Genomic DNA, 104,117 nt, shown 5'->3' with positions numbered 1-104,117 from the left:
CTCGGCTGGGATCCGGCCAAGGTCAATGTCAATGGCGGCGCGATCGCCATCGGCCATCCGATCGGTGCTTCCGGTGCACGCGTTCTTGTCACGCTGCTGCATGCGCTGAAAGCTCGCAACGCAAAGAAGGGCCTCGCAACACTGTGCATCGGCGGCGGCATGGGCATCGCGCTTTGCGTGGAAAGCTTCTGAAACACCCCTGTGAGGCCTCGGCTTCGCAAAGGCGTGGGCATCTGGTGGGTGCCCACGCCTCGATATTTTCCCGAGGGTGGACCGTGGCCCGAACGGTCATGCAACCCGCAGCAATATTGAAATCGATATCAACCGGACAAGCGCGAGCGGCAACGGCCGTTGCGATGAGGAGCCGTGCCTATACGGCACATCCCGCCAGAGGATTACATAAATGGCCAAAGATCAGTCTCACGTTCTCATCATCAATTGCGGCAGCTCGTCGCTGAAGTTCAGCCTGTTTGCCGGTGAAGGCCGTACGGCAGTCGTTTCGGGCCTCGCCGAAAATCTCGGACACTCGGAAAGCCGGCTGATCCTCAAGGAAAACGATGCGAAAGTTACGATTGCGCTTGATGGCGGCAACCATGATGCAGCGCTGCGCCGACTGATGGACAGCCTGAAGGAACGCGATCTGCTGGACGCGATCGGCGCTGTCGGGCACCGGATCGTACATGGTGGGGAGCGTTTCGTTAAGGCCACTCGCCTCGATGCTGCGGTCCTCGACGAGATCGAAGCTCTCTCTTATCTCGCACCGCTGCATAACCCGGCAAACGTGCTTGGCGTGCGTATCGCCATGGAAGTGCTTGGCTGGGTGCCGCACGTGGCGGTGTTCGATACGTCCTTCCACATGACCATCCCGCAAGCCGCGCATGCCTATGCCATCCCGCAGACCTATCGGGACGCAGGCATTCGCCGTTACGGCTTTCACGGCACCAGCCACGGCTTTGTTGCTAAGGAAGCAGTCGAACTGCTGGGCCTCGACGCCAAGGATCATGGTCTAGTGATTGCCCATCTCGGTAATGGTTCCTCCGCAACCGCAGTCCTGAACGGCGAAAGCGTCGATACGTCGATGGGCCTTACTCCGCTTGAAGGTCTCGTCATGGGCACCCGCTCCGGCGACATCGATCCGGGCGCACTCTTCCACATCGCCCGCGAGGACGGCCTGACGATCGACGAACTCGACACGCTGCTCAACCGCAAGAGCGGTCTGCTTGGTCTCTCCGGTCTCTCCAACGATTGCCGCACGCTGGAAAGTGCCGCGGCTGAAGGCCATGGAGGCGCGGTCCTGGCACTCTACGCAATGGTTCATCGCCTGGCCCGTTACATCGGCGGTCTTGCTACTTCCCTGCCCCGTCTCGACGCAATCGTGTTTACCGGAGGTATCGGTGAAAACTCGGCCTCCGTGCGCCGCAAGACGATCGCGAGGCTCGAGGTATTCGGCATCACCCTGGATGAAGAAACCAATGCTCAGATGTACGGCGGGCGTTGCGGCGTGATCAGCGCCTCCGGCAGCAGGACCGCTGCGGCCGTTATCGCCACCAACGAGGAATGGGCCATAGCAAACGAGGCCCGGCCCTATATAGGTAACGCTAGCTGAGGCGAAATACCCGATCAAATTCCGAGGCGTCCGGTCCTCATGATGGATTGCCGGACGCCTCAAAATAGATTTTCCCGGCATAGCCGGAACGGTCATGACAAATCGAAAGGCGATAGTTTCATGTCGGCACATCTCATTTTCCTCGCACCGCTGGCGCAAGACGTCGACCTGAGCGCCATAGCGCTCGGTTTCGTGCGAGCCCTGCAGCGTGACGGTCTGAAGGTCGGTTTCGTCAAGCCGATCGCCCAGCCGACAGCCAGTGAGCATCCCGGCTCGCCGCTGAAGACCACCGAAGTCTCCACCTATTTTGCTCGCAGCCTGTGCCTGACGGAGGCCCCCGAGCCGATCGCGTTCACCCACGCAGAAGATCTTCTGCGCAAGGGCGAGCTTGACCTGTTGCTGGAAGAAGTCGCAACGATGACGGAAGCCCTGCGCGCCGATCATGACGTCGTTGTCGTCGAAGGCCTGATCCCGTTTACCGATCTGCAGATCGTCCCCCGGCTCAATGTCGAAATCGCCCGAAGCCTTGACGCCGAGGTGGTGCCTGTGGTCAGCGGTGTCGACGATGACAAGCGGCTGACCGATACGGTTGCGCTCGCCGAGCGCCAGTACATGCGCGACGCCGATGGCCATTTTGCCGGCCTGCTCGTCAACAAGCTGCCTGAGACAAGCCGGCGTGAGGCGCTGACAGCGGCATTTGCCAAGGCAGGAATGGAAACGAGCATCATCCTCGGCGCGATCCCCTACGAGCCGAACCTGAACACGCCGCGCCTGTCCGATCTCGTCTCGTCGCTGGATCTCAGCGTCGTGCAGGGTTCCAAGCTCGATGCTGTGCGTGTCCGCGAGATCGTCGTCGGTGCGCGCTCGGTCGAGAAGATGATCGACCGCCTGCGTCCCGAGACGCTCGTCGTCATGCCCGGCGACCGCAGCGATATCGCGCTTGCCTCTGCGCTGGCCCATAGCCGCGGCGTGCCGCTTGCCGGCCTGCTTCTCACCTGCGGCGCACCGCTCGCAACCCCGGTCGCAGACCTGATGGCCTCGGTCGGCTCAAACATCCTGCCGATCCTCTCCACCCCCGACGATACCTATGCCACCGCCTCGCGCCTGGCCCATCTGAGCTATCATGTCAGCCAGGATGACAGCCAGCACATGGAAAAGGTCATCGATTTCGTCGCCGAACATATCGACACGACATCGCTGCGCGACCGCATCGGCACCTCGACCGAAGCACGCCTGTCGCCGCCGCGCTTCCGCAATCATCTGATCGAAGGCGCACGCCGCGCCAACAAGCGCATCGTGCTGCCCGAGGGTGAAGAGCCCCGCACGCTGCAGGCCGCAGTCATCTGCCACCAGAAGGGCATTGCCCGCTGCGTGTTGCTCGGCCGCCCCGATGCCATCCAGATGATCGCCAAGGCCAAGGACATCGAACTGCCCGCCGATCTGGAAATCCTCGACCCGCAGGCCGTGCGCGCCAACTATGTCGACGCCATGGTCGAGTTGCGCAAGTCCAAGGGCATGACGCCTCCCCAGGCAATGGCCCAGCTGGAAGACACCGTCGTTCTCGGCACCATGATGCTCGCCGTCGGTGAAGTCGATGGTCTGGTCTCCGGTGCGGTCCATACCACCGCCAGCACGGTGCGCCCTGCCCTGCAGCTGATCAAGACGGAGCCGGGCCAGAGCATCGTCTCCTCGGTCTTCTTCATGCTGATGCCCGATCAGGTCCTGGTCTATGGCGACTGCGCCATCAACCCGAACCCGACGGCCGACCAGCTGGCGGAAATCGCCGTGCAGTCTTCCGACACGGCAAAAGCCTTCGGCATCGATCCGCGGGTGGCGATGATCTCCTATTCGACCGGCACGTCGGGTACCGGCGGCGATGTCGACAAGGTGCGCGAAGCAACCGAGCTTGCCAAGCAGCGCAAGCCCGACCTGCTGATCGACGGTCCGATCCAGTACGATGCGGCAAGCGTCGAAAGCGTCGGCCGTTCCAAGGCTCCCGACAGCCCGGTTGCCGGTCGCGCCAATGTCTTCGTCTTCCCGGATCTGAACACCGGCAACACCACTTACAAGGCCGTCCAGCGCTCCGCCGATGTCGTTTCCGTCGGCCCGATGCTGCAGGGCCTGCGCAAGCCGGTCAACGACCTGTCGCGCGGCGCCCTTGTCGACGACATCGTCTTCACCATCGCGCTCACTGCTATCCAGGCGGACCAGCAGACGGAAAATCAGGGCGCCAAGAAGTAAGGCGCTATACAGAGAAAACAGACACCACCACGCCGGTTCCAATCGGCGTGGTCCAAAGGATGCGTTTCACAACGGGTTAGAGGTCGCGTCACCGAACGGCGAATAGATCCCAGTGCCCGATAAGGCAGCCCGAATTTTCCGCCCGTTCCAGTCGTGCCAAACGCCAGTCGTTGATATCCGTTTCAGCGAGAAGCCCGGTCTCGGCGGCAGCCGTTGCCATGCCGGAAACGAACTGCCGCTGCAGTTCCGCATGTGAACGGTCTAGCCGCCAAGGGCTTGGCGCCATTGCGACCTTAAAACCTTGCTCCTCGAGCAGCGCGCGCAAAACCGGTGCAGCAGTCGGACCGAGCGCAGGGCCAAATCCCTTGTCCTGTCGCTGGTGTGCGTTGAATGCCGCAACGACCTCTTCATCCACTGGATGAGAGCTGTCCCAGCGACAAACCCCGTCATAATTCAGCGCCGCGTAGAGGCCAGCTTCCGTCTGCACGACCTGCGCCAGCAATCGTACCAGAAACTCCTCGGAAACAAGGTCGAAAAGGGCGGAAGCCGTGATCAGCCGCGCTCCCGACAACAGGTCGATGGCAGGATCGCTCAGCTGTGCTTCGACACATTCTATCCGGGCAGATTGCCCATGCCGGTTTCTGGCCTCGGCAAGCAAAAACGGATCATTATCGACGAGCCGCCAGCGCCAATGAAGTGCCTCGGGCGAAAGCGCCCGGAAAGTCGAGCCCGTACCGGCTCCAAGATCGACAACAAGTGCCCCCTCACCGGCCGGCATCACATGATCGATTACTTGCCTGCGCAGATCGCAATCACGTGCCGCATGATCGGCAACTTCCCGTAGGTCAAGCCAGCGCTTGTCGAAACCGCTCATCGGATGCCCTTCAGAAAATCAGCCAACACCTTCGTGCCCGCCCGCCAGTCCGGCAGTTTGCGGCCGGCAACAAGGGAGCCGGCAGCATAATTGCGCCGCGCCTGTCGATCATCCAGCAGCGTCGCCAACGCTTCAGAAAATCCAATGACATCGCCGGGTTCCAGCAGAATTCCAGCACTGTCGGGCACGACGTCCGGCACCGCACCACCACGGCAACCAACAATCGGCAATCCTCGCGACATCGCCTCGGCAAATACCATGCCGAAACCTTCGTAACGACTTGCCAGGGCGAAAATATCGGCCCGATCATATTCAGCATCGACATCATCGAGAGCGCCTGTCACGGCAATCCTGTCGTCGAGCCCATGATCCGTGATCTGCCGACGCAGGGCGGATGCGGATACCGGATCCATGCTGTCGCTACCGACGATACGGCAATGCCATGGCCGGTCACGCAGCCGTGCCAGCGCCGCGACGAGCGTTGCGTGATCCTTGCGCTGCGTCAGTGAACCTACGGCGAGGATCAACGGTGGTTCACCATCAATTCCACCCCGAGCGGGACTGGCCGGTTCGGTGCCCGGGATAGCGACACAGATCGCATCTGGACGGACGCGAAAATCCGAGATCAACGTACGGGCGGTTTCCGGACTTGTTACGATAATCCCACGCGTTGAGACGAGCGCTGTAGCCTCGCTCTTACGAAGATTTTGCGCTTGTCGTTCCGAAATCCCTGTTTCCAGCGCCAAGGGGTGATGTACGAGCGCGATCAATTTCAGCCGTATTGCCTCCTGACGAGCAATCTCGGGCATGGCACCGAATGCCAGCCCGTCGACGAGGACGAGGCTTTCATCGGGAAGGCAGGCAAACTGCCTTGCCGCAGTCTCCAATTCGTTACGGCTCGGAGCCGGAAAGCCATCAGGCAGGCGGACATGATCGACCCGCCAGCCGAGCTTGCGCAGTTCCTCGATCACGCGCCGGTCATAACCATAACCGCCGCTACGGATTTCAATGTCACCCGGAATCGCAAAAACGAGATGCGGTGCGTCAGTTTTTCTATCTGCGTGGCTCAAACCGCAGCCTCGTACCACGCCCGTGCGACATGGCTCTCGTGCAGCGTGATTTTCAGCCGGCAAACTCGCTTTCCGCCTGGCCCCAACTCACCGGCATCGATACGGCGGCGCAGGTCATCGAAAATGTGTTTGGCCAGCACTTCCGTCGTTGTGATCTTGCCGCGAAAAACATCCAGTTCATCGAGATTCTGGTAATTGAGCGGTGCAACTGCATCTTTCAAAACGGCCGTCGCCAGTCCGATATCGACACCGAGACCATTCTCGTCGAGATCTTCCGTCATGAACGCCGCATCGACGACGAATGTCGCGCCGTGCATGGCTTGGGCGGGACCGAACACCTCGCGCGGCAGGCTATGGGCAATCATCATATGGTCGCGCACTTCGACAGCAAACATCGTTCTCAGGTACTCCGGTTGTCAGACATAGCGGATGCGGTGGCACAAGGTGTCCGGATCGGACAGGATGGTGATGTAGCGGCCAGCAAGGTCGTTGAAAGCCGTCTCCCCGGAAATCAGGGCATCGAGACAATCATCCGCCAAAAGCGCCAGCGCCGTTTCAAGTCGCCGCGAAAGTGGCCATCGGGCTCTTCGTGCCGCTGGAACATGGCCCACCTGCGAGCCAACGATCGAAAGACGGTGGCTATGAAACCGGCCCCCGAGCGGTACGACGGACGAGCTGTCTCCGAACCACGACATTTCAACGATCCGTGCTTCGAAACCGGCGACGGCAATGGCCGTCGAAAGGCCATCGGACGTTGCCGATGCATGGATGACCACGTCGCTATCGCAGGCAGAGACCTCGGCATCGCCCGGCAGAGCGAAGCTGCAGCCGAGCGTTTTGGCGAGCCTGCCGCGGTCCGGGTTGACATCGACCAGTGTCACTTGCGTTCCGGGAACCTTCGCAGCCAAAAAACCTGCCAGCAGCCCCACCAGCCCGCCGCCAACAATGGTCACCTTGTCGCCGGCCATGATGCCAGCGTCCCAGATGCCGTTCAGCGCCGTTTCCATATTCGCGGCCAATACGGCACGAGCGGCCGGCACTTCCGATGGAACCGGAATTGCCATGTTCGCCGGTATATGAAACAGGTCCTGATGCGGATGAAGACAAAAAACCGTCTGGCCGATCGGCCTTTCACCACCGGCACTGACTTTACCGACCACCGCATAACCATATTTGACCGGAAACGGAAAATTGCCGGCCTGCATCGGAGCACGCATGCAGTCGCGCTCGCTTGCGGGGACGGCTCCTTCGGCGACCAGTGCTTCCGTCCCCCTGCTGATCGCCCCAAAGCTGCTCTCGACCAGAAGTTCGCCTTCACCAAGCGTGCCCAGCGATGTCGATCTCAGTTCGGCTTGCCTGACGCCGGTCAACCACAACGCGCGCGACATCGTCATGTGCGATTTTCCGCCAGTATTTGGCGGGAAGCACCGGTTTCTTGTTCGGACCTGAATGCATGATCCGGTCTTCGCCAGCGACGGGCGGCATGCGGGACCAGCGGACTCAATATCCGGGGCATCCGCACCTCTTCCGGAACGGCGAACAGGCCGAAACGCGCGGTCCATCGGCCGAAACCTCTCGAAGCGGTAAGCATGGTAAACGGGATTGCCAGACAGAGGCCGGCCACCATCGGCAGCGTCCAGAAAAGAGCGCTGGCCCCCGCTCCGAACAGGAGGGTGATGCCGAGCGAAAAGCCGATGACAGTCTGCAGCCCCATGGTTTTGAGCGCCGAGCGGAAAGAAACGCCCAGCCTGTCGCGGTTCTGGCCGCTCCATGTCACACAGCGCCCGAACGGCAGGCACAGCAGAAAAACAGAGACATAAACGGCAATGATCGGCGCCATCAGCATAGAGGCGAGGATTTCGAGAACGACGGAAAACCCGAAACGCAAACCGCCGCCGTAGCGGCGCACCGCCCCTCTGGTCAGACAGACATCAAGCATGCCGGCCAGTTTGGGGGCGATGGACATGAAGAAGATGGCCGCGAAGAGCGAAAGACCAAGCTGCAGATAGGCGGGATCAAAGCCAGCCGACATGGCCTTCCAGGCGGCAACAAAGGTTGCGGCAATCCAGGCAGGCGGCGCGACATACATCAAGATTGCCTGCAACAGCTGAAATCGACTGAGCGATTTCAGTCCGGGTTCGAACAGGAAGCGCCAATATTGCATGTTTCCCTGGCACCAGCGCAGGTCGCGCTTGGCGAAATCGGGAAATGTCGGCGGATTGGCTTCGAAACTCTGCGTCTCGACAGGCAGAACCCGAACCTCATAGCCGCCGCGCCGCATATAGGCGGCCTCCAGCTGGTCGTGGCTCAGCACATATCCGCCGAGTGGCGGTGAACCAGGCAAGACGGGAAGATTGCAATGCGCCTGGAATGCCGCGGTGCGGATCAGGGCATTATGCCCCCAATAGGGACCGCAATCGGCATTCCACCATGCTGCGCCCATGGTGAAGGTCCGCATGCCATGCCGCATGCCGAATTGAAACATGCGCGCAAAGCCGCTGGTGGCAGGCATTCCCACGACCAGCGTCTGCAGGATGCCGATTTCCGGCCTCCTCTCCATCGCCGCAACAAGCCGAATGATCGCATCGCCGGACATGACGCTGTCTGAATCAAGAGGCAGGAAGAAATCATAGTCCTTGCCGTGTTGATCGAGAAATTCATGGATATTGCCGGCCTTGTAGCCGGTATTGATCTCGCGCCTACGATAGATAGGCCGGTTTTCCGCCGGCATGCCAACCGCTTCCAAAAAGCGTTCAAAGCCGGTCATCTCTGCTTCGGCGACGGCTTTGTCGAACGTGTCGCTTAGGACGAAGATCCGGAAATGATGTGCAAGACCTGTCGCCTTCAGGCTTTCGGCCATTGCCTCCAGCCGCGCCAGAGGGGGAAGCGGATCTTCATTTCTGAGGAACAAGGTCAACGCGGTTCGGGACGACAGAACCCGTGGCCGGTTGTGAAAACCCGTGGGGTAGAACGGATAGATGCTGCGCGCCGGGTCGCCCGGTCCGTGCTGTAGCACAAGGCCGATGATCGCATTCCAGAAGCCCAGCACCGTCCAGGGCATGGCCAGCAGAAAACCGATCAGCATGACAGCTTCGAAGACATCGATCCCATCCGGCGAAAGGATACGAAACAATCCATAAGCAAGCGCTGCAATCGTCCCGATATTGAGTATCAGCACGATTATACGACGTGTCCCGACCGATAGTCCTTCATATCGGAAAACCTCTTCCGGCGCGGTCGCGTGATGATCGGTGCGGCCGCTCTCAAGTCCGTCGTCAGAAGCGGTCTCGGTGGAGTTCGGCCGGCTGGTATGCAGATCCATGTAGGCATGCTTTCGGTGGGGGTCCGATAGCTAAAATTAGGCGCCGGAAACGTTTCAACAAGTCGGCAGGTCGCTCAAACAGGTCATCTTCGTTCTCACGAACGGGTGATCTGCGATCACAAGAATACGGATACCCCCGGTAGGCGCCTCTAAAACCCGGCTTCTCGGAAAAGCACCATCAGCACGCGCCGCCAGGCGCGTTCGGCGAAGCTGACGCCCGTGCCGTCCAGGAGCATGACGCCCTGGACCGATCGACCGGGGAGAAACGCGACGTCGCCAATCCTTGCGACGACTGCATATTGTGCCGATATCGGCACCAGCCGTTGGCGCTTGTCCTCAGTTGCAACGTGTACTGCAATCGCTCCGTGATGTTGCGAGGAAAGCTGTGGCAGGTCGATTTCGCGCGCTCCGGCTTCTGCAATCGCGGCAAGCGTTACTGGCAGCCGTGGCTGCGAAAGATCGTCTGGAATGAACCACCCCGCTGCATTGACGGAGAGCCGCGAACTATCATTGCCCGCCACATATCCCCGTGCAACGGACCCGTTGCCAGCTGAAAGAATGGCGATCTGCTCATTTCGCCCAACCCACTGACCGACCAGAATTTCCGGATTGATCTCGGTGATCGTGCCCTCGAACGGCGCCCTGACGATGAGTGACGCCTTGCGTTCCTCAAGCCCCGTCTTGCGGGCGAGCGAACTGCCAAGTTCGCTTTCTATGATACTACGCTGGGCGAGGTCATCGGCATTGGCGCCGACGCGGGCGAGACGCGAACGGGCAAGCTCTATCTCGACATTGGCGATCCGCAGCTCTTCCCTGATCTGCGGCGCATCGATGACGAACAGGATGTCGCCCGCCTTCACCGCCTGCCCGGATGAAATATCGAGTTTTTCCACGCGCCCCGGTTCTTGCGGATAGAGCCGCACGAACTGTTCGGGATAGATCACCGCCGGTGCTGTCACGCGGGTCGAAAGCGGCAGGAAGGCAAGGACCAGAAGCAGCCCGAGGATCGAGAGCGTAACATAGGTCCGCCGGGTTCTGACGATATCGCTGCGCATGGCCCACCACTCCTTCACTTCCATGACGACGGGACGAATGATGAAAAAGCCGATCTCGACGACAAAAAGCAGGATGCCGACAAGCTTGATGGTGAAGTGATAAACGAGCACGGCAATGCCGAGATAAAGCACCAGCCTGTAGATGGCGGTGGCGATCGCATATGCGGTGAGGATGACATCCAGCCGGGGTGGAAAGGCTTCCGGCGCAGCATAACCGGGCTTGAACAGAAATTCTCTCAGCCGCCAGCGCATGTGCCGGAAACTGCGCGGCTGCAGGTTTTCCACCCCAAGCATATCGGCCAGAATGTAGTAACCGTCGAAGCGCATGAACGGGTTGAGATTGACGAGGAGGCTCAACACCACGCCGGTGGCGGCGAGCACGAAGATCGCGCTGCGCAGCGGTCCGTCCGGCACAAAGGCCCAGGCGAGAAGCGCATAAGCGGCGACCGTCAGCTCAACCAGCATGCCGGCGGAATCGATCCTCAATCTTTGCCAGCGTGACTTCAGCTTCCAGGCATCGCTGACATCGGTATAGAGCAGCGGCATCATCACCATGAACGCCACCCCCATGGTCGGGATACGACAGCCGAAGCGATGAGCCACATAGGCATGGCCGAGTTCATGCAGGCATTTTATGAAGATCACCGACAGGATGGAGATCGCCGCCCCCTCCAGCGAAAAGACGAAAGGGAACGTTCCGATGAAGGAATCCCACTGGCGCGAGACGAGATACACGCCGATAAGTCCAACGATGGCAGAAAGCCACCAGAATACCCGACTGAACAGGAAAGCGACATACGGCCATGTGGCGCGGATGAAGGGCTCGGGTCGGACCAGCGGAATCTTGAAGAACAGGTAATTGTGAATGAGCCGCATGAACCAGGCGTGGCGCGGTTGCGCCTTCTGATGCAGTGCCCGCCAGGCGCCGCGCGTCGGCTCAACCAGCAGGAGATTATGTTCCAGCATCCGCACGACCGTACCGAGGTCATCTACCGACAGGCGCTCGACGAGCCGCGCATTGACTGTCCGCAGAAGATTTCCCACCGTGCGGCTGACATTCCACAGGCTCAGAAGCTGGAACATCTCATAGGTGATGCGGAAGAAGCGGTTGCGGATCGGGTCGAACACCACCCAGGTCGGAGCGCCGGAATAACTTGCCCCTACCCGCATGATCTGCAGGTCTTCGCGAAGCACCGGCAATGGCGCATCCTGAGGTTTGGCGATCTGGGGCTGGCCGACGATCATAGGCCCAGCCGCTGGCGGATGACGGAGATAGGCTTGCGGAACAGGTAATAGGCGAGCGCCACCTTCTCACCGCTGATCTGCGCCGTGCCACGAATCCCGAGGCGCATCTGCTGCGGTTCACCATCCAGCGCCGCATAGATGCGGTAGGCCAGCACATCGCCTTCGATCATCCGGGCCTCGAAGGACGCCGCAACAACCTTGGCACTTGCCGGATTGAGCGGATCGGAATCGAGAAAGGCCCGCACCTTCGCGCCCTTGGAAACCGCGATGGCATCGGCCACCGGCACATCGATGCGCAGCTGCATGCGGTCCGGATCGGCCACTTCCATGATCCGTTCGCCGGTCGTCACCGGCCGCCCCACCCAGTCGCGACGGTCGGTATAGATGGCAATGCCATTAGCCGGAGCACGCACATCGGTGCGCTGCAGCATGTCGCGGGCATAGTCACGTTTGGCAGCCGCAACCGTCAATTCACTGCGGGTGATCGCCAGATCCGCCCGCAGTTTCGGATCGGAGACAGCCCCTTGCGTCACCTGCATCAGCTTGGCTTCCGCGACGCGCACGTCCTGTTCGGCGACCGCGAGCTCGTTGCGCAGCATAACGTCCGACATTTTCAAGAGCGGCTCGCCCACTCTGACGGCCTGGTCCGGATTGACGACGATGCTGTCGATCACGCCATCTATCGGGGCCGCGATGATGCGCGGTGAGATCGGTGCGACCTCGACCGGCGCCAGAACCGTCAGGGGAACCGGGTAAAAACCGAGCGTAACGGCCACAACTGCGGCGGCGGCGAGCAACGGCTTGACCTTGATGCGCCGTTTCAGCCTGCGCTCACCGACAAGTGCTGCCCAGGCATGGGCGTAGGCGCCGGACAAACGGCGAGCAATCAACAGGTCGGCTTCCGTCCATGGCATTTCGCGGGCAAGCAGCATTCCGCCAAACACGGTGCCATCCCTGAGCTTGAAGGGAAACCAGGCGATGAAACGATAGGGAAAATTCACGTGTTCGGTATCGCCAGGCGGACAATAAGCGGGCAGCGCGAAATCGCGGGGTGCTTCTACGCCCTTGTCGGCGCGCAGTGACTGGACGATGGCCTCGATCCAACGGATTCGCGGCGAATTGCGATCGACGCTACCGATCGAGGTGACGGCCTTGACGATCAGGTTTTCCGGACGCCCGGCAAGCGCAAAAGCTTGTCGGCATTTGGTGATGCGGATCGTTTCGTTGGCAATCAGGAAGGCGAGTTCGCTCACCGTCTGTACCTGGCGGGCCTCAGCCTCGGCCCGTAGCAACAGCTCATATCCCTTCGACACGGCCACGGGATCGGCGACGGTGGCCGCAGAGGGGCGAAGTGAAGCCTTGATATTCTGTTCCATCACCTCATCCCCCCGATGCGGGGTTGAACTCGGTCGGGCCGCTCATGCCCGGCAGAATATGGTTCGTGTCGCCGGTAAAGCGACCGGTAACCTTCACCGTCTGACTGACCGGATCGACAATCGCTGCAATTCGCGAAACCTCGGCCTCTTTCTTCTCTCCGGTTTCGTCGATCGTGATGCCGAACCGTGTTCCGGGTTTCAGCCATTTCAGCCAGCTCGACGGGAGAAGTGTCTCGATCTCAAGATCGCCTTCGCTGACGATTTGCATCAGTGGCTGGTTCGGTTCGGGTATCTCATGCTCATGGGCGCGCATGAAGGCAATGCGGCCATCATAGGGCGCGCGGATAACACAGCGCGACATCTTGCTGTGAAAAGCCTCCAGTTCGGCGGAGGCCTGATCTGTCTTTGCCTTGGAAAGCGATACCTCGAACGTGCCGACCGCCTTGGAGCGCGCAAGCCGGACATTGTTTTCGTGCGTGATCGTTTCCGCCCGCAACATGGCCTCGGCCGATTTCACCTGGGCTTCCAGATCGGCACAGTTGAAGGCAACGAGGATATCGCCCTTGGCAAAATGCTGTCCTTCGCGAAACGGCAGGGAGGCGATCGGGAAGATCAGATCCGTGCCGATCATCGCCTCATTAACGGCCTTGACGATGCCGCGCAGCGTTTCTCCATGCTGTTGCGCCTGGACCGAGCCCGCAACGGTGGTGACGAGTGCCGCAAGGACAAGACCCTTTACATTCCATGTTCGCACGACACTCTCCTCACAGTGCTATTCTGGCTCACACCGTTATTTGGCGGCGATCACCTCGATCTTTGCCGGCCCGCCTCCATCGGTCCACATGGTCCTCAGCTGCGCTGCCATCTGCTCGACGCTGGAAGCAGTGGAAAGCCCGGCCGGGAACGGATCGACGCCGAGTGAGGCATAGATATTGGCATAGGCGTTCTGCAGATCCGCATAGGCCATATCGAGCTTGGCATCGGCCAGAAGCGCATTCATCTCCTCGCGGATGAGGATCTGCTCGCTGGTACGCTGCGCCGTCGTCTCGTCCCTCACCTGTTTCAAGATACGATGGGAAACGTTGGAAAGGGCTGCAGCCGTTCCATAGGATTTCTTCAGATGCCCATAACGGACGCGGCTGATATGGACCTGAGTCATGATCGCCATGGCGACGGAGAGCGCACGAGCGTCGAGCACCTCCTTCTCTGCCTCGATCTTTTTGCTGACTGCCGGCATGCTGACGAGCTTCATCGCGTTGAAGCTGACCTTCGTGCCCCATGACAACCAGTCATTGGTGGAAATGAATTCGTTCGAATCGTAATTCGCTCCGGCATAGACGTTGAAGCCCGGCAAAATATCGAGAAGTGCGGCATTGACCTCCTTCTCGTTGATCCTTGTGCGGTAGGCCACTTCACGCATTTCCGGGCGGTTTTCCACCGCGATGCGGAACATTTCCGGCATGTTGTCGGGCACGGCGAGCTTGGTGGAGGCGCGCTTCGGCACAGTGAGAGTGAAATGGGTTCCGGGCGTCACATTCATCAGCGCCGCAAGCTGGCTCTTGGCGACCTTCAGCTCGCCTTCCAGCATTTCGACCTCGCGTTTGACCTCGATCAGCTCGCGTTCGTAGGTGAGCGCCACAAGCGGTGAGCTCTCACCGCCGGAAGACAGGCCGCGCGTATCGCGCAAGGCTCTGGCTACCCGGTTCTCGAGCGCCCTCATGCGTCCGACAAGACGCTGGTAACTGACGGCCCGCCAATAGGCGGTGCGTACGTCCTCGATCACCTTGTTGACGATCCGACGCTTCATCTCTTCCTGGATCAGCGCCTGATCAGCCGCCTGCTTGGCCCGCACATAGGAGAGGCCGAAATCGAGGATGTTCCACGAGAAGGTCAGGTCGGCAGTGCGGATATTGTCGTCGCGCGTGGAGGGGGTCGATGCATCCGCTTCGTTACGCCCGGCATACCCTGCTCCTGCCACCACTTTGGGCAGCGCGCTGTAGCTGACAAGGTCGGCTTCACGCGTTTTCAGGGCCGCTTGCATAATCTCGACTTTCGTGTCAAGGTTGTATTTAAGCGCTCTTGCCATGGCCTGATACAGATCGACCGAGCCTGTCATCGGCTCCTGGTTTGCTGTCGCCCGAAGGAGTTTTTCATTTCCGAAGGTTGCGTTTACCTCCGGAGTGAATGGTTCCGTTTTTACCGTGCACCCGGTCGCAAGCAAGACGGCAAGCACGGTCCAAATCAGCGGAAACTTCACTGCGTCACCTCTTAAGTCATTGCATCGATACCCTCGCGACAAGCGATACCAGGGAACGCGTGCTTCCGACTTTGAGCCACTCAACTTTGACATGGGGCACAAACGCATTCGGAAACCCAGGGCTGCTTAAACATTTACGAATATGATTAATAAGGACCTAATGGATTAGCTCTCCCGAACGTGTGGATGACATATTCCTTCGCGCGATGGATGCGCCAAGAATTGACGAAATGTGCCGATTTTAGCCTTTTTCAATGCTATATCTTGCACTACTAAAATTCGCAGTCGGCGATTAGTATTTCGTAAACAAGACGATTCTAATCCTTGGAACTCGTTAATCCGACAACCGTTGCCCGAGCGATTTTCGTACAACCGGGCATATATCCGCACGGTCTGTCGGGAGTCTTAAAGCGGGAGACACGGCATGAACGAGCATTTCACTCGTCCTGAAAAATCTTCGCCAGCCGGCAAGAAAGCCGGAAAATCGAAGCGAGGATCACAGGACAAGTTCAGTTCCATGCTCATGGAACTTGAACAGCGAATTGCCTTCGACGCGGCAGGCGCTGCAACCGTAGATCACGCGCAAGACGAGCGTTCCACAAAATCAGGCGATGCCGCTGACGCCCACCCGGCCGCGGAAGCAAGTGATCGCGACAGCGACGCACTGTCAAAGGCGCTGGCCGCCGTACCGGACGCCGCACCCGAGCCAACGCAACCACCGATTGAATCCGTAAGACAGGTGGTGGTGGTCGACAGTTCTGTTCCGGACTACGAAACGCTGCTTCAGGACATTGACGGAGATTTCGAGGTCATCGTGCTTGAGAAGGGGCGCGACGGTATCGAACAATTGGCAGAAGCCCTGTCTCACATGAAGGATGTGGAACAGGTTCACATCATTTCCCATGGCGATGAGGGGCGGCTTTATCTCGGCTCGGCGGAGCTGACGATCGAATCCATGGCCGGCGATTACGCCGACGAATTGCAGGGCCTGCGGTCGTCCCTGACCGACGATGCCGATATCCTGATCTATGGCTGCGATTTCGCACGAGGGGAACTTGGTCAGAATGCCGCCCGGATGATGGGCTACATGACAGGTGCCGATATTGCCGCCTCGACCGATTCCACCGGCAACGCGGCACTCGGCGGCGACTGGGACCTCGAATACCGCACCGGTGAGATCACCGCGTCCGTTCTCCCGTCGCTTGATGCCCAACGCGAATATGCTGAGCTCCTGAACGTCCAGGCAAATGTGGGCAATGGTGCGATGCTGGTCGTTTCCGGTCGTACGATCTACAGCGTAGATGTAACGATCGGCAAGGCGACAGCAATCACCATCGCTCCGGCAACCGTCGGCGGCGTGGCAGTTGGTGACGTCCTGAATTCGCTCTCGGTCGATCAGCAGAACGGCCTGATCTATTACACCGACAGCAGCACCGCCAATACCAACCGCGCACTCTACGCCTACGATTTCATCAACAATACGCATATCCTGATTGACAGCGATCTGACCAACAACGGCGCCGGGCTGAGCATCACCACCGGCACGACCGGTGTCGGGGGTGGTGCCGCGGCGTTCTATCAAGGTTCGCTTTATCTCGGTGTGGAAAACGTCACCGGCACAGACGACCAGATCTATCGCATCACCTTCGGCAGTAACGGGCGCACGATCGCCTCGGCTTCCACGTTCGGGGCAGCCATTACCGGGACGAACGACTGGGGCGATTTCGCCATCGATACCACCAACGGCTACCTGCTTAGCCTTAACGGCGCCGCCGCCACCATTACCCGCTACAATCTTGCAAATGGTGCGATTGTCGGCACAATTGCCAACCCGAGCGGCACGAGCCTCGCTCAAGGCGGCGGCGATCTCAACGGCAATACCTATCTCGTCGGCACGTCATCGCTGCAGCAGATCAACGTCAACACGGGCGCGGCTGTCGGTTCGGCAATCACCATCACGACGAACGGCACCACCGTATTGACGGGTATTGCCGATGCGGCCCGCTGGGTGCCGCCGACGGGCTCGATCGGCGACCAGATCTATGACGACAACAATACGAATGGCACATTCGATACCGGCGATGTCGGCATCGCCAATGTCACCGTCCAGCTTATCGACGATGTAAACGGCAATGGTGTCGCCGATGCCGGCGAACGCGTGCTGGCGACCGACACGACCGGCGCCGATGGCAAATACCTCTTCACCGGCGTGTTGCCCGGTCAATATGTGGTACGGGTCACCGATACCAACGGCGTTCTGGGCACGGCGGCAGCGACCACCGCAACCGTACAGGCGGCAACCCTGACAACGATCGGTGCTGTTAATCTCAATGGAGATTTCGGCTACAACGCAGACGCCCCGATCGTGGACCTCAATTCCGGCACCACACCGTCGCAGATCATCAACAATGGCGCCAATCCCGGCGGTACCGGCTGGACGGTCGGCGGCAGTGCGGGAGCGGTCAACAGTGGTGGTTTTGCGTGGACGGGTGACAACACCACGGGCACGCTGACGCAGACCGGCATTTCCGGCTGGAACAACGGTTCGGCGCCGTCGGGCGCAGCGCAGCTGACTTTCGAGATGGGCTGGAACAACGGCATCCTGCTCGGTTTGCCGAACGATACGACGCTGCCTTCCACGGTCGACGTCTCCATCGGCGGCGTCGTTTACGCACGTATTACGACGGGAACGGTCAACGGTACGCCGAATACGGCGACGATTACCTATCTCAACGGCGCAAGCGGTTCTCCATCCACTGTCGCTGCCTCGACGTCCGGCAGTTGGACACGCACCGGCATCACCATCAATCTGCCAAACACGGTGGCGGCCAACGGTAATCTCGTGTTCAGCTTCTCCAGTGTCGGTGCCGGCCTTGTGGTCGCAACCGACGACATTTTCATCGATAATGTCAGCGCCCTGACCAATGTCGATGCCGTTGCCGGCGTCAACTATACGACGACCTATACGGAAAACGGGGCCGGCGTCTCGATCGGCAGTACCGCGACCGATGTGCGCGACCTCGACAGCACCAACATCCGTTCCGCGACCATCGTGCTCACCAACGCCCAGGCCGGCGACCTGCTGACGCTTGGAACATTGCCGACCGGGATTTCCGGAACAGTCGATACATCCGTCACCGGGCAGGTTACCGTCACCCTGACGGGTGCGGCCACCAAGGCGAACTATGCTGCCGCCATCCGCGGCATCACCTTCTCCAATACGGGCGATAACCCGAGCACCACGGCGCGTGTGATCAACGTCACGGTCAGTGACGGCGGCCTGACGTCCGCCGTGGCTACCTCGACGATCAGCGTCATCGCCGTCGACGACGCGCCGGTCAACACACTGCCGGCCTCCGGCTGGACGACCAACGAGGATACCAGCGTCGCATTGTCCGGCCTGTCGATCGCCGACATCGATGCAGGCAACGGCACGATGACGGTGACACTCAACGTCGCCACCGGCACGATCACCGCTGCCGCAGGCAGCAATGTCACGGTTACCGGCACCGGAACAGGCACGATCACGCTGTCGGGCTCCGTCACCAACATCAACGCCTATCTCGCGGCTGCATCAGCTCTCGTTTATGTGCCGGTCGCGGACGCCAACGGCGCCGTGGTCCTGACCATGACGACCAACGACAACGGCAATACCGGAACCGGCGGACCGCTGACGGATATCGACCAGCGCAACATCACCATCAATCCCGTCAACGACGCGCCGGTACTCGACCTCGACGGCTCGACCGCAGGCTCCGGTTATTCGATCGGCTATACGGAAAACGCTGCGGGCGTTGCGATCGCCAACACAAATAACTCGGTCATCGATGTCGACAATACCAACATCGCCTCGGCGACGATCGTTATCACCAACGGTCAAGTGGGAGACGTTCTGGCCGCGACCGGCACATTGCCGACAGGTATTACCGCCAGCTACAATTCCGCAACCTACACGCTGACCCTCACGGGGTCGGCCACCAAGGCGGCCTATCAGACGGCGCTGGCGCAGATCCTCTACTCCTCGACATCGGACAACCCGACAATCGGCGGCACGGTGACGGGCCGCAATATCAGCGTCTCCGTCAGCGACGGCGCGCTCGCTTCCAACACGGCCGTCACGACGGTGGCGGTCACCGCCGTCAACGATGCACCGGTCAACACGCTTCCGGCCGCTGGCTGGACGACCAATGAGGACACCAATGTCGCGCTGACCGGCCTGTCGATTACCGATCTCGACGCTGCGACAGGCTCGATGTCGGTGACGCTGAACGTCGCGTCCGGCACGCTTACCGCGACAGCGGGCGGCAGCGTCGCGGTCAGCGGTTCGGGGACGAACACCATCGTGCTGACAGGCACGTTCGCCAATATCAACGCCTATCTCGCCTCTGCCTCCGCACCCGTCTATGTCCCGGTCGCCGATGCCAATGGGCCGGTCGTCCTGCGGATGACCACGAGCGACAACGGCAATACCGGATCCGGCGGCCCGCTTACCGATACCGATACCGCCACGATTAACATCACCCCCGTCAACGACGCGCCGATCCTCGACCTCGATACCGGCAGCTCCGGCACCGGATACTCTACGAGCTACACCGAAAACGGTACGGGCGTCGCCATCACCGGCGCATCCAGCCTGATCACCGATGTCGACAATGCCAACATGACGTCGCTGACTGTCTCGATCGGCAATGGCCAGGCGGGCGACGTTCTGGCTCTTGCCAATCCGCCGGCGGGCATCACCGTAAGCTACAATGCGGCGACATTCACCCTGACGCTGACCGGTTCGGCCACCAAAGCGGACTATCAGACGGCCCTGCAGGCGATCCGCTATTCCTCGACGTCCGAAAACCCGTCGACCATCGCCCGTACGATCAACGTCGTCACCAATGACGGCGCGGTCAATTCCAATACGGCGGTTGCGACCGTCAACGTGATTGCCGTCAACGACGCCCCCGTCAATACCGTCCCCGGCCCGCAAACGGTTCAGGAAGATGTGCTGACCGCCATTGCCGGGCTCTCCGTTACTGATGTGGACAGCACCAATGTCACCGTGACGCTGACGGTCGCCAACGGCATCCTCTCGCCCTCGGCGACAGCCGGAACAGTCACGGGGGCCGGGACCGGTACAGTCACCATTTCCGGCACGCAGGCCCAGGTAAACACCGTGCTTGCCTCGCTTCGTTACCAGGGCAATGCCGACTACAACGGCACCGACACGCTGACCATGGTCACCTCGGACGGTTCGCTTTCCGATACCGATACGGTCGCGATCACCATCACGCCGGTCGCCGACATTGTCGATGATACAGTCACAACCAATGAAGACACGCCGCTCTCCTTCAACGTCATCACCGGCACGAACGGTGCATCGGCCGACAATTTCGAGAATTCAGGCCGTACACTGACCTCAGTGACCCAGCCACCCGCAGGTCAGGGCAGCGTCACCTTCAATGCCGACGGCACGCTCACCTACACGCCGACCGCCAATTTCAACGGCCAGACCACATTCACCTACACCGTTACCTCCGGCGGCGTCACTGAAACGGCGAACGTCACCATCAACGTCACCGCTGTCAATGATGCGCCGGTCAACACCCTGCCGGCCTCGGGCTGGGCGACCAATGAAGACACCAATGTCGCGCTGACCGGCCTGTCCATCACCGATGTCGATGCCGGAACCGGCTCGATGAGCGTACAACTCTCGGTAACCGCAGGTACGCTCAGCGCCACATCGGGCGGCAATGTCATCGTCACAGGCTCGGGCGGCACGATCACACTCACCGGCACACTTGCCAATATCAACGCCTATCTCGCTTCCGCTTCCGCCCCGGTCTATGTCCCGGTCGCCAATTCCAATGGCAGCGTCACGCTGACCATGACCACCAGCGATGGAGGCAATACCGGCACGGGCGGCACGCTGACCGACGTCGATACCCGCCCGATCACGATTTCGGCCGTCAACGATGCGCCGGTCAATACCCTGCCTGGCAGCTTTTCGACGGCCGAAGACACATCTGTCGGCCTGACCGGCATCCAGATTTCCGATGTCGATGCCGCCAGCGGCACAATGACCGTCACACTCGGCGTCAATTCCGGCATCCTGACCGCAAGTGCCGCCGGCAGCGTCACTGTCTCCGGCTCGGGAACCGGCACGATCACGCTGACCGGCACGCTTGCCAACCTGAACGCATTTCTCTCCGGCGCATCCCGCCCGACGTTTACGCCTGTCGCCGATTTCAACGGCGCAGTCACGCTGACCATGACCACAAGTGACGGCGGCAATACCGGCTCGGGCGGCACGCTGACGGATGTCGATACCTCGACGATCACCGTCACGCCGGTCAACGATGCCCCAATCCTAGATCTTGACGCCTCGGGCGCCGGTACCGGCTTCACCACGAGCTACACCGAAAACGGCACTGGCGTCGCCATCGTCGATACCGACGTGCTGATCACCGACGTCGACAATGCCAACATGAGTTCGGCAACGATCGTCATCACCAATCCGGTGGCCGGTGACACGCTGTCGATTGCAGGCACCCTGCCCTCCGGCATCACATTTGCCTATAATTCGTCGACCTCCACGCTGACGCTTTCCGGTTCGGCCTCCAAGGCCGACTACCAGACGGCACTGCAGCAGATCCGCTATTCCTCGACGTCCGACGATCCGGGATCGACCGCCCGTACGATCAGCATCTCCGTCAACGACGGCAGCGCGGCATCCAACACGGCGATCGCAACGGTCTCCGTCATCCCGGTCAACGATCCGCCAGTCAACACCCTGCCGGCAGGCTATACGACGGCAGAGGATACGCCGCTCTCGCTCAGTGGCCTCTCTGTCGCCGACCCGGACGCAGGCACCGTCAGCATGACGGTCTCGATCGGCGTCAATTCCGGCACTATCGCGGCCGCGGGTGCAGGCGGCGTCACCGTTTCGGGGTCCGGCACCGGCACGATCACGCTTACCGGCACGCTCGCCAATATCAATGCCTACCTTGCTGCGGGTGCCACCCAGCCGGTCTATACCCCGGTCGCCGATTTCAATGGCGCGGTGACGCTGACCATGACGAGCAGCGACGGGTCGTTGACGGATACCGACAGCCGGACGATCAACGTCACGGCCGTCGCGGACATTGCCAACGATACGGTGACGACCAACGAGGACACGACCGCGACGATCGACGTCAACGCCAACGACAGCTTCGAGAACTCCGCCCACCAGATTACCGCAATCAATGGCAGCTCGATCGTCGCCAATGGCGTGGTCGCTGTGGCAAACGGCACCGTGCGGCTTAACGCCAATGGCACGCTCACGTTCACCCCGACGGCGGATTACAACGGCCAAACGAGCTTCACCTACACCGTCACCTCGGGCGGGGTCATCGAAACCGCTACCGTCACCGTCAATGTCACGCCGGTCAACGACGCGCCGGTCAACACCGTGCCGGGTGCCCAGACGACCGCGGAGGATTCTCCGCTGGCGATCAGCGGCGTCAGCGTGGCAGATGTCGACGGCGGCAACCTTACCACCACCGTCAGCGTCACCAACGGCGCGCTCTCCGTCACGACAGGCGGGGGCGCGGCGATTACCAATAACGGCACCGGCACGGTGACGATTGCCGGCACGGCGGCGCAGATCAACGCGGCGCTTGCCGGCCTCGCCTACACCCCAACCGCCGATTACAACGGCGCGGCCCAGGTGACGCTCGTCACCTCCGACGGGCAGCTCACCGATACGGACGGCATCGCCATCACCGTCACGCCGGTAGCCGATATCGCCAACGACACAGTAACGACACCGGAAGACACGGCCGTCGCCATAAACGTCAACCAGAACGACAGTTTCGAGAATTCCGCCCACCAGATCACCGCGATCAACGGAACGGCTGTCGCTGTCAACGGCACTGTCGCGGTTGCCAACGGCACGGCACGCCTGAATTCCGACGGCACGATCACCTTCACGCCGGCAGCGAACTACAACGGCCAGACGACCTTCACCTACACGGTGACGTCCGGCGAGGTCATCGAAACCGCTACCGTCACCGTCAATGTGACGCCCGTCAACGACGCCCCTGTCAACACCGTGCCGGGCGCCCAGACGGTGGCCGAAGACGGTACGATCACATTCTCGCCTGCCGCCGGCAACGCGATCTCCGTCACCGATGTCGATAACGGCACGCTGACGGTGACGCTGACCGTCACCAACGGCGCCTTCTCGCTCTCAAGTATCGCCGGCCTTACCTTCACTGCGGGCGATGGCACGTCTGATGCGACCATGACCTTCTCCGGCACCACGGCCGCGATAAATGCCGCGCTTGCCGGCGCCACCTATGTGCCGACCCGCGATTACAACGGTCCCGCCCAGATAACGCTTACCACCTCGGATGGCTCACTTACCGATGTCGACTCCATCGGTGTGACGATCACGCCGGTAACCGACATCGCCAACGATTCCGTCTCCACCGACGAGGATGTCGCGGTCACTATTCCTGTTCTTGCCAACGACACTTTCGACAACCCCGGGCGTGCGATTACCGCCATCAACGGTAGCGCGATTGCTGTCGGCGGCACGGTATCGGTGGCCAACGGCACGGTGCAGCTCACCTCGGGCGGACAGCTCGTCTTCACCCCGACGCTCGATTACAACGGCGTTACAACCTTCCAGTACACGGTCACCTCCGGCGGCGTCACCGAGACGGCGACGGTTGCCGTCGCGGTCGCCTCGATCAATACGCCGCCGGTCAATACCATTCCGGCCAGTTACACCACTTTGGAAGACACGGGCCTTGGTCTGAGCGGCCTGTCGATTTCCGATGCGGATGCCGGCACCGGCACGGTCTCCGTAACACTTGCAGTCGATAGCGGCATCCTCACCGCAGCCAATGCCGGCGGCGTCACGGTCACCGGCAGCGGCAATGGCCAGATCGTCCTGTCCGGCACGATCTCCGCCATCAACGCCTATCTCGCGGGCGCCTCCCGCCCGACCTTCACGCCCGCCGCCAATTCCGTCGCCAGTGTCACGCTGACGATGACGACCAATGATAATGGCAATACCGGCGGCCCGGCGCTGACCGATATCGATACCTCGACCATCACCATCACTCCGGTCAACGATGCACCTGCCGGCACCGACAAGACGATCACGCTGACAGAGGATGGCAGCTACACCTTCACCGCCGCCGATTTCGGTTTCACCGACCCGAACGACAGCCCGGCGAACACATTGTCGGCCGTCATCATCAACACGCTGCCGACCAATGGCGCGCTGACGCTTGGCGGCGTTCAGGTCACCGCAAACCAGGTCATTAACGCCGCCAATATCGGCAGCCTCGTTTTCACACCTAACGCCAATGCCAATGGCACGGCACTCGCGTCCTTCACCTTCCAGGTGCGCGACAATGGCGGCACGGCCAATGGTGGCGTCAATACCGACCCGACACCGAACACGATTACCTTCAACGTCACCGCCGTCAACGACGCGCCGGTCAACACGCTGCCCGGCAGCTTCGCCACCAACGAAGACACGGCTCTCGCGCTGACAGGCATCTCGATTTCCGATGTCGATGCCGGGACAAGCAATGTCACCGTGACGCTGACGGTCGGCTCAGGCACGCTGTCGGCCGCAACCGCCGGCGGCGTCACCGTTACCGGCTCGGGCAACTCGATCACGCTCACCGGCACTGTTGCCAATATCAACGCCTTCCTCGCCGGCTCCTCGAGGCCGACCTACACGCCGGTCGCCAATGCCAATGGCCCGGTCACGCTGACCATGGTCACCAATGACGGCGGCAATACCGGAACCGGCGGCGCGCTTTCCGATACCGACACGTCGACGATCAACATTGCCCCGATCAACGATGCACCGGTCGGTTCCAATGCAGCGATCAGCACCAATGAAGATACGCTCTTCTCCGGCACACTACCGGTCGCGACCGATGTCGATGGCGATACGCTGACCTATTCGGCGGGCTCCACCGGCCCTTCGCATGGCGTTGTCACCATCAATGCCAACGGCACCTATACCTATGCCCCGGCCGCCAATTTCAACGGCACCGACACGTTCACCTACCGCGTTAGCGACGGAACGGTGAGCGTTCAGTACACCGTCACCGTCACGGTCAATGCCGTCAACGACGCCCCGGTCGCGGCCAATGACAGTGCCCAGACCGCCGCAAACAGCAATGTCTCGGCCAATGTCCTGACCAATGACTCGGATGTCGATGGAGACACGCTGACAGTTTCCCAGGTAAACGGCGTTTCCGGCAATGTCGGTGTGGCCGTTGCCGGTTCCAACGGCGGCACGTTCACGATCGGCACCAATGGTGCAGCCGTCTTCAACCCGGGCACGGCCTTTGTCGATCTTGCCGCCGGTCAGACGCGGACAAGTTCGGTCACCTACCAGGTTTCCGACGGCAATGGCGGCACTGCAACCGCCACCTTCACGGTCACCGTTACAGGCGTCAACGACGCCCCGATCTCCACTCCGATCGCCAACCAGAGCTCCAGCGACGCCCAGACGGTCTCGCTCAACGTCTCCGGCAATTTCAGCGATCCGGATGCAGGCGACAGCCTGACCTATACCACGACCGGTCTGCCACCCGGCCTGTCGATCAGCGCAGCCGGCGTCATTACCGGCACGATCAACCGCAGCGCCAGCGTCAACGGCCCCTATTCGGTTACCGTGACGGCCACCGACAGTTCCGGCGCGCAGGCAAGCCGCAGCTTTACCTGGGCTGTCGCCAACCCGGCGCCGATCGCCGGCAACGATGCTTTCGCCACGACCGAAAATGCTGCGATCAACGGCTCCGTCCTTACCAATGATAGCGACCCCGATGGCGATCCGATCACTGTTTCGGCGGTCGGCGGTAGCGGCGCTGGTGTCGGTGCGGCGGTTGCCGGTTCGAACGGCGGCACATTCACCATCAATGCCGATGGCACCTATGCTTTCAACCCCGGTACCAGTTTCGACAATCTTGCCGCCGGCCAGACCCGTGCGACATCGATCACCTACACGATCTCGGACGGCCAGGGTGGCACCGCGACGGCCACCGTGACGGTCACCGTCACCGGTCAGAACGACGCGCCGAACGCCGTCAACGACACGTTCACGACCAATGAGGATACGCCCGTCACCTTCGACGTGCGGGCAAACGACAGCGACGTCGACGGCGGCACGCTGACGGTCACCGCGATCAACGGCACAGCGATCTCTGTCGGCAATCCCGTCACCGTCACCGGCGGTGTAGTATCGCTCAATGCCAACGGCTCGCTCACCTTCACGCCGAACGCCGATTACAACGGCAACCCGAGCTTCACCTATACCGTGTCCGACGGCCAGGGCGGCGCGACGACCGCCACCGTCAACGGCACCGTCAATCCGGTCCAGGACCCACCGGTCGCCGCCAATGACACCTTCACCACGCCGGAAGACACGGCCATTACCTTCGACGTGCGGACCAACGATAGCGATGTAGACAACGACCCGCTGACGGTGACGCAGATCAACGGGTTGGCCGTCACCTCCGGCGGCTCTGTCGCAGTCACCGGCGGTACGGTCAGGCTGAACGCCAACGGCACGCTCACCTTCACGCCTGCCGCCAACTATTTCGGCTCCCCGAGCTTTACCTACACGATTTCCGATGGCCAGGGCGGCACCGCGACCGCAACGGTCAACGGCACCGTCACTCCTGTGCAGGATCCGCCGGTCGCCGCCGGCGACATGTTTACCACCGCCGAAGACACGCCGACGACGATCAACGTCCTCGGCAACGACAGCGACCCGGACGGCGACACGCTGACCATTACAACGATCAACACGACGGCGATCTCGGTTGGCGAAACCGTCTCCGTCACCGGCGGCACGGTGACGCTCAATGCCAATGGCACGCTTACCTTCAACCCCGCCGCCAACTATAACGGCAGCCCGAGCTTCACCTACACGATCTCCGACGGCAATGGCGGCACCGCGACGGCAACCGTCAACGGCACTGTAATACCGGTCAATGATGCACCGATCGCCACAAACGATACGTTCACCACGCCAGAAGACACCACCGTCACCATCAACGTTCGCGCCAACGATACGGATGTCGATGGCGACACGCTGACGGTGACGCAGATCAACGGCACCGCAATCGTTACAGGCGCCACCGTCTCCGTCACCGGCGGTACGGTGACACTCAACGCCAACGGCACGCTCACCTTCAATCCCGCGGCCAACTATAACGGCAGCCCGAGCTTCACCTACACGATTTCCGACGGCAACGGCGGTACCGCGACGGCCACCGTCAACGGCACCGTCACCCCGGTCAACGACGTACCGGTTGCCACAAACGACACGTTCACCACGCCGGAAGACACAGCGATCACCTTCGATGTTCGCAGCAATGACACGGATGCCGACGGCGACGCCCTGACAGTCACCGCCATCAACGGCACGGCGATTGCCGCCGGCCAGTCCGTCGCGATCACCGGCGGATCGATCCGTCTCGATGCCGACGGCCGTCTGAGCTTCACGCCGAACGCGAATTTCAATGGCAATGTCAGCTTCACCTATACGGTCTCGGACGGCACCGCCTCTGCCAACGCAACCGTCAACGGCACGGTGACGCCGGTCAACGACGCTCCCACCTCCTCCAATATCAGCGTTTCGACCAACGAAGACACGGCCCTTTCCGGCACCCTGACCGCCACCGATGTGGATAACGACCCGATCACCTTTGCAGCCGGCTCGACGACACCCGCTCATGGCACGGTGACGATCAATGCCAACGGAACCTACACCTACACGCCGAACGCCAATTACAACGGCACAGATACGTTCAGCTTCGTCGTCACCGATCCGAATGGCGGCCGCAACGAATACACGGTGACGGTTACCGTGAGCGCCATCAACGACACGCCGGTCGGCACACCGCTGCCGGATCGCGCCGCCAATGATGGCGCAACAGTCAATTTCGATGTTTCCGGTTTCTTCTCCGACGCCGATAACGATACGCTGACCTATTCCCAGACCGGCCTGCCGGCAGGCCTGTCGATCAGCGCTGCGGGTATCATCACCGGCACGATCGACCGCAATGCCAGCCAGGGCGGCAACAACGGCGTCTATTCGGTGACGGTCACCGTTTCGGACGGCAACGGTGGCACGACGCAGCAGACATTCGCGCTCACCGTCTCCAACCCCGCTCCGATCGCCGTCAACGACAACGCCACGACGCTGGAAGACACGGCTGTCACCCTCAACGTGCTGGCCAATGACAGCGATCCGGATGGTGATCCGCTCTCGGTCGTCTCGGCGACCGCCGCCCATGGCACGGTTACCATCCTCGCCGACGGTGAGATCTCCTACCTGCCGGATGCCAACTACAACGGCACCGACACGATCACCTACACGATTTCGGACGGCAATGGCGGCACCGCGACGGGAACGGTCACCGTGACCATCACCCCGGTCAACGACGATCCGATCGGCAGTCCGATCGCCGACCGGACCCGCAACGACGGCGATACCGACAGCCTGGACCTCTCCGCCTTCTTCTCCGACCCGGAAGGCGGCACACTGACCTACAGCGTTACCGGCCTTCCGCCGGGTCTGACGCTTTCAGGCAGCACGATTTCCGGTGACATCGCCAATGATGCGTCCGGACCGACAGGTGAGCGCATCTACACCATCAACGTCACGGCATCCGATGGCGCCGGCGGCACGACGGTCGTCACGTTCAATTATACCGTCCTCAACATCCCGCCGATCGCGAGAGACGATGCGGTAACGACGCCCGAGGATACCCCGGTCAATATCGATATCCTCGCCAATGACAGCGACCCCGATGGCGACGACGCGGAAGTCATTCGTGTCAACAATCAGGTGCTTGTACTCAATGGGCTCGGCCGTCGAGACGACCCATGGTTCGGTGCAACTGATCGAGGATGCAGGCGGAAACCTGGTGCTTCGCTTCACCCCGGATGCAGATTACAACGGCAAGGAGAGCTTCACCTACTCGATCTCGGACGGCAATGGCGGGGTTGCAACGGCAACCGTGACCGTGACCGTCACCCCGGTCAACGATACCCCGACCCCGACCCAGCCGATCCCGGACCGCGTGCGCGCCGACGGCCAGTCTTTCACCTATGACGTTGCCGACTTCTTCAGCGATCCGGATGGCGACGACCTGACCTACACGATCACCGGTCTACCGGATGGTCTGCAATATGACGCTGCCACGGGCCTGATCTTCGGTACGATCAACAACCAGGCAAGCCAGGGCGGCAGTAACGGCGTATACACGATCACGATCGTCGCCTCGGACGGCAGCAGCACGGCGACCCAGACATTCGAGCTAACCGTCACCAATCCCGGTCCGACCGCCAACAATGATACGGCCACGGTTCTCGAAGATGGCTCGGTCACGATCAGCCCGCTTGCCAATGATATCGATCCGGACGGCGACACGCTGACGATCACCGCCGCCAATGCCGGCAACGGCACTGTCACCATCAATGCAAACGGAACGCTGACCTACGTGCCGGCCACCAATTTCAACGGCGTGGACACGATCGTCTATACGATCTCGGACGGCAATGGCGGTGTCTCCACGGCAACTGTCCGGGTCACCGTCACGCCCGTCAACGATGCTCCGACGTCCACTCCGATCCCGGACCAGTATGACAGCGACAGTCAGGCGGTTCGCTACGATGTCAGCCCCTATTTCAGCGATGTCGACAACGATGCGCTGACATTCTCCGCAACCGGCCTGCCACCGGGCCTGACGATGAATGCTGCCGGGGTAATCAGCGGAACACTTGCCGCAAACGCTTCGAACACCGATCCCTACACCGTCACGATCACGGCATCGGACGGCAACGGCGGCACCACAAACCGCAACATTACCTGGATCGTCACCAACCTGCCGCCAAAGGCTTTCGATGACACGTTGACCGTCAACGAAAACACCTCTGGTGGAGGCAATGTCCTGACCAACGATCGCGACCCTGATGGCGACCCGCTCAGCGTCGATCAGGTCGAAGGCGCGGCCGGCAATGTCGGTATCGCGGTTGCCGGGTCCAACGGCGGCACGTTCATCATCAATTCGAACGGCACCTACACGTTCAATCCCGGCACGGATTTCGACGACATGTCTGCTGGCGACCCGCCACGCACCACGACGATCACCTATCGTGTCAGCGACGGCACGAACTACGACACCGCCACGATTACCATTACCGTCAATGGCGTCAACGACGCGCCGACGGCCGACACGATCCCAGACTATACGCGTGCCGACGGTCAGTCTCTGACCGGCAATCCGCTGCATCTCGGCACCTTCTTCCAGGATATCGATGCAAACGACACCCTGACCTTCAACCAGACCGGCCTGCCGCAGGGCCTGACCATGGCCGCGGATGGCACGATCACCGGCACGATCGCCAACAATGCCAGCCAGGGCGGTCCGGATGGTAATGGCGTCTATACGGTTACCGTGACGGCGTCGGACGGCAAGGGTGGCACGGTTTCGGAGAGCTTTACCTTCACCGTCACCAACCCGGCTCCGACCGCCGCCAACGATGCAATCGAAACCGCCGAAGACACCCCCGTCACCTTCAACCCACTCGCCAACGACACCGATCCGGATGGCGACACGCTGTCCATCGACAATCGTCCCGGTTTTGAACCGGTCGCCGGCAACGGCGAGGTCGTCGTGAACGCCGACGGCACCCTCACCTACACGCCGAACGCCAACTACAATGGCACCGATACGATCGTCTACCGTATCACCGATGGACAGGGCGGTTACAGCACCGGCATCATCACCGTCTCCGTCAACGCAGAAAACGATGCGCCGATCTCTTCCGACATCCCGAGCATGGAGCGCAATGACGGCGACACGATCAGCCTCAACATCTCCGGCAATTTCGTCGACCCCGAAGGCGAAGCGCTTGGTTTCACCGCAACCGGCCTGCCGCCGGGCCTGTCTATCGATCCGTTAACCGGCATTATCTCGGGCAGGATCGACCCCGATGCTTCCGGTCCGACAGGCATCCGCAATTTCCTCGTCCGGATCACGGCCACGGATCCGGATGGCGCCAGCGCGTTTGAGGAATTCACCTATACGATCAAGAATGTTGCCCCGAACGCCGAGAATGATGCGGTCTCGACCGACGAGGATACGCCGGTCGACATCGACATCCTTGCCAACGATACGGACCAGGACGGCGATACTGACACCGTCATCCTCGTCGAAGGCGTGAACCTTACCGTCGGTGGCCCGGCCGTGATGACGCCGAACGGCTCCGTCCAGCTCATCCTGAACGAAGACGGGCGCGAAGTCCTGCGCTTCACCCCGAATGCCAATTTCAACGGTACGGAATCCTTCACCTACACGATCGGCGATCGCAATGGCGGCTCGGATACCGCGACCGTTACTGTTACCGTCAATCCGGTCAACGATGCGCCGGTGGCGGCGCCTATCCCTGATCGCACTCAGGTCGATGGCTCCGCCTTCAGCCTCGATGTCCGCCCCTATTTCAGTGATGTGGATGGTCAGACGCTGACGATTACCGTGGGTCCTCTACCGCCCGGCCTGACCTACGATGCGGCAACCGGCCTGATCAGCGGCACGCTTGCGGCCAATGCATCCCAGGGCAGTCCCTATACGATCACCGTGACCGCCAGCGACGGCACCGCCTCGGTATCCGACAGTTTTGTCTTCACCGTCACCAACCCGGCGCCCGAAGCGGCAAATGATGTGGTCGAGACGGCGGAAGATACGCCGGTCACCTTCAATCCGATAACAGGCGAGGACACGGCGAGCGGCGAAGACGGCATCGATGTGGATCCGGACGGCGACCCGCTCACCATCACCCAGATCGACGGGCAGGATATCGCTGTCGGACAGACCATAGCGGTCGCCGGTGGCACCGTCAGATTGAACGACGCGGCAGGCAGCCTCACCTTCACCCCGACGGCGAATTTTAACGGCACGGTCGGCTTTACCTATCGTATCGCGGACGGCAATGGCGGCTTCTCCGACGCATCGGTCACGATCAATATCGCGGCCGAAAACGACCCGCCGATCATCGACCTGAACGGCGCGAGTGCAGGCACCGGCAGTTCCGCTTCCTTCACCGAAGGCGACGTGCCGGTACTGATCGTATCGCCCGATGCAATCGTCGGCGATATCGAGGGCGGCATCGTTTCGCTCGATATCGACCTTGCCGGCTTCGCCGATACCGGCAACGAGATCATCCACCTGAACGGTGCCGTCGATATAGTCGTCGGCACGGCGTCGAGCGGCACGATCGCCTTCGGCGGCACGACCTTCTTCTTCGACTATGACGGCGCAAACAGCCTGCATTTCGAGAACGCCGCCGGCGCCGGTGTGTCTATGCCGGATGCGGCGACCAGCGCGCTCCTACGTGCTCTCCAGTACGAGAACCGCAGCGACAACCTGACAGCTGGCACCCGTACGCTGACGATCTCGGTTACCGATAATGGTAATGAGACCGCCTCGGCCACGGCGACAGTCAACGTCGGCGCGGTCAACGACCCACCAGTCGCCGTGGACGATACGGCGACGACCGGTGAAAACACCCCGATCACCAACGGCCCGAGCGTGCTCGGCAATGATACGGATGCGGAAAACAACCCGCTCACAGTCATCGCTGTCGGCGGCGGTGCTGCGGGGGCGCCAATCGGAGGTTCGAATGGCGGCACCTTCGTCATCCGCCCGGACGGCACCTATGATTTCGATCCGGGCACACAATTCGATGACCTGCAGGTCGGCGAGACCCGTGCGACAAGCGTCATCTACACGATATCCGACGGCAATGGCGGCACATCCACTGCCACGCTCACCATCACCGTGACCGGCGAGAACGACGCGCCGGTCGGCGGCAGCTTCGTGCTCGACGCGACCGAGGACCAGACCTCGAGCGGATTCCTGCCGGTCACCGATGCAGACGGCGATCCTCTGACCTATGCGATCGTCGGCCAACCGGATAACGGCACCATCACCATTGGCACCGATGGCAGCTACACCTACGTCCCGGCCGCGAATTTCGCCGGCAGCGACTCGTTCACCTATACGGTCAACGACGGTCGCACGACCGTGACCTTTACCGTCACCGTCAACGTCGCCAATGTCGAGGACTTGCCGGCCGGCGAGATTCCCAACCAGGCATTTGACGATGCCGACGACGTCACGCTCGACGTTTCGCAGTTCTTCACCGATGCGGATGGCGACGATCTCACCTTCAGCGCGGACGGCCTTCCGGACGGGCTGGAAATGGATGCCGACGGCAACATCACCGGCACGCTGACAAGCGATGCCAGCCAGGGCGGCGCCAACGGTGTCTATACGATCACCGTCACGGTCAACGATGGTCAGCCGGGCGGCGAAATCACCCGCGCCTTTACCATCACCATTTCCAACCCGGCTCCAATCGCCCAGAACGATGCGATAACCACCGGAGAGAACACACCGGCAACCGGCTCGGTCTTTGCCAATAACGGTTCGGGCGCGGACAGCGACCCGGATGGCGACACGATCTCCGTCTCCGCCGTGAACGGCAACGCTGTCGGTGTCGGCACGGGCGTCGCAGGCACTGCCGGCGGCATCTTCACCATCGCTGCGAATGGCGCCTACACATTCAATCCTGGCACCGATTTCGACAATCTCGCCGCCGGCCAGACCCGCACCACGTCGGTCACCTATACGATCTCGGATGGTCAGGGCGGCACGTCGACTGCCACCTTCACGGTCACCGTCACCGGCGCCAACGACGCCCCGATCGGTGCCGATGGCACGATCGACGTTACGGAAGATACGTCCTACACAGGAACCCTGCCGGTCGCGACTGATGCCGAAGGGCAACCACTTACCTATGCGGCCGGTACCCAGCCGGCAAACGGTCAGGTCGTGGTCAATCCGAACGGCACGTTCACCTACACGCCAAACCCGAATTATGCAGGTTCAGACAGCTTCACCTATACGGTTTCCGACGGCACGGCGACTGTCACATACACGATCACGGTTGATGTCGGCGCGGTCAATGATGCACCTGCGCTGGGCAATGACAGCTTCACGGTTGATGAAGACGGCAGCACCGTCATCGACGTCCTCGCCAACGACAGCGATGCCGACAATGACCCACTGACGATCACGCAGATTGACGGCCAGCCGATCGGGGCAGGCGAAACGGTCCCCGTCACCGGCGGCACGATCACGCTCAATGCCAACGGCACGCTGACCTTCACTGCAACGCCGAATTTCAACGGCCCGCTGACCTTCACCTACACCGTCTCCGACGGCCAGGGGGGCATTTCGACCGCCACCGTCTCCGGCCAGGTCACTTCCATCAACGACCCGCCGGTTGCGGAAGACGATGCGGCAACGACCGACGAAAACACCGCGATCGAGGGCAATGTCATCGTCGGCAGCGACAGCGATGCGGATGGCGACACGCTGACGGTCATCGCGGTCGGCACAGGCCCGAACGGCGTCGGTGCGACACTTGCGGGCTCGAATGGCGGCAGCTTCATCATTCTTGCGGACGGCTCCTACAGCTTCGATCCGGGCGCCGCATTCCAGGATCTGCAGGTCGGCGAAAGCCGCGCGACATCGATCACCTACACGATCTCCGACGGCAATGGCGGCACAGACACGGCGACGCTGACGATAACGGTCACCGGCGTCAACGATGCCCCGACAGCACCCACCCTGCCACCGCGTGCCGACATCGATGGTGCTGCGATCGACATCAACCTCACCGGCGGCTTCGCAGATGTCGATGGCGATACGCTGACCTACGCGATCACGGGCCTGCCGACAGGTCTCACCTACAACGCCGCGACCGGCCGGATAACCGGTACCATTTCGCCGTCCGCCTCCGGTCCGACAGGCACCCGTGCCTTCACCGTGACAATGACGGCCAGCGACGGCAACGGCGGCACTGTCGAGCGGACGTTCACCTGGACCATCACCAACCCGGCACCGGATGCGCAGGACGACACCTTCTCGATCGATGAAGGCGACACGTTGACCGGCAACGTGCTCGCCAATAACGGCAATGGCGCGGATACCGACGATGATCCACTTACCGTTTCGCTGGTCAACGGCCCGGCCAACGGCACGCTGACACTCAACGCCAACGGCACATTCACATACGTTCCGAACGCCTTCTTCAACGGCGTCGACAGCTTTACCTATCGGGTTGCGGACGGAAGTGGCGGTTTCGATACGGCGGTCGTCACCATCAATATTGGCGCGGTCAACGATGCACCGGTCCCAGCCGACGATACGTTTGCGATCGACGAGGACGGCAGCGCCACTATCGATGTTCTCGCCAACGACAGCGACCCCGACAACGACGCACTGACGGTCACCGCCATCAACGGCCAGGCGATCTCGGCCGGTAATCCGGTCGCAGTTACCGGCGGCACGGTTTCCCTCAATGCCGATGGCACGCTCACCTTCACGGCAGCGGCCAACTACAACGGCAATCCGTCATTTAGCTACACCGTCTCCGATGGTGCGATCAGCCGCGATGCGACCGTCTCCGGCACGGTGCGCGCCATCAATGATGCGCCCGTCAATAATCTCCCGGGCAGTTTCAACGGCGCGGAAGATACAGATCTGCCGCTCACCGGCATTTCGATCACCGATATCGATGCCGGAAATGCGCCGGTCACGGTCACACTCGGCGTCAATGCCGGCTCGCTGATTGCGTTCTCCGGCGGCAATGTCACGGTTACCGGCGGTGGTACCGGATCGATCACGCTGACCGGCACGGTCGCCAACATCAACGCCTGGCTCGCTGGCCCGACGGCACCGGTCTATCGTCCGGTCGCCGACAGCAGCGCCGCCGTCACGCTGACAATGACCACCAATGATCGCGGCAATAGCGGCGCCGGCGGAGAGCTGGCAGCCACAAGCACGGCGATGATCATGATTGCACCGGTCAACGACGCGCCGGTTGCCACTGACCAGCGGATAACGACGCCGGAAGACACACCGGTCGCGGGCTCGATTGCGGCCAGCGATGTCGATGGCGACCCGCTGACCTACGCGGTCACCACCCAGCCTGCCAATGGTCGTGTCACGATCAATGCCTCGGGCACGTATCTTTACACACCCGGGATGGACTTCAACGGCACCGACAGCTTTACCGTCACCATTTCCGACGGCCAGGGCGGCACGACGACGGCCACCGTCACCATCGACGTCTCGCCGGTCAACGATGCACCGATCGGTTCGGATGGTTCGATCACCGTGACGGAAGACGTCGCCTATCCCGGCCAGTTGCCCGCCGCGACAGATCCGGAAGGCTCGGCCGTCACCTACGGCGTCGGTAGCCAGCCGCTACACGGCACGCTCACCGTCAATCCGAACGGCAGCTACACCTACACCCCGGCAGCCAACTATAACGGCACGGACAGTTTCACCTATACCGTCAGCGATGGCACGGCGACGAGCACTTACACGATCGCCATCACTGTCACTGCCGTTAACGACGCGCCGATCGGCTCCGGCGCTTCGATCTCCCTTAACGAGGACACGCCCTTCGATGGCCAGCTTCCGGCCGCGACCGATGCGGAAGGTGACGAGGTCGCTTACGAACTCATCGCCGGCACGACGAACGGAACAGTCGTCGTCAACGATGACGGCAGCTACCGCTATGTGCCGAACGCCAATTACAATGGCCCGGACAGCTTCACCTTCCGCGTCACCGACGGCACGAACTTTAACACCTATACGGTCAACATTACCGTCAACCCGGTCAACGACGCACCGATCGCTGCAGACCAGACAGTGACGATCGACGAAGACACGCCGATCATCAATGGCACGCTGCCCGCAGCCACCGATGCCGAGAACAATCCGATCACCTACAGCGCCGGAAGCCAGCCGCAGCACGGCACGCTGGTGGTCAATGCCAACGGCACCTATACCTATCGCCCGGCCGCCAACTACAACGGTACCGACACGTTCACCTACACGGTTAGCGACGGCGCGGCCTCGAATACCTACACAATCACTATCATCATCGATCCGGTCAACGATGCGCCGGTCGCCTCCAACACTGCGATCTCCGTCACAGAGGACGAGCCTTATGACGGCCAGCTTCCGCCCGCGACGGACGCAGAGGGCGATGACGTCACCTATTCGCTCGCCACAGGCCCGACGAACGGCACGATCAACCTCAACGACGACGGCTCCTACACCTACACGCCGAACCTCGACTACAACGGTCCCGATACGTTCACCTACACGGTGAGTGACGGCAATGGCGGCTCCAACACCTATACGGTGACGATCACGGTCGGCCCGGAAAACGATCCGCCCGTTGCCGGTGATGCCGCGGTATCGACCAATGAAGACACGCCAATCGTCAACGGCACTCTGCCTCAGGCAACCGACCCGGAAAACCAGGAGGTCACCTATGGCCTCGGCCGCGGCGTATTGAACGGCACCGTCACCGTCAATCCGGATGGGACTTACAGCTACATTCCGGCAGTCAACTTCAACGGCACCGACAGCTTCACCTATACGGTAAGCGATGGTGCTGCGATGAACACCTATACCGTCACCATCACCGTCAACCCGGTCAACGACGCTCCGACTGCATCGGATACGGCAATCACCGTCACCGAAGACACGCCGTTCAACGGCCAGCTTCCGCCGGCAACCGATGTCGAAGGCAATCCGATCACCTATGTTCTGGACACCGGACCGGAAAACGGCACGCTCACCTTCAATGCCGATGGAAGCTATACCTATAGCCCCGCCGCCAATTACAGTGGTCCCGACAGCTTCACCTATACAGTGACGGATGGCTTCGGCACATCGGAAGTCTATACCGTCACGATCGACGTCGATCCGATCAACGATGCGCCGGTCGGCAGAGACGATGCGGTCACAGCCATCGAGGACACACCCTTAAATGGGAACCTGCCGCGCGCAACCGATGCGGAGAACGATCCGCTGACCTATACGATCGGCCGGAATGCCACGAACGGCTCCGTCGTCGTCAATGCGGACGGAAGCTATCGTTATGTGCCGAACCCGAATTTCTTCGGTACCGATACCTTCACCTATACGGTCAGCGATGGCTCGGCCTCTTCTGCCGCCTACACGGTGACGATCACCGTCACGCCGGTCAACGACGCGCCGATCGGCTCCAATACCAGCATTTCCGTTACCGAGGACGTGCCGGCAAGCGGCAGCCTGCCGCCCGCAATCGACCCGGAAGGCCAACAGGTCACCTACGGTCTCGGTACGACGCTGCCGGCGCACGGCACGGTCGTCGTCAATCCGGATGGAACCTATACCTACACGCCGGCAGCCAACTATAACGGCACCGATAGCTTCACCTATACGGTGAGCGACGGTTCGGCGACCGCGACCTATACGGTCAGCGTCACGATCGGTGCCGTCAATGATCCGCCGGTCGGTCGCGATGACGCGGTCACGATCAACGAAGACACAACCTTGAACGGCACCCTGCCAATTGCCACTGATGGTGATGGCGACACACTCACCTATGCCAAAGGCAGCGATCCTTCGCATGGCAGCGTGACGGTCAATGGAAACGGCAGCTACACCTATATCCCCAACGCCAATTTCAACGGCACAGACTCGTTTACCTATACCGTTACCGATGGCACTGCGACGCTGAGCTATACCGTAACCATCACCGTCAATCCCGTCAACGACGCCCCGAGCGGTTCGAATGGCGCCATCAGCACCGCAGAGGACACGTCATTCAGCGCCCGTCTGCCGATCGCGATGGATCCGGATGGCGATGCACTGTTTTACGGCCTGGGCCGGCAGGCAGAAAACGGAACGGTCACGATCAATCTCGACGGCACTTATACCTACACGCCGGATGCCGATTTCAACGGAACCGACAGCTTTACCTATACCGTGAGTGACGGCCGCATAGAACGCACCTACACGATCACCGTCACCGTCACGCCTGCAAACGATCCTCCAACCGGCGAAGATCTCAACGTCACGATCGATGAAGACGGCACCGCCTCAGGACAGTTGCCCCGAGCAACGGATGTGGATGGCGACAGGCTGTCCTATGGCCTTGGAGGACAGGCGGAAAACGGGACAGCCACCGTAAACGAGGACGGTAGCTACACCTACGTACCGAATGCCAATTTCAACGGAACCGACACATTCACCTATACCGTCACCGATGGGACGGCGACGGTCACATATACGGTCACGGTCAACGTGCGCCCGGTCAACGACATCCCGGTCGGCAGCAATGGAAACATCAGTGTTGTCGAGGATACGGCATTCAATGGCCGCCTGCCGATCGCAACCGACGCGGACGGCGATGCGCTGACCTATAGCCTCGGCACCCAGGCGAACCACGGAACCGTGTCGATCAATGCCGATGGTACATATCGTTACGTTCCTGCTGCAGACTTCAGTGGAACCGACAGCTTCACCTATCGGGTAACCGATGGCACAGCGACGGTCACATATACGATCTCGATCACGGTCGCTCCGGTTAACGACCCGCCTCGCGGTGAAGATGCCGCCTTCTCCACGCCGGAGGATATGGTGGCGACGGGTCGGCTTCCGATCGCAATAGACCCCGAAGGCAGCCCGGTTACCTACGGTCTCGGCGCTGGTCCATCGCGCGGGATGGTAACGATCAACCCGGATGGTACATATCGCTATGTACCGAACCGAAATTTCAACGGCACCGACACGTTCACCTATACGGTGAGCGACGGAACGGCGACCTCGACCTATACCGCGACAATCACCGTTACTCCGGTCAATGACGCGCCGCTTGCCTCAGACACATCAATCTCGGTCGCGGCGGGTTCGACGGCCACCGGCTCCCTGCCTCCCGCAATCGATCCGGAAGGTGATGCCGTAACCTACGGGCTCGGCAGCCAGGCAAGCCACGGTACCGTGACGATCAATCCCGACGGCACCTACAGCTACCGGCCGGTTGCCGGTTATCGCGGCAGCGACAGTTTCACCTACACGGTCAGCGATGGGCAAGCGACCTCGACCTATATGGTGACCATCTCCGTCGGAGCGACGAACCGGCCTCCGGTCGGATCGGATGCCAATGTCACCGCCTTCGAGGATACGCCACTCAACAGCCGCCTGCCGGTCGCAACCGATGCCGATGGCGACATACTGACCTATGGTCTCGGCGCACCAGCCGTCCATGGCACGGTTACCGTCAATGCAGATGGCTCCTACACCTATATCCCGGCGCTGAATTTCAACGGAACGGATACCTTCACTTATACAGTCAGCGATGGTCGCTCGACATCCACCTACACGATCACCATCACTGTCGATCCGGTCAACGATCCGCCGACCTCCTCCGACACGTCCATCTCTGTTACCGAAGGAACATCGATCTCCGGTGCCTTGCCACCGGCACTCGATCCGGAAGGACAACCGATTACCTATGGTCTCGGTACCGGCCCTCAGCACGGCACCGTAACGATCAACCCGGACGGCACCTATAGCTACACGCCCGCAGACGGTTACAGCGGCTCCGACAGCTTCACCTTCACGGTAAGCGACGGCACCAACACCGCGACCTATATGGTCACGATCACGGTCGATCCAATCGAAGGCCCGCAGGAACCGCGTCCGCCGCTCGAGGTGGACCCGCCGCCACCAATCACCGTCGAGCCAAACGATCCCTGGCAGCCACCGTCTGTTTCGGACAGCATTTCCGCCGGATCTTCGTCACCGATCTCCTCGATCATGGACGATCTCAACGGAATTGCCGACCTCACGGCGCAAGGCCCGATCGTCAACGTCGTGAATTCCATCCGCTCGCTGAATGGCGTAGGTTATCTGCCGGAAGAAGGCGCTGTCATCCATGCGGCAAACCAGATCGGCGACTGGGCTGAGAGCGGACGCATCATCGACGATCTCACCGCCGGGTTCTTCAAGGGCGGCTCAAACATCCATCTGCAGCGTGAAGGCGCGGAAAGCACCTGGTTCCAGATCGATACGATGGTCTACAATGATTATCTCTACATCATGCCGTCGTCGCAAGGAGAGGTGGAGAATGCCTCCTTTGGCGTGACGCTGGCGGATGGAAGACCACTGCCGGACTGGCTGAAGCCGACCCGTCAGGGCCTTGTCATCGGTCGCCCCCCGGCAGGGCTCGAATTCATCGACCTGCGCCTCCACGGCAACTCATCGGACGGCACGATCTCCGACACGATCCGCATCGATCTCCATACCGGTGCAATTCTCGATCATGTCAGCGACCGGCGGACCGATCTTGGCCCAGGGTTGTTCTCTGACCATCTGCTTGCAGCGACGGATCTCTATGGCGATGATATTTCCATGCTCGGTCAGGCGCTTCAGCGATGGAGCGATTTGCCCGACCGATGATGGGTATCCAGGGAAATTCCATGTTACCCGCCCATTGAACGACAGGCGGGTAACATGAGTTCTTACTCCGACAGAACCGACGGCTTCTTTCTGCGTGCGCGATACCAGATGAAACCGGCCAGCAGGAAAGCGACGGCAGCAGCGCCACCAGCCAAACCGATCCTTGCAAGCTGGATCATGTTCGATTTTGGCCCGCCTTCGCGGATCACCTGAACGTCTTCCGGTGTCACCTTGAGCTTGTCGTTGCCATATTGTGCCAACAGGTAGTTGGAGAGCGAGGCAACCTCGACATTGTTCAACTGCACGACGGCATTCACCTGATCGCCGAAGGGCGGCATGAAGACATGACCGGCTTCGGTGTGTCGATCAACGCCGTTGAGGATCGCGGAAATGACGTTGATCGAGTTATCGCCGGCCGTGGCGGCATTGTGGAACAGGCTCGGATAATAGCCGTCCTTCGTGCCTTGGGCATTGTAACCGTGGCAGGAGGCGCAGTTGGCTGCAAAGATCTGCGCGCCGGCATGATCGCCTTTCAGACCATCGGCATAGTCCCTGCCGCGGAAGGCCGCCATGTCGTTGTCTGCCGTGCCCTTGTCGAAGCGGGTGGCACCCGTCGTCTCGCCGGCCTTCGTGGAGGGGACGCTGCGCACATACGTGGCAATCGCGTTCAGGTCCGCATCGGTCAGGTGCTGGAGAGAATAGCTGATCGCCTCCGCCATGCTGCCGGCCGCCTGCGCCTTGTTATCCAGCTTGCCCGTCTTCAGGTAAGTGACCAGATCTTCCTGGCTCCATGTACCGATACCATGCACCTTGTCATTGGTGATGTCGGGTGCATACCAGGGACCGACCTGACCGCCGGTCAGGTTGAGGCTCTTCTGTTCCTGCATGAAGATGCCGCGTGGTGTATGGCAGGTGCTGCAGTGAGCGGCGCCTTCGGCGAGATACTTGCCACGGTTCCATTCAGCCGACTGGGTCGGATCATCCTTGTGCGTTTCGTTCGGACGAAACAGCATGTTCCAGCCGATCATCGAAGCGCGGATGTTCATCGGGAACGGTAGCTTTGTTTCCATTGCCTTTTCATCCACCGGCTCAACGCCCTGCATGAAATAGGCATAGAGCGCATGGATGTCCTCATCCTTCATGTTGGAATAGGACACATAGGGCATGGCCGGATAGAGGTTTGCGCCATCAGCGCGAATACCCTTGCGAACCGCATCGGAGAACTGCGCTTCGCTATAGCTACCGATGCCGAATTCCTTCGAAGGCGTGATGTTCGTCGACATGATGGTGCCGACTGGCGATGCCATCGGCAGGCCGCCCGCCATGGGCTTTCCGCCGTCGTGATTGGTATGACAGGCAACGCAGTCGGAAGCGGTCGCCAGATAACGGCCTTTCTCGATCAGTTCCTTGGAAAATTCCTGTGCTGCCGCCGGCGCAAGGGCGATAAGGGCGAGCGGTGCCACAAGGACGAAGGATTTTACGGTCTTCATGATCAGGCGCCCCGCATCTGCTCGACAATGGCGTCGCCGGCCTTGAGGGCGAGCGCGGTCATGGTGATGGTGCTGTTGCCGCAGGCACCGGCTGCCATTGCCCCGCCGCCAGGGATGAACAGGTTTTCGTGGTCGTGGGCACGGCAATCCACATCGACAACCGAGTTCGACGCATCCTTACCCATGATGGTGCCGCCCATGATGTGCTTGCTGTTGTTGAACTTCGGGCTGATCTTGATGTCGACCGCACCCATCGCCTCGGCGATCTGCTTGCCGATCGGCTGGGAGTAAGCTTCCCAGCTTTTGCGGACATAGTCGCCGACGTCATAATTGATCGACGGCTTCGGAAGGCCGAGCCAGTCCTTCTTATCGGACAGGGTGAGGCGATTGTTCGGGTCGGGCAGAATTTCGTGCGCAGCGACGATATCGGCGGTGCAGGCCGCCATGCGCCGGATTTCGTCGTCCAGAGCTTTGCCCACCAATCCCTTCTTCAGTGCCGCGAAGGTAACGAAACGGTTGCGGGCGAAGTTGTTGTAGCGGAAATAGGCGCCCGCATGCTCGGAGCGGAATGCGCCTTGCGACGTTTCCATGATGCCCGAATTGACGACCGGACCGACGCCCGACCAGAAAGGATCCTTGGTGGTGACGGTGAACGTGCGGGCAGGATGGTCCATCATGTTGCGACCGACTTGATCGGACGAGTTGGCCACACCGTTCGGGTTGCGGTCGTCCTTTGACATCAACAGCAGTTTCGGGTTTTCCAGGCCGTTGCAGGCGAGCACGAAGAGCTTGCCGGTAATGCGGTGGGTTTCCTTGTGCTGGTCGTAGAAGTGAACTGCCTCGATCTTGTTCTGGGCATTGGTCTCGACCTTGTAGACGACCGAGTCCACGAGCAGCGTCGCGCCCTTCTTTTCGAGACGATGCAGTGCTGTTTCCGCATCGTATTTGGCCGCGACGGGACAGACCGGTACGCAGTTATTGTTGGCGCAGCAGGCGGGGCGACCGTCATAGGGCATGCCGCTGTTGCGTGCCTGGGCAACGGGAATATTGTTATAGCCCAGCGTCTTGACGACTTCGGTGAAACGCACTTCGCCCGGCGAGAAGGGCAAAGCCGGCATCGGATAGGGTGCCGATCGGTCACCGGTCTGCGGCCATTGCTGCGACCGGTCGGACGGCCCGCAAATGCCGAGCTTGTGCTCGGTGCGGACGTAATAGGGTTCCAGCGTGTCGTAGTCGAAGGCCCAGTCGCGGCCAACGCCGTAGAGCGAGTTGAGGCGCATGTCCTCCGGCGTCAGGCGCCAGGATGTGCCGGCCCAGTGCCACGTCGAGCCGCCGGCGTAACGGATGAAGGTCTGATCATAGGCGTCGGGACCGGTAAACTGCAGATAGGCGTCTTCCGGCTTCTCTCCGCCCATCGGGTGCGGCGCCCAGAGGCGCGAAGGATAGGCGACCGATGTGTCGCCCTTCACGCCGAGGGGAGCATTGCGCCAGTTTTCGACCACTTCGGCGCGTGTGACACGCGGGCCGGCTTCGATCATCAGCACGGAATGGCCTGCATCGAGCAACTGTTCGGCAATCACAACGCCGACGACGCCCGTCCCGACGATGACGACGTCGGCACTATTCTTGGTAACCATGGGGAAAGGACTTTTCTTGGCTGGGTTTCGTCAGAAGCGTGGCATAGGCGCCGACAACGGAAGATTGGGGCGGGTCCACAGGTTCGGGCCGGAAATCCCATAAGAGGGAATGGTCACGACATCGCTTGTCGTCTTGAAGGTCAGCGCCTCTTCATAGGTGAAGACGGTGGCATTGCGCTTCTCGGAAGAACAGCCGCTATACCAGGCAGAGATCACCCAATGGGCAAAGTCCTTCAACTCGCCATCTGGGATGTCGGCAAAGAAGTCTTCGACCTGCACGGCATTTTTCTTCTCGGCAATGGCGATGATCGCATCGAGCATCTGCGGAAGCTTCTTGTATTCACCGCTTGCCGTATCGGCGATACGCGCGCCGACCGCCGGGCTGAGCTGATGCTGGATCAGTAGATTGGACAGTTTCATGAACTGTCCCTGCGTGCCGGCATCGACGGCCGCCAGCGAGAGCGTGGGACAGAGCGCTGCAGCAAGGGTGCCGGCGAACAGCGTCGCACCGCCGAGCAGAATGCCGCGGCGCGACATCATCAACGTTCCGTTGGGGTCTTTCGACTGTCTAGTCATCGTTTTCCTGACTATGAGAAGAAGAGGCTGATGCCTCCGAGGTGAAAGCTTCAGCCTTGAAGGCGCGTTGCGCGTGCGCGTGCGCGAAATATCGGACAAATTTCGTCGCAACCCTGCTCCCCATAGTGTCAGAGGTGGGGATATCGAGGGGGGAAGCGGGACAATGAATCGCGGACATGCAACAACAAAAAAGGCGCGAGTGAACACAAGGACGCTGTCGCTAGACAGCGCGGTCCTCCGCCGCACCGAATTAGTTGGATAGCTGATCATCAGCTACGCCACCAATTGATAATTGTCAATCCGGCAAAAGGAGGCACACCGGCGTGATCGTTACTGCTCATGAAATCCTGCATTCGCACGGCATTCTGCTGCGGCGCTGCCAGCAGGTGGCACTCGCAATGTTCACGCAGGAGGCAGGGGATCTCGGTTTTTCTCCGACACAATACAGTGCCTTGGCCTTTGCCCATATCGAACCCGGCATTCACCAGAATACGATGGGAGAGCGGATCGCGCTTGATCGTTCATCCGTAACCAAGTGCCTGGAGGGGCTTGAGAACCAGGGTTACGTTCGTCGAGAGGTCGATCCGAGCGATAAGCGCGCACGCCTGATATACATCACCCCGGAAGGCGAGGAGATGCTGAAACAGGTTGCAGCCGCCGCACGCCGAGCGCGCAAACGCTTCCACGCGGCTCTCGGCGAAGCAGAGTTTGGTCACCTCATGGATCAGCTCAGCGCGTTCAGCCGCGTGCTTGACGAGCCTGAAGAGACAAAGTGACCTATAGCGTCAGGCGCGTCGGGTGAGGCAGCGCGAGACGCTATCCTGCCATCCTGCGATCGCTGTCTTCCGTTCGTCGTCAGCCATTTCAGGTTCAAAACGCGTGTCACGTTTCCAATGCGCGGAAAACCCTTTTGCATCGGGCCAGACGCCGGCGCGGGAACCTGCAAGCCATGCAGCGCCGAGCGCTGTCGTCTCCAGGAGTTCCGGCCGGTCAACGGGTGCAGCGAGGATGTCGGAAAGGCGTTGCATCGTCCAGTTGGAGGCAACCATGCCGCCATCGACGCGCAGCACCGTCGTTGCGCCGTGGCCTTGCCAATCCTTCTTCATCGCTTCGAGAAGGTCGTGGGTCTGGAAGGCGACGCTTTCCAGCGCCGCGCGGGCAAATTCCGCCGGGCCGCTGCTGCGGGTAAGTCCGAAGATCGCGCCACGGGCCTCCGCATCCCAATAGGGTGCGCCCAGCCCGGTGAAAGCCGGCACCATGTAGAGTCGCTGTTTCGGATCAGCCTGTCGTGCCAACGCGCCGACTTCCGAAGCCACCTTGATGAAACCGAGCTCATCGCGCAGCCATTGCACTGCGGCGCCGGCGATAAAAATCGAGCCTTCCAGCGCATAAGTCGTGACGCCATCGAGGCGATAGGCGATGGTGGTCAGGAGCCGGTTGGAGGATGTGACACGGTCTGTGCCGGTGTTAAGAAGCGCGAAGCAGCCAGTTCCGTAAGTGGATTTCAGCATGCCGGGCTCGAAGCAGGCATTGCCGATGACGGCGGCCTGCTGATCGCCGGCAACGCCGAGGATCGGTATTTCAGCGCCGAACATCGATTTGTCCGCTACGCCGAAATCGGCTGCGCAGTCCTTGACCTCCGGTAGCATCGCGCGCGGAATGTCAAGAATCCCGAGTAACTCGTCATCCCAGTCATTTTCGCCGATATTATAGATCAGCGTACGCGAGGCATTCGTGGCATCGGTGACATGCGCCTTGCCGGCGGTGAGTTTGTAGATCAGCCAGCTGTCAACCGTGCCGAAGCAGACTTCGCCAACTTCAGCGCGGGCACGGAGACCCTCGACATTGGAAAGCAGCCAAGAAAGCTTTGTCCCGGAAAAATAGGGATCGAGCAGAAGGCCGGTCTTTTCCGTGAAGGCGGCTTCAAGCGCCCTACCCTTCAATTCCTCGCAAAGTCCAGATGTGCGGCGGTCCTGCCAGACGATCGCCGGATGCAATGGCTTGCCGGTCTTGCGGTCCCAGACGACAACGGTTTCGCGCTGATTGGTGATGCCGATCGCCGCGATATCGGCGGCCGAGGTTCCAGCCTTCTCGATTGCCGAGCGGGCCGTTGCCAGCACGCTTTGCCAGATTTCTTCCGGGTCATGCTCGACCCAGCCGGAGGCCGGAAAGAACTGAGTGAATTCCTGCTGGCCGAACCCCTTGATCGCCATGTCGCCATCGAAAACGATTGCCCGGCTCGATGTCGTTCCCTGGTCGATCGCAAGGATATAACCACCCATATGTCTTCATCTCCTCAATGCTTTCCGATGGTTCGCCGGGGCGCGATGGCACGCCCCGGCGCTTTTTCATATAGCCTTTGCGGCGATTATTTCTGCCAGCTCTTCACCAATTCGTCGTAGTTGACGGTAATCGGCTTTTCCTTCTCGTTCTCGATCTTCAGCTGCGGCGCAAGGTTGCCCTTGGAAACCGCATCCTTGTTCCAGTATTCGAGATCGTGCTCTTCGGCGAGCTTCGGCCCCATCTCGCCCTGAACGCCTGCGCGTTCCAGGCGCTGCAGCACCTTTTCCTGCTCGGCGCACAACGAGTCCATCGCCGCCTGCGCAGTCTTGGCACCCGAAGACGCGTCACCGATCGCCTGCCACCACAGCTGTGCCAGCTTGGGATAGTCCGGGATGTTCGTACCGGTCGGCGACCACTGGACGCGGGCGGGCGAGCGATAGAACTCGATCAGGCCACCGAGTTTCGGTGCACGATCGGTGAAGGACTTGTGGTTGATCGACGAGTCGCGAATGAGCGTCAGGCCGACATGGCTCTTCTTCACATCCACGGTCTTCGACACGACGAACTGTGCATAAAGCCACGCCGCCTTGGCGCGATCGTCTGGGGTGGATTTCAGCAACGTCCAGGAGCCGACGTCCTGATAACCGAGCTTCATCCCGTCCTTCCAATAGACGCCATGCGGCGACGGTGCGAAACGCCATTTCGGCGTGCCGTCGTCATTCACCACCGGCAAGCCCTTCTTGACGAAGTCCGCCGTAAAGGCCGTGTAGGTGAACATCTGCTGAGCGACTTCACCCTGCCCCGGAACCGGACCGGATTCGGAGAAGGTCATGCCGTTGGCGGCAGCCGGTGCATAGGCCTTCATCCAGTCCAGGTATTTTTGGATGGAATAGACCGCGGCCGGGCCGTTGGTATCACCACCGCGGGCGACGCAGGAGCCGACCGGCTGTGATTTTTCGTTAACCTTGATACCCCATTCATCGACCGGAAGACCGTTCGGTAGGCCCTTGTCGCCGTTGCCCGCCATGGAAAGCCATGCATCGGTGAAGCGCCAGCCAAGCGATGGGTCCTTCTTGCCATAGTCCATATGGCCATAGACCTTCTTGCCGTTCACCTCGCGGCCGGTGAAGAATTCGGCGATATCCTCATAGGCCGACCAGTTGACCGGCACACCGAGGTCATAACCATACTTGGCTTTGAAATCGGCCTTGTTCTTTTCGTCATTGAACCAGTCGTAGCGGAACCAGTAGAGGTTGGCGAACTGCTGGTCGGGCAGCTGGTAGAGATCGCCATCCGGTGCGGTGGTGAATTTGAGGCCGATGAAGTCCTGAAGGTCGAGGCCGGGATTGGTGACGTCCTTACCTTCGTTCGCCATCCACTTGGTCAGTGAACGGGCCTGCTGGTAACGCCAATGGGTACCGATCAGGTCCGAGTCGTTGACATAGGCATCATAGACGTTTTCGCCCGACTGCATCTGCGTCTGCAGTTTTTCGACCACGTCGCCTTCGCCGATCAGGTCATGAGTGATCTTGATGCCGGTGATGTCACTGAATGCCTTGGCGAGAACCTTGGATTCATATTCGTGCGTGGTGATGGTTTCCGAAACCACCTTGATGTCCATGCCGGCAAAAGGCTTTGCTGCATCGATGAACCACTGCATTTCCTTTTCTTGTTCGGCGCGGGAAAGCGATGACTGATCGCCGATTTCCGCGTCGAGGAATTTCTTGGCTGCCGCCATATCGGCATGGGCCGCCCCCGTCATTGCCAGCAGCATGACTGCCGTCGTCGTCATAAGATGCCGTCGCATATCTAGTCCTCCCGGTTGATGCGATTGCAGTTCACTTAAGTCTTGGCGGCTGGACCTCCTCCCACCGCCCTATTGTCTTGGCCCTAAACGAAACGGAATACGCCGATCGCGTAAACCACCGACAAGGCCAAAGCCCACCACAGGCTGGGGCCTCCAAGACCCAGCCATGCGAGATGAATGAAAGCGGAGCCGAGCAGCGAAACGAACAGGCGGTCGCCCCTTGTCGTCTCGAACCGCAAAATACCGACCCGAGGGCCGCCGCCCGGTGAGAAATATTCCCACACACCCAACGCGGCGATGAGCGCGAAAATGGTGATGAAGAAGATCGCTGTCGGCAGTGTCCAGGCCATCCAGGAAAAGCTCATGATCCCTCTCCCATTCTCAAACGCGGCCGAGGGCAAAGCCCTTGGCGATGTAGTTGCGGACGAAATAGATGACGAGCGCACCCGGAATGATGGTCAATACACCGGCTGCCGCCAGCACGCCCCAGTCCATGCCGGAGGCAGAGACCGTGCGGGTCATGGTCGCCGCGATCGGCTTGGCGTCCGTCGTCGTCAGCGTGCGGGCGATCAGAAGCTCGACCCACGAGAACATGAAGCAGAAGAAGGCGGCGACCCCGATGCCCGACGCAATCAGCGGCATGAAGATCTTCACGAAGAAGCGCGGGAAGGAATAACCGTCAATATAGGCGGTTTCATCGATCTCCTTCGGCACGCCGGACATGAAACCTTCCAGAATCCAGACCGCAAGCGGCACGTTGAACAGGCAATGCGCGATGGCGACCGCGATATGCGTGTCGATCAGACCAAAAGCCGAATAGAGCTGGAAGAAGGGCAGCGCGAAGACGGCAGGCGGCGCCATTCGGTTGGTCAAGAGCCAGAAGAACAGGTGCTTGTCGCCTAAAAACCGGTAGCGCGAGAAAGCATAGGCTGCCGGCAGCGCCACAAGGACGGAGATTACTGTGTTCATCACCACATAGATGATTGAGTTGATATAGCCGTTATACCAAGCTGGATCGGTGAAGATGACGGTGTAGTTTCGAAGGGTCGGATTTGTCGGCCAGAGCGTCAGTTGGCCCAAGATCTCGCTATTGGTCTTGAAGCTCATGTTGACGAGCCAGTAGATCGGCAAAAGCAGAAAGACGATATAGATCACCGGGATCAGGAAGCCGAAACGGGAGCCGCTGCTATTGTTGGTCATGGCGTTTCCCCCTCACTTCTGCTCTGCATCGCTCTGCGTCATCACGGTGTAGAAGACCCATGACAGCAGAAGGATGATCAGGAAGTAGATGATCGACATGGCCGCCGCCGGCCCGAGATCGAACTGGCCGATCGCCATTTTTACGAGATCGATCGACAGGAATGTCGTCGAATTGCCCGGCCCGCCGCCGGTGACGACGAAAGGTTCGGTGTAGATCATGAAACTATCCATGAAGCGCAGAAGCACAGCGATCAGCAAGACCCGCTTCATCTTGGGCAGCTGGATATAACGGAAGACAGACCAGCGCGATGCACCGTCGATACGGGCCGCCTGGTAATAGGCATCCGGGATCGAGACGAGGCCGGCATAGCAGAGCAGCACGACGAGGCTCGTCCAGTGCCAGACATCCATGACAATCACCGTTGCCCAGGCATGCGCCGGGTTCTGTGTGTAATTGTAGGAGATGCCGAGCGAATTGAGGAAATAGCCGAGAAGCCCGATATCGACGCGGCCAAAGACCTGCCAGATCGTGCCGACAACGTTCCACGGGATAAGCAGCGGCAGAGCCATCAGCACGAGGCAGACCGGTACGCCGATGCCATGTTTCGGCATGTTGAGCGCGATCAGTATCCCGAGCGGGACCTCGATGGCGAGGATGACGCCAGAGAAGATCAGGTTGCGCCAGAGCGCATCCCAAAAACGCGGCGAGGTCAGGATTTCGACAAACCAGTCCGTACCCGCCCAGAAGAACTGGTTGTTTCCAAACGTATCCTGAACCGAATAATTGACCACGGTCATCAACGGAATGACGGCAGAAAATGCGACGAGCAGCAGGACCGGCAGAACCAGAAACCAGGCCTTATTATTCCATGTCTTTTCCATGGTTCAGCCCTCCTGGCGTCCGGTTTCGTTCATGGCACGCCAGCTATCGGCAAAAATGCCAATCGCCTGTTTTTCGAATGTCACCTTAGCGTCGGCCGGAATATCATCATCCTCGGGCACTACGATCGAGATCGGCTGGCCGCAGAAAGAGGCGCGGACGATCTTCTGGCGGCCGATATCCTCCACCTTGTTGATGGTGATCGGCATGCCTTCGCGGCCGAGTTTTATGAACTCCGGGCGGATGCCGAGTTCGATACGGCCCTGGCCCTTCAGCACAGGGGCGGCGGAAAGGGCGATACTCTGGTCGCCGATGCGCGCGGTCGCGCCATCGATGGCTACGGACATGATGTTCATGCCCGGAGAGCCGATGAAATAGCCGACAAATGTGTGGCTCGGCCGCTCGAACAGTTCCGCCGGCGTGCCGATCTGTACGATCTGGCCGTCATGCATGACGACGACCTTGTCGGCAAAAGTCAGCGCCTCGGTCTGGTCATGGGTGACATAAACCATGGTGAAGCGCGATTGCCGGTGCAGGCGCTTCAATTGCGAGCGCAACACCCACTTCATATGCGGGTCGATGACGGTCAGCGGCTCGTCAAATAGAATGGCGTTGACGTTTGCACGAACCAGCCCCCGGCCGAGCGAGATCTTCTGCTTCTGGTCCGCCGTCAGCCTCTGCGCTCGGCGTTTTGCCATACCGGCAAGATCGGTCATTTCGAGGATTTCGTTGACGCGTTTTTCGACCTCCGCTTCCGGCACCTTCCGGTTTCTCAGCGGAAAGGCGAGATTGTCGAACACGGTCATCGTGTCGTAGACGACCGGGAACTGGAAGACCTGGGCGATGTTGCGCTCCTCGGTCGAAAGCTGGGTCACGTCCTTGCCGTCGAAAAGGATGCGGCCATCGGATGGCGTCAGCAGGCCGGAAATGATGTTAAGAAGCGTGGTCTTGCCGCATCCGGAAGGGCCAAGCAAGGCATAGGCGCCGCCATCCTCCCATTCGTGATGAACTTCCTTCAGTGCGTAATCGCCGGCGGCCTTGGCCTTTTCGCTATAGGCGTGGCGGATATGTTCGAGCGTGATGCGTGCCATCTCGTTCTCCTCACGCTGCCAGCGGCGCGGCGACGAGCGCCTTGCCGGTCGTCTGGTCGAAGGCCATCAGGTGACGGCTGTCGAGATGCACCTCGATCTGCCGGTCCTGTTCTATGTCGTGGATGCCATGCGCCAGCATCACCCAGCGCCGACCGGCAAAACCGAGATGGATGAAGCTTTCCGAACCTGCAATTTCCGACACCAGCGTGCGGGCCGTGAGCGGTGTCGTGTGGCCGTTCGCGGCATGCAGAAACAGGTGATGCGGCTGGAAGGCAAGCGTCACCGGGCCATCCGGGATAGAAGCCAGATGTGCCGGAACAGGGATGACCGGCTCGCCCTCGATGAGGAAGGCATTGCCGGAACGCGTCAATGCAATCGTGTTCAGCGGTGGATCGGCAAAGATTTCAGCGGTAACGAGATCAGCAGGCCGACGATAAACGTCCACTGTCCTGCCGAACTGCGTCACGGCTCCCTCATGCAAAGTCGCAGTATTGCCGCCGAGCAGCAGCGCTTCTGACGGCTCGGTCGTCGCATAGACGAAGATCGCGCCGGACGCGGCAAAGATTTTGGGCAGTTCCTCGCGCAACTCCTCGCGCAGCTTGTAATCGAGGTTGGCCAGCGGTTCGTCGAGCAGAACCAGATTGGCGTTCTTGACGATTGCGCGCGCCAGCGCCGTGCGCTGCTGCTGCCCGCCGGAGAGATTGAGCGGCGTGCGATCAAGGTAAGGCGTCAGCTTCAGAAGCTCGGCGGTCTTCTTCACCTCGCGGTCGATCGTGGCTTGATCCTTGCCGGCAATCCGCATCGGTGAGGCGATGTTTTCATAAACGGAAAGCGCCGGGTAATTGATGAATTGCTGGTATACCATCGCGACATTGCGCTTCTGCACTGGCATGCCGGTCACGTCAGCGCCATCGAAATGGATTGACCCTTCCGTTGGCTTGTCGAGCCCCGCCATCAGCCGCATAAGCGACGTTTTGCCGGCAAGCGTCGGCCCAAGCAGGACGTTCAGCGTTCCCCGCTTTAATGTCAGGTCGGTCGGGCGAATGTGATAATCGCCCGCCACCGTCTTCGACACGTTGCGCAATTCCAGCATATATACCTCGGGCCTCCCAACCCTCTGGTACCAAGCGGTGATGCCTCGGGCTTTATGCCGCCCTGCGCGCTCCCGCCATGTACTCCTCCAGTCCCACTGCCTCTTCGGCGGTCAGGAACAATCCCTGTTTGGTGCGGCGCCACAGCACATCTTCAGCCGTTTGCGCCCATTCCCTTTCGATCAGCCAGCGGACTTCCGCCTCGTAAAGCGTCCCGCCGAAATGCCGCCCAAGCTCCTCCAATACCGTAGCGTCTCCCAATATCGCCTTGGCATCCGTGCCGTAACATTTGATCAGGCGCGAAGCCTGCCGTTCGGTCAGGAATGGATAGGCCAAAATCAGCCGGCGCTCCTGCTCCCTCGCCCCTGTCACCGGAAAATCACCGCCGGGCAGGTGGCTTTTTCCCGTCCACGGACCACCCTTCGCGCCGATCGCCTCGCCAATCTTTTCCAGCGCATGTTCCGACAGCCGTCGATAGGTAGTCAACTTGCCGCCGAAGACGTTGAGCAGCGGCGCACCATCGGCCGCGTCCACCTTCAGAACGTAGTCGCGGGTCGCTTCCTGCGCCTTCGAAGCACCATCGTCGTAAAGCGGGCGAACAGCCGAATAGGTCCAGACGATGTCATCACCCGTCACGGGTTCGGCGAAATATTCGCTCGCCGCATTGCAGAGATATTCGATTTCCTCCGGACTGATCTTAACGTCCTTCGGATCACCGGGAAAATCACGATCCGTCGTTCCGATCAGGGTGAAATCGGTCTCGTAAGGAATGGCGAAAAAGATGCGGTTATCCGGGTTCTGGAAGAAATAGGCTCTTTTGTCCTCGAACTTCTTGCGCACGATGATATGGCTGCCCTGCACGAGCCGGACATTGTGAACGTTGTTGCGACCGATAGCGCCGGACAGAACATGGTCGACCCAAGGGCCGCCGGCATTGACGACCATGCGCGCCCGGTAGCCGGTCGTCACGCCCGACACCTCGTTGCGCACCTCGATCTGCCACAGTCCATTTTCGCGACGCGCGGAAACCACCCTGGCTCTATTGAGGATCGTCGCACCCTTCGCTGCCGCATCGCGAGCGTTCAGCACCACCATGCGGGCGTCATCCACCCAGCCATCGGAATATTCGAAGGCCTTGCCGAAAACCGGTTTTAGCGGCTCGCCGGCCGGATCAGTTCTCAGATCAAGCGTCTTCGTCGCCGGCAAAAGCTTGCGACCGCCAAGATTGTCGTAAAGAAACAGGCCGAGGCGGATCAGCCAGGCCGGACGCACGCCGCCCTTCTGGTAGGGCAGCACGAAACGGAGCGGCCAGATGACGTGCGGGGCCATGGCCCACAGCACTTCTCGCTCCATCAATGCTTCCCGTACCAAACGGAATTCGTAATGCTCGAGATAACGCAACCCGCCATGGATCAGCTTGGTGGCGCCGGAAGACGTGCCGGAGGCGAAATCGTTCATTTCTGCAAGCGCGACGGAATATCCCCTGCCCGCAGCATCGCGCGCGATGCCGCATCCGTTGATGCCGCCGCCAATCACGAAGAGATCGAAAACCGTATCGCCTGACATTGTCTACCGCTGGCCCCACTCACTTTCGCATTGCACAAAATTATGCATTTGCGAAACTAAAGCCAGTCTAAAATGAAAGAAAAACGAATGTCAAATGAAGATTGACGGAACGCAAAAATTGGGCGGGATTAATGCGTCTCGATCAATCGGACGTCGCTTTCCGCACAGATTTTCCGGATTTCCGGGGATGGACAACGGTCAGTAATGAAAGTGTGCACCTGCGAAACATGGCCCATGCGAACCGGTGCGGTGCGCTCGAATTTCGAAGCGTCTGATACGAGGATAACATGTCGGGCATTGGCGATGATCGCCTGTGCCACCTTTACCTCGCGAAAGTCGAAATCGAGCAACGCCCCATCTGCGTCGATGGCCGACACACCGATCACGGCATAATCCACCTTGAACTGCCGGATGAAATCGACAGCAGCCTCGCCCACGATACCACCATCCGCCCCTCGTACAACGCCACCGGCAATAATGACCTCGATCGAGGGAAACACACGTAACCGGTTGGCTACATTGATATTATTAGTGATAACCATCAATTCGCGATGATCAACAAGCGCTTCGCCGACCGCCTCCGTCGTGGTGCCTATATTGATGAAAAGCGAAGAATTATCGGGGATGATCTCGGCAGCAGCTCTGCCGATCGCCTGTTTCTCGACCGCAGCCATCGAGCGACGCGCCTCGTATTTGACATTCTCATTGCCACTCGGAAAGACCGCTCCGCCATGGATGCGATTCAGCGCCTTACTGTCGCAGAGATCATTCAGGTCTTTCCGGATCGTCTGCGGGGTGACCTGGAAATGCGCGGCCAGATCCTCCACCAGCACCTTACCCTGCTCCTTGGCGATCGCGAGAATCTCTTCCTGCCGGCTGGTCAGATGCATGGTGTTTCCACGGCCCCCTCGATTTTCGTTTTGCCATCACATTAGGACAAAACGAAACCGTGAACAATATGGGCTGGAAAGTGCGCGTTGATAGTACAGGTTCGCTATTCCGGCGAAGCCATGAGCTGCGGGCTGTCTTCTTTGACCGTTTGCATTACCACGTTCGTGGATGTGTTCGCCACGAAGGGAAGGGTTGAAATTTTCTCACCCAGCACGATCCTATATCGCCTGATATCTCTGGTACGGACCTTCAGGAGATAATCGAAGCGGCCGGCGATCATGTGGCAGCCTTCGATCTCCCTGATCTTGCGAGCTGCATCGTTGAAGCTCTTCAAAGCCTCTTCCCGCGTGTCGCTGAGTTTGACTTCAACGAAGGCAATGTGGTCGAGACCGAGTTTTTGCGAACTGAGGATCGCTCTAAAACCTTCAATGTAACCTTCGTCGATCAACCGGCGCAGACGCAATTGGCAGGGCGTTTTGGATAGACCGATGCGGCTGGCGAGTTCGGTGATTGACAGGCGTCCATCGGACGAAAGCTCCTGCATGATCTTTTTGTCGAATTGGTCTAATTCACTAGCCACGATGCCACTTCCTAATTTTTTGCCTTAAACTAGCTTGGTATTTAGGAACAAGGAATAGAAAAAGTCCGAAAACTGGGCAACTTGAAAATTTCGGTTATGTTATCTTCCGCGACTTGTTGAACTCCTCCGACAACCGGGAACCGCTATGACGAACCCTTCTTCCATCGACAACAATACCGACGCATTCCCGGCATTTGAAAACTTTGCGCCCGCCCTGCGCGAACAGAGCGATTTGCGCCGCGCCATCACCGCGGCCTACCGCAAGCCGGAGGGCGAAAGCGTTGCTGAGCTTCTGGTGGAGGCAACGTTGCCGGAAGAAACCCGTCGTCAAATACGCGAGACGGCAAGCCAGCTGATCAAGGCACTCCGCGCAAAGCACAAGGGTACCGGCGTGGAGGGCCTGGTGCATGAATATTCGCTGTCGAGCCAGGAGGGCGTAGCCCTCATGTGCCTGGCAGAAGCACTGCTTCGTATTCCCGACACAGCAACCCGCGACGCGCTAATCCGCGACAAGATTTCAGATGGCGATTGGAAATCCCATGTCGGCGGTGGCCGTTCGCTTTTCGTCAATGCTGCAACCTGGGGCCTCGTCGTCACCGGCAAGCTCACCAACACGGTTGATGGTCGCAGCCTTTCGGCCGCTCTCACTCGCCTTATCGCTCGCTGTGGCGAACCGGTCATACGCCGTGGTGTCGATATGGCGATGAGGATGATGGGCGAGCAGTTCGTCACCGGTGAAACAATTGCCGAAGCGCTGAAGCGTGCACGCCCGCTGGAAGAGCGCGGTTTTCGCTACTCCTATGACATGCTGGGCGAGGCCGCGACGACAGCGGCAGATGCCGAGCGCTACTACAAGGATTACGAAACGGCGATCAACGCCATCGGCTTGGCTTCTGCCGGTCGCGGGATCTATGACGGCCCCGGGATTTCCATCAAGCTGTCGGCACTGCACCCGCGCTACGTCCGCGCCCAAGCCGACCGCGTCATGGGCGAGTTGCTGCCGAAGGTAAAGGCTCTCGCGGCGTTGGCGAAGAAATACGATATTGGCCTCAACATCGATGCCGAGGAGGCCGACCGCCTCGAACTGTCACTCGACCTGTTGCAGAGCCTTTGCGAAGAACCCGATCTTGCCGGTTGGGAGGGCATGGGCTTCGTGGTCCAGGCCTATGGCAAGCGTTGCCCGGCCGTGCTCGACTTCATCATCGATCTCGCCCGCCGCAACAACCGCCGCATCATGGTTCGTCTCGTCAAGGGCGCCTATTGGGATGCGGAAATCAAACGTGCTCAGGTGGACGGGCTGGAGGATTTTCCGGTCTTTACGCGCAAGGTCCATACCGATGTTTCCTACATTGCCTGCGCCCGCAAACTGTTGGCGGCGACCGACGCAGTCTTCCCGCAATTTGCAACCCATAATGCGCAGACCTTGGCGACGATCTATCATATCGCCGGGCCGGAATTCAAAAGCGGCAAATACGAATTCCAGTGCCTGCATGGAATGGGGGAGCCGCTCTATGACGAAGTTGTCGGCACAAGCAAACTCGGCCGCCCCGCACGTGTCTACGCTCCCGTCGGCACGCATGAAACATTGCTCGCCTATTTGGTTCGACGCCTCTTGGAAAACGGCGCCAACTCCTCCTTCGTCAACCGCATCGGCGACAAGAACGTTTCGGTAGATGAACTGGTGATCGACCCAGTCGATGTGGTTCGTGGCATGGCTGAGATTGGCGCCCGTCACGATCAGATCGCTCTTCCCCACGATCTTTATGGAGCCCGGCTAAATTCCACCGGGCTGGATCTCTCAAATGAAACGACGCTTGCGGAACTCTCCACATCGCTGAAGAGCTCGTCCACACGTGAATGGACTTCCGCTTCAACTTTGGAAAATGCCGGGGCCAGCCGTCCGGTGCTCAACCCTGGCGACCGGCGTGATGTTGTCGGCACGGTCACCGAGATTTCGGAAGCCGGCGTCAAGAAGGCCATGACAATCGCCACGACTGCAGCCGCAGGCTGGGCCGCCACGGCTCCCGCAGACCGTGCTACCTGCCTGGAGCGCGCAGCCGATATCATGCAGGCTCAAATGCCGGATCTGCTCGGCCTCATCATGCGCGAAGCCGGCAAATCCATGCCCAACGCAATTGCGGAAGTACGCGAGGCAATCGATTTCCTGCGTTATTATGCCGAACAGGCACGCCGCACACTCGGCCCCGGACATCGCCCACTCGGCCCGGTCGTCTGCATCAGCCCATGGAACTTTCCGCTGGCGATCTTCACCGGCCAGATTGCCGCAGCGCTGGTCGCCGGCAATCCGGTTCTGGCGAAGCCCGCGGAAGAAACCCCGCTCATCGCCGCACAGGGCATCCGAATTCTGCACGAGGCCGGCATTCCGGCCGATGCCCTGCAATTGCTTCCGGGCGACGGCCGCATCGGTGCCGCCCTCGTCGCCGCGCAGCAAACCTGCGGCGTTATGTTTACCGGCTCGACCGAAGTCGCCCGTCTCATCCAGGCCGAGCTTGCCGGACGTTTGCTGCCGAACGGCAAGCCGATCCCGCTGATCGCGGAAACCGGCGGCCAGAACGCCATGATCGTCGATTCTTCGGCGCTTGCCGAACAGGTCGTCTTCGATGTCATCGCGTCCGCCTTCGACAGCGCCGGCCAGCGCTGCTCGGCCCTGCGTGTCCTCTGCCTACAGGAAGATGTCGCTGATCGTATCCTCAAGATGCTCAAGGGCGCATTGAAGGAACTCACCATCGGCCGCACCGACACACTGAAGATCGATATCGGTCCGGTGATTACCGATGAAGCCAAGGGCAATATCGAAAAGCATATCGACAGCATGCGGACGCTCGGCCGCAAGGTCGAGCAATTGCCGCTTGGCCCCGAAACCGAAAATGGCACCTTCGTCGCCCCCACCATCATCGAGATCACCTCGCTCAAGGATTTGCAGCGCGAGGTCTTCGGCCCTGTCCTGCATGTGGTGCGCTACAAGCGCGACGATCTGGAACGACTGATCGAGGATATCAACGGCACCGGCTACGGCCTGACCTTCGGCCTGCATACCCGTCTCGACGAGACGATCGCGCAAGTGACCGGCCTCATCCGGGTCGGCAATATCTATGTCAACCGCAATGTCATCGGAGCCGTCGTCGGCGTCCAGCCATTTGGTGGCCGCGGCCTGTCCGGCACCGGCCCCAAAGCCGGCGGCCCGCTTTATCTCGGCCGCCTGGTCGACAAGGCTCCGGTTCCGCCGCGCCACAGCTCGGTCCACACGGATCCGGCGCTGACGGATTTCGCCCGCTGGCTCGGCCAGCGCGGTCGCAATCGCCTAGCGCAGGATGCCCGCGAGACCGGCGCAGTTTCGGCGCTCGGTCTTCAGACCGATCTGGCAGGACCTGTCGGCGAGCGCAATATCTACGCGCTGCATCCGCGAGGCCGCATCCTGCTCGTTCCGCAGACGGAAGTAGGCCTCTATCGTCAGCTCACCGCCGCCCTCGCAACCGGCAATGAAGTGGCAATCGATGCCGCCTCTAACCTCGCGACCTCCCTTGCCGATCTGCCGGCGAGCGTTGCTGCCCGGATCTGCTGGAGCAAGGAATGGGCCGAGGATGCGCCTTTCGCGGGCTCCCTCATCGAGGGAGACGGTGACCGCCTGGTCGAGATCACGAAGAAGATTGCCGCCCTGCCGGGACCAATCGTCCTCGTTCAGGCCGCCTCGACGGAAGAGCTTGGTGCGGATGCCGAAGCTTATTGCCTGAACTGGCTGCTGGAAGAAGTCTCCACCTCAATCAACACCACGGCCGCCGGTGGCAATGCCAGCCTTATGGCTATCGGCTGATCGAGAGTCTTCCAAAATATCAACACCCGGCTTTCGGGCCGGGTGTAACGATCGCCTTACCAGATGTATTCGACATCCGGCGTCGTTTTGGTTTCAAGATATTCCGTCAGGCGTTCGATGATCTGGCCGCAGGAAAGATCGAGATGCTCGCGAAGCCGTTCGGCGGCATCGCCACCTCTCCCCTCAAGCATGAACGAGATGATTTCCGTATGGTCATGCATGAAGGTTTCGATCGTAGGGTTGTCCGATAACGTGACCTGCAGATATTTGCCGCAGATATAGGTTGGTGCTGCGCGGGAAAGCGCCTCGATGATTTCCTGGTTTGGGCAATATCCGAGGCATCGCTGGTGAAGGTCGTTCTCCAGCCCGTCGAGATCGACGATATCGAGAGCGGGCGAAACCGCGATCGCCTCGGCAAGCCGGCCCCGCATGGCTTCAAGCTCATCGGAGGGAATACGAGGCGTCGCAGCTTCGAGAGCGACAGGCTCAAGAATCCGGCGCAGGTCGTAGAGATTACGGCAACGCTCGACATCAAGCCCGACGATATGCCAGTGGCCACCATTACCGCGCGCGACGATGCCAAGCTTGTTGGCCCGGAAGATCAGGTCGCGCGCCAGCGTCCTGCCGATATTGAAATGCCGGGCAAGCGCCAGTTCGTTGACCCTCAGATGCCCGGACATGGAATGCAGGATCAGCTCGCGCTCTATCCTGAAATAAAGCTCGTCATGCGCACTCTGATTGGCATCTCCATCGCCCAGCGTCAGGTGATCTGCAGTCAGAGTGAACCGGAAGGGTTCGCTGTCGTTTCCGACGACGAAACCCTGTCCGTCATGGGGGCGCACGCTGCCTTGCGCCTCCAGTATTTCGAAAGCCTGCTTTACCGGAGAGCGGCTCGACCCGAAGATCTTGGCGACTTCGGCGATCTTGATGATTGCGCCGGTGGCGATCCGCTCGTCACGGATCGCCCCATCGAGATGTTCGGCTATGCGTCGATAGGCCGGCTGTCGCTCCAAGTTTCTCTCCGATACGTCTGGCGTCAGGTGATCGCGCCGAGCTGCCAGGGCACGAATTCGTTATTGCCGTAGTCATAGATTTCGCTGAGCGTCTTTTGCCCCGATGCGACCGCGATCAGCGTCTCGAAAATCCGTTCGCCGGCTTCCTCAATGCTTTCGCGCCCATTGACGATATCGCCGCAATTGACGTCCATGTCCTCGCTCATGTGTTCGAACATTTCCGTATTGGTTGCAACCTTGATCGTCGGCACCGGCTTGAAACCGGAGACGGAACCGCGACCGGTGGTGAAGATCAGCATGTTGCAGCCACCGGCAATCTGGCCGGTCACGGCAACCGGGTCGTAACCGGGCGTATCCATGAAGACGAAACCGGTTTCGTCAATGATCTCCGCATATTCATAGACCGCCTGCATCGGCATCGAACCGCCCTTGGCGACCGCGCCGAGGGACTTTTCCAGGATCGTCGTCAGACCGCCTGCCTTGTTGCCATGCGATGGATTGTTGTTGAGTTCGGCGCCATGACGAGCGGTGTAGTCACCCCACCATTCGATCCGGTCCATCAGCTTCTGCGCAACTTCCGGCTTTACCGCCCGCATGGTCAGTAGATGCTCCGCGCCGTAGATTTCCGGGGTCTCGCTCAAGACCGCCGTGCCACCGTGCTTGACGAGCAGATCGGATGCGTGGCCGAGCGCCGGATTGGCGGAAATGCCGGAATATCCGTCCGAACCACCGCATTGCAGCGCAAGCTTCAGCTTGGAAAGCGGCTGGGTCGTCCGTTCCTGCCCTTTCAGCGCGTCGAGCATTTCGACGATGATCGCAGACGCCACCTCGACCGTCTTGCGGGTGCCGCCAAGCTGCTGGATCGTCATGGTCCTGAGGAACTGGCTTTCCTCCAGGCCGTATTTCTCCTGGATCAGCGAAATCTGGTTCACTTCGCAACCGAGGCCGATCATCAGGATGCCGGCGAAATTCGGGTTGCGGGCATAACCGCTCAACGTCCGGATCAGATATTCGTAGCCTTCGGTGCCGGTACCGATCGCGCAACCCTGCCCGTGTGTCAGAGCAACCACGCCATCGATATTCTCGTAGCCGTTCAGACCACCTCCACGATTGAAATGGTCGGCGATCGCATGGGACACCGTGGCGGAACAGTTCACCGAAGAAATGATGCCGATATAGTTACGGGTGCCGACCTGGCCATCCGGCCGCAAATAACCTTCGAAGGTGCGGCGTTCCGCTTCCGGCACGAAATCGATCACCGGCACATGTGACGAGAAATGATGCGTCACGTCGCTGTCCTGCATGGCGATGTTCTGCAGATGAACATGGTCTCCCGGCGCGATATCGCAGCTGGCGATACCGATCGTCTGCCCGTATTTCGTCGCCGCCTCGCCCTTGGCGATCGACCGGATCGCGATCTTGTGACCCCGCGGAATGACCGCTGCCGCCACGATCCCGTTGACACCCGATGCCTCTCCCACCGCGATCTCGCGGCGCGCAACCGCAACATTATCCAATGAATTCAAGAGAATGGCGGCTGGAATGTTCGAGCCGGCCTGGACATCAATTTTCATCTCATCCTCCTAAAGAAAGAAATTGACTTTGTCGACAAAAGTCATTTCACTGACACTATCGAACTGTCAAGGAAAATAATCGGAGCAGGATTTCCGGTTTCGCGTCGTCGAGGAGGGCGACACGAAACATGCTGCAGCCGACCTGATGGTGAGGAGGAGGAACAGCTTGGACTATGTGTTCGATTTCAGCTTTCTCGAGAGCTTTCGATCCGAAATCATCAACGGCGTGCGCCTGACCGTCATGCTCACGGTGGTCTCGATCCTGCCGGGTTTTGCGCTCGGCACGGCCTGCGCCGTCGGACGGCTTTACGGCCCGCGCTGGCTGCAGACCGCGATTACCATCTATATCGAGGCGATCCGCAATACGCCGCTGATCATCCAGGTCTTCTGGCTGTTTTTCGGCCTGACCGTGCTCGGCGCCCGCATCGGGCCTTTCAATGCGGCGGTCATTGCGCTGGTCATCAATACCGGGGCCTATTCGGCGGAGATCATGCGCGCCGGCTTTCAGGCCATCCCCAAAGGGCAGCTGGAAGCCGCGAACTGTCTTGCCATGACGCGCCGCCAGATCTTCTGGAACATCCAGCTGCCACAGGCCGCCGAACTGGTCTATCCGGCTCTGGTCAGCCAGTTCATCCTGATGATGCTCGCCACCTCGATCATGTCGCAAATCTCGGTCGAGGAACTGACCGGCGTCGGTTATCAGGTCCAGTCCATCACCTTCCGCGGCTTCGACGTCTATCTGGTGATCGCTGTGCTCTATCTCGCGCTCGCCACCATGCTGAGGCTCTGTCTGCACGGCGCGGCCCAGCTCGCCTTCACCCGCCTGCGCAAGCTGAGGACGCCGCTATGAGCCACTGTCCCACCTGCATTTCCCCGCAGCTGAAAGGAGACCGCCCATGCTTGGTGTGAGCCTCGATCAATACGGCTTTCTGGTTCAGGGCGCCTTCTGGACCGTCGTTCTCTCGCTGATGGGCTTTGTCGGCGGCACCATTGTCGGCCTGCCGGTTGCACTCGCCCGCATATCAGGCGGCTGGTTCCTCTGTCGCGCCTCAAGCCTCTATGTGCAGTTCGTGCAGGGCATTCCCTTGCCGGTCATCATGTTCGTCGTCTATTTCGGCGTCAGCATCTACGGTTTCGATGTTAATGCACTGGTTGCGGCGGCAATCGCCATGACGCTCTATTCCAGCGCCTATCTGGGCGAAATCTGGAAAGGCTGCATTCAGGCGGTGCCGAAAACCCAGTGGGAAGCCGGCGAATGCCTGGCGCTCACCAACCTGCAGCGTTTCATCTACATCATCCTGCCGCAGGCACTGCGCATTGCCGTGCCGCCGACGGTCGGTTTCCTGGTGCAGATCGTCAAGAACACATCCTATTCGGTTGTGATCGGTTTCTTCGATCTCACCTACTCGGCCAAGATCCTGAACAATGCCACGTTCAAGCCCTTCGTCATCTTCACCGCCGCGGCGCTGATCTATTTCGCCATCTGCTTCCCGCTGTCGCGCTATGCCCGCCGGTTTGAGCTGCGCCTTCACAGGAGACACGCATGACCGTCATTTCGATGAATTCCGTCCACACCCCGGCCGCCCCGCAAGATGGCGTCCAGCCGATGGTCTCCTTCCGCGATGTCCGCAAAAGCTTCGGCGCGCTGGAAGTCCTGAAGGGCATCGATCTCGACGTCATGCCCGGCCAGGTCGCGGCGCTGATCGGCCGAAGCGGATCGGGCAAGAGCACGGCGCTGCGCTGTATCAACGGGCTGGAAAAGATCAATGGCGGCGAACTGACCGTCTGTGGCCGCAACCTCCGCGCCCGCGACTTCGAATTACGGGAACTGCGCAAGGAAGTCGGCATCGTCTTCCAGAGCTACAATCTCTTTCCGCATCTGACGGTGGAACAGAACGTCACGCTCGCACCGAGAAAGGTGAACGGCCTCGATGCTTCCGAAAGCCGCGCCTTGGCGGCCGAAGTGCTGGAACAGGTCGGATTGTCCGACAAGGCATCAAGCTATCCCGAACAGCTCTCCGGCGGCCAGCAGCAACGCGTGGCGATCGCCCGTTCGCTTGCGATGCGACCAAAGCTGATGCTGTTCGATGAGGTGACGTCGGCGCTCGATCCGGAACTGACCGGCGAGGTGCTGCGCGTCATCGGCAAGCTTGCCGCCGGCGGCATGACAATGGTGCTCGTCACTCACGAAATGGCCTTTGCCCGGCAGGTCGCGGATCTCGTCGTCTACATGCATCAGGGCCGCGTCTGGGAGGCAGGCAAGGGCACGATGCTCGACGATCCGCAAACCGTCGAACTGAGGCAGTTCGTCGGCAGCGGTCTTTAACGGATCGGGATTGATTTTGCCGCCGTCATGGGACGGCGGATGGAGGAGGAGAAAGCATGAATATCAAACTGTCTCGCCGCGTCCTGTCCTGCGGCCTTGCCATGACTGTTCTGCTCGGCGGTGCTGGAGGAGCATTCGCCAACGCACTCGAAACCATCAAGCAGCGCGGCCGCATCCAGATCGCCGTCGATGTCGGCCATCCACCTTACGGCATGCTGGACGACAAGGCGCAGCAGACTGGTCTCGATATCGACACAGCCAAGCTGCTGGCGAAAGATCTCGGCGTGACGCTTGAAGTCGTGCCGGTTTCGGGCGCCAACCGCGTGCCGTTCCTGATCTCCAACAAGGTCGATCTCGTCATCGCCTCCTTCTCGATCACCGAGGAACGCAAGAAGGTCATCTCCTTCTCGAAACCTTATGGCGTCATCCCGGTCGTCATCCTAGGCCCCAAGGCCGAAGACCTGAAAGATGCGTCGGGCCTCGATGGCAAGAGCGTCGCGGTTGCCCGCGGTACGACAGCCGATATCGAGCTGACCAAGGCGGCGAAGGAAAAGGGCGTGAGTGCCAATATCGTCCGTTACGAGGACGAGGCAACCACCAATACGGCAGTCGGCACCGGCCAGCAGGATTACATGTCGGCAGCACTTTCAACCGCCCAGGCCGTTGCGGACCAGAACCCGGGCCGCGACCTTGCCATCAAGGTCGAACTCGCCGCCTATCCGATGGCAATCGGCATGCGCCAGAAGGAGCCGGAACTCGAAACCTGGGTCAATGAATGGATCACCGCCAACCTCAAGAATGGCGAGCTGAACAAGGTCTACGAACATTACTTCAAGCAGTCGCTGCCGGAAGAAATGCTCAACCAGTAAGCCGGATGGGCTGCTGATTATCCAAGGCGGGCCGTGACGCGGCCTGCCTCCAATCCCTTACATTTCAGGAGAGACTATGAAACTGGTTCGTTATGGCGCGCCGGGTGCGGAGCGCCCTGGCATTCTCGATGGTGACGGCCGCATCCGCGACGTGAGCAACCTGGTTGCCGATTTCGCCGGCGAGGCGCTGTCACCGGCAAGCTTGGAGCGGATCCGCAAAGCCGATCTCGCGGCCTTGCCGCTTGTAGAAGCAGATGTACGCCTCGGCTCCTGCGTCGCCAAACCGGGCCATTTCATCGCGATCGGCCTGAACTACGTCGACCATGCGCATGAATCCAACATGCCTATCCCGAGCGAACCCGTCGTATTCAGCAAAGCGCCCTCCTCCATCTCGGGGCCGACGGACGATGTGGTGATGCCGGAAGGCTCGGAGAAATCGGACTGGGAAGTCGAGATCGCCATGGTGATCGGCACCGCCGCCTTCAATGTCTCCGAGGCACAGGCGCTCGATCATGTCGCAGGTTTCTGTATCTGCAACGACGTTTCCGAACGGTCCTACCAGATCGAGCGCGGCGGTCAGTGGATCAAGGGCAAGAGCATGCCGACCTATGGCCCTGTCGGCCCCTGGCTCGTCACCCGCGACGAGATTGCCGATGTCCAGAATCTCGGCCTTTGGCTCGACATCAACGGTGAACGCCGGCAGACCGGTTCGACCAGCTCGATGATCTTCTCGCTCGCACATATCGTATCGTACCTGTCACGCTTCATGCGGCTGGAACCCGGCGATATCATCACCACCGGTACACCGCCCGGCGTCGGCATGGGCATGAAGCCGCCGACCTATCTCAAACGCGGTGACGTGATGACGCTTGGGATTGATGGTCTTGGAGAGCAGCGACAGACTGTGCGTTAGCACTCGTTGAGCGAGCCAAGGCCATATCGGATAGTGTCCACTGCTACTGCACCGTGGGCACTATCTATGTTTCTCGGATTGAAGCGGATAACCTGACGCCCGACAGATTGGCGATGTTCACAGGTTGCGGGCAATGACCAAGCGCTGAATGTCGCTTGTTCCCTCGTAAATCTGGCAGATGCGCACGTCGCGATAGATGCGCTCGACCGGATAATCGCTCATATAGCCATAACCGCCGTGGATCTGGATCGCGTCGGAGCAGACGCGCTCCGCCATTTCCGAGGCAAAGAGCTTTGCCATGGAAGCCTCGGAGAGGCATGGCATTGCTGACTCCCGCAACGCTGCCGCGTGCCAGACGAGTTGTCGCGCGGCCTCTATCCGGGTCGCCATGTCGGCAAGCCTAAAGGCGACGGCCTGATGATCGAAGATCGCCTTGCCGAAGGCTTTTCTCTCACGGGCATAATCGCGCGCCGCCTCGAACGCTGCCTGTGCCATGCCGACGGATTGGGCCGCAATGCCGATCCTGCCACCTTCGAGATTGGCCAGCGCGATGCGATAACCCTCTCCTTCCTCTCCAAGCCTGAGTGCTACCGGTATGCGCATTTCGTTGAAAGCGATCTGGCAGGTGTCGGATGAATTCAGCCCAAGCTTTTCCTCGACGCGGATCACCTCGTAGCCGGGCGTATCCGTCGGGACGATGAAGGCGGTGATGCCTTTCTTGCCCGCATCCGGATCGGTAACGGCAAAGACGATAATCATCTGCCCATTCTTGCCCGAGGTGATGAACTGTTTCGCGCCGTCGATCACGTAATCGTCGCCATCGCGCCGCGCTCGCGTCTTCAGGTTGGATGCATCCGAGCCAGCCTGCGGTTCGGTGAGCGCAAAACCGCCGATCCATTCACCAGATGCCAGACGCGGCAGGAAACGCTCCTTCTGTTCTTCGTTGCCGAATTTGAGGATCGGCACGCAGCCGACCGAACTGTGGACGCTCATGATCGTCGAGCATGGTCCGTCACCGGCAGCGATTTCCTCGACCGCCGCAGCATAGGCGAGCGCACCTGTATCGGAACCTCCATAGGCTTCCGGCACGAGCATGCCGAGTAACCCGAGCGCACCCATTTCCTGCAATTCCTCGCGCGGAAAACGATGCTCCCTATCCCTTTCCGCAGCACCCGGCGCCAGACGTTCGCGGGCAAAGCTGCGAGCCATGTCGCGGATCTGTTGTTGAAGCTCCGAAAGGATCATCGGCCTTCCTCCCGTCAGGATCGTTCAATGGCGATGGCCGTTGCTTCGCCACCGCCGATGCAAAGTGCCGCCATGCCGCGTTTCAGGTCGTAGCGTTCCAGCGCGGCAATCAGCGTCACCAGAATACGGGCACCGGATGCGCCGATCGGATGACCGAGCGCGCAGGCGCCACCATGGACATTGACCTTGTCATGCGGCAGGTCGAGGTCCCGCATCGTCGCCATGGCAACAACCGCAAAGGCCTCGTTGATCTCGAACAGGTCGACATCGGAGAGCGGCAGGCCCGTCCGGTCGGAGAGTTTCTGCAAGGCACCGATCGGTGCTGTGGCGAAAAGCGCCGGTTCCTGCGAGTGCGTGGCGTGGCCGAGGATCGTTGCGAGCGGGGCAAGCCCGCGGCGCTCCGCCTCCGAACGCCGCATCAGCACCAGAGCCGCCGCGCCGTCCGATATCGAGCTGGAATTGGCAGCCGTCACCGTACCGCCATCACGGAAGGCGGGCTTCACGGTTGGGATCTTGTCGAGTTTCGCCTTGCCGGGCTGTTCGTCCTGATGTGCAACCTGCTCGGCTCTGCCGGATTTGACCGTGACCGGGATGATCTCCTTCTCGAAGCAGCCTTCCGTGATCGCCTTCTGTGCCCGTTTGAGGGAGGTAACGGCGTATTGGTCCTGCGCCTCGCGGGTAAACTGATAGACCTCGGCGCAATCCTCGGCGAAACTACCCATCAGCCGGCCCTTGTCATAGGCATCCTCAAGCCCGTCGAGAAACATATGGTCGAGCAAGCGGCCATGCCCGAGCCTGTATCCGCCTCGCGCACGATCCAGCAGATAGGGGGCATTCGTCATGCTTTCCATGCCGCCGGCAACGGCGACGGAAGCACTTGCCGCGGCAATCAGGTCATGGCCCATCATCACCGCCTTCATGCCCGAGCCGCACATCTTGTTAACCGTCGTCGCACCCGCAGCAAAAGGGAGACCGGCATGGATCGCCGCCTGCCTTGCCGGCGCCTGCCCCTGCCCCGCCGGCAGCACACAGCCGAAGACGACTTCCTCTATGGCTTCCGCCTCCACGCCGCTTCGCTCAAGTGCAGCGCGAATGGATGCCGCACCGAGATCGGCTGCGGTCGCGTCCTTCAATTCACCCTGAAAGCCGCCGATCGGCGTGCGGGCCGAACCGACGATAACGACGGGATCCTGCAATCGCATCTTTCCTCCTTGATGCGCCATCAACGCGCACCCATCCGAATAGCGCCGTCGAGGCGAATGACTTCGCCATTCAGCATCGAGTTTTCGAGGATCTGGCGAACCAGCGCCGCGAACTCCGGCGGCCTCCCGAGCCGTGGCGGGAACGGCACGCTGCTTCCAAGCGCATGGCGCACTTCCTCCGGCATGGCTGCCATCATCGGTGTTTCGAAAACGCCCGGCGCAATGGTCATGACGCGAATGCCATAACGTGCAAGTTCGCGTGCGATCGGCAGTGTCATCGCGGCTATCCCGCCCTTGGAGGCCGCATAGGCTGCCTGCCCGACTTGCCCGTCGAAGGCGGCGATCGAGGCTGTGTTGACGATCACTCCACGCTCCCCTTCTGCGTCGGACTCGCTGTCCTTTATGGCGTTGGCTGCAAGCCGAAGCATATTGAAGGAGCCGACCAGATTGACATTGATCGTCCGGGCAAAGCTCTCAAGCTCATGCGGCCCGTCGCGGCCGATCACCTTCTGCGCCGGTGCGATACCCGCGCAATTGATCAGCCCGCGCAGCTTTCCCAAGTCATTCAACGCCGCAGCCACTGCGGCTTGCCCTTCCCCAGCGCTGGTGACGTCAGTACGGATGAAAGACACGCGCCCTGCAAACTCCTGCGCAAGCGCCTCGCCCTTGTCACGATCAAGGTCGGCAATGATCACCCGCCCACCAGCTTCTGCCAGCATACGCACCGTCGCGGCGCCAAGGCCGGAACAGCCGCCGGTGACGATAAAACCGGCATCACGGATCAGCATCTTATCAGTCCTCCCTTGCCGGCGGGCTCCTCAACCCTCGGGCAACCGTCACTTTATAAGCTTTCACTGTTGCAAGCGATGACGGAAGTGATCCATTATTTCGGCCAGTTTTGCCACTTGAGAGTGAATGATGGCCGAAACCGAACGACATATGATCGCCCCGAGTTTTGTCGAAGAAGCCCTCGACAGCCTGAGGCGTAGCGGGCGACCGACCGAGCCGTTGCTGACGGGTCTCGGCCTGCCACCTGCCGTCACCGAGCCGGTTTCGGCGCAGACATTCGGGCAATTGTGGCTGGCGATTGCCGCGGAACTGGATGACGAATGTTTCGGCCTGGGCGACCGGCCGATGCAGCGCGGCAGCTTTACCCTCCTCTGCCATTGCGTGTTGCATGCCCCGACGCTCGAGCGGGCATTGCGGCGGGCGCTGCGTTTTCTCAATCTCGTTCTCGGCGAACCGACAGGCAGGCTTGTCGTCCATGACGGGATCGCGGAGGTCCAGCTGAGCGATGAGGGAGAGCCACGATCCGCCTTTGCCTATCGCAGCTACTGGATCATCCTGCATGGGCTTATCTGCTGGCTCGTGGGGCGACGCATCCCGATCCGCCTCGTAGATTTCCGCTGCACCGAACCGGAACAGAGTGCCGATCACCGGCTTTTTTTCGGCGCGCCAATACGCTTCTCGCAATCCGTCAGTCGGCTGAGCTTTGACGCAGCCATGCTCGCCTTGCCAATCTCGCGCAACGACCAGCAACTGCGGCAGTTCTTGCGCGGGGCACCCGCAAACATCCTGCTGCGTTATCGCTATGATGCAGGAACAGCTGCAGCCGTGAGACGTCGCCTCACCCAGAAGGAACCTGCAGACTGGACTAGCTTCGCGACACTCGCCACCGACATGCGCATGTCGTCCTCGACACTTCGCCATCGCCTGCATGACGAGGGCCAAAGTTATGCCGGCATCAAGGACGAGATCCGCCGCGACCTCGCCTGCAGCCTGCTGACGAATACGGACCAGACGGTCAGCGAGATCGCCACCCGTCTCGGTTATTCCGAACCGAGCGCCTTCTATCGAGCGTTCAGGAAATGGATAGGGTTAAGCCCCGAAGCCTTTCGAAAAAGCCAGACGCCGAAATAAATTTTCGGCCTATGGCAAAACTGGCCGAATATTCGCTGCAATTCCGTCATGGCTTGCCATTAGCGCTGCGAATACCATTCTTTTCTAATCGGCACGCTTTTGAGGAGAAGCGCATCGATCGGGAGGAGATATGGTAGATACAGGTCATCTGAGCCTGCACGTGCCGGAGCCAGCAGTGCGTCCGGGCGGGCAGCCTGACTTTTCCAATGTGAAGATCGCCAGAGCAGGCGCGGTGCCGCGCCCGGACGTGGATGCGGCAGCAGAAGACATCCGCGATCTCGCCTATTCGATCATCCGTGTGCTGAACCGGGATGGCGAGGCCGTTGGCCCCTGGGCGGGTCTCCTGTCCGATGACGACCTAAGGACCGGCCTGCGCCACATGATGACGCTACGCGCCTTCGATGCCCGCATGCTGATGGCGCAACGGCAGGGCAAGACATCGTTCTACATGCAGCATCTGGGCGAAGAAGCCGTCAGCTGCGCCTTTCGCAAGGCGTTGAACAAGGGCGACATGAATTTCCCGACCTATCGACAGGCGGGCCTCTTCATCGCCGACGACTATCCGATGGTCGAGATGATGAACCAGATCTATTCGAACGAAAGCGACCCGCTGCGCGGCCGGCAACTACCGATCATGTATTCTTCGAAGGATCATGGCTTCTTCACCATTTCCGGCAATCTCGCCACCCAATATGTGCAGGCCGTCGGCTGGGCCATGGCGTCGGCGATCAAGAACGACAGCCGCATCGCCGCCGCCTGGATCGGTGACGGCTCGACGGCAGAGTCGGATTTTCATTCGGCGCTGGTCTTCGCCTCGACCTATCGCGCGCCGGTCATCCTCAACGTCGTCAACAACCAGTGGGCCATCTCGACATTCCAGGGCATTGCCCGCGGCGGCTCCGGCACCTTTGCCGCCCGTGGCCTCGGCTTCGGCATTCCGGCGCTAAGGGTTGATGGCAATGATTATCTCGCCGTTCATGCCGTCGCCTGCTGGGCGGCGGAGCGGGCAAGGCGCAATCTCGGCCCGACGCTGATCGAATACGTTACCTACCGGGTGGGCGCACACTCCACCTCCGATGATCCGAGTGCTTACAGACCAAAGACCGAATCCGAAGCCTGGCCGCTTGGCGATCCTGTACTGCGGTTGAAGAAGCATCTGATCCTGCGCGGCCTCTGGTCCGAGGAGCGGCATGTGCAGGCGGAAGCTGAAATCACCGACGAGGTCATCGCCGCCCAACGCAAGGCCGAGGAACACGGTACGATGCATGCGGGCGGCAGGCCATCCGTCCGCGATATTTTCGAAGGCGTTTATGCCGAGATGCCGCCGCATCTGCGCCGCCAGCGGCAGAAGGCAGGATACTGACATGGCCCGGATGACGATGATCGAGGCGGTGAGAAGCGCCATGGATGTCGCCATGGGGCGGGACGAGGACGTCGTGGTCTTCGGCGAGGATGTCGGTTATTTCGGCGGCGTCTTCCGCTGCACGCAGGGACTGCAGGCGAAATACGGCAAGACGCGATGCTTTGATACGCCGATCAACGAATCCGGCATTGTCGGCACCGCGATCGGCATGGCGGCCTACGGGCTGAAACCCTGCGTCGAAATCCAGTTCGCCGACTACATGTACCCCGCCTATGACCAGCTGACGCAGGAAGCGGCGCGCATCCGCTACCGCTCCAATGGAGATTTCACCTGCCCGATCGTCGTGCGCATGCCGACCGGCGGCGGCATTTTCGGCGGGCAGACCCATAGCCAGAGCCCGGAAGCGCTGTTCACCCATGTCTGCGGCCTCAAGGTCGTCGTGCCTTCCAATCCTTATGATGCCAAGGGCCTGCTGATCGCGGCCATAGAGGATCCCGACCCGGTCATGTTCCTCGAACCGAAGCGACTTTATAATGGCCCTTTCGACGGCCACCATGAGCGGCCGGTCACGCCATGGTCGAAACATGAACTCAGCGACGTGCCGGATGATTATTATTCGATCCCGATCGGCAAGGCAGAGGTGCGCCGGCAGGGTTCGGCAGTCACCGTGATCGCCTATGGCACGATGGTGCATGTGGCACTCGCCGCCGCCGAGGATACCGGGATCGATGCCGAGGTGATCGACCTCAGAAGCCTTCTGCCACTCGATCTCGATGCGATCGTCAAGTCGGTGTCGAAGACCGGGCGCTGCGTCGTGGTGCATGAAGCGACCCTCACCTCCGGCTTCGGTGGTGAGATTGCGGCGCTGGTCCAGGAGCATTGCTTCTACCATCTCGAAGCGCCGGTCATGCGTGTTGCCGGCTGGGATACACCTTACCCGCATGCGCAGGAATGGGATTATTTTCCAGGTCCCGCCCGCGTCGGGCGCGCGCTGACCGACGTCATGGAGGCCTGAGCCATGGGCGAATTCACCATCAAGATGCCGGATGTCGGCGAAGGTGTTGCCGAGGCCGAGCTTGTCGAATGGCTGGTGAAGGTCGGCGATCCCGTGCGGGAGGACATGACGGTTGCCGCCGTAATGACCGACAAGGCGACGGTGGAAATTCCGACCCCGGTCAGCGGAACGGTCATCTGGCTTGGCGGCGAGATCGGCGACACGATCGCGGTCAGGGCACCGCTGATCCGGATCGAGACGGAGGGTGACGGCAACGATGTTGCGGCTCCCCAGCCAGTCACGGAGCCGGCGAAGACTGAGGAGCAGAAACCCGAACACGCTGCGCCCATCAGGACACCCGAAAAGCCGGCCACGCCGGTTGCGTCAACGACGGCGGCTCCCTCCCCGCGCCCGTCGCCCGAGATGGACAAGCCGTTGGCTTCACCTTCGGTAAGGCTGCTGGCACGCGACAGCGGCATAGACCTTCGCCAGATACGCGGGACGGGACCCGCCGGGCGTATCCTGCGCGAGGATGTCGAGCATTTTCTTGCGCATGGCAAGGAGGCTCCCCCGGCACAGCAAGGTCTCGCGAAAAGAACCTCGAAAGAGGAAATCAAGCTCACCGGCCTTCGCCGCCGCATCGCCGAAAAGATGACGCTCTCCGCTTCGCGCATCCCGCATATCACCTACGTAGAAGAGGTCGATGTGACGGCGCTGGAGGAATTGCGGGCGACGATGAATGGCGCACGCAAGGCCGACCAGCCAAAACTTACCCTGCTGCCCTTCCTCATGCGCACGATGGTCAAGGCTGTCTCCGAGCAGCCTGACCTCAATGCCACATTCGACGACGATGCCGGGGTCCTCACCCGATCCGGCGCAGTGCATGTCGGCATCGCCACCCAGACCCCCTCGGGCCTTACCGTGCCGGTCGTGCGGCACGCCGAGGCGCGCAGCATCTGGGATTGCGCGGCGGAAATGAACCGGCTGGCGGAAGCCGCCCGGTCCGGCACTGCCACGCGCGACGAGTTGACCGGTTCGACCATCACAATCAGTTCGCTCGGCGCGCTCGGCGGCATCGTCTCGACGCCGGTCATCAATCATCCGGAAGTGGCGATCGTCGGCGTCAACAAGATCGCCACCCGCCCGGTCTGGGATGGTGCGCAATTCGTGCCGCGCAAGATGATGAACCTCTCCTCCAGTTTCGACCATCGCATCATCGACGGTTTTGATGCGGCGACCTTCGTCCAGCGCCTGCGCACACTGCTCGAAACTCCAGCGCTGATCTTTATCGAGGGCTGAACCATGAAAGAGATCTCCTGCAAGCTTCTCGTAATCGGTGCCGGACCCGGCGGTTATGCCTGCGCCATCCGCGCCGGCCAGCTCGGCATCGATACGGTCATCGTCGAGGCCGCCAAGCCCGGCGGCACCTGCCTCACGATCGGCTGCATCCCTTCGAAGGCGCTGATCCATGCGGCGGAAGTCTTTGATGCAACACGGCAGATGGCAGGTGGACGAAACGCCATGGGCATTCGCGTGGACCAGCCGTCGATCGATCTTGCCGGCACCATGGCATGGAAGGACGGCATTGTCGGCCGGCTGACCAGCGGCGTCTCCGGCTTATTGCAGAAGGCCCGCGTGAAGATCGTATCCGGCCGCGCCCGTTTTCGCGACGGCAAGACGGTGGAAGTGGAAACCGAAACCGGCCAGCAAATTGTTCGCGCGGAAACCGTGGTGATCGCCACGGGCTCCGATCCGGTCGAACTCGCCGCGCTGCCCTTCGGCGGGCGGGTAATATCCTCGACCGAGGCGTTGTCGCTCAGGCAAATGCCGAAGAGGCTCATCGTTGTCGGTGGCGGTTATATCGGACTGGAACTCGGCACGGCCTTTGCCAAGCTGGGGTCGGAAGTGACCGTGGTGGAGGCGACGGCGCAGGTTCTACCAATCTACGACGCCGATTTGATCAAGCCGGTGACACGCAGGCTTACCGAGCAAGGCATCAAGGTTTTCACCAATACCAAAGCGATCGGACTTTCCGAGAAAGGCGATGCGCTCGTCGTGGAAGGACCGGACGGGCAGCAGGAACTGCCTGCGGACCAAATCCTCGCCGCAGTCGGCCGCCGTCCGCGCAGCATCGGCTCCGGGTTGGAAGACCTCGACCTCGATCGTTCCGGCCCCTACCTGCGGATCGACGATCGTTGCCGCACCTCGATGCGCGGCATCTATGCGATCGGTGACGTGACCGGCGAGCCGATGCTGGCGCATCGTGCTATCGCGCAGGGCGAGATGGTGGCGGAGATCGTCGCGGGCAAAAAACGCGCCTGGGACAAACGCTGCATTCCCTCTATCTGCTTCACCGATCCGGAAATCGTCAGCGCCGGCCTGTCACCGTCAGAAGCACGCGCTCAGGGCTACGACGTAAAGGTCGGGCAATTCCCCTTCACTGCCAATGGGCGCGCCATGACGATGCAGGACGAAGACGGGTTTGTCCGCGTCGTAGCCAGGGCCGATACCAATCTCGTGCTCGGGCTGCAGGCCGTCGGCTCGGGCGTATCCGAACTTTCCGCAGCATTTTCAATGGCGATCGAGATGGGGACGAGGTTGGAGGATATCGCCGGCACGATCCATGTCCACCCGACACGCAGCGAAGCCCTGCAGGAAGCAGCGCTGAAAGCAATGGGACACGCCCTGCATATCTGAGCGATCTCGGGGGCTTACATTTGGGGCTATCTGGGAGGAGGCCTGATGACTGAATTGGATTTCGGCTTAAACGATATGGCCCTTTCGATCCGCTATACGACGCAGCGTTTTGCGCGCGAACGCATTGCGCCGATTGCCGCCGAGATCGATGCAAAAGATCGCTTTCCGGTGGAGTTATGGCCCGAGATGGGCGCGCTCGGCCTGCACGGCATTACTGTTCCGGAAGAGCGTGGTGGGCTCGGGTTGGGGTATCTGGAACATGTCATCGCCTGCGAGGAAGTCAGCCGCGCCTCGGCCTCCGTCGGCCTGTCCTACGGCGCACATTCGAACCTCTGCATCAACCAGATTTCGCGCTGGGCGACACCCGAACAGAAGGCGAAATATCTTCCCGGCCTGATCTCCGGAGAGCATGTCGGCAGCCTTGCCATGTCCGAAGCCAATGCGGGATCGGATGTCGTCTCCATGCGGCTCAGGGCAGACCGGGTTGATGGCGGGTTTCGCCTCAACGGCACGAAATTCTGGATCACCAATGCGCCCTATGCGCAAACCCTTGTCGTCTATGCCAAGACGGACCCAGAGGCCGGATCGAAGGGTATCACCGCGTTCCTCATCGAGAAGGATTTTGCCGGTTTTTCCATCGGCCAGAAGATCGACAAGGTCGGCATGCGCGGTTCGCCAACGGCAGAACTCGTCTTCCAAGACTGTTTCGTGCCGGACGAAAATGTCATGGGACCGCTGAACGGCGGCGCAAAAATACTGATGTCCGGCCTCGATTACGAGCGGGTGGTGCTGTCTGGCATACAACTCGGCATCATGCAGGCCTGTCTCGATGTCGTTTTGCCTTACCTGCGGGAGCGAAAGCAGTTCGGTGCGCCGATCGGCAGTTTCCAACTGATGCAGGCGAAGGTTGCCGACATGGTCGTGGCGCTGAATTCGGCTCGCGCCTATGTCTATGCCGTTGCCCGCGCCTGCGATGCCGGCCGCACGACCCGACAGGATGCCGCCGGTGCGATCCTTTATGCCTCCGAGAGTGCCGTAAAGGTTGCCGAACAGGCCATCCAGGCGCTGGGCGGCGCGGGTTATACGAAGGACTGGCCGGTGGAGCGCTTCTGGCGCGACGCCAAACTGCTAGATATCGGCGCAGGCACCAACGAAGTGCGCCGCATGCTGATCGGCCGCGAAGTAATCGGCGCAGGAGGCAATAGCTGATGCCTCCGATCCGCACCGTGCTTGATCGCAATTCAGAGGGTTTCAAGGCCAATGAAGCGCATAATCATGCGCTTGCCGAAATGTTGCGGTCGAAGGTTGCGACGGCGGCGCTCGGCGGATCGGAAAGTCATCGCGAGCGTCATGTCGCACGCGGGAAACTGCTGCCGCGAGACCGGGTGCAAAGGCTGCTCGACCCGGGCTCGCCGCTCTTGGAAATCGGCCAGCTTGCAGCGGGCGGCATGTATGGCGATGAAGCACCGGGCGCGGGAATGATTGCCGGCATAGGGAGGGTGTCGGGTCGCGAATGCATGATCGTCGCTCACGACCCGACCGTGAAGGGCGGCGCCTATTTCCCGATGACGGTGAAGAAGCATTTGCGGGCGCAGGAGATCGCATCTGAAAACCGCCTGCCCTGCATCTATTTGGTCGATTCCGGCGGGGCCAATCTGCCGCATCAGGCAGAGGTCTTTCCGGATCGCGATCATTTCGGCCGGATCTTCTACAATCAGGCGCAGATGTCGGCAGCGGGTATCGCGCAGATTGCCTGCGTGATGGGAAGCTGCACGGCGGGCGGGGCCTATGTGCCGGCCATGTCCGACGAAACGGTGATCGTGCGCAATCAAGGCACGATCTTCCTCGCCGGCCCGCCGCTGGTGAAGGCCGCAACCGGCGAAGTGATTTCCGCCGAAGAACTCGGCGGTGCCGAAACCCATGGCCGAAAGTCCGGCGTCGTCGATCATGTCGCCGAAAATGACGAACACGCGCTGCTGATCGTCCGGGATATCGTGGCGACGCTCAATCGACCGAAGACGGTAGATATTGAGATCGCAACGCCGCGGCCTCCCCTGCTCGATACCTCGGAGCTTTACGGCATCGTGCCGCAGGATGTGCGGACACCCTATGATGTACGCGAGGTCATCGCCCGCATCGTCGACGGATCGGAACTGCAGGAGTTCAAACCCCTCTACGGAACGACGCTCGTCTGCGGCTTCGCCCGCATCTGGGGCATTCCCGTCGCAATTCTCGCGAACAATGGCGTGCTGTTTTCGGAAAGCGCGCTCAAGGGCGCGCATTTCATCGAGCTTGCCTGCCAGCGCCGCATTCCGCTGCTGTTTCTGCAGAATATTTCCGGCTTCATGGTCGGCGGTAAATATGAGGCGGAGGGCATAGCCAAGAACGGCGCAAAGCTGGTGACGGCTGTCGCAACCGCTTCCGTTCCAAAGATTACCGTCCTGATCGGCGGCAGTTTTGGTGCCGGCAATTACGGCATGTGTGGCCGCGCCTACCAGCCGCGCTTCCTGTTCTCTTGGCCAAATGCGCGGATTTCCGTCATGGGCGGCGAACAGGCGGCGTCCGTCCTCGCTTCCGTCCATCGCGACGCCGAGACGTGGAGCCCAACCGAAGCGGAAGCCTTCAAAACCCCGATCCGGCAGAAATATGAGGACGAAGGCAATCCCTATTACGCAACCGCCCGCCTTTGGGACGACGGCGTGATCGACCTCGCCCAGACCCGCGATGTGTTGGGGCTCGCCTTTTCCGCAGTACTGAACGCGCCGATCCCGGAACGTGCGCAGTTCGGCCTGTTCCGGATGTGAGGAGGATGACCGGTGATTGAAAGCCTGCTGATCGCCAATCGCGGAGAAATCGCCCGCCGCATTATCCGCACCGCACGCCGCCTCGGCATCCGCACCATCGCCGTTTACTCCGACGCCGATGCCACAATGCTCTTCGTGCGTGAGGCGGATGAAGCGGTCCGCATCGGCCCTGCACCGGTACGCGACAGCTATCTGCGTCAGGACCGTATCCTTGAGGCGGCGCGACAGACCGGCGCGCAGGCAATCCATCCCGGTTACGGGTTTCTGTCGGAAAATGCCGAATTCGCAGAAGCTGTTATCGCCGCCGGGCTTATCTGGGTGGGAGCTCCGCCCGCCGCCATTCGTGCCATGGGGCTGAAGGACGCCGCCAAACAGCGGATGATCGACGCAAATGTGCCGGTGACGCCGGGTTACCTCGGGGAGAACCAGGGTCCTGCCCTACTGCAGCGGGAAGCGGATGCGATCGGTTATCCGGTGCTGATCAAGGCCGTGGCCGGTGGCGGCGGCAAGGGCATGCGCAAGGTCGATACGGCTTCGGATTTTCTCGCAGCACTCGAAAGCTGCCGGCGCGAGGCCGCCTCTTCCTTCGGCGACGACCGGGTTCTGATCGAGAAATACATCCTGTCCCCCCGACATATCGAGGTTCAGGTCTTTGGCGATACGTTTGGTAACGTCGTCCATCTTTTCGAGCGCGACTGCTCATTGCAACGACGCCACCAGAAAGTGATCGAGGAAGCACCCGCACCGGGCATGGACGCGGCAACACGCAAAGCCGTCTGCGACGCTGCGATCAAAGCTGCCAAGGCAGTGGATTACGTAGGGGCTGGGACCGTGGAGTTTATCGCCGACGCCTCCGAGGGACTGCGTGCCGACCGCATCTGGTTCATGGAAATGAACACCCGGCTTCAGGTGGAGCATCCAGTAACCGAGGCGATTACCGGGCAGGATCTGGTGGAATGGCAGATCCGTGTCGCTTCCGGCCAACCTCTGCCGCAGAGGCAGGACGAGATTTCCATCAACGGCTGGGCGATGGAGGCGCGGCTTTACGCCGAAAACCCATCCAACGGTTTTCTGCCCTCCACCGGCCCATTGGACCATCTGTATCTTCCGCCATGCGTGCGCATCGATAGCGGCGTAGAGCAGGGCGACGAGGTGACCGCCCATTACGACCCGATGATCGCCAAGCTGATCAGCCATGCCTCAAGCCGCCGACAGGCGGCAAGCACACTCGCCCATGCCATGGCGGGCGTGGAAATCTGGCCCGTTCGCACCAACGCCGCCTTTCTGGCACGCACCTTGAAACATACGGACTTCCTAGCCGGAGCAGTCGATACCGGCTTCATTGCCCGTCATCTGGCCGATCTTGTTCCATCGGCCGATCCCGACGAACCTGTGCTACAGGCCGCCGCCGCAGCGCTCCTGCCGAGCGAAGCGCAAGAGCCGTGGACAGCACTTACTGGCTTCCGCTTGAATGCGGAGACTTATCGGTTGATGAGCGTGGAAGTAAACGGCCTCCCCCATCTCGTGAGCCTGGACCATTCCCGACGCAGAGGCGGTAATGGTCCTGGAGATGTCGTCTTCATCGATGGCGAGGCCTGGTCCTTCGGCCTACCCCGCGCCGATCATGCTGTCAGCGGACACAACCTGACGGATGGTGCGGTCATCGCCCCCATGCCCGGAACGGTGATCGCCGTATCTGTCGGCAAGGGTGACCGGGTCGTCCGCGCCCAGCCACTCGTGGTTATCGAGGCGATGAAGATGGAGCAGACGCTGAGCGCACCTTTCGACGGCACGGTTACGGAACTCAAGGTCGTGTCCGGCTCACAGGTTACGGAAGGCAGTCTGCTCGTACGCATCGAAGGAGACGAATGATGGCCGGGCGCTATTTCGATGACTGGACCATAGGCGACCGGATCGCCCACGAAATCCGCCGCACGGTGACGGAAACCGACAATCTCCTCTTTTCCGCCATGACCCATAATCCGCAGCCGCTGCATCTCGATATCGAGGCGGCAAAAGCCAGCGAATTCGGCCAGATCATCGTCAACGGCACTTTCACCTTCGCGCTGATGATCGGGCTATCCGTCGGAGAAACGACGCTCGGGACACTGGTTGCCAATCTCGGTTACGACAAGCTCACCATGCCCAAACCGGTCTTTATCGGCGACACGATGCGGGCCGAGACCGAAGTGGTCGAGCTGAAGGAAAGCCGCTCGCGACCAACGGCCGGTATCGTCACCTTCCGCCATGAGCTCATCAACCAGCGCAACGAGATCGTCTGCCAGTGCCTGCGCAGCGCCCTTCTTCACCGGAGGCCGCAATGACATTGCGCTCCCTGCTCTTCGTCCCCGGTGACCGGGCAGACCGGATGGAAAAAGCGCTCGGGCTTGATACCGATGCAGTGATCCTCGATCTGGAAGATTCCGTCGCGCTCGAGGGCAAGGCGACGGCAAGGCAAATGACTGCCGAGTTTCTCCGTTCCGCCAAGCGAGGCCGGAAACTCTTCGTGCGAATAAACCCGCTCGACAGCGGCCTTATGGATGATGATCTCGACGCATTGAAGGATGCAGCACCCGATGCGTTCATCCTGCCGAAAGCCGAGGGTGGAGCAAGCGTCGAGGCGCTGGCGGTGCGCGCGCCGGGCATTCCCGTCCTGCCGATTGCTACGGAAACGCCGGCGGCGGTTTTCGAGCTCGGCAGCTATCGCAGCGTCCGGCATCTGATCCTTGGTCTCACCTGGGGCGCGGAAGACCTTCCCGCCGCAATCGGCGCCACCAGTTCACGCGAGGAAGACGGGCGTTATACGCCACCCTATGAGATGCTCCGCTCGCTCACCCTATTCGGCGCGCATGCCGCCGGCGTGGAGGCAATTGAAACGGTCTATCCGGCGTTTCGTGATCTGGACGGCCTGGCCGCCTATGCCCGACGCGCAAGACGGGACGGCTTTACCGGCATGATGGCGATCCATCCTGAACAGTTGCCTGTCATCAACGCAGCCTTCACCCCGACAGTCGAGGAACTGACGCAGGCGCAGGCGATTGTGGATGCATTTTCCGCCAATCCTGGACAGGGCGTCCTCACTTTCGCCGGCCGCATGATCGATAAACCGCATCTAAAGCAAGCGAGGCGACTGCTTGGGCTTGCCGAAAAGCAGTCTCCATGATTCAACAACGCCGACAAAGCCGCGTTTGAGCGGCCGATCCATATCCTCTAGGTGACCCATGCTGGAATTTGAAATTATCCAAAACGCCAACCCGATGACAGAGGCCGATCGCGCCCTCGCCTTCCAGAACCTCGGTTTCGGAACGCTGTTCAGCGATCACATGGCCGTCATTCACTGGAGCGCCGACAAGGGCTGGCATTCGGCGCAGGTAACCGCTCGTGCACCCTTCTCTCTCGATCCGGCCAGCAGCGTGCTTCACTACGCGCAGGAAATCTTCGAAGGCATGAAGGCCTACCGGGCTGCCGATGGCAAGGTCGTGCTGTTCCGCCCGGATCAGAACGCAAAACGCTTCAACGCCTCGGCGCGCCGGCTTGCCATGCCCGAATTGCCTGAAGAGGATTTTCTCGCCGCCATCGAGAAGCTGGTCGCCGTAGACAGGAAATGGGTGCCGGAAGGCAATGGCGGTAGCCTCTATCTTCGTCCGTTCATGTTTGCCAACGAGTCCTTCCTCGGCGTCCGGCCATCGAAGGAATATATCTTCTGTGTCATCGCCTCGCCGGTCGGTCCCTATTTCAAGGGCGGCGCCAAGCCGGTGAAGATCTGGGTTTCCGAAGACTACACCCGTGCGGCCGTTGGCGGCACGGGCGCTGCCAAATGCGGCGGCAACTATGCGGCAAGCCTGATTGCCCAGGCCGAAGCCGGCAAGCACGGCTGCGACCAGGTCCTGTTCCTTGATGCCGCCGAGCGCAAATGGATCGAGGAACTCGGTGGCATGAACATCTTCTTCGTCTTCAACGACGGATCGATGGTTACACCTCCGCTTGGCACGATCCTGCCAGGCATTACCCGCAACTCTATCCTGACGCTTGCGAAGGACAACAATATCGCGGTGCAGGAACGCCCCTATGCCTTTGACGAGCTGCAGGCGGATGCCGCCTCCGGCCGCCTGGTCGAAGCCTTCGCCTGTGGTACGGCGGCTGTCGTTGCCGGTATCGGAGAGTTGAAGCATCGCAGCGGCTCGCTCACCATCGGCACCGGCGAGACGGGAGCGGTCACGACTCTGTTAAGAGACAAGCTGGTCGGTATCCAGACCCAGGCACTTGCCGACAGCCACGGCTGGCTTCACTCGATCCCGGTAAGCTGAGGCCGCGCGCATCCGCACTTGAGGACTTGGCCATGAGGACTTGGTGGCGCCCGTCATATAGAAGCGACGGGCGCCCCGAAAACCGATTGGTTGACGGCGAGGACCGTCAATAGGCGCTGCAGATGGACAGGAAGTCATTGGCCGTCAGGCTGGCACCTCCGACAAGCGCTCCATCCACGTTTTCGACGTGCAGAATTTCATCGGCATTCGAGGGTTTTACCGACCCACCGTACAAAATCCTCATACAATCGCCCTCGCTATTGAAGCGTTTGCAGAGTTCGGAACGGATAAAGCGGTGTGCTTCTGCAATATCTGCGATCGAGGCCGTACGACCTGTACCAATCGCCCAAACCGGCTCATAGGCAATAACGGTATTCTCTCCCGTCGCGCCGTCGGGCAATGATCCAGCAAGTTGGTACCGAAGCACGTCGAGCGTCCGGCCGCTCGATCTCTCCTCTTCCGTTTCGCCAATGCAGACGACGGCAATCAATCCGGACTTATATGCGGCAATTGTCTTGGATCGCACCAGGGCGTCGTCTTCCCGGTATCTGGTGCGTCGTTCGGAGTGGCCGATGATGACATGGCTGCCAAGACTATCGGCAATCATGCCGGCGGAAATATCTCCGGTGTAGGCACCGTTTTCCCGATCATGGCAATCCTGCGCGCCAATTTTCAACGGCGTATCTGCCGTCATTAAGGCCGCTGAATGCAGTAACGTGGCTGGTACACAAATCAGCGCATCGAACTTGCCTGAAGCAAGCATCTTGCTGGTCGCAATCTCCTTGATCTGCGCAAGGCTACCGCGCATGCCATTCATTTTCCAGTTTCCGGCAATAAGCGGCTTAGGCACCGGTCCCATGACATACCTCTCCCCCGCGAACCCGGCTCCCGCTGGCCCGCATCTTGTTATTCTCGGTCTTCAGTTCAGCGATGCCACAACGAAAATGTGTGACATCGCTCATCCAACCCCGTCGCATCGTTTATTTCCGGATTCCAGCTCATCGTCGCCAGACATGTCCTCGTCGGCACATTTCGGTTGATCAAGGCAGGTAGAAGACTTCCTTCAACTCCTGCGAAACCGGGCTGTTATCGGGATTGCTGGGCATGACTTCGGTCATGAATGCCCACCATTCCTTGCAGATCGCCGTGTCGGCGACAGCCGCCCAGCGCTCTTCCGACACTATCTCGACAGAGGCGAAAAGCAGGCTACGCGCCTCGTCGAGATAGATAGCGTAAGAGGATGCGCCATGATCTTTCAGCGTCTCGGCAAGCTTCGGCCAGATCTCGTCATGGCGACGCTTGTATTCCTCATGCTTGTCGGCAAAGACCTGCATGACGAATGCCTTCCGGATCTTCGTTTCCACTGCGACCATGGCTTTACTCCCTTATTTTCCGGCAAGTCGCCAGTTTTCGATCGCCATTGCTTCCGCCATCGGCTCGACGCCGAAGCGCGCAGCGAGATCGATGAGGTTGGCCGTCGTAATCGTCTGGCGGGCACCGCCCATGGAGACGACCTTGACGAGAACTTCGGCTGCCTTTTCGGCGGTATCGATCAGGCCGAAGGCTTCATCAAGCGTGTCGCCTGTGCCGAAGATACCGTGGAAGGGCCACATGACCAGTGTGTGATTGGCCATCGCCTTGGCGGTCGCATCGCCGATCGTATCGGTACCGGGAACCAGCCAGCCCATCGTACCAACCCCCTGCGGGAAGACGACGAGGCATTCGGTACTGCTCTCCCACAGGGCGCGGGTCACGTTGGCCGGATCGAGATCAAGGACGTAAGTCAGCGCCAGGAGATTGGTGGCGTGGCAGTGCATGATGACGCGATCGCGGCCATTACTTACCTTCTGGCGCACGCCGTGAGACTTCAGATGAGAGGCAAGCTCGGATGTCGGCGCGCCGCCATCGGTGAAGCCCCAGAGGATTTTCACCGAGGCCCCGTCGGCTGCCACCTGGACAACACCCATATTGGCGGCAGGATCGAGCTGAACGTTGCGGAAATATTTTCCGGTTCCGGTAACGATGTAGTACTGGCCGGCCAGTTCCGGCAGCGGATCGCTGATCGGAGCGCTACGGTTTGCAGGCCACTGCGCCAGATAGGGAGCAACGTCTTCCGGCAGCAGGCGCAGGCTGACATTGCCGCCGTTGCGCTCGTCCCACCCCTTCAGCCACATGTCCGAGGTCGCCTTGACCATGGCGGTTACGAACCAAGAATTTGCAGTATGCAGTGTCATGATCATGCGGCCTTTCGTTTGCTCAGCACGTTGCGTTCATAATTTTTAACCTCGTCCAGCCAGGCGATGCCGACCGGCACGTTTCTGCTGAGGCAATAGAAATCCCAAACCGCAGACCACGGCATTGATTTGGCTTCTTCCATCATCGCCAATCGTGTCGTGAAATCCCGTTCGCTTTCCGCCTGTTTCAGCCTGGAAGCCGGCTCAAGCAGAGCGCGCAGAAGCGCCTTGCGGGTATTGCGCGTGCCGATCACCCAGGCCGCCACGCGGTTGATGCTGGCATCGAAGAAGTCGAGGCCGATATTGACCTTGCCAAGCACGTCGCCCCGGATCAATTCGTTGGCGATTGCCTGCAGTTCATCATCAAACAGCACGACGTGGTCGCTGTCCCAGCGGACCGGGCGGGAGACGTGGAGCAGAACTTCATCGACGAATTGCAGCACCGACGATAGCTTGTCGGAGATGACTTCGGTCGGGTGAAAATGACCGGCATCGAGGCAAAGCAGCGTTTTGCGGCTCGTGGCATAACCCATGCAGAACTCGCTGGAGCCGACCGTGTAGCTTTCGGCTCCGATACCGAAAAGCTTGCTCTCGACGGCATCCTTGTGGAACTCGCGCGAGATCTTTTCGGCAATGATCGCATCCAGCGACTGAGCGAGACGCTCACGCGGTGCAAACCGGTCGGCAGGCAAATCTTTCATGCCATCCGGCACCCAGATGTTCATCACCGATGGCGTGCCGAGCTGCTTGCCGAAATATTCGCTGACCTTGCGGCTAGCCTGGCAATGGGCGATCCAGAAATCGCGCACCGCCTTGTCGGGATGGCTGAGCGTCAGCCCATCTTCGCTCAAGCGATGCGAAAAGCAGGTCGGGTTGAAATCCAGGCCAATGCCGGCTTTTTTGGCCCATTCGACCCAGTTCTGGAAATGGTGGGGTTCGATCGCGTCACGCGAGACCGGCTTGTCGGTTTCGAGATAGATGGCGTGAAGATTGAGCCGCTTCTGGCCCGGGATCTGTGCCATGGCGAAATCGAGATCGGCGCGCAATTCGCCCGGAGTGCTTGCGCGACCGGGATAGTTGCCGCTGACCTGAATACCGCCGGTAAGTTCGCCCGCCGGGTTTTCAAAGCCGCGAACGTCATCGCCCTGCCAGCAATGCATCGAGATCGGAATGCTGTCGAGGCGGTTGAGAGCCGCCTCGGTATCGATACCGGTCGCGGCGAAGACATCACGCGCCATGGTATAGGCGGCTTCGACTTTCTGTGATTGGCTCATCAATCTTGTCCTTCTAGAGCAGGCAGCGCGCTAAACGACTGGAAACGATCCCAGACGGATTGGGGTACACGCTGGCGGGGAAGATATTCGGTTAGAGGGAATGAACGGCGCACGAGTGCGCGCGCTTCATCGAGGTTGGAAAGCTGGCCGAGGGCGATCATCTGCACGCAGACATTTCCGAGCGCCGTCGTCTCGATCGGACCGGCCGTTACCGGAACGCCGCAAGCATCGGCGCAAAGTTGGTTGACGAGGTCGTTCTGGCTACCGCCACCGACGATACGGATACGGTCGACCGGCCGCCCGCGCAGAGTTTCCAGCTCCTCCTTCACTTGCCGATAGGAAAGGGCCAGACTGTCGAAAATACAGCGTGACAAGGCGCCGGCGCTCTCCGGTACGGGTTGTCCCGTCTCCCGGCAAAATGCCCGGATTTCCGCCGTCATGTTGTCCGGGTTGAGGAAACGCGCGTCCTGAGGATTGATCAGGCTTCGCCAGGACGTGCCGTCACGCGCTTCCGTCACGAGCCCGCCGTGATCCAGAGATCCCAATTCCTTGCGAACCCGCTGGATCAGCCAGAAGCCCATGATGTTCTTGAGGATGCGGTAACGTCGCTCGACACCGCCTTCGTTCGAGACATTTGCGGCCAGGGCCTCGGCACCGGCAAATGGTGTCTTGCTCTCGATCCCCATCAGCGACCATGTGCCCGAACTGATGAAAGCCTCATCCTCGGTTTCTAGCGGTGCCGCCGCAACCGCGGACCCCGTATCATGGGTGGCCGGGGCAACGACCTTGATGGCTGTCTCGCTCTGCGAGGCCGGCATCTCGCCGATGATGGTGCCCGCCTCGACCGGATGCATCATCATTGTCTTGGGCAATCCGGCGAGCTTGAGTAGATCCGCGTCCCAATCGTTCTCATGCAGATTGAAGAGCTGCGTCGTCGTCGCGTTGGTATATTCGTTGGAAAGCACGCCGCAGAGGCGAAAATGCAGATAGTCCGGGATCATCAGGAAGTGGCGGGCACGGGCCAGCCATTCGGGATGCTGGCGAACGGTCGCCGCCAACTGGTATAGCGTGTTGAACTGCAGGAACTGGATGCCAGTGCGACGGTATATTTCCGCACGGGAAATCTGTGAAAAGACCGTGTCCATCATGCCGTCGGTGCGATGATCGCGATAGGAAACGGCAGGGCCGATACGCTCCAGATTGTCGTCCAGCAAGACGTAATCCACGCCCCAGGTGTCGACCCCAACGCTCGCCAGGCCTCCCTTTTCCAGGGCAATCGCCAGCCCCTTACGCATTTCGGCTTCGAGGAAATCGAGATCCCAGCATTGATGCGCAAAGACATCGTCGCCACGCAGGTTGTTTTCGAACCGATGGATTTCCGTGAGCGACAAAATGCCATCCCTCACCTCGCTCAGGATGACACGGCCACTGCTGGCACCGATATCGACGGCAACGATTTTCTCAGGCACTTTCATGCTTGTTCTCTTGTTCGTTTTCAGCACCTTAGCCCTGTTGATGGGCATCGCGCCTTGAAGAAGCAGACATGAGATTTGCTGATACGTGTCATTATTCGAAGATGTCGCCGGGCTTTCTCGGTAAGCTGTGTGGCTGCATTATTAAGTCGCAGCGCCGCATTGATGCAGATCCGGATCGACGCCTTCGAATGGGCTATCTTTTACGTCGTGCGCGATTATGAAGTTTTGATTCGATGAAGCTTTTGGCCAAGGAATTTTTCCGCTCAGACGCTCAAACGGTCATCGTGGAGCAACGCTCTCCGCAAACGCCGTTTCCTCTGCATGACCATGACTTTCACGAGGTCATGATCGTTTTGTCCGGCAATGGCTGGCACATGTTGAATGACGAACCGCACTTCATCACCTGCGGCGAGCTTTTCTACATCAAGGCGGAGGACCACCACGCCTATGAGCAGGTTGATGACCTATACCTGACCAACATCTTGTTTCGCCCTGACAGGGCGTCTGAACGCTATGATTTTCTCGATATCATGCAACATTCGGTGGATGGGAAGGACGCCACGAGGCGCCACTGGCAGGTTACCGAGGATGTGCTGGCGCAGGTTACGCCACTGGTCGAAGCGCTGGAAAACGAGGCCCGCCGGTCCGATCCGCTCTCGGACGCAATGTCGGAGGCGCTATTCAACCAGCTCTCGATCATTCTGTCGCGCTCGCAGTTCGCCACAGACGCACGCGGCCTGCCGAACTCGGGACGCCTTGGCCATGTGCTCAACTATCTCAGGCACAATTGCACCGAGGATATCGACCTGGAAAGTGTCGCGCAGCGGTTCGGATATTCCTCGCGCAGCTTCAGCCGACTGTTCCGCGAGGCGACGGCCACGACGCCGCACAACTATCTCGTCAAGCTCAGACTGAGCAAGGCCATGCGGGCATTGCGCGCCACAAATGACAGCGTCACCGACATCGCCTTTTCCTGCGGCTTCAACGACAGCAACTACTTTTCCTACAGTTTCAGCAAGATGACCGGCATGGCGCCGAGCGAATATCGACGCATGCCACGCCACATCCACACCTGATCCCGAACAAGGACATGGTACGGCCCGCGTTGCGGCCGGAAGGCCGAAAGGCCCGCCTTTTGAGCGGGCCTTTCGTGTATATTCGCAAATCGAGCTTCCGCGAGTAATCACAGAGCCTTTTTGTAGAGATCCAGGATGTCCGCATCGGTAGCCGCGACCGGGTTGCCCGGTGCGCAAGGATCTTTCTGCGCCTTCTGGACCCAGAGCGGGAAGTCATCCTCGGTCACACCAAGTTCTGCAAAGCCGCTGGGAATGCCGACCGTTGCAGACAGATCACGGATTGCCTTGATCGCGGCCTTGGATGCATCCTCGGTGCTCAAGCCTTTGATATCGACACCCATTGCCTCGGCGATACGCGCAAAACGTTCGACTGCGTAGGGGCGGTTGAACTCCTCGACCAGCGGCATCAGGATTGCGTTGCAGACGCCATGCGGAAGATCCTTCACTGCGCCCGGCTGGTGCGCCATGGCATGAACGAGACCGAGACCGGCGCTGTTGAAGGCAAGGCCAGCAATGAACTGGCCATAGGCCATCATCTCGCGTGCCTCCAGATCCTTGCCATCCTTGACTGCGCGCGGCAGATAGGCCGAGATAAGACGGATCGCTTCGAGCGCAGCGTAGTCGGTGAGCACATGCGCGCCCTTGGCGACATAGGCTTCGATTGCGTGGGTCAAAGCATCCATGCCGGTTGCGGCCGTCGTGGCAGCCGGGATGCCGGTCATCATGGCGGAATCGTTGACCGAAATATCCGGAATGATGTTGGCGTCGATGATGACCATCTTCACCTGAGCGACCGGATCGGTGATGACCGCGTTGGAGGTGACTTCGGCGGCAGTTCCCGCAGTCGTGTTGACGGCGGCCAGGAATGCACCCGCCTTGGCGACCTTGCCGACACCTTCATAAAGCGTGATCGGGCCTGGATTGGCCGAGAGAATGCGTACGGCCTTGGCCGTGTCGATCGGGCTGCCGCCGCCGACACCGATGATCGCATCACACTTGTTGTCGACAAACACCTTGTAGGCGGCCTCGACGACCGGAACGGTCGGGTTGGGAACGACGCCATCATAAACGAAAGCCTCGATACCCTTGGCTTTCAAGCCTTCCAGAAGCGGTGCGACAAGTCCGAACTTCACCAGCGTCGCGTCGGTGATGATGACCGGCCGCTTCAAGCCGCGAGCGGCAAGCTCACCGGGAACTTCGGCCAGACTGCCGGCACCGCTGATGTTGATTTTTGGGAAACACAGTCGAAATGCCATCTCGTTCTTTTCCTCCTGATCGGGAGGCTGCCGGTTCTATGGAAGGCAGCGCTCCTGCTGATAATCTCCTTGGTGATCGGGAGTTTAGCGAAGGCCGAACGAGGAAGCCTTTGTGCCTTGGACATTGTTGCAGCCTGCATGGCCGGAAATTAGAGGTCGTAACACGGCAGCAGAGCACGGCAGCGGCGAACAGTCGGAGAGTTTATGCCATGAGCACTACGTTTAATGCATACGCCTTGGATAGCAGAACTTCGACTTTGCCGGATCCCGGCAAAAGCATTGCGCCGGAAAGAGCACCGGTCGTGATAATCGCACCGGCCTCCAGCGAGTTTTTGGGGCGGGCACTGTCGTTGGCATAGGCGACCAGCCACGCAAGAACATCGCCAACCGGGTGCTTCGCCGGCCCCTTATAGATCGGATTGCCGCCCTGAGTGACGATTAGTTCAGCCTCACCCACCGTATCAATGAGAGTTTTAGGGACAGCCGGGCCTAGCACGTATCCGCGATTTCCTATGCGATCTGCCACGAAAAGCGGGAAAGACAACGTTCCGCCCTCCTTTATGGCAGACGACAATAGTTCCGCTCCGAGATAAGCCTCTGAAACCGCATCATAGATCTCTTCGCGGGAATAGAGATCGCTTTTGATCGGAAGGGATCGGCCGAGGCGAACGGCGATCTCCACCTCGAACTTCATGCCCGGAAGATAAGGCAATTCTGCATCGCGTGATGTTTCCACGTAAGGGTGCAGCGGCGCCACGACAGCATGTTTATCAGGGGACATCGCCACCTTCCAGGCGTTACCCGGCACGCCTTCTTTTGCGGCAAGCGTCTGCTGGGCCTGCATCGCGGTCGCCAGGTTCTGAGGCAAAGAAAATTCCGCGGTCGCTTGCGATCGGCACGCTTCGCGTAACCCATACAAGCTGTCGGCGAGCGCCTGAACATCGAAGCCCGTCAACGGACTATCGTTCATTTATCATCTCCGAATTGTTCAGGTTTTGACTTGGCGCGTCGGGTATCACCCTACTGTGCCGATATGCCGTTGTTACAAAGGTTTCGGAAGCTCAAGGCCAAGACGTTCGGTATGCGACAGCGATGAACCCATAATGCTGGCATATAAACGTCGCCTCGTTTACCGACACCCGCCAGACAGCAAGGAAATCGATTTCCCGTAGGCCGAGACAGGCCGCCATCTGGTAGCGCTGTACCGGTGCAACGGATGATTTCCCAGCCGGTTTCCTCAAGCAGTTGCGGCAACCGGCCATGCCGCCCGACCGGGCGACGTCCTCCCCTTAGAGCAAGCCAAACTTCTTCAGTGTCTCGCCGATCTTGGCGTCCTGCTCCTGATTGGGGAGAAGTGCCGGCTGACGGCTGGCGCCGACCGAAGCGTCCTGCAGATAGAGCGCGCGCTTGACCATGGCGGGCGGAAAACCGTGGGCGTAGAGGTCGGTGCGGAAGGCGGTGTAAATGTCCTGTTGGCGCTGGGCTTCCTCGATATTACCCGAGTTGAAGCCGCCGACGATGCCGGCGAGTACGTCCGGCATGGCATTGCCGAGGCCGGAAATGCAACCGGCGGCGCCGTTCTGCAGCGACCACAGGACGAGATGATCCGGGCCCGAATAGACTTCAAAACCTTCGACTTCCTTGGAAACCTGCAGATAGGCCGCAAGCGTTTCCTGCGCGCCACCACTATCCTTGATGCCGGCGATGTTGCCGTGGGCGGCCAGCTTGCGGGCGGTCTCCGGCTCGATGTGGTTCTGCGTGCGGGCCGGGATGTCGTAGAGATAGATCGGCGTGTTGACGGCATCGGCAACAGTGGAAAAATGGCGGATCAGGCCGTCCTGCGTGCAGGCTATGAAGAAGGGTGTGATAACGGCAATGCCGGTGACGCCGATGCGGTCGAATTCTTTGGCGAGCTGCAGTGTTTCGAAGGTGGCGGGCATGCCAGCATTGACGATGACATCGACCTTGCCGCCGACCTCATCGACAACTTCCTCGAGAAGCTTGATCTTCTCGCCGTGGGTCAGCGCGGAAAAATCGCCATTAGTGCCGGCGCACATGATGTTGTTGCCGGCCGCCACCTGACGGCGCACCTGTGCGCGCGTCGCTTCGTAGTTGATGGTTTCATCGTCGTTGAAGCATGTCACGATCGCGACAAAAGCTTTCTTGGTCATCATTCTACTCCGGTATCAATCAAATCAGGATGCTGTCGCCAGACGGGCGTTGCGATTGGCGGCCTGTACGTCTGGGTCGGGATCGAGGCTGGCGGCGAGAAGGGCCTGCGTGTAAGGCTTTTGCGGGTTGTCGAAGACCTGGGCGACGGTGCCGAATTCGACCACTTCACCCTTCTGCATGACCATCACGTAATCGGCGAAGTCCCGCACCAACGGAAGGTCGTGGGCGATGAAGATGAAGGCGATGCCCATTTCCTTGCGCAGCTTGTCGAGAAGCGTGATCACCTGCGCTTGGACCGAGACGTCGAGTGCCGAGACAGCCTCGTCGCAAACGATCAGCTGCGGTTCAAGCGCAAGCGCCCGGGCAATGGCGATACGCTGGCGCTGGCCGCCGGAGAACTGGTGCGGATAACGGCCCATATGTTCAGCGGAAAGGCCGACCTGGCCCAGCAGTTCGGCGACACGTTCGCGCCACTTTGCCTTGGGCAGGATTTCCGGGTGGATGACCCAGGCCTCGGAAATCAGCTGGTAGACCGTCATGCGCGGGTTGAGCGACTGGGTAGGGTCCTGAAACACCATCTGCAAGTCGCGGCGCAGCTTGAACAGGTCACCCGGCGACATGGTGAAAAGGTCCTTGCCCTTCCACTTGGCGGTGCCGCCATCGGCCTCTTCGAGACGCAGAAGGATGCGAGCGAGCGTGGATTTGCCCGAGCCGCTTTCGCCGACTACAGCGACGGTCTCGCCGGCCTTCAAGTCGAAGGACACGCCCTTAAGCGCTTCGAAGCCGCCATAGAACTTTCTCGCATCCTTCACGCTGAGGATAGCATCGCCGGAGGCTTCAGGCTCGTGCATCTCGCCTTTTCCGGGAGCGGCCGAGATCAGCTTTTTCGTATAGGCGTGCTGCGGGTTGTGATAGACCTCACGCACGGTGCCGCTTTCGACCAGCTGGCCCTTTTCCATGACGACGACGCGGTCAGCGACTTCCGACACAACGCCGAGATCGTGGGTGATGATCAGAACGCCCATACCGGTTTCGCGTTGCAGTTCCTTCAGAAGCGCCAGCACTTCCGCCTGCACCGTCACGTCGAGAGCCGTGGTCGGTTCATCCGCGATCAAGAGGTCGGGTTTGAGGGCAAGCGCCATGGCGATCATGACACGCTGGCGCTGGCCGCCGGAAAACTCGTGCGGATATTTGTCGAGCGCGCGTTCTGGATCGGGCAACGCTACTCGCTTGAATAGGCGCAAGGCCTCGTTTTGAGCCTGCGTTGAACTGATGCCGTGAGTTTTGAGCGCCTCGCGCATCTGCCAGCCGACCGTATAGACCGGGTTCAGGTGGCTGAGCGGGTCCTGAAAGATCATGGCGATACGGCGGCCGTTTACTTCACGGCGCTGCTCGGCATTCATCTTGAAGAGATCCTTGCCGTCGAGCAGGATTTCCCCGGACGTGATCTTGCCCGGCGGCATGTCGATCAGATTCATGATCGCGGAGGACGACACAGATTTGCCGGAGCCACTCTCACCGAGGATGGCGAGGGTTTCGCCACGGTCGAGATGGTAGGAGATGTTGCGCACGGCGTGCACGACACCTGATGCGGTATGGAAGTCGACCGATAGGTTGCGGACTTCGAGCAGATGATCAGCCATGTTTCGGTCCTTTCATTTCCAGGCGCCAGCGCTGCACGGGGTCGAGCGCGATACGCAGCCAGTTGGACAGAAGGTTGAGCGAGAGCGTGGTAAGAATGATCGCCAGGCCCGGCCAGAAGGACAGCCACCATGCATTGGTGAGGTACTGGCGGCCTTGCGAGATCATCAGGCCCCAGGTGATTTCCGGCGGCTGGATACCGATGCCGAGGAAGGACAGCGCGCTTTCCGCAAGCATGACATAGGCAAAATCGAGCGTCATCAACGTCGTCAGCGTAGGGATGACGACCGGCAGGATATGGCGGAAGAGGATACGCTTGGACGATGCCCCCATGACCCGCGCGGCCTGCACAAACATACGCTGGCGAATTTCCAGAACTTCCGCTCGGGTGGTGCGCAGATAGACAGGAATGCGGGTGATCGCGAGGACCAGCATGAGGTTGAGGATGGACGAACCGAGGATGTAGAGCACGATTACGGCCACCAGCAACGATGGAAAGGACATGATGACATCTGCCAGACGCATGATGACCTGGCTGACGCGTTCCGACGCAAAACCGGCTATAAGGCCGAGCAGCGTACCGATGATCGCCGAGATGACAACGGCACCGGCAGCAACCATCATGGTGTTCTGGGTGGCAACGATGATGCGCGGCCAGAGCGGGCGACCAAGCGCATCAGCGCCGAGCCACATATACCATTCGCGGTCGAACATGAATGGCGCAAGGTTACGGCCACGCAGGTTTTGTTTGGTAGCAAGCTCATCGAGCCATGTCGGTCCGATGATCGCCATGACGATGACGAAGACGAGGAAGATTGCGGCACAGAGGGCGAACTTGTCTGCCCAGAGCATACGCGCCATGCGCACAATGGCGCTTGGTTCTTCCGCGACTGTTTCTTTTGGGGTGTGGGTCGATTGAATGGCCATGGTCATGTCGATCCTCAGTAGCGGATGCGCGGATCGAGAAGCGCGTAAGCGAGATCGATCACGAGGTTCATGAGGAAGATGGCGAAAGCGGTGACGAGGATCGCCGCCAGCACGACGTTGAAGTCACGCTGGAGAATACTGTCGATCATCAGCTTGCCGACGCCGGGGAACCCGAAGATCGTCTCGATGACGACAGCGCCGTTCAGGAGGCTAGCCGCCTGATCGCCGATGACGGTGATGACCGGCAACATGGCGTTGCGCAGTGCATGAACGAAGATGATCGGGCCGGATTTGACGCCTTTGGCGCGTGCAGTCTTCACATAAGCGGAAGAGAGCGCCGAGATCATCGAGCCGCGCACCACCTGAACGATGATGCCGAAGGGACGCACGAACAGTACGCAGATTGGCAGGATCCAATGGGTGAGCGTACCGGTACCGGAGGTCGGCAGCCAGGAAAGCTGGATGGCGAAGATAACGATGGCGACAATCGCCAGCCAGAAATCCGGCACAGAGGCGCCGATCAACGACAGCATCGAGGAAAAGCGGTCGAAAAAGCCACCGGTACGGAAGGCTGCAAGCGAACCGACGACAATGGCGCAGACTGTGACCAGCGTCATGGTAATGACCGCAAGCCATAGCGTCCATGTGAAGGCCTCAAGCACGACATCAAGTGCGGGACGGGCCTTGCGCAGGCTCTCCCCCAGATCACCGGTGACGACATTGCCGACGTATTGGCCAAACTGCACTAGAAGCGGCTGGTCCAGCCCATGCAGGGCACGGAATTCGGCCTTCATTTCGGCCGATGCTTCGACGGGAAGAAAGAGCGATGCCGGATCGCCGGTCAGGCGGGATAAAAAGAACACCATGACCAGCAGCCCGATCAGCGAGATAAGGCTGGCGAGGGCGCGTTTGCGGATGAATCTAAGCATTGGGACCTCGATCTTGCTGGAATGGACGGCGAACGCCTCGCCGTCCACTTCGCTTCGATAGGGCGATCAAATCGCCTGGCGGTAGTTAGTTCTTGAAGCCGATTTCGGAGAGCTGCAGCATCCCGTTGGTGGCAATACTGGGCTTGAAGTCCAGGCGTTCGGACACGCGAGAGTAACCGACCATGTGGAAGAGCAGAACGTCGGCGACAAGATCGTCGTGGACATAGGCGATCAGCTGCGACCACAGTTTTGCACGCTCATCACCGGTGGCAGCCGAAGCGCGGGCGATGAGATCATCGACCTTGGGGTCTGCGTAGCCGGACTGGGTACCCTTCGAGTCGTATTTGAAGAACATGGTGAAGGACGGGTCACCCTTGGAGTTGTCGTGCATGGCAGCGACAATGATGGGTCCGCGACCGTCCTTGAACGGTTTCGAGTAATAGACCTCATGTTCGGCAACTTCGACAAACTTCAGGTCGATCTTGAAGCCAACCTCCTGCAATTGCGCCTGCACGGCTTCCATGATTTCCGTCACGTTGGGGAAATTCGCAGTACGTGCAACGACTGTGATCGGGGTGTCGACCGGAACGCCGGCAGCCTTGGCTTCCTCAAGCAGCTTCTTGGCCTGATCTGGATCATAGGGGAAAACCTTCACATCCGGATTCCAGCCGAGCGTGGTCGGCGGCACAAGGGCTGTTGCCAGAACAGCATCCTGCGGCACGAGTGTCCCAAGGAAGGCCTGACGGTCGATCGCCAGATTGAGCGCCTTGCGAACACGGACATCGTTAAGCGGCGCGATGTTTCCGTCGATACGCAGATAGACGGTTTCGCTGTCGAGATAGGAGAAGTCTGTCTTTTCGTTCGTGGCTTCGACCTGCGAGATCGAAGGCGCGAGATCGGCTTCACCAGCCTGAACCATGGCGGCGCGGACGGCAGGGTCGGCGCGGAAGACGTAGGTTGCCTTGGTGACGGCGGGCTTTTTACCCCAGTAATCGTCACGCGCATCAAGCACGATCTGCTGGCCCGGCGTCCAGTTGGACAGCTTGTAAGGACCGGTACCAACCGGCTCGCGAACGAATTCCAGCGGTGTGCCTTCCGGAACGATGGTGACGAGTGACAGGAGCAGCGGCAGGATCGGCTGAACTGGATCAACCTTAAAATCGATCGTGTTGTCGTCGACGACCTTCACATCAAACTTCATGCCACCGAAATAGCGGCGGGATTCGCAGACATTCTTGTCGCTGAAAATGCGGTCGAAGCTGTATTTGACATCCTTGGCGCCAAAAGCCTTGCCGTCGGAGAACTTTACGCCCTGACGCAGATGGAAACGCCAGGCGCCATCGCCGGTCTGTTCCCATTTTTCAGCCAAGCGCGGCATGACGCCCTGCTTGGTGCGCACGTCGAGCTCGGTCAGCGTTTCGCTGACGTTTTCCATGATGACGCGACCGATATTGGAGCGGGTCGCCATGCAAGGCTCGAGCAGGTCGGCTTCTTCCGGCAGAACGATCTTGATATCCGTCGATGCGGCATGAACCGGCGCAATGCCGGCACCGAATGCTATGACAGAGCCCAGAACGGCTCCAAATAGATGCGAGGTTTTCATGTCATTTCCTCCCTCTGGGGTGCATGTCGCACCGTTTGCTGTTCATCTCGCGGCGCCTTGGCGTTCGCGTTCTGAAGGCCTTCCTCCTGAAGCCCTGTGCGTCGGTCGGGATGCCTCCGTCCTTAACGATCGCCTTGATCGAGCTGGCACCGACCATCGGATTTCTTAGCAAGTTTGTCAAATTAAATATTCAAAACCATCAATTTGTACAAAATCGCAACTCATAAAGATATTTAATTTCAATAAGATACGTCACGTCACGCGACCTTCAATAGCAAATTCCGGTTTTTTTCAAACTTGACAACTTTGTTATTTGGGTGAATTTCATAGGGTCAAGAGGAGACCCCTATGACGCCTGAACAGATTGCAACCGTCATGACCGGCGCGGTCAAAGCCGCGGGAAACGGACGACACGAGGCCATGCTGGCTTCGCCGATGATCCAGAACCATGCATCCTTCCTGCATCTGGCCGATGACGGTGCGCTGATCTGCGCATGGTTCGGTGGCACGCTCGAAGGGAAATCGGATATCTCGATCTTCGCCTCGGTTCTGGCGGAAGGATCCAGCCAGTGGGGTGAACCGCAGCGCTTGAGCTTCGATCCAGACCATTCCGAGCAGAACCCGGTTCTGTTTGCAGCCCCCGGCGGCGAACTGTTGCTGTTCCACACTTCGCAGCCTTCCGGCAATCAGGACGAATGCCGGATCCGCATGGCAGAAGTTTCTCGCGATGCCAGCAACGCAACGAAGCTGGCAGCTGGCGAGGGACGTTATCTCGATCTGCCGCGCGGCTGTTTCGTCCGCGCGCCGCTTACCGTGCGGGAAGATGGTGCATGGCTTTTACCGATTTTCCGCTGCATCCAGCGCCCGGGCCAGAAGTGGAACGGCAGCCATGATCGCGCGGCGGTCGGCATTTCCGAAGACCGGGGCAAGACCTGGCGCCTGGAAGATCTCGACCAGTCGACCGGCTGCGTACACATGAGTCCGGTCTCGATCGGTGAGCAGAAACTGGCAGCGGTGTTCCGTCGCCGTCAGGCCGATTTCGTCTATCGCACCGAAAGCGCCGATGGCGGCCGCACATGGTCCACCCCGCAGGCGACAGATGTTCCCAATAACAATTCGTCGATTGCCGCGATCACCCTGAAAGACGGGCGTATCGCGATTATCTGCAATCCGACAAATGCGGAGATGTCGAGCGATCGACGCGCCTCGCTTTACGACGAGTTGGGCGAGGATGACGACCGGCCGGATGCCAATCCGGATGGCGGTTGCGTGCCGATCTGGGGCGTGCCGCGCGCACCGGTTTCCGTCTGCATTTCCGATGACGGAGCAAAGAGCTTTTCGCAGCGGATCGTCATCGAGGACGGCCCCGGCACCTGCATGTCGAACAACTCCATCGACGGCCACAACAAGGAAATGTCCTATCCGTGGCTGCTGGAAGGGCCAGACGGCAGTCTCCACATCGCCTATACCTACTACAGGCGCGCCATCAAATATGTTCGTCTGGCCCCCGGCTGGGCTGACGCTGCACAAGCGGGAGAATAATCATGAGCAATATCATCGGCATCACCATGGGCGACCCGTGCGGCGTCGGACCGGAAATCACGGTTCGGGCGCTGGCCGAAATGGGTGACGCGGACCGCGCCAATACCCGCATCTACGGCAACCTGCCGACGCTGGAAGTAGCCCGCAAGGCGCTCAACGTCGATATCGATCTCGCCCCTTACGTCGTCGACCTGCCGATCGAAGGCGCGCCGCTGCCGTGGGGCACGCTGTCGCCGGTTGCAGGTGATGCCGCCTTCCGCTTCATCGAAAAGGCAGTACGCGATGCCGAAGCCGGAAAGATCGGCTGCGTTGTCACGGCACCGATCAACAAGGAAGCGCTCAACCTTGCCGGCCATCATTACGACGGCCATACCGGCATGTTGCGCAGCCTGACGAAATCGGCGGCGGCCTATATGCTGCTGGCGTCTGAAAGGCTGAAGGTCATCCACGTTTCGACCCACGTTTCGCTACAGGAAGCGATCCGCCGCGCCACGACCGAACGGGTGCTGGCGACGATCAAGGCCGGCAATGACCACCTGAAGCGCACCGGTTATGCCGCTCCGCGTATCGCTATTGCCGGCATCAATCCCCATTGCGGCGAAAACGGCCTGTTCGGCACCGAGGATGACGACCAGATTGCCCCGGCGGTTGCCGCTGCCCGTGCCGAAGGCATCGATGCCTACGGCCCGATCTCGGCCGACACCGTGTTCCACCGCGCCTATTCCGGCGCCTTCGATCTGGTGGTCGCGCAATATCACGATCAGGGCCATATCCCGATCAAACTCGTCGCCTTTGATACTGCCGTCAACGTCTCCGTCGACCTGCCGATCGACCGTACCTCGGTCGACCACGGCACCGCTTTCGACATTGCCGGCAAGGGTATCGCCAACCATGGCAACATGCTTGAAGCCATCGCCTATGCCCGCAAGCTGGTGAATGGCGGTAAGGGAGGCAAGGCATGAGCAGCGCCCCCGTCATCATCCTGCACCAGCCCAAAAGGCTGATCATCGGCGCCGGCACCATTGCCGAAGTTGGTAACTGGGCAGGCGACGTTTCCTCGACCCTGGTGATCGCAACGCCGATCACCGCCGGTTTTGTTGATCGCCTCAAATTGCCGGGCAAGGTCGCCATGTTCGACGCCATCCCCGGCGAACCTGAAATCGCCACGCTCGATGCGGCGCTGGCGGCAGCGCGTTCGGCCAAGCCGGATCTCGTCGTCGGTCTCGGCGGCGGTTCGGTGATGGATGTCGCCAAACTGGTGGCAGCACTTTGGGATGGCGAACAGACACTTCTCGACGTTGCCGGTCCCAATAAGGTCGCCGGCCGCAAGACTCGCCTGGCGCAGGTGGCGACCACGGCGGGCACCGGTTCTGAAGCGGGCATCCGCTCGCTCATCACCGATCCGGTCAAGGGCAACAAGATCGCGGTCGAAAGCCCGCATCTGATCGCCGATCTCGCCGTGCTTGACCCCGAACTGACCTATTCCGTGCCGCCGGCCGTCACTGCCGCAACAGGTGTAGATGCCATGGCGCATTGCGTCGAGGCCTTCACCAACAAGCGCGCCCATCCAATGATCGACGGCTTTGCCCGCATGGGCTTTCATCTCGTCGGCAAGTTTCTGGCCCGCGCGGTCAAGGATGGATCGGATCGTGAGGCGCGTGAAGGCCTGATGCTGGCTTCCTATTACGGCGGCATCTGCCTTGGCCCGGTCAATACGGCGGCAGGCCATGCCATTGCCTATCCGCTCGGCACGCTGCTGCACCTGCCGCACGGGCTCGCAAACGCTATCGTGTTTCCGCATGTCCTGGCCTTCAATCAGCCGGTCGCAGCTGACAAGACGGCGGAAGTGGCAGAAGCGCTGGGTCTCGGCAAGGGGCTTTCGCAGGCTGATCTCAGCGGTGCGGGGCATGCCTTCTGTGCCGATCTCGGTATCGAGATGTCGCTGGCCAAGCATGGCGCTACTGAGGAAGACCTGCCGCGGTTTGCGGCTGACGCGCATGCCATCCGCCGGCTGATGGACAACAACCCGGTCGATATGAGCGTCGAGGATGTTTTGGGGATTTACCGGGCCAGCTTCTGAAGAGGCTGGTTTGGAGGAGGGAGGCGGCTCGAGCGATCGTGCCGCCTTTTTCACATCTATGGCGGTTTTTATCTATGCGCCGCTGGACGAACGTCTTTTATCTCCGCCCTCGGCCCTGCTGCGATTCCCTTGCCGAGCCGGAAAAGCCGGCAGGCTTGTTTTTCACCCAGGCAACGAATTTCTGGATCTCGGGGTTCTCGAGGATGGCCTCGATCGTCGAAAATGTCTTGGCGAGCTGCGCATTCGTGAAGACGGCATGGATCTGGTCATGGCAGACCTTGTGCAGCAGAACGGTCTGCTTGCCGCCCTTGCTTTTCGGAACAAGGTGATGGGCATCTTCATCGTCAGCCGGGATCATACGTTCGCACAGCGGGCAAAGCGTCGGCTCCGGCTCCTCCTGCGAAGAAGTGAAATCCTCTCTGATCTTGCGGGCCATCGGTCTTCTGCCATTTCGTCTAAAGGATGCGCGCGAGCGCTCATATCGCTCCCGTCGACACGGGTTCCATGCCGCCAGATACCGCTTCTACCGCCGGGGAGCAACGATGTTTCGAAAACAGTTTGGCTGGACGGAGCCTGAAAGCTACTGATGCGACGACTGGAACAGCCGTTCGCGCGACCCCTTCAAATGTTCCAGCATCAAACGCCGCGCCTCGCCCTCGTCGCGGTTGGTGATAGCCGAAGCAATCGCCTCATGCTCTGCGAACACGCGGGTGAGACCGGAGACTTCCCGCTTGATCGAGGCGCCGTGGAACTTCATGCCGACAGCGATATGATCTTTCAGCGCTTCCATGGCGGTGGAAAAATAGCTGTTCTGGGCAGCGCGGGCGATGGCGAGATGGAATTGGAAGTCAGCGTCTTCGCGATGCGACTGGCGATTGGTTGCGTCGCGCAGCAATTCAAGCGCCTGGCGGATCGCCTTCAGACTGTCGGCATCGTGGCGGGTAGCAGCGGCGGCGGCAGCAGCCGGCTCCAGTGTCAGGCGGAACTCGTAACAGTTAAGGAGATCGGCAACGTTTTCCAGCTGGCCGAAACCGAGCGGATTGCGCAGGCCCACGGAACGAACGAAACTGCCGGCGCCACGACGGGAATAGATCAGACTCTGATCGCGCAGGCGTTTCAGCGCCTCACGGATAACCGGGCGCGATACTTCGAATTCGGCAGCGAGATCATGCTCCGTCGGCAGGCGCTCGTCAGGCTTGTACGCGCCCGATTTGATGGCGCGCAGCATGCGTTCGAACACGACATCGGCGAGGCCCTTGCGGGCGGTTCCTGTTTCCAATCCCATTTTCAACCTGCTTTCTGCAGGACCGTATCTGCAATTTGTTTCAAAGTATCGGGATGGCCGAAACCACCGGATTTGGCAATGATGCAGCGCCCTTCCGCCGAGGCCAATCCGAGACCCGGCAGGCACTCACCATGAAGACGAAGCCGCGCAAGGCCAAGCCGGCGCAGCACGGCTTCCGCCGTCGCGCCACCCGAGAGAAGCAGCGTGCCGTCGTAATCGGCGAAATACCGTTTCAGACCATCAGCCAAAGCTTCCGAGACGAGCTGTGGATCTATCTCTTCCGTGCCCGGCGTCGCCTGCAACAGCGTCAACTCGGAACCGGTATCGCTTGCCGCATCCAGATGGCCGTTGGGCGCCGCGAGATAGTTCAGACTATGGCTGTCACGTAGGGTATCGATCTGCCTGAGCGTGATCGGATCGCGCGAGCCGATTACGAAAGCGATCCGGCCGGCCGGAATGGTTGCCGCTTGCGTCGCTGCCCTTGCGGTCATGCGACGAGCCAACGCTTCGGCGAGGCCTCGGGCACCGATCAGGAGATCCGTGCCGTCACCCTCCGCGTCAGCCAGAACAGCATCCATATCGGTAGACGTGCGGGTGTCGGGAATGTGGGTGCTGGCGGCATGGGAGCCCAGTCGATCGGCAATCACGATCGGCGTCTCTATACCAAAGCCAGCGACACGACCATGCTCCACGATCCGATCGAATTCGGGAATAGCCGGTGCGACGAGCGCGCGTGCGAAAGGTATCGCATCCAGTTCGGCCGAGATATTACCCTTGAGGCGGGAATCGACTTTCTTGAACATCTGCGTGCCCTTGGGCAGCAGAGAGATCACCTCAGCGGTTGCGGCACGCGCTTCGTCCGCCGAAATTTCGCGCGTATTGAGATTGATCGACAAGACGTCGGGACGATCCTCGACGATACGGCTGATAGCCTCACGAGCAAGCGCGACTTCCGTGCGAAGACCACGTCCAGCAAAAGGGGCCGCTGAGTCGAGCGCGCCGGTCAGATCGTCCGCGAGAATGGCTAACA

Annotated in this window: 67 protein-coding genes and 2 pseudogenes (1 of these 69 only partly in view); 27 read left to right on the top strand and 42 right to left on the bottom strand. The window is 60.3% G+C overall.

The annotated features are described in order from the left end of the window. The 3 genes and pseudogenes from HNQ72_RS19530 to pta all read left to right on the top strand — a co-directional run. Positions 1–192, top strand: a pseudogene (locus tag HNQ72_RS19530) (acetyl-CoA C-acetyltransferase); the annotation flags it as partial. A 211-nt stretch (positions 193–403) separates the two neighbouring features. After that, on the top strand, positions 404–1,606 hold the full coding sequence (locus tag HNQ72_RS19525) for an acetate/propionate family kinase (RefSeq protein ID WP_183994405.1): 1,203 nt from the start codon (positions 404–406) through the stop codon (positions 1,604–1,606). Between the two features lie 120 nt (positions 1,607–1,726). Beyond that, the gene (gene pta / locus HNQ72_RS19520) at positions 1,727–3,847 is read left to right on the top strand and encodes a phosphate acetyltransferase (protein ID WP_183994403.1); all 2,121 of its coding nucleotides are present in this window, start codon (positions 1,727–1,729) and stop codon (positions 3,845–3,847) included. An 88-nt stretch (positions 3,848–3,935) separates the two neighbouring features. Here pta and HNQ72_RS19515 read toward each other — a convergent pair whose 3' ends face one another. The 9 genes from HNQ72_RS19515 to HNQ72_RS19475 form a co-directional block, all read right to left on the bottom strand. Continuing rightward, positions 3,936–4,721: a class I SAM-dependent methyltransferase gene (locus tag HNQ72_RS19515; RefSeq protein ID WP_183994401.1), complete on the bottom strand. Its 786-nt coding sequence runs from the start codon at positions 4,719–4,721 to the stop codon at positions 3,936–3,938. Continuing rightward, positions 4,718–5,791 (bottom strand): glycosyltransferase family 4 protein, encoded by a 1,074-nt coding sequence (locus tag HNQ72_RS19510; RefSeq protein ID WP_183994399.1) that lies wholly within the window; start codon positions 5,789–5,791, stop codon positions 4,718–4,720. Before HNQ72_RS19510 ends, HNQ72_RS19515 begins: the two co-directional genes overlap by 4 nt. Further along, positions 5,788–6,186: a 6-pyruvoyl trahydropterin synthase family protein gene (locus tag HNQ72_RS19505; protein ID WP_183994397.1), complete on the bottom strand. Its 399-nt coding sequence runs from the start codon at positions 6,184–6,186 to the stop codon at positions 5,788–5,790. Before HNQ72_RS19505 ends, HNQ72_RS19510 begins: the two co-directional genes overlap by 4 nt. A 21-nt stretch (positions 6,187–6,207) precedes the next feature. Next, on the bottom strand, positions 6,208–7,185 hold the full coding sequence (locus HNQ72_RS19500; RefSeq protein WP_183994395.1) for a zinc-dependent alcohol dehydrogenase: 978 nt from the start codon (positions 7,183–7,185) through the stop codon (positions 6,208–6,210). After that, entirely contained in the window at positions 7,182–9,113 is a 1,932-nt protein-coding gene (gene mdoH, locus HNQ72_RS19495; RefSeq protein ID WP_183994393.1) for a glucans biosynthesis glucosyltransferase MdoH, read from the bottom strand. Before mdoH ends, HNQ72_RS19500 begins: the two co-directional genes overlap by 4 nt. Positions 9,114–9,262: 149 nt before the next feature. Continuing rightward, positions 9,263–11,413, bottom strand: coding sequence for a site-2 protease family protein (locus HNQ72_RS19490; RefSeq protein WP_183994391.1), 2,151 nt, complete (start codon positions 11,411–11,413; stop codon positions 9,263–9,265). After that, positions 11,410–12,789, bottom strand: coding sequence for an efflux RND transporter periplasmic adaptor subunit (locus HNQ72_RS19485; protein WP_183994389.1), 1,380 nt, complete (start codon positions 12,787–12,789; stop codon positions 11,410–11,412). The genes HNQ72_RS19490 and HNQ72_RS19485 overlap by 4 nt, the downstream gene beginning before the upstream one ends. A gap of 4 nt (positions 12,790–12,793) precedes the next feature. Continuing rightward, positions 12,794–13,543: an efflux RND transporter periplasmic adaptor subunit gene (locus tag HNQ72_RS19480; protein ID WP_183994387.1), complete on the bottom strand. Its 750-nt coding sequence runs from the start codon at positions 13,541–13,543 to the stop codon at positions 12,794–12,796. A 36-nt stretch (positions 13,544–13,579) separates the two neighbouring features. Next, complete coding sequence (locus HNQ72_RS19475) at positions 13,580–14,905, bottom strand: TolC family protein (RefSeq protein WP_244654454.1); 1,326 nt, start codon at positions 14,903–14,905, stop codon at positions 13,580–13,582. A gap of 565 nt (positions 14,906–15,470) precedes the next feature. Here HNQ72_RS19475 and HNQ72_RS19470 point away from each other — a divergent pair. Together HNQ72_RS19470 and HNQ72_RS30585 are read left to right on the top strand one after the other, a co-directional pair. After that, positions 15,471–28,895 (top strand): annotated as a pseudogene (locus HNQ72_RS19470) (tandem-95 repeat protein); the annotation flags it as partial. Positions 28,896–28,923: 28 nt separating this feature from the next. Next, positions 28,924–41,442, top strand: coding sequence for an Ig-like domain-containing protein (locus HNQ72_RS30585; protein ID WP_280518276.1), 12,519 nt, complete (start codon positions 28,924–28,926; stop codon positions 41,440–41,442). A 62-nt stretch (positions 41,443–41,504) separates the two neighbouring features. On the opposite strand, the gene HNQ72_RS19425 is transcribed toward HNQ72_RS30585, so the two are convergent. The 3 genes from HNQ72_RS19425 to HNQ72_RS19415 are packed head-to-tail and all read right to left on the bottom strand — an operon-like array spanning position 41,505 to position 45,145. Next, a complete protein-coding gene (locus HNQ72_RS19425) occupies positions 41,505–42,932 on the bottom strand; it encodes a cytochrome c (protein ID WP_183994381.1) in 1,428 nt (475 codons plus the stop codon). A 2-nt stretch (positions 42,933–42,934) separates the two neighbouring features. Continuing rightward, complete coding sequence (locus HNQ72_RS19420; RefSeq protein ID WP_183994379.1) at positions 42,935–44,569, bottom strand: GMC family oxidoreductase; 1,635 nt, start codon at positions 44,567–44,569, stop codon at positions 42,935–42,937. Positions 44,570–44,599: 30 nt separating this feature from the next. Continuing rightward, positions 44,600–45,145 carry a sugar dehydrogenase complex small subunit gene (locus HNQ72_RS19415; RefSeq protein ID WP_210319648.1) on the bottom strand — a complete coding sequence of 182 codons (546 nt, stop codon included), beginning with the start codon at positions 45,143–45,145 and terminating at the stop codon, positions 44,600–44,602. A gap of 323 nt (positions 45,146–45,468) precedes the next feature. Between HNQ72_RS19415 and HNQ72_RS19410 the strand changes: the two genes are divergently transcribed. Further along, entirely contained in the window at positions 45,469–45,921 is a 453-nt protein-coding gene (locus HNQ72_RS19410; RefSeq protein ID WP_183994377.1) for a MarR family winged helix-turn-helix transcriptional regulator, read from the top strand. A gap of 9 nt (positions 45,922–45,930) precedes the next feature. Here HNQ72_RS19410 and glpK read toward each other — a convergent pair whose 3' ends face one another. The 10 genes from glpK to HNQ72_RS19360 form a co-directional block, all read right to left on the bottom strand. Next, complete coding sequence (gene glpK / locus HNQ72_RS19405) at positions 45,931–47,427, bottom strand: glycerol kinase GlpK (RefSeq protein ID WP_183994375.1); 1,497 nt, start codon at positions 47,425–47,427, stop codon at positions 45,931–45,933. Positions 47,428–47,513: 86 nt separating this feature from the next. Beyond that, positions 47,514–49,235, bottom strand: coding sequence for an ABC transporter substrate-binding protein (locus tag HNQ72_RS19400; protein WP_183994373.1), 1,722 nt, complete (start codon positions 49,233–49,235; stop codon positions 47,514–47,516). 83 nt (positions 49,236–49,318) lie between these two features. After that, entirely contained in the window at positions 49,319–49,600 is a 282-nt protein-coding gene (locus tag HNQ72_RS19395) for a DUF2160 domain-containing protein (RefSeq protein ID WP_183994371.1), read from the bottom strand. Positions 49,601–49,616: 16 nt separating this feature from the next. Beyond that, positions 49,617–50,435 carry a carbohydrate ABC transporter permease gene (locus tag HNQ72_RS19390; protein ID WP_183994369.1) on the bottom strand — a complete coding sequence of 273 codons (819 nt, stop codon included), beginning with the start codon at positions 50,433–50,435 and terminating at the stop codon, positions 49,617–49,619. Between the two features lie 12 nt (positions 50,436–50,447). Further along, entirely contained in the window at positions 50,448–51,317 is an 870-nt protein-coding gene (locus HNQ72_RS19385; RefSeq protein WP_183994367.1) for a carbohydrate ABC transporter permease, read from the bottom strand. Between the two features lie 3 nt (positions 51,318–51,320). Next, positions 51,321–52,406, bottom strand: a complete 1,086-nt coding sequence (locus tag HNQ72_RS19380; RefSeq protein ID WP_183994365.1) for an ABC transporter ATP-binding protein — start codon at positions 52,404–52,406, stop codon at positions 51,321–51,323. Positions 52,407–52,416: 10 nt separating this feature from the next. Further along, a complete protein-coding gene (locus HNQ72_RS19375; RefSeq protein WP_183994364.1) occupies positions 52,417–53,499 on the bottom strand; it encodes an ABC transporter ATP-binding protein in 1,083 nt (360 codons plus the stop codon). A gap of 52 nt (positions 53,500–53,551) precedes the next feature. Further along, complete coding sequence (gene glpD, locus HNQ72_RS19370) at positions 53,552–55,063, bottom strand: glycerol-3-phosphate dehydrogenase (RefSeq protein ID WP_183994362.1); 1,512 nt, start codon at positions 55,061–55,063, stop codon at positions 53,552–53,554. Positions 55,064–55,191: 128 nt separating this feature from the next. Then, entirely contained in the window at positions 55,192–55,953 is a 762-nt protein-coding gene (locus HNQ72_RS19365) for a DeoR/GlpR family DNA-binding transcription regulator (protein ID WP_183994360.1), read from the bottom strand. 104 nt (positions 55,954–56,057) lie between these two features. Then, complete coding sequence (locus tag HNQ72_RS19360; protein WP_280518275.1) at positions 56,058–56,534, bottom strand: Lrp/AsnC family transcriptional regulator; 477 nt, start codon at positions 56,532–56,534, stop codon at positions 56,058–56,060. A gap of 145 nt (positions 56,535–56,679) precedes the next feature. Between HNQ72_RS19360 and putA the strand changes: the two genes are divergently transcribed. After that, positions 56,680–60,366, top strand: a complete 3,687-nt coding sequence (gene putA / locus HNQ72_RS19355) for a trifunctional transcriptional regulator/proline dehydrogenase/L-glutamate gamma-semialdehyde dehydrogenase (protein ID WP_183994357.1) — start codon at positions 56,680–56,682, stop codon at positions 60,364–60,366. A gap of 56 nt (positions 60,367–60,422) precedes the next feature. Here the strand turns inward: putA and HNQ72_RS19350 are convergent, their stop codons facing one another. After that, the gene (locus HNQ72_RS19350; protein ID WP_183994355.1) at positions 60,423–61,379 is read right to left on the bottom strand and encodes a GntR family transcriptional regulator; all 957 of its coding nucleotides are present in this window, start codon (positions 61,377–61,379) and stop codon (positions 60,423–60,425) included. A 23-nt stretch (positions 61,380–61,402) separates the two neighbouring features. Beyond that, on the bottom strand, positions 61,403–62,953 hold the full coding sequence (locus HNQ72_RS19345; protein WP_183994353.1) for a UxaA family hydrolase: 1,551 nt from the start codon (positions 62,951–62,953) through the stop codon (positions 61,403–61,405). 175 nt (positions 62,954–63,128) lie between these two features. On the opposite strand from HNQ72_RS19345, the gene HNQ72_RS19340 reads away from it, so the two are divergent. From HNQ72_RS19340 to HNQ72_RS19320, 5 genes are all read left to right on the top strand, one after another. Next, a complete protein-coding gene (locus HNQ72_RS19340; RefSeq protein ID WP_308422354.1) occupies positions 63,129–63,803 on the top strand; it encodes an amino acid ABC transporter permease in 675 nt (224 codons plus the stop codon). Between the two features lie 46 nt (positions 63,804–63,849). Continuing rightward, positions 63,850–64,500: an amino acid ABC transporter permease gene (locus HNQ72_RS19335; protein ID WP_183994349.1), complete on the top strand. Its 651-nt coding sequence runs from the start codon at positions 63,850–63,852 to the stop codon at positions 64,498–64,500. Between the two features lie 11 nt (positions 64,501–64,511). Further along, positions 64,512–65,279, top strand: a complete 768-nt coding sequence (locus HNQ72_RS19330) for an amino acid ABC transporter ATP-binding protein (protein ID WP_210319655.1) — start codon at positions 64,512–64,514, stop codon at positions 65,277–65,279. Between the two features lie 56 nt (positions 65,280–65,335). Continuing rightward, positions 65,336–66,148 (top strand): transporter substrate-binding domain-containing protein, encoded by an 813-nt coding sequence (locus HNQ72_RS19325; protein ID WP_183994345.1) that lies wholly within the window; start codon positions 65,336–65,338, stop codon positions 66,146–66,148. Positions 66,149–66,224: 76 nt separating this feature from the next. Then, entirely contained in the window at positions 66,225–67,061 is an 837-nt protein-coding gene (locus HNQ72_RS19320) for a fumarylacetoacetate hydrolase family protein (protein ID WP_183994343.1), read from the top strand. Positions 67,062–67,178: 117 nt separating this feature from the next. Here the strand turns inward: HNQ72_RS19320 and HNQ72_RS19315 are convergent, their stop codons facing one another. Genes HNQ72_RS19315 through HNQ72_RS19305 form a run of 3 tightly spaced genes read right to left on the bottom strand, consistent with a single transcriptional unit; the run spans position 67,179 to position 70,296 of the window. Next, complete coding sequence (locus tag HNQ72_RS19315) at positions 67,179–68,306, bottom strand: acyl-CoA dehydrogenase family protein (protein WP_183994341.1); 1,128 nt, start codon at positions 68,304–68,306, stop codon at positions 67,179–67,181. Between the two features lie 14 nt (positions 68,307–68,320). Further along, complete coding sequence (locus tag HNQ72_RS19310) at positions 68,321–69,508, bottom strand: acetyl-CoA C-acyltransferase (protein ID WP_183994339.1); 1,188 nt, start codon at positions 69,506–69,508, stop codon at positions 68,321–68,323. A gap of 20 nt (positions 69,509–69,528) precedes the next feature. Beyond that, positions 69,529–70,296, bottom strand: a complete 768-nt coding sequence (locus tag HNQ72_RS19305) for a 3-hydroxyacyl-CoA dehydrogenase (RefSeq protein WP_183994337.1) — start codon at positions 70,294–70,296, stop codon at positions 69,529–69,531. Between the two features lie 130 nt (positions 70,297–70,426). On the opposite strand from HNQ72_RS19305, the gene HNQ72_RS19300 reads away from it, so the two are divergent. From HNQ72_RS19300 to HNQ72_RS19250, 11 genes are all read left to right on the top strand, one after another. Then, positions 70,427–71,428, top strand: a complete 1,002-nt coding sequence (locus HNQ72_RS19300) for an AraC family transcriptional regulator (protein WP_183994335.1) — start codon at positions 70,427–70,429, stop codon at positions 71,426–71,428. Positions 71,429–71,558: 130 nt separating this feature from the next. Beyond that, positions 71,559–72,791 carry a 3-methyl-2-oxobutanoate dehydrogenase (2-methylpropanoyl-transferring) subunit alpha gene (locus HNQ72_RS19295; protein WP_183994333.1) on the top strand — a complete coding sequence of 411 codons (1,233 nt, stop codon included), beginning with the start codon at positions 71,559–71,561 and terminating at the stop codon, positions 72,789–72,791. 1 nt (position 72,792) lies between these two features. After that, positions 72,793–73,806: an alpha-ketoacid dehydrogenase subunit beta gene (locus HNQ72_RS19290; protein WP_183994331.1), complete on the top strand. Its 1,014-nt coding sequence runs from the start codon at positions 72,793–72,795 to the stop codon at positions 73,804–73,806. Positions 73,807–73,809: 3 nt separating this feature from the next. Then, on the top strand, positions 73,810–75,084 hold the full coding sequence (locus HNQ72_RS19285) for a dihydrolipoamide acetyltransferase family protein (RefSeq protein WP_183994329.1): 1,275 nt from the start codon (positions 73,810–73,812) through the stop codon (positions 75,082–75,084). Positions 75,085–75,087: 3 nt separating this feature from the next. Then, the gene (gene lpdA, locus HNQ72_RS19280; RefSeq protein ID WP_183994327.1) at positions 75,088–76,482 is read left to right on the top strand and encodes a dihydrolipoyl dehydrogenase; all 1,395 of its coding nucleotides are present in this window, start codon (positions 75,088–75,090) and stop codon (positions 76,480–76,482) included. 45 nt (positions 76,483–76,527) lie between these two features. Next, positions 76,528–77,691: an isovaleryl-CoA dehydrogenase gene (locus HNQ72_RS19275; protein WP_183994325.1), complete on the top strand. Its 1,164-nt coding sequence runs from the start codon at positions 76,528–76,530 to the stop codon at positions 77,689–77,691. Further along, on the top strand, positions 77,691–79,286 hold the full coding sequence (locus HNQ72_RS19270) for a carboxyl transferase domain-containing protein (protein ID WP_183994323.1): 1,596 nt from the start codon (positions 77,691–77,693) through the stop codon (positions 79,284–79,286). Before HNQ72_RS19275 ends, HNQ72_RS19270 begins: the two co-directional genes overlap by 1 nt. A 12-nt stretch (positions 79,287–79,298) precedes the next feature. Then, a complete protein-coding gene (locus HNQ72_RS19265; protein ID WP_183994321.1) occupies positions 79,299–81,158 on the top strand; it encodes an acetyl-CoA carboxylase biotin carboxylase subunit in 1,860 nt (619 codons plus the stop codon). Next, the gene (locus HNQ72_RS19260; protein ID WP_183994319.1) at positions 81,158–81,610 is read left to right on the top strand and encodes a MaoC family dehydratase; all 453 of its coding nucleotides are present in this window, start codon (positions 81,158–81,160) and stop codon (positions 81,608–81,610) included. The genes HNQ72_RS19265 and HNQ72_RS19260 overlap by 1 nt, the downstream gene beginning before the upstream one ends. Next, a complete protein-coding gene (locus HNQ72_RS19255) occupies positions 81,607–82,449 on the top strand; it encodes an HpcH/HpaI aldolase/citrate lyase family protein (protein WP_183994317.1) in 843 nt (280 codons plus the stop codon). Before HNQ72_RS19260 ends, HNQ72_RS19255 begins: the two co-directional genes overlap by 4 nt. A gap of 58 nt (positions 82,450–82,507) precedes the next feature. Continuing rightward, positions 82,508–83,593: a branched-chain amino acid aminotransferase gene (locus tag HNQ72_RS19250; RefSeq protein WP_183994315.1), complete on the top strand. Its 1,086-nt coding sequence runs from the start codon at positions 82,508–82,510 to the stop codon at positions 83,591–83,593. Positions 83,594–83,699: 106 nt separating this feature from the next. Here the strand turns inward: HNQ72_RS19250 and tpiA are convergent, their stop codons facing one another. The 5 genes from tpiA to rhaB form a co-directional block, all read right to left on the bottom strand. Beyond that, entirely contained in the window at positions 83,700–84,452 is a 753-nt protein-coding gene (gene tpiA, locus HNQ72_RS19245; RefSeq protein ID WP_183994312.1) for a triose-phosphate isomerase, read from the bottom strand. 181 nt (positions 84,453–84,633) lie between these two features. Beyond that, a complete protein-coding gene (gene rhaM, locus HNQ72_RS19240; RefSeq protein WP_148144640.1) occupies positions 84,634–84,966 on the bottom strand; it encodes an L-rhamnose mutarotase in 333 nt (110 codons plus the stop codon). Between the two features lie 12 nt (positions 84,967–84,978). After that, positions 84,979–85,833, bottom strand: coding sequence for a rhamnulose-1-phosphate aldolase (gene rhaD, locus HNQ72_RS19235; RefSeq protein WP_244654453.1), 855 nt, complete (start codon positions 85,831–85,833; stop codon positions 84,979–84,981). Then, complete coding sequence (locus HNQ72_RS19230; RefSeq protein ID WP_183994310.1) at positions 85,830–87,101, bottom strand: L-rhamnose isomerase; 1,272 nt, start codon at positions 87,099–87,101, stop codon at positions 85,830–85,832. Before HNQ72_RS19230 ends, rhaD begins: the two co-directional genes overlap by 4 nt. After that, entirely contained in the window at positions 87,101–88,576 is a 1,476-nt protein-coding gene (gene rhaB / locus HNQ72_RS19225; protein ID WP_183994308.1) for a rhamnulokinase, read from the bottom strand. Before rhaB ends, HNQ72_RS19230 begins: the two co-directional genes overlap by 1 nt. A 233-nt stretch (positions 88,577–88,809) precedes the next feature. On the opposite strand from rhaB, the gene HNQ72_RS19220 reads away from it, so the two are divergent. Further along, a complete protein-coding gene (locus tag HNQ72_RS19220; RefSeq protein ID WP_183994306.1) occupies positions 88,810–89,652 on the top strand; it encodes a helix-turn-helix domain-containing protein in 843 nt (280 codons plus the stop codon). A gap of 107 nt (positions 89,653–89,759) precedes the next feature. Here the strand turns inward: HNQ72_RS19220 and HNQ72_RS19215 are convergent, their stop codons facing one another. The 7 genes from HNQ72_RS19215 to HNQ72_RS19185 all read right to left on the bottom strand — a co-directional run bounded on the left by HNQ72_RS19215 (position 89,760) and on the right by HNQ72_RS19185 (position 98,180). Continuing rightward, on the bottom strand, positions 89,760–90,908 hold the full coding sequence (locus HNQ72_RS19215) for an iron-containing alcohol dehydrogenase (RefSeq protein ID WP_183994304.1): 1,149 nt from the start codon (positions 90,906–90,908) through the stop codon (positions 89,760–89,762). A gap of 202 nt (positions 90,909–91,110) precedes the next feature. Continuing rightward, the gene (locus HNQ72_RS19210) at positions 91,111–91,878 is read right to left on the bottom strand and encodes a fumarylacetoacetate hydrolase family protein (protein WP_183994302.1); all 768 of its coding nucleotides are present in this window, start codon (positions 91,876–91,878) and stop codon (positions 91,111–91,113) included. A 319-nt stretch (positions 91,879–92,197) separates the two neighbouring features. Continuing rightward, positions 92,198–93,079 (bottom strand): dihydrodipicolinate synthase family protein, encoded by an 882-nt coding sequence (locus HNQ72_RS19205; protein WP_183994300.1) that lies wholly within the window; start codon positions 93,077–93,079, stop codon positions 92,198–92,200. A gap of 24 nt (positions 93,080–93,103) precedes the next feature. After that, the gene (locus tag HNQ72_RS19200; RefSeq protein WP_183994298.1) at positions 93,104–94,723 is read right to left on the bottom strand and encodes an ABC transporter ATP-binding protein; all 1,620 of its coding nucleotides are present in this window, start codon (positions 94,721–94,723) and stop codon (positions 93,104–93,106) included. Then, positions 94,716–95,648 carry an ABC transporter permease gene (locus tag HNQ72_RS19195; RefSeq protein ID WP_183994456.1) on the bottom strand — a complete coding sequence of 311 codons (933 nt, stop codon included), beginning with the start codon at positions 95,646–95,648 and terminating at the stop codon, positions 94,716–94,718. The genes HNQ72_RS19200 and HNQ72_RS19195 overlap by 8 nt, the downstream gene beginning before the upstream one ends. Positions 95,649–95,662: 14 nt before the next feature. Next, on the bottom strand, positions 95,663–96,577 hold the full coding sequence (locus tag HNQ72_RS19190) for an ABC transporter permease (protein WP_183994296.1): 915 nt from the start codon (positions 96,575–96,577) through the stop codon (positions 95,663–95,665). 85 nt (positions 96,578–96,662) lie between these two features. Further along, complete coding sequence (locus HNQ72_RS19185) at positions 96,663–98,180, bottom strand: ABC transporter substrate-binding protein (RefSeq protein WP_183994294.1); 1,518 nt, start codon at positions 98,178–98,180, stop codon at positions 96,663–96,665. 348 nt (positions 98,181–98,528) lie between these two features. On the opposite strand from HNQ72_RS19185, the gene HNQ72_RS19180 reads away from it, so the two are divergent. From HNQ72_RS19180 to HNQ72_RS19170, 3 genes are read left to right on the top strand one after another with little or no spacing between them, the layout of a single operon-like run. Next, positions 98,529–99,722, top strand: a complete 1,194-nt coding sequence (locus HNQ72_RS19180) for a sialidase family protein (protein WP_183994292.1) — start codon at positions 98,529–98,531, stop codon at positions 99,720–99,722. 2 nt (positions 99,723–99,724) lie between these two features. Then, positions 99,725–100,684, top strand: a complete 960-nt coding sequence (gene pdxA, locus HNQ72_RS19175; RefSeq protein WP_183994290.1) for a 4-hydroxythreonine-4-phosphate dehydrogenase PdxA — start codon at positions 99,725–99,727, stop codon at positions 100,682–100,684. Beyond that, complete coding sequence (locus HNQ72_RS19170; RefSeq protein ID WP_183994289.1) at positions 100,681–101,802, top strand: iron-containing alcohol dehydrogenase; 1,122 nt, start codon at positions 100,681–100,683, stop codon at positions 101,800–101,802. The genes pdxA and HNQ72_RS19170 overlap by 4 nt, the downstream gene beginning before the upstream one ends. A gap of 97 nt (positions 101,803–101,899) precedes the next feature. Here HNQ72_RS19170 and HNQ72_RS19165 read toward each other — a convergent pair whose 3' ends face one another. The 3 genes from HNQ72_RS19165 to HNQ72_RS19155 form a co-directional block, all read right to left on the bottom strand. Next, positions 101,900–102,238, bottom strand: coding sequence for an HNH endonuclease (locus HNQ72_RS19165; RefSeq protein WP_183994288.1), 339 nt, complete (start codon positions 102,236–102,238; stop codon positions 101,900–101,902). A 144-nt stretch (positions 102,239–102,382) separates the two neighbouring features. After that, on the bottom strand, positions 102,383–103,087 hold the full coding sequence (locus HNQ72_RS19160; protein ID WP_183994286.1) for a FadR/GntR family transcriptional regulator: 705 nt from the start codon (positions 103,085–103,087) through the stop codon (positions 102,383–102,385). 2 nt (positions 103,088–103,089) lie between these two features. Next, positions 103,090–104,117, bottom strand: partial view of a four-carbon acid sugar kinase family protein gene (locus tag HNQ72_RS19155; protein ID WP_183994284.1) — the 3' portion only. It continues 1 nt past the right edge of the window; only the last 1,028 of its 1,029 coding nucleotides appear in the window; its start codon straddles the right edge of the window (only 2 of its three bases are visible, at positions 104,116–104,117); its stop codon occupies positions 103,090–103,092.

Source organism: Aliirhizobium wenxiniae (assembly GCF_014201355.1).
Classification (GTDB): domain Bacteria; phylum Pseudomonadota; class Alphaproteobacteria; order Rhizobiales; family Rhizobiaceae; genus Neorhizobium; species Neorhizobium wenxiniae.
Note: the sequence above shows the minus strand (reverse complement) of the source record. Positions and strands in the feature narration are given on the sequence as shown.

What these genes read in the sequence shown, in the direction of transcription:
- HNQ72_RS19400 (WP_183994373.1), bottom strand. Translation starts at nt 49,235, where the DNA reads ATGCGACGGCATCTTATGACGACGACGGCAGTCATGCTGCTGGCAATG.
- HNQ72_RS19365 (WP_183994360.1), bottom strand. Translation starts at nt 55,953, where the DNA reads ATGCATCTGACCAGCCGGCAGGAAGAGATTCTCGCGATCGCCAAGGAG.
- glpK (WP_183994375.1), bottom strand. Translation starts at nt 47,427, where the DNA reads ATGGGTGGTTATATCCTTGCGATCGACCAGGGAACGACATCGAGCCGG.
- pta (WP_183994403.1), top strand. Translation starts at nt 1,727, where the DNA reads ATGTCGGCACATCTCATTTTCCTCGCACCGCTGGCGCAAGACGTCGAC.
- rhaD (WP_244654453.1), bottom strand. Translation starts at nt 85,833, where the DNA reads ATGATCATGACACTGCATACTGCAAATTCTTGGTTCGTAACCGCCATG.
- HNQ72_RS19490 (WP_183994391.1), bottom strand. Translation starts at nt 11,413, where the DNA reads ATGATCGTCGGCCAGCCCCAGATCGCCAAACCTCAGGATGCGCCATTG.
- rhaB (WP_183994308.1), bottom strand. Translation starts at nt 88,576, where the DNA reads ATGAAAGTGCCTGAGAAAATCGTTGCCGTCGATATCGGTGCCAGCAGT.
- HNQ72_RS19285 (WP_183994329.1), top strand. Translation starts at nt 73,810, where the DNA reads ATGGGCGAATTCACCATCAAGATGCCGGATGTCGGCGAAGGTGTTGCC.
- HNQ72_RS19220 (WP_183994306.1), top strand. Translation starts at nt 88,810, where the DNA reads ATGAAGCTTTTGGCCAAGGAATTTTTCCGCTCAGACGCTCAAACGGTC.
- HNQ72_RS19335 (WP_183994349.1), top strand. Translation starts at nt 63,850, where the DNA reads ATGCTTGGTGTGAGCCTCGATCAATACGGCTTTCTGGTTCAGGGCGCC.
- HNQ72_RS19475 (WP_244654454.1), bottom strand. Translation starts at nt 14,905, where the DNA reads ATGACAGGCTCGGTCGATCTGTATCAGGCCATGGCAAGAGCGCTTAAA.
- HNQ72_RS19515 (WP_183994401.1), bottom strand. Translation starts at nt 4,721, where the DNA reads ATGAGCGGTTTCGACAAGCGCTGGCTTGACCTACGGGAAGTTGCCGAT.
- HNQ72_RS19395 (WP_183994371.1), bottom strand. Translation starts at nt 49,600, where the DNA reads ATGAGCTTTTCCTGGATGGCCTGGACACTGCCGACAGCGATCTTCTTC.
- pdxA (WP_183994290.1), top strand. Translation starts at nt 99,725, where the DNA reads ATGAGCAATATCATCGGCATCACCATGGGCGACCCGTGCGGCGTCGGA.
- HNQ72_RS19185 (WP_183994294.1), bottom strand. Translation starts at nt 98,180, where the DNA reads ATGAAAACCTCGCATCTATTTGGAGCCGTTCTGGGCTCTGTCATAGCA.
- HNQ72_RS19165 (WP_183994288.1), bottom strand. Translation starts at nt 102,238, where the DNA reads ATGGCCCGCAAGATCAGAGAGGATTTCACTTCTTCGCAGGAGGAGCCG.
- HNQ72_RS19250 (WP_183994315.1), top strand. Translation starts at nt 82,508, where the DNA reads ATGCTGGAATTTGAAATTATCCAAAACGCCAACCCGATGACAGAGGCC.
- HNQ72_RS19505 (WP_183994397.1), bottom strand. Translation starts at nt 6,186, where the DNA reads ATGTTTGCTGTCGAAGTGCGCGACCATATGATGATTGCCCATAGCCTG.
- HNQ72_RS19305 (WP_183994337.1), bottom strand. Translation starts at nt 70,296, where the DNA reads ATGCTGATCCGTGATGCCGGTTTTATCGTCACCGGCGGCTGTTCCGGC.
- glpD (WP_183994362.1), bottom strand. Translation starts at nt 55,063, where the DNA reads ATGTCAGGCGATACGGTTTTCGATCTCTTCGTGATTGGCGGCGGCATC.
- HNQ72_RS19415 (WP_210319648.1), bottom strand. Translation starts at nt 45,145, where the DNA reads ATGACTAGACAGTCGAAAGACCCCAACGGAACGTTGATGATGTCGCGC.
- HNQ72_RS19345 (WP_183994353.1), bottom strand. Translation starts at nt 62,953, where the DNA reads ATGAAAATTGATGTCCAGGCCGGCTCGAACATTCCAGCCGCCATTCTC.
- HNQ72_RS19205 (WP_183994300.1), bottom strand. Translation starts at nt 93,079, where the DNA reads ATGACCAAGAAAGCTTTTGTCGCGATCGTGACATGCTTCAACGACGAT.
- HNQ72_RS19255 (WP_183994317.1), top strand. Translation starts at nt 81,607, where the DNA reads ATGACATTGCGCTCCCTGCTCTTCGTCCCCGGTGACCGGGCAGACCGG.
- HNQ72_RS30585 (WP_280518276.1), top strand. Translation starts at nt 28,924, where the DNA reads ATGGGCTCGGCCGTCGAGACGACCCATGGTTCGGTGCAACTGATCGAG.
- HNQ72_RS19315 (WP_183994341.1), bottom strand. Translation starts at nt 68,306, where the DNA reads ATGATCCTTTCGGAGCTTCAACAACAGATCCGCGACATGGCTCGCAGC.
- HNQ72_RS19325 (WP_183994345.1), top strand. Translation starts at nt 65,336, where the DNA reads ATGAATATCAAACTGTCTCGCCGCGTCCTGTCCTGCGGCCTTGCCATG.
- HNQ72_RS19195 (WP_183994456.1), bottom strand. Translation starts at nt 95,648, where the DNA reads ATGGCCATTCAATCGACCCACACCCCAAAAGAAACAGTCGCGGAAGAA.
- HNQ72_RS19200 (WP_183994298.1), bottom strand. Translation starts at nt 94,723, where the DNA reads ATGGCTGATCATCTGCTCGAAGTCCGCAACCTATCGGTCGACTTCCAT.
- HNQ72_RS19260 (WP_183994319.1), top strand. Translation starts at nt 81,158, where the DNA reads ATGGCCGGGCGCTATTTCGATGACTGGACCATAGGCGACCGGATCGCC.
- HNQ72_RS19295 (WP_183994333.1), top strand. Translation starts at nt 71,559, where the DNA reads ATGGTAGATACAGGTCATCTGAGCCTGCACGTGCCGGAGCCAGCAGTG.
- rhaM (WP_148144640.1), bottom strand. Translation starts at nt 84,966, where the DNA reads ATGGTCGCAGTGGAAACGAAGATCCGGAAGGCATTCGTCATGCAGGTC.
- HNQ72_RS19180 (WP_183994292.1), top strand. Translation starts at nt 98,529, where the DNA reads ATGACGCCTGAACAGATTGCAACCGTCATGACCGGCGCGGTCAAAGCC.
- HNQ72_RS19230 (WP_183994310.1), bottom strand. Translation starts at nt 87,101, where the DNA reads ATGAGCCAATCACAGAAAGTCGAAGCCGCCTATACCATGGCGCGTGAT.
- HNQ72_RS19215 (WP_183994304.1), bottom strand. Translation starts at nt 90,908, where the DNA reads ATGGCATTTCGACTGTGTTTCCCAAAAATCAACATCAGCGGTGCCGGC.
- HNQ72_RS19380 (WP_183994365.1), bottom strand. Translation starts at nt 52,406, where the DNA reads ATGGCACGCATCACGCTCGAACATATCCGCCACGCCTATAGCGAAAAG.
- HNQ72_RS19290 (WP_183994331.1), top strand. Translation starts at nt 72,793, where the DNA reads ATGGCCCGGATGACGATGATCGAGGCGGTGAGAAGCGCCATGGATGTC.
- putA (WP_183994357.1), top strand. Translation starts at nt 56,680, where the DNA reads ATGACGAACCCTTCTTCCATCGACAACAATACCGACGCATTCCCGGCA.
- HNQ72_RS19385 (WP_183994367.1), bottom strand. Translation starts at nt 51,317, where the DNA reads ATGGAAAAGACATGGAATAATAAGGCCTGGTTTCTGGTTCTGCCGGTC.
- HNQ72_RS19330 (WP_210319655.1), top strand. Translation starts at nt 64,512, where the DNA reads ATGAATTCCGTCCACACCCCGGCCGCCCCGCAAGATGGCGTCCAGCCG.
- lpdA (WP_183994327.1), top strand. Translation starts at nt 75,088, where the DNA reads ATGAAAGAGATCTCCTGCAAGCTTCTCGTAATCGGTGCCGGACCCGGC.
- HNQ72_RS19160 (WP_183994286.1), bottom strand. Translation starts at nt 103,087, where the DNA reads ATGGGATTGGAAACAGGAACCGCCCGCAAGGGCCTCGCCGATGTCGTG.
- HNQ72_RS19210 (WP_183994302.1), bottom strand. Translation starts at nt 91,878, where the DNA reads ATGAACGATAGTCCGTTGACGGGCTTCGATGTTCAGGCGCTCGCCGAC.
- HNQ72_RS19390 (WP_183994369.1), bottom strand. Translation starts at nt 50,435, where the DNA reads ATGACCAACAATAGCAGCGGCTCCCGTTTCGGCTTCCTGATCCCGGTG.
- HNQ72_RS19500 (WP_183994395.1), bottom strand. Translation starts at nt 7,185, where the DNA reads ATGACGATGTCGCGCGCGTTGTGGTTGACCGGCGTCAGGCAAGCCGAA.
- HNQ72_RS19485 (WP_183994389.1), bottom strand. Translation starts at nt 12,789, where the DNA reads ATGGAACAGAATATCAAGGCTTCACTTCGCCCCTCTGCGGCCACCGTC.
- HNQ72_RS19300 (WP_183994335.1), top strand. Translation starts at nt 70,427, where the DNA reads ATGGCCGAAACCGAACGACATATGATCGCCCCGAGTTTTGTCGAAGAA.
- HNQ72_RS19275 (WP_183994325.1), top strand. Translation starts at nt 76,528, where the DNA reads ATGACTGAATTGGATTTCGGCTTAAACGATATGGCCCTTTCGATCCGC.
- HNQ72_RS19270 (WP_183994323.1), top strand. Translation starts at nt 77,691, where the DNA reads ATGCCTCCGATCCGCACCGTGCTTGATCGCAATTCAGAGGGTTTCAAG.
- HNQ72_RS19170 (WP_183994289.1), top strand. Translation starts at nt 100,681, where the DNA reads ATGAGCAGCGCCCCCGTCATCATCCTGCACCAGCCCAAAAGGCTGATC.
- HNQ72_RS19190 (WP_183994296.1), bottom strand. Translation starts at nt 96,577, where the DNA reads ATGCTTAGATTCATCCGCAAACGCGCCCTCGCCAGCCTTATCTCGCTG.
- tpiA (WP_183994312.1), bottom strand. Translation starts at nt 84,452, where the DNA reads ATGGGACCGGTGCCTAAGCCGCTTATTGCCGGAAACTGGAAAATGAAT.
- HNQ72_RS19425 (WP_183994381.1), bottom strand. Translation starts at nt 42,932, where the DNA reads ATGAAGACCGTAAAATCCTTCGTCCTTGTGGCACCGCTCGCCCTTATC.
- HNQ72_RS19320 (WP_183994343.1), top strand. Translation starts at nt 66,225, where the DNA reads ATGAAACTGGTTCGTTATGGCGCGCCGGGTGCGGAGCGCCCTGGCATT.
- HNQ72_RS19375 (WP_183994364.1), bottom strand. Translation starts at nt 53,499, where the DNA reads ATGCTGGAATTGCGCAACGTGTCGAAGACGGTGGCGGGCGATTATCAC.
- HNQ72_RS19310 (WP_183994339.1), bottom strand. Translation starts at nt 69,508, where the DNA reads ATGCGATTGCAGGATCCCGTCGTTATCGTCGGTTCGGCCCGCACGCCG.
- mdoH (WP_183994393.1), bottom strand. Translation starts at nt 9,113, where the DNA reads ATGGATCTGCATACCAGCCGGCCGAACTCCACCGAGACCGCTTCTGAC.
- HNQ72_RS19420 (WP_183994379.1), bottom strand. Translation starts at nt 44,569, where the DNA reads ATGGTTACCAAGAATAGTGCCGACGTCGTCATCGTCGGGACGGGCGTC.
- HNQ72_RS19525 (WP_183994405.1), top strand. Translation starts at nt 404, where the DNA reads ATGGCCAAAGATCAGTCTCACGTTCTCATCATCAATTGCGGCAGCTCG.